This window comes from Phaeobacter sp. JH20_34, from assembly GCF_048056095.1.
Lineage (GTDB): Bacteria > Pseudomonadota > Alphaproteobacteria > Rhodobacterales > Rhodobacteraceae > Phaeobacter > Phaeobacter bryozoorum.
This window is the reverse complement of the sequence record NZ_JAYMWT010000023.1, coordinates 1-110934: the sequence shown is the minus strand read 5'-3', so window position 1 is coordinate 110934 and position 110934 is coordinate 1. Positions and strand designations below refer to the sequence as shown.

The 110934-nt window shown below is 59.2% G+C and carries 121 protein-coding genes and 2 tRNA genes (1 of these 123 only partly in view); 66 read left to right on the top strand and 57 right to left on the bottom strand.

Annotated features, from left to right (window positions below; genetic code table 11):
- Window positions 1–1065 carry the 3' portion of a DUF3131 domain-containing protein gene (locus VWZ81_RS18550; protein ID WP_416543499.1) on the top strand. 921 nt of this gene lie to the left of the window's left edge, so only the last 1065 of its 1986 coding nucleotides appear in the window; the start codon falls outside the window, past its left edge; its stop codon occupies window positions 1063–1065.
- Between the two features lie 26 nt (window positions 1066–1091).
- On the opposite strand, the gene VWZ81_RS18545 is transcribed toward VWZ81_RS18550, so the two are convergent.
- Both VWZ81_RS18545 and VWZ81_RS18540 read right to left on the bottom strand, forming a co-directional pair.
- A complete protein-coding gene (locus VWZ81_RS18545) occupies window positions 1092–1712 on the bottom strand; it encodes a hypothetical protein (protein ID WP_416543498.1) in 621 nt (206 codons plus the stop codon).
- Window positions 1713–2823: 1111 nt separating this feature from the next.
- Window positions 2824–2898, bottom strand: a tRNA-Thr gene (locus VWZ81_RS18540).
- An 85-nt stretch (window positions 2899–2983) separates the two neighbouring features.
- Here VWZ81_RS18540 and VWZ81_RS18535 point away from each other — a divergent pair.
- The 15 genes from VWZ81_RS18535 (at window position 2984) to VWZ81_RS18465 (ending at window position 12261) form a co-directional block, all read left to right on the top strand.
- Complete coding sequence (locus tag VWZ81_RS18535; RefSeq protein WP_340546465.1) at window positions 2984–3163, top strand: hypothetical protein; 180 nt, start codon at window positions 2984–2986, stop codon at window positions 3161–3163.
- A gap of 6 nt (window positions 3164–3169) precedes the next feature.
- Window positions 3170–4441: a UDP-N-acetylglucosamine 1-carboxyvinyltransferase gene (gene murA / locus VWZ81_RS18530; RefSeq protein ID WP_340546466.1), complete on the top strand. Its 1272-nt coding sequence runs from the start codon at window positions 3170–3172 to the stop codon at window positions 4439–4441.
- A complete protein-coding gene (locus VWZ81_RS18525; protein WP_416543497.1) occupies window positions 4441–4917 on the top strand; it encodes a DUF2948 family protein in 477 nt (158 codons plus the stop codon). The genes murA and VWZ81_RS18525 overlap by 1 nt, the downstream gene beginning before the upstream one ends.
- Window positions 4914–5456, top strand: a complete 543-nt coding sequence (locus tag VWZ81_RS18520; RefSeq protein ID WP_416543496.1) for a GNAT family N-acetyltransferase — start codon at window positions 4914–4916, stop codon at window positions 5454–5456. Before VWZ81_RS18525 ends, VWZ81_RS18520 begins: the two co-directional genes overlap by 4 nt.
- Window positions 5457–5525: 69 nt before the next feature.
- On the top strand, window positions 5526–6827 hold the full coding sequence (gene hisD / locus VWZ81_RS18515) for a histidinol dehydrogenase (protein WP_416543537.1): 1302 nt from the start codon (window positions 5526–5528) through the stop codon (window positions 6825–6827).
- Between the two features lie 158 nt (window positions 6828–6985).
- Entirely contained in the window at window positions 6986–7465 is a 480-nt protein-coding gene (locus VWZ81_RS18510) for a UPF0262 family protein (RefSeq protein ID WP_340546470.1), read from the top strand.
- A 3-nt stretch (window positions 7466–7468) separates the two neighbouring features.
- Entirely contained in the window at window positions 7469–7927 is a 459-nt protein-coding gene (locus tag VWZ81_RS18505; RefSeq protein ID WP_340546471.1) for a low molecular weight phosphatase family protein, read from the top strand.
- Complete coding sequence (locus tag VWZ81_RS18500) at window positions 7924–8319, top strand: ketosteroid isomerase-related protein (RefSeq protein ID WP_416543495.1); 396 nt, start codon at window positions 7924–7926, stop codon at window positions 8317–8319. The genes VWZ81_RS18505 and VWZ81_RS18500 overlap by 4 nt, the downstream gene beginning before the upstream one ends.
- Window positions 8319–8909 (top strand): GNAT family N-acetyltransferase, encoded by a 591-nt coding sequence (locus VWZ81_RS18495; protein ID WP_416543494.1) that lies wholly within the window; start codon window positions 8319–8321, stop codon window positions 8907–8909. Before VWZ81_RS18500 ends, VWZ81_RS18495 begins: the two co-directional genes overlap by 1 nt.
- A 59-nt stretch (window positions 8910–8968) precedes the next feature.
- Window positions 8969–9847, top strand: coding sequence for a carbon-nitrogen hydrolase family protein (locus VWZ81_RS18490; protein ID WP_416543493.1), 879 nt, complete (start codon window positions 8969–8971; stop codon window positions 9845–9847).
- 84 nt (window positions 9848–9931) lie between these two features.
- Window positions 9932–10150, top strand: a complete 219-nt coding sequence (gene infA, locus VWZ81_RS18485) for a translation initiation factor IF-1 (RefSeq protein WP_005978431.1) — start codon at window positions 9932–9934, stop codon at window positions 10148–10150.
- A 175-nt stretch (window positions 10151–10325) separates the two neighbouring features.
- Window positions 10326–10907: a Maf family protein gene (locus VWZ81_RS18480; RefSeq protein WP_340546475.1), complete on the top strand. Its 582-nt coding sequence runs from the start codon at window positions 10326–10328 to the stop codon at window positions 10905–10907.
- Window positions 10904–11926 carry a ribonuclease E/G gene (locus VWZ81_RS18475; RefSeq protein ID WP_340546476.1) on the top strand — a complete coding sequence of 341 codons (1023 nt, stop codon included), beginning with the start codon at window positions 10904–10906 and terminating at the stop codon, window positions 11924–11926. The genes VWZ81_RS18480 and VWZ81_RS18475 overlap by 4 nt, the downstream gene beginning before the upstream one ends.
- Window positions 11923–12105, top strand: a complete 183-nt coding sequence (locus VWZ81_RS18470) for a DNA gyrase inhibitor YacG (protein WP_340546477.1) — start codon at window positions 11923–11925, stop codon at window positions 12103–12105. Before VWZ81_RS18475 ends, VWZ81_RS18470 begins: the two co-directional genes overlap by 4 nt.
- An 81-nt stretch (window positions 12106–12186) precedes the next feature.
- A tRNA-Phe gene (locus VWZ81_RS18465) sits at window positions 12187–12261 on the top strand.
- Between the two features lie 90 nt (window positions 12262–12351).
- Here VWZ81_RS18465 and VWZ81_RS18460 read toward each other — a convergent pair.
- From VWZ81_RS18460 to VWZ81_RS18445, 4 genes are all read right to left on the bottom strand, one after another.
- Window positions 12352–13416 carry a tyrosine-type recombinase/integrase gene (locus VWZ81_RS18460; protein WP_416543492.1) on the bottom strand — a complete coding sequence of 355 codons (1065 nt, stop codon included), beginning with the start codon at window positions 13414–13416 and terminating at the stop codon, window positions 12352–12354.
- Between the two features lie 358 nt (window positions 13417–13774).
- Window positions 13775–15649 (bottom strand): phage major capsid protein, encoded by a 1875-nt coding sequence (locus VWZ81_RS18455; RefSeq protein WP_416543491.1) that lies wholly within the window; start codon window positions 15647–15649, stop codon window positions 13775–13777.
- A 3-nt stretch (window positions 15650–15652) separates the two neighbouring features.
- Complete coding sequence (locus tag VWZ81_RS18450; RefSeq protein WP_416543490.1) at window positions 15653–16033, bottom strand: hypothetical protein; 381 nt, start codon at window positions 16031–16033, stop codon at window positions 15653–15655.
- Between the two features lie 54 nt (window positions 16034–16087).
- On the bottom strand, window positions 16088–17020 hold the full coding sequence (locus VWZ81_RS18445) for a hypothetical protein (RefSeq protein ID WP_416543489.1): 933 nt from the start codon (window positions 17018–17020) through the stop codon (window positions 16088–16090).
- A gap of 218 nt (window positions 17021–17238) precedes the next feature.
- Between VWZ81_RS18445 and VWZ81_RS18440 the strand changes: the two genes are divergently transcribed.
- Window positions 17239–18537 (top strand): hypothetical protein, encoded by a 1299-nt coding sequence (locus tag VWZ81_RS18440; protein WP_416543488.1) that lies wholly within the window; start codon window positions 17239–17241, stop codon window positions 18535–18537.
- 791 nt (window positions 18538–19328) lie between these two features.
- Here the strand turns inward: VWZ81_RS18440 and VWZ81_RS18435 are convergent.
- From VWZ81_RS18435 to hmgA, 14 genes are all read right to left on the bottom strand, one after another.
- Complete coding sequence (locus VWZ81_RS18435) at window positions 19329–19691, bottom strand: hypothetical protein (RefSeq protein ID WP_416543487.1); 363 nt, start codon at window positions 19689–19691, stop codon at window positions 19329–19331.
- A gap of 641 nt (window positions 19692–20332) precedes the next feature.
- Complete coding sequence (locus tag VWZ81_RS18430; RefSeq protein WP_416543486.1) at window positions 20333–23716, bottom strand: error-prone DNA polymerase; 3384 nt, start codon at window positions 23714–23716, stop codon at window positions 20333–20335.
- The gene (locus VWZ81_RS18425; protein ID WP_416543485.1) at window positions 23713–25191 is read right to left on the bottom strand and encodes a Y-family DNA polymerase; all 1479 of its coding nucleotides are present in this window, start codon (window positions 25189–25191) and stop codon (window positions 23713–23715) included. Before VWZ81_RS18425 ends, VWZ81_RS18430 begins: the two co-directional genes overlap by 4 nt.
- Window positions 25133–25687 carry an ImuA family protein gene (locus tag VWZ81_RS18420; RefSeq protein ID WP_340546480.1) on the bottom strand — a complete coding sequence of 185 codons (555 nt, stop codon included), beginning with the start codon at window positions 25685–25687 and terminating at the stop codon, window positions 25133–25135. The genes VWZ81_RS18425 and VWZ81_RS18420 overlap by 59 nt, the downstream gene beginning before the upstream one ends.
- 172 nt (window positions 25688–25859) lie before the next feature.
- Window positions 25860–27410 carry a cryptochrome/photolyase family protein gene (locus VWZ81_RS18415; RefSeq protein WP_416543484.1) on the bottom strand — a complete coding sequence of 517 codons (1551 nt, stop codon included), beginning with the start codon at window positions 27408–27410 and terminating at the stop codon, window positions 25860–25862.
- A gap of 146 nt (window positions 27411–27556) precedes the next feature.
- A complete protein-coding gene (hemN, locus tag VWZ81_RS18410; RefSeq protein WP_416543483.1) occupies window positions 27557–28912 on the bottom strand; it encodes an oxygen-independent coproporphyrinogen III oxidase in 1356 nt (451 codons plus the stop codon).
- Between the two features lie 52 nt (window positions 28913–28964).
- Window positions 28965–29660, bottom strand: coding sequence for an NnrU family protein (locus tag VWZ81_RS18405; RefSeq protein ID WP_416543482.1), 696 nt, complete (start codon window positions 29658–29660; stop codon window positions 28965–28967).
- Between the two features lie 44 nt (window positions 29661–29704).
- A complete protein-coding gene (maiA, locus tag VWZ81_RS18400; RefSeq protein WP_416543481.1) occupies window positions 29705–30391 on the bottom strand; it encodes a maleylacetoacetate isomerase in 687 nt (228 codons plus the stop codon).
- Window positions 30392–30449: 58 nt separating this feature from the next.
- Entirely contained in the window at window positions 30450–30992 is a 543-nt protein-coding gene (locus VWZ81_RS18395) for a VOC family protein (protein ID WP_416538311.1), read from the bottom strand.
- The gene (locus tag VWZ81_RS18390; protein WP_271907643.1) at window positions 30989–31204 is read right to left on the bottom strand and encodes a DUF2783 domain-containing protein; all 216 of its coding nucleotides are present in this window, start codon (window positions 31202–31204) and stop codon (window positions 30989–30991) included. The genes VWZ81_RS18395 and VWZ81_RS18390 overlap by 4 nt, the downstream gene beginning before the upstream one ends.
- 5 nt (window positions 31205–31209) lie before the next feature.
- Window positions 31210–32820 carry an FAD-dependent oxidoreductase gene (locus VWZ81_RS18385; protein WP_416543480.1) on the bottom strand — a complete coding sequence of 537 codons (1611 nt, stop codon included), beginning with the start codon at window positions 32818–32820 and terminating at the stop codon, window positions 31210–31212.
- Window positions 32821–32970: 150 nt separating this feature from the next.
- Window positions 32971–33921 (bottom strand): MBL fold metallo-hydrolase, encoded by a 951-nt coding sequence (locus tag VWZ81_RS18380; protein WP_416534672.1) that lies wholly within the window; start codon window positions 33919–33921, stop codon window positions 32971–32973.
- An 11-nt stretch (window positions 33922–33932) separates the two neighbouring features.
- Window positions 33933–35189: a fumarylacetoacetase gene (gene fahA / locus VWZ81_RS18375; protein WP_416543479.1), complete on the bottom strand. Its 1257-nt coding sequence runs from the start codon at window positions 35187–35189 to the stop codon at window positions 33933–33935.
- Between the two features lie 106 nt (window positions 35190–35295).
- Entirely contained in the window at window positions 35296–36651 is a 1356-nt protein-coding gene (gene hmgA, locus VWZ81_RS18370; protein WP_340546490.1) for a homogentisate 1,2-dioxygenase, read from the bottom strand.
- Between the two features lie 73 nt (window positions 36652–36724).
- On the opposite strand from hmgA, the gene VWZ81_RS18365 reads away from it, so the two are divergent.
- The 3 genes from VWZ81_RS18365 (at window position 36725) to VWZ81_RS18355 (ending at window position 38915) form a co-directional block, all read left to right on the top strand.
- Window positions 36725–37165 carry a MarR family winged helix-turn-helix transcriptional regulator gene (locus VWZ81_RS18365; protein WP_340546491.1) on the top strand — a complete coding sequence of 147 codons (441 nt, stop codon included), beginning with the start codon at window positions 36725–36727 and terminating at the stop codon, window positions 37163–37165.
- A 57-nt stretch (window positions 37166–37222) separates the two neighbouring features.
- Window positions 37223–38482, top strand: a complete 1260-nt coding sequence (locus VWZ81_RS18360; RefSeq protein WP_340546492.1) for an adenylate/guanylate cyclase domain-containing protein — start codon at window positions 37223–37225, stop codon at window positions 38480–38482.
- Between the two features lie 139 nt (window positions 38483–38621).
- A complete protein-coding gene (locus VWZ81_RS18355) occupies window positions 38622–38915 on the top strand; it encodes a VPEID-CTERM sorting domain-containing protein (RefSeq protein ID WP_416543478.1) in 294 nt (97 codons plus the stop codon).
- A gap of 44 nt (window positions 38916–38959) precedes the next feature.
- Here VWZ81_RS18355 and xrtE read toward each other — a convergent pair whose 3' ends face one another.
- From xrtE to trmD, 5 genes are all read right to left on the bottom strand, one after another.
- On the bottom strand, window positions 38960–40591 hold the full coding sequence (gene xrtE, locus VWZ81_RS18350; protein WP_416543477.1) for an exosortase E/protease, VPEID-CTERM system: 1632 nt from the start codon (window positions 40589–40591) through the stop codon (window positions 38960–38962).
- Complete coding sequence (locus tag VWZ81_RS18345; protein WP_340546495.1) at window positions 40578–41387, bottom strand: division plane positioning ATPase MipZ; 810 nt, start codon at window positions 41385–41387, stop codon at window positions 40578–40580. Before VWZ81_RS18345 ends, xrtE begins: the two co-directional genes overlap by 14 nt.
- A gap of 223 nt (window positions 41388–41610) precedes the next feature.
- Window positions 41611–41832 carry a 50S ribosomal protein L31 gene (gene rpmE, locus VWZ81_RS18340; protein ID WP_340546496.1) on the bottom strand — a complete coding sequence of 74 codons (222 nt, stop codon included), beginning with the start codon at window positions 41830–41832 and terminating at the stop codon, window positions 41611–41613.
- A gap of 11 nt (window positions 41833–41843) precedes the next feature.
- Complete coding sequence (gene rplS / locus VWZ81_RS18335) at window positions 41844–42215, bottom strand: 50S ribosomal protein L19 (protein ID WP_014876109.1); 372 nt, start codon at window positions 42213–42215, stop codon at window positions 41844–41846.
- A gap of 298 nt (window positions 42216–42513) precedes the next feature.
- Window positions 42514–43314 carry a tRNA (guanosine(37)-N1)-methyltransferase TrmD gene (trmD, locus tag VWZ81_RS18330; RefSeq protein WP_416538318.1) on the bottom strand — a complete coding sequence of 267 codons (801 nt, stop codon included), beginning with the start codon at window positions 43312–43314 and terminating at the stop codon, window positions 42514–42516.
- 67 nt (window positions 43315–43381) lie between these two features.
- Here trmD and VWZ81_RS18325 point away from each other — a divergent pair, with 67 nt between their 5' ends.
- Window positions 43382–44410 carry a phosphotransferase gene (locus tag VWZ81_RS18325; RefSeq protein ID WP_416585730.1) on the top strand — a complete coding sequence of 343 codons (1029 nt, stop codon included), beginning with the start codon at window positions 43382–43384 and terminating at the stop codon, window positions 44408–44410.
- Window positions 44411–44415: 5 nt separating this feature from the next.
- Here VWZ81_RS18325 and rimM read toward each other — a convergent pair whose 3' ends face one another.
- The 8 genes from rimM to ffh all read right to left on the bottom strand — a co-directional run bounded on the left by rimM (window position 44416) and on the right by ffh (window position 49987).
- Window positions 44416–44919, bottom strand: a complete 504-nt coding sequence (rimM, locus tag VWZ81_RS18320) for a ribosome maturation factor RimM (protein WP_416543475.1) — start codon at window positions 44917–44919, stop codon at window positions 44416–44418.
- A gap of 150 nt (window positions 44920–45069) precedes the next feature.
- Window positions 45070–45711 carry a 5,6-dimethylbenzimidazole synthase gene (bluB, locus tag VWZ81_RS18315; RefSeq protein ID WP_416541009.1) on the bottom strand — a complete coding sequence of 214 codons (642 nt, stop codon included), beginning with the start codon at window positions 45709–45711 and terminating at the stop codon, window positions 45070–45072.
- 4 nt (window positions 45712–45715) lie between these two features.
- Window positions 45716–46075: a 30S ribosomal protein S16 gene (gene rpsP, locus VWZ81_RS18310; RefSeq protein WP_340546501.1), complete on the bottom strand. Its 360-nt coding sequence runs from the start codon at window positions 46073–46075 to the stop codon at window positions 45716–45718.
- Window positions 46076–46116: 41 nt separating this feature from the next.
- Window positions 46117–46425 (bottom strand): chorismate mutase, encoded by a 309-nt coding sequence (locus tag VWZ81_RS18305; protein ID WP_340546502.1) that lies wholly within the window; start codon window positions 46423–46425, stop codon window positions 46117–46119.
- Between the two features lie 57 nt (window positions 46426–46482).
- A complete protein-coding gene (locus tag VWZ81_RS18300; RefSeq protein ID WP_340546503.1) occupies window positions 46483–47085 on the bottom strand; it encodes a GNAT family N-acetyltransferase in 603 nt (200 codons plus the stop codon).
- Between the two features lie 37 nt (window positions 47086–47122).
- A complete protein-coding gene (locus VWZ81_RS18295; protein WP_340546504.1) occupies window positions 47123–47869 on the bottom strand; it encodes a GNAT family N-acetyltransferase in 747 nt (248 codons plus the stop codon).
- A 67-nt stretch (window positions 47870–47936) separates the two neighbouring features.
- Window positions 47937–48452 (bottom strand): GNAT family N-acetyltransferase, encoded by a 516-nt coding sequence (locus VWZ81_RS18290; protein ID WP_340546505.1) that lies wholly within the window; start codon window positions 48450–48452, stop codon window positions 47937–47939.
- 5 nt (window positions 48453–48457) lie between these two features.
- Complete coding sequence (gene ffh, locus VWZ81_RS18285; RefSeq protein WP_416543474.1) at window positions 48458–49987, bottom strand: signal recognition particle protein; 1530 nt, start codon at window positions 49985–49987, stop codon at window positions 48458–48460.
- Between the two features lie 463 nt (window positions 49988–50450).
- Here ffh and VWZ81_RS18280 point away from each other — a divergent pair, with 463 nt between their 5' ends.
- The 4 genes from VWZ81_RS18280 to VWZ81_RS18265 all read left to right on the top strand — a co-directional run bounded on the left by VWZ81_RS18280 (window position 50451) and on the right by VWZ81_RS18265 (window position 54993).
- Window positions 50451–52421, top strand: coding sequence for an elongation factor G (locus VWZ81_RS18280; RefSeq protein WP_340546507.1), 1971 nt, complete (start codon window positions 50451–50453; stop codon window positions 52419–52421).
- A gap of 135 nt (window positions 52422–52556) precedes the next feature.
- Window positions 52557–53084 (top strand): prolyl-tRNA synthetase associated domain-containing protein, encoded by a 528-nt coding sequence (locus tag VWZ81_RS18275; protein ID WP_340546508.1) that lies wholly within the window; start codon window positions 52557–52559, stop codon window positions 53082–53084.
- A gap of 107 nt (window positions 53085–53191) precedes the next feature.
- Entirely contained in the window at window positions 53192–54070 is an 879-nt protein-coding gene (locus tag VWZ81_RS18270) for a LysR family transcriptional regulator (protein WP_340546509.1), read from the top strand.
- A complete protein-coding gene (locus VWZ81_RS18265) occupies window positions 54067–54993 on the top strand; it encodes a DMT family transporter (RefSeq protein ID WP_340546510.1) in 927 nt (308 codons plus the stop codon). The genes VWZ81_RS18270 and VWZ81_RS18265 overlap by 4 nt, the downstream gene beginning before the upstream one ends.
- Here the strand turns inward: VWZ81_RS18265 and VWZ81_RS18260 are convergent.
- A complete protein-coding gene (locus VWZ81_RS18260) occupies window positions 54982–55329 on the bottom strand; it encodes an ArsR/SmtB family transcription factor (protein ID WP_340546511.1) in 348 nt (115 codons plus the stop codon). The genes VWZ81_RS18265 and VWZ81_RS18260 overlap by 12 nt on opposite strands.
- Before the next feature lie 96 nt (window positions 55330–55425).
- Here VWZ81_RS18260 and VWZ81_RS18255 point away from each other — a divergent pair, with 96 nt between their 5' ends.
- From VWZ81_RS18255 to VWZ81_RS18225, 7 genes are all read left to right on the top strand, one after another.
- On the top strand, window positions 55426–56319 hold the full coding sequence (locus tag VWZ81_RS18255; protein WP_340546512.1) for a DMT family transporter: 894 nt from the start codon (window positions 55426–55428) through the stop codon (window positions 56317–56319).
- A 197-nt stretch (window positions 56320–56516) separates the two neighbouring features.
- Entirely contained in the window at window positions 56517–56861 is a 345-nt protein-coding gene (locus VWZ81_RS18250; protein ID WP_374015478.1) for an AtpZ/AtpI family protein, read from the top strand.
- 27 nt (window positions 56862–56888) lie between these two features.
- On the top strand, window positions 56889–57692 hold the full coding sequence (locus tag VWZ81_RS18245) for a F0F1 ATP synthase subunit A (protein ID WP_340546514.1): 804 nt from the start codon (window positions 56889–56891) through the stop codon (window positions 57690–57692).
- Between the two features lie 57 nt (window positions 57693–57749).
- Entirely contained in the window at window positions 57750–57974 is a 225-nt protein-coding gene (locus VWZ81_RS18240) for a F0F1 ATP synthase subunit C (RefSeq protein WP_008562443.1), read from the top strand.
- 86 nt (window positions 57975–58060) lie between these two features.
- Window positions 58061–58606: a F0F1 ATP synthase subunit B' gene (locus VWZ81_RS18235; protein ID WP_260112726.1), complete on the top strand. Its 546-nt coding sequence runs from the start codon at window positions 58061–58063 to the stop codon at window positions 58604–58606.
- A 4-nt stretch (window positions 58607–58610) separates the two neighbouring features.
- Window positions 58611–59171, top strand: a complete 561-nt coding sequence (locus VWZ81_RS18230) for a F0F1 ATP synthase subunit B (RefSeq protein WP_260082157.1) — start codon at window positions 58611–58613, stop codon at window positions 59169–59171.
- Between the two features lie 194 nt (window positions 59172–59365).
- Window positions 59366–60115, top strand: coding sequence for an N-acetyltransferase (locus VWZ81_RS18225; RefSeq protein WP_416541005.1), 750 nt, complete (start codon window positions 59366–59368; stop codon window positions 60113–60115).
- A gap of 33 nt (window positions 60116–60148) precedes the next feature.
- Here VWZ81_RS18225 and VWZ81_RS18220 read toward each other — a convergent pair whose 3' ends face one another.
- Window positions 60149–60919 (bottom strand): FadR/GntR family transcriptional regulator, encoded by a 771-nt coding sequence (locus VWZ81_RS18220; RefSeq protein WP_340546517.1) that lies wholly within the window; start codon window positions 60917–60919, stop codon window positions 60149–60151.
- Between the two features lie 159 nt (window positions 60920–61078).
- Here VWZ81_RS18220 and VWZ81_RS18215 point away from each other — a divergent pair, with 159 nt between their 5' ends.
- The 4 genes from VWZ81_RS18215 to VWZ81_RS18200 all read left to right on the top strand — a co-directional run bounded on the left by VWZ81_RS18215 (window position 61079) and on the right by VWZ81_RS18200 (window position 65968).
- Entirely contained in the window at window positions 61079–61405 is a 327-nt protein-coding gene (locus tag VWZ81_RS18215) for a hypothetical protein (protein ID WP_416543473.1), read from the top strand.
- A 134-nt stretch (window positions 61406–61539) separates the two neighbouring features.
- Window positions 61540–64995 (top strand): chromosome segregation SMC family protein, encoded by a 3456-nt coding sequence (locus VWZ81_RS18210; protein ID WP_416543472.1) that lies wholly within the window; start codon window positions 61540–61542, stop codon window positions 64993–64995.
- Window positions 64996–65053: 58 nt separating this feature from the next.
- Window positions 65054–65521: a YbjN domain-containing protein gene (locus VWZ81_RS18205; RefSeq protein WP_416543471.1), complete on the top strand. Its 468-nt coding sequence runs from the start codon at window positions 65054–65056 to the stop codon at window positions 65519–65521.
- Window positions 65522–65596: 75 nt separating this feature from the next.
- Window positions 65597–65968: a hypothetical protein gene (locus tag VWZ81_RS18200; protein ID WP_340546520.1), complete on the top strand. Its 372-nt coding sequence runs from the start codon at window positions 65597–65599 to the stop codon at window positions 65966–65968.
- A gap of 25 nt (window positions 65969–65993) precedes the next feature.
- Here the strand turns inward: VWZ81_RS18200 and VWZ81_RS18195 are convergent, their stop codons facing one another.
- The 4 genes from VWZ81_RS18195 to VWZ81_RS18180 all read right to left on the bottom strand — a co-directional run bounded on the left by VWZ81_RS18195 (window position 65994) and on the right by VWZ81_RS18180 (window position 70450).
- Window positions 65994–67166 carry a lytic murein transglycosylase gene (locus VWZ81_RS18195; protein WP_416543470.1) on the bottom strand — a complete coding sequence of 391 codons (1173 nt, stop codon included), beginning with the start codon at window positions 67164–67166 and terminating at the stop codon, window positions 65994–65996.
- Window positions 67167–67205: 39 nt separating this feature from the next.
- The gene (gene cbiB, locus VWZ81_RS18190) at window positions 67206–68117 is read right to left on the bottom strand and encodes an adenosylcobinamide-phosphate synthase CbiB (protein ID WP_416543469.1); all 912 of its coding nucleotides are present in this window, start codon (window positions 68115–68117) and stop codon (window positions 67206–67208) included.
- A complete protein-coding gene (locus VWZ81_RS18185; protein ID WP_416543468.1) occupies window positions 68114–69067 on the bottom strand; it encodes a threonine-phosphate decarboxylase in 954 nt (317 codons plus the stop codon). The genes cbiB and VWZ81_RS18185 overlap by 4 nt, the downstream gene beginning before the upstream one ends.
- A gap of 408 nt (window positions 69068–69475) precedes the next feature.
- Entirely contained in the window at window positions 69476–70450 is a 975-nt protein-coding gene (locus VWZ81_RS18180) for a glutathione S-transferase family protein (protein ID WP_416543467.1), read from the bottom strand.
- 311 nt (window positions 70451–70761) lie between these two features.
- Here VWZ81_RS18180 and VWZ81_RS18175 point away from each other — a divergent pair, with 311 nt between their 5' ends.
- Window positions 70762–71124 (top strand): hypothetical protein, encoded by a 363-nt coding sequence (locus VWZ81_RS18175; protein WP_340546525.1) that lies wholly within the window; start codon window positions 70762–70764, stop codon window positions 71122–71124.
- Window positions 71125–71243: 119 nt separating this feature from the next.
- Here the strand turns inward: VWZ81_RS18175 and VWZ81_RS18170 are convergent, their stop codons facing one another.
- On the bottom strand, window positions 71244–72416 hold the full coding sequence (locus VWZ81_RS18170) for a MalY/PatB family protein (RefSeq protein WP_416543466.1): 1173 nt from the start codon (window positions 72414–72416) through the stop codon (window positions 71244–71246).
- A gap of 97 nt (window positions 72417–72513) precedes the next feature.
- Between VWZ81_RS18170 and def (VWZ81_RS18165) the strand changes: the two genes are divergently transcribed.
- The 5 genes from def (VWZ81_RS18165) (at window position 72514) to VWZ81_RS18145 (ending at window position 75336) form a co-directional block, all read left to right on the top strand.
- Window positions 72514–73035: a peptide deformylase gene (def, locus tag VWZ81_RS18165; protein WP_416543465.1), complete on the top strand. Its 522-nt coding sequence runs from the start codon at window positions 72514–72516 to the stop codon at window positions 73033–73035.
- Between the two features lie 72 nt (window positions 73036–73107).
- Window positions 73108–73617 carry a peptide deformylase gene (def, locus tag VWZ81_RS18160; protein ID WP_416543464.1) on the top strand — a complete coding sequence of 170 codons (510 nt, stop codon included), beginning with the start codon at window positions 73108–73110 and terminating at the stop codon, window positions 73615–73617.
- Window positions 73614–74111: a peptide deformylase gene (gene def / locus VWZ81_RS18155; RefSeq protein ID WP_340546529.1), complete on the top strand. Its 498-nt coding sequence runs from the start codon at window positions 73614–73616 to the stop codon at window positions 74109–74111. The genes def (VWZ81_RS18160) and def (VWZ81_RS18155) overlap by 4 nt, the downstream gene beginning before the upstream one ends.
- Window positions 74112–74182: 71 nt before the next feature.
- Window positions 74183–75088, top strand: a complete 906-nt coding sequence (gene fmt / locus VWZ81_RS18150; protein WP_416540997.1) for a methionyl-tRNA formyltransferase — start codon at window positions 74183–74185, stop codon at window positions 75086–75088.
- Between the two features lie 11 nt (window positions 75089–75099).
- Window positions 75100–75336 (top strand): hypothetical protein, encoded by a 237-nt coding sequence (locus VWZ81_RS18145; protein WP_416543463.1) that lies wholly within the window; start codon window positions 75100–75102, stop codon window positions 75334–75336.
- A gap of 20 nt (window positions 75337–75356) precedes the next feature.
- On the opposite strand, the gene VWZ81_RS18140 is transcribed toward VWZ81_RS18145, so the two are convergent.
- From VWZ81_RS18140 to VWZ81_RS18110, 7 genes are all read right to left on the bottom strand, one after another.
- Window positions 75357–75980, bottom strand: coding sequence for a trimeric intracellular cation channel family protein (locus VWZ81_RS18140; RefSeq protein ID WP_340546532.1), 624 nt, complete (start codon window positions 75978–75980; stop codon window positions 75357–75359).
- Complete coding sequence (rnhA, locus tag VWZ81_RS18135; RefSeq protein WP_416543462.1) at window positions 75977–76444, bottom strand: ribonuclease HI; 468 nt, start codon at window positions 76442–76444, stop codon at window positions 75977–75979. The genes VWZ81_RS18140 and rnhA overlap by 4 nt, the downstream gene beginning before the upstream one ends.
- Window positions 76437–77036 carry a class I SAM-dependent methyltransferase gene (locus tag VWZ81_RS18130; protein WP_416543461.1) on the bottom strand — a complete coding sequence of 200 codons (600 nt, stop codon included), beginning with the start codon at window positions 77034–77036 and terminating at the stop codon, window positions 76437–76439. Before VWZ81_RS18130 ends, rnhA begins: the two co-directional genes overlap by 8 nt.
- The gene (locus VWZ81_RS18125) at window positions 77033–77485 is read right to left on the bottom strand and encodes a DUF3429 domain-containing protein (protein WP_340546535.1); all 453 of its coding nucleotides are present in this window, start codon (window positions 77483–77485) and stop codon (window positions 77033–77035) included. The genes VWZ81_RS18130 and VWZ81_RS18125 overlap by 4 nt, the downstream gene beginning before the upstream one ends.
- Window positions 77482–78099 (bottom strand): LysE family translocator, encoded by a 618-nt coding sequence (locus VWZ81_RS18120; RefSeq protein ID WP_416543460.1) that lies wholly within the window; start codon window positions 78097–78099, stop codon window positions 77482–77484. The genes VWZ81_RS18125 and VWZ81_RS18120 overlap by 4 nt, the downstream gene beginning before the upstream one ends.
- Before the next feature lie 131 nt (window positions 78100–78230).
- Entirely contained in the window at window positions 78231–79181 is a 951-nt protein-coding gene (ispH, locus tag VWZ81_RS18115) for a 4-hydroxy-3-methylbut-2-enyl diphosphate reductase (RefSeq protein WP_416534645.1), read from the bottom strand.
- 188 nt (window positions 79182–79369) lie between these two features.
- The gene (locus tag VWZ81_RS18110; protein WP_340546538.1) at window positions 79370–79939 is read right to left on the bottom strand and encodes an NYN domain-containing protein; all 570 of its coding nucleotides are present in this window, start codon (window positions 79937–79939) and stop codon (window positions 79370–79372) included.
- Between the two features lie 139 nt (window positions 79940–80078).
- Here VWZ81_RS18110 and folK point away from each other — a divergent pair, with 139 nt between their 5' ends.
- The 11 genes from folK (at window position 80079) to recO (ending at window position 88856) form a co-directional block, all read left to right on the top strand.
- Window positions 80079–80648 carry a 2-amino-4-hydroxy-6-hydroxymethyldihydropteridine diphosphokinase gene (gene folK, locus VWZ81_RS18105; protein WP_416534644.1) on the top strand — a complete coding sequence of 190 codons (570 nt, stop codon included), beginning with the start codon at window positions 80079–80081 and terminating at the stop codon, window positions 80646–80648.
- A 93-nt stretch (window positions 80649–80741) separates the two neighbouring features.
- On the top strand, window positions 80742–81095 hold the full coding sequence (gene rpoZ / locus VWZ81_RS18100) for a DNA-directed RNA polymerase subunit omega (RefSeq protein WP_061049565.1): 354 nt from the start codon (window positions 80742–80744) through the stop codon (window positions 81093–81095).
- A 40-nt stretch (window positions 81096–81135) separates the two neighbouring features.
- Entirely contained in the window at window positions 81136–83268 is a 2133-nt protein-coding gene (locus VWZ81_RS18095; protein ID WP_340546540.1) for a RelA/SpoT family protein, read from the top strand.
- 33 nt (window positions 83269–83301) lie between these two features.
- The gene (locus tag VWZ81_RS18090; protein WP_340546541.1) at window positions 83302–83955 is read left to right on the top strand and encodes a DUF2062 domain-containing protein; all 654 of its coding nucleotides are present in this window, start codon (window positions 83302–83304) and stop codon (window positions 83953–83955) included.
- Between the two features lie 99 nt (window positions 83956–84054).
- Window positions 84055–84816 carry a pyridoxine 5'-phosphate synthase gene (locus VWZ81_RS18085; protein ID WP_340546542.1) on the top strand — a complete coding sequence of 254 codons (762 nt, stop codon included), beginning with the start codon at window positions 84055–84057 and terminating at the stop codon, window positions 84814–84816.
- 59 nt (window positions 84817–84875) lie between these two features.
- Window positions 84876–85307: a holo-ACP synthase gene (gene acpS, locus VWZ81_RS18080; RefSeq protein WP_340546543.1), complete on the top strand. Its 432-nt coding sequence runs from the start codon at window positions 84876–84878 to the stop codon at window positions 85305–85307.
- Between the two features lie 63 nt (window positions 85308–85370).
- Complete coding sequence (lepB, locus tag VWZ81_RS18075) at window positions 85371–86207, top strand: signal peptidase I (protein WP_416534641.1); 837 nt, start codon at window positions 85371–85373, stop codon at window positions 86205–86207.
- Window positions 86204–86890: a ribonuclease III gene (gene rnc, locus VWZ81_RS18070; RefSeq protein WP_340546545.1), complete on the top strand. Its 687-nt coding sequence runs from the start codon at window positions 86204–86206 to the stop codon at window positions 86888–86890. Before lepB ends, rnc begins: the two co-directional genes overlap by 4 nt.
- On the top strand, window positions 86887–87792 hold the full coding sequence (gene era, locus VWZ81_RS18065; RefSeq protein WP_340546546.1) for a GTPase Era: 906 nt from the start codon (window positions 86887–86889) through the stop codon (window positions 87790–87792). Before rnc ends, era begins: the two co-directional genes overlap by 4 nt.
- Window positions 87793–87798: 6 nt before the next feature.
- Window positions 87799–88128 (top strand): DUF1491 family protein, encoded by a 330-nt coding sequence (locus VWZ81_RS18060; protein ID WP_416534640.1) that lies wholly within the window; start codon window positions 87799–87801, stop codon window positions 88126–88128.
- Window positions 88129–88130: 2 nt separating this feature from the next.
- Complete coding sequence (recO, locus tag VWZ81_RS18055; RefSeq protein WP_416543459.1) at window positions 88131–88856, top strand: DNA repair protein RecO; 726 nt, start codon at window positions 88131–88133, stop codon at window positions 88854–88856.
- On the opposite strand, the gene VWZ81_RS18050 is transcribed toward recO, so the two are convergent.
- On the bottom strand, window positions 88840–89244 hold the full coding sequence (locus VWZ81_RS18050; RefSeq protein ID WP_340546549.1) for an META domain-containing protein: 405 nt from the start codon (window positions 89242–89244) through the stop codon (window positions 88840–88842). The two genes, recO and VWZ81_RS18050, sit on opposite strands and share 17 nt — an antisense overlap.
- A 119-nt stretch (window positions 89245–89363) precedes the next feature.
- A complete protein-coding gene (locus tag VWZ81_RS18045; RefSeq protein ID WP_416543458.1) occupies window positions 89364–91049 on the bottom strand; it encodes an acyl-CoA dehydrogenase family protein in 1686 nt (561 codons plus the stop codon).
- 146 nt (window positions 91050–91195) lie between these two features.
- On the opposite strand from VWZ81_RS18045, the gene VWZ81_RS18040 reads away from it, so the two are divergent.
- The gene (locus VWZ81_RS18040; RefSeq protein ID WP_416540990.1) at window positions 91196–91984 is read left to right on the top strand and encodes a sulfite exporter TauE/SafE family protein; all 789 of its coding nucleotides are present in this window, start codon (window positions 91196–91198) and stop codon (window positions 91982–91984) included.
- Between the two features lie 57 nt (window positions 91985–92041).
- Window positions 92042–92941 carry a cation diffusion facilitator family transporter gene (locus VWZ81_RS18035; RefSeq protein ID WP_416538343.1) on the top strand — a complete coding sequence of 300 codons (900 nt, stop codon included), beginning with the start codon at window positions 92042–92044 and terminating at the stop codon, window positions 92939–92941.
- A 70-nt stretch (window positions 92942–93011) separates the two neighbouring features.
- Here VWZ81_RS18035 and VWZ81_RS18030 read toward each other — a convergent pair whose 3' ends face one another.
- Window positions 93012–94610, bottom strand: coding sequence for a phosphoenolpyruvate carboxykinase (locus tag VWZ81_RS18030; RefSeq protein ID WP_340546553.1), 1599 nt, complete (start codon window positions 94608–94610; stop codon window positions 93012–93014).
- 348 nt (window positions 94611–94958) lie between these two features.
- On the opposite strand from VWZ81_RS18030, the gene VWZ81_RS18025 reads away from it, so the two are divergent.
- Genes VWZ81_RS18025 through VWZ81_RS17995 form a run of 7 tightly spaced genes read left to right on the top strand, consistent with a single transcriptional unit; the run spans window position 94959 to window position 100342 of the window.
- Entirely contained in the window at window positions 94959–95660 is a 702-nt protein-coding gene (locus VWZ81_RS18025) for a response regulator transcription factor (RefSeq protein WP_340546554.1), read from the top strand.
- Window positions 95661–95693: 33 nt separating this feature from the next.
- A complete protein-coding gene (locus tag VWZ81_RS18020; RefSeq protein WP_416543457.1) occupies window positions 95694–97406 on the top strand; it encodes a sensor histidine kinase in 1713 nt (570 codons plus the stop codon).
- A gap of 3 nt (window positions 97407–97409) precedes the next feature.
- Window positions 97410–97847 (top strand): HPr kinase/phosphorylase, encoded by a 438-nt coding sequence (locus tag VWZ81_RS18015; protein ID WP_416538344.1) that lies wholly within the window; start codon window positions 97410–97412, stop codon window positions 97845–97847.
- The gene (gene rapZ, locus VWZ81_RS18010; RefSeq protein ID WP_416543456.1) at window positions 97840–98730 is read left to right on the top strand and encodes an RNase adapter RapZ; all 891 of its coding nucleotides are present in this window, start codon (window positions 97840–97842) and stop codon (window positions 98728–98730) included. The genes VWZ81_RS18015 and rapZ overlap by 8 nt, the downstream gene beginning before the upstream one ends.
- A gap of 9 nt (window positions 98731–98739) precedes the next feature.
- A complete protein-coding gene (locus tag VWZ81_RS18005; RefSeq protein WP_340546558.1) occupies window positions 98740–99147 on the top strand; it encodes a PTS sugar transporter subunit IIA in 408 nt (135 codons plus the stop codon).
- On the top strand, window positions 99148–99417 hold the full coding sequence (locus tag VWZ81_RS18000) for an HPr family phosphocarrier protein (protein WP_340546559.1): 270 nt from the start codon (window positions 99148–99150) through the stop codon (window positions 99415–99417).
- 34 nt (window positions 99418–99451) lie between these two features.
- The gene (locus tag VWZ81_RS17995) at window positions 99452–100342 is read left to right on the top strand and encodes a lysophospholipid acyltransferase family protein (protein WP_416543455.1); all 891 of its coding nucleotides are present in this window, start codon (window positions 99452–99454) and stop codon (window positions 100340–100342) included.
- A gap of 121 nt (window positions 100343–100463) precedes the next feature.
- On the opposite strand, the gene VWZ81_RS17990 is transcribed toward VWZ81_RS17995, so the two are convergent.
- On the bottom strand, window positions 100464–101339 hold the full coding sequence (locus tag VWZ81_RS17990; protein ID WP_340546561.1) for a 3-hydroxybutyryl-CoA dehydrogenase: 876 nt from the start codon (window positions 101337–101339) through the stop codon (window positions 100464–100466).
- Window positions 101340–101494: 155 nt separating this feature from the next.
- On the opposite strand from VWZ81_RS17990, the gene VWZ81_RS17985 reads away from it, so the two are divergent.
- Window positions 101495–102316, top strand: coding sequence for a DUF6473 family protein (locus VWZ81_RS17985; protein WP_340546562.1), 822 nt, complete (start codon window positions 101495–101497; stop codon window positions 102314–102316).
- 80 nt (window positions 102317–102396) lie between these two features.
- On the opposite strand, the gene VWZ81_RS17980 is transcribed toward VWZ81_RS17985, so the two are convergent.
- From VWZ81_RS17980 to VWZ81_RS17955, 6 genes are all read right to left on the bottom strand, one after another.
- The gene (locus VWZ81_RS17980) at window positions 102397–103323 is read right to left on the bottom strand and encodes an electron transfer flavoprotein subunit alpha/FixB family protein (protein ID WP_340546563.1); all 927 of its coding nucleotides are present in this window, start codon (window positions 103321–103323) and stop codon (window positions 102397–102399) included.
- Window positions 103323–104081 carry an electron transfer flavoprotein subunit beta/FixA family protein gene (locus VWZ81_RS17975; RefSeq protein WP_340546564.1) on the bottom strand — a complete coding sequence of 253 codons (759 nt, stop codon included), beginning with the start codon at window positions 104079–104081 and terminating at the stop codon, window positions 103323–103325. The genes VWZ81_RS17980 and VWZ81_RS17975 overlap by 1 nt, the downstream gene beginning before the upstream one ends.
- A gap of 310 nt (window positions 104082–104391) precedes the next feature.
- Window positions 104392–104964 (bottom strand): cob(I)yrinic acid a,c-diamide adenosyltransferase, encoded by a 573-nt coding sequence (locus VWZ81_RS17970; RefSeq protein WP_340546565.1) that lies wholly within the window; start codon window positions 104962–104964, stop codon window positions 104392–104394.
- A 3-nt stretch (window positions 104965–104967) separates the two neighbouring features.
- Window positions 104968–105174, bottom strand: a complete 207-nt coding sequence (locus VWZ81_RS17965) for a twin transmembrane helix small protein (protein WP_040176068.1) — start codon at window positions 105172–105174, stop codon at window positions 104968–104970.
- 67 nt (window positions 105175–105241) lie between these two features.
- Complete coding sequence (locus tag VWZ81_RS17960) at window positions 105242–106072, bottom strand: SDR family NAD(P)-dependent oxidoreductase (RefSeq protein ID WP_416543454.1); 831 nt, start codon at window positions 106070–106072, stop codon at window positions 105242–105244.
- Between the two features lie 33 nt (window positions 106073–106105).
- Entirely contained in the window at window positions 106106–106819 is a 714-nt protein-coding gene (locus tag VWZ81_RS17955) for an SH3 domain-containing protein (protein ID WP_416543453.1), read from the bottom strand.
- A 313-nt stretch (window positions 106820–107132) separates the two neighbouring features.
- Between VWZ81_RS17955 and VWZ81_RS17950 the strand changes: the two genes are divergently transcribed.
- The 3 genes from VWZ81_RS17950 to VWZ81_RS17940 form a co-directional block, all read left to right on the top strand.
- Window positions 107133–109481 (top strand): DNA topoisomerase IV subunit A, encoded by a 2349-nt coding sequence (locus tag VWZ81_RS17950; protein WP_340546568.1) that lies wholly within the window; start codon window positions 107133–107135, stop codon window positions 109479–109481.
- 128 nt (window positions 109482–109609) lie between these two features.
- Window positions 109610–110221, top strand: coding sequence for a hypothetical protein (locus VWZ81_RS17945; protein ID WP_416543452.1), 612 nt, complete (start codon window positions 109610–109612; stop codon window positions 110219–110221).
- A gap of 276 nt (window positions 110222–110497) precedes the next feature.
- Window positions 110498–110934: GTP-binding protein (locus tag VWZ81_RS17940; RefSeq protein WP_416542767.1), on the top strand; the 437-nt coding region annotated here is incomplete at its 3' end.

The following is a 110934-nucleotide window of genomic DNA, read 5'->3' as shown; positions in this document are numbered from 1 at the left end:
GAGATGAGCGCCACCGGGTTGGCGCTGACCGTCAGGAAGCAGATTAACGGTAAGTCTTTCAACAACTATGAAATTACGATGTGGGATGTCGGCAGCCTGATACTGGGGCTGCTCGCCGCAATTGATCTGGATCTGGCGCCCGCTGACAAGATCTATCGCCGCATCAAGAAGATCATGGCATCCCTGCCGGTGATTACTGACGGGGATATGGCCTATCCGCCCACGCTGATCAATGTGCGGGATGCGTCTATCGAACGCCGCGGCTTTGATGCCTGTGATTTTGCACGCCTGAGCAGTGCCGTGACCCGGGCCGCGAAACATGCGGCGCTTGCGGAGGCGTCGTCTCAGCTAATGAAGAAATGGGAAATTGCCGACCTTATGCAGGGTGGTGTGCTGAAGAATATTCTGAAGACACGCATCCAGTCGTCGTATCTGTCGCATTGCGCCCACTATCAGACGCGTATTCTGCCGTTGCTGGGTCAGCCTGATACGCGATCTCCTTATCGGGAGGCCTTCGTCGGGGATACCGTCGCCGACAGAACGGTCAGTCTACTCTATACGGTGGATCAGATTGGTATTCTGCCCACCGAACCGCTGCTGCTGGAATATGTCGAGTTGGGACCCTCGGCGGAATGCGCGGTCCTCACCGATATCTTCCTTGGGGCGATGAAGCATCACTATGATCAGACCGGGCAATTGCTGGCGCCATCAGAGACCCCAATCGATACAGCGCCCTGGTTTGTCTATCAGGGGTTCGATCTTGGCCATGAAACGCGATGGAATGTCAGTTATCGAAAGGGGCGCGATGTGCTCTTTGAGCCTGTGGCGACCAGCCCCTACGGGATCTTTTCAACCAAAGCGGCTTATCTGTGGTATGCGGTGCGGCCATGCGCGTTCAGCCTGAAGATGCTGGAAACCGCACAGAGCCGCGCCCGAATTGATGGTTTTGGCATGAGCAGTGGCCTGTTCCTTGACGGCTATGGGCAAATGGCAAACCATGCTGACCTTAACACCAATGGGATCGTCCTGCAGGCGCTTGCGCATCTGAAGCGCCGCGCCCGCTAGGGTTAGCGAATTGGATCGCGACCAAGTTAACTCACCGGGCGGAAGACCTGACAGCCGCTGGCCGAGATTTCGCCCTGTGCAACAGGATAGCCGCGCCGTGGGTTGAGGCGGATGGGCTGCATCCCCGTCAATCGGTTCATGCAGCGTTCGGTGTCGCGGACAGAGTTTCGCTTGCCCCCGATGTAAATGTCGAGCCAGGGGCGGCCATTCTTGCCGGTATGGCAGGGACCATTTTGTGGCTGGTGCCCGTCGCCACATACATCTTCTACGATTGCGTATTTGCGCAGGCGCTCGATGTAAAACCGTGTGCCTGCCGGGAAGTCCAACGTCTGGCGCCCGCGCCGAATGGCATGTCCCACCGCGATGGTAATTGGGTCATTATAAGTGCCGGTTCCGCCGGCCTGGCGCCGCAGGACCGGGCGCGCAATGGCGGCACTGCCGGGGGGAGTGTTATCCCAATAGCTGTAGCCGGTAAGATACCCTTCGAATCTCACCTCGGTGCCACGTTTGACGAATTCGTCCAGCTGACTCTTGATATTGTTGTTGATGCTTTGCGCCGGGAGCATTCCGGCAGAAACGCTCATCATGGTCAGTGCAGCGGCAGCCACTGCAGTTTTTCGAATAATAGAGTTCCAGATCGTCGACATGACGTGTTCCTTGTCGAGGGCAGCCTCGTGCTATCGCGGCTGATAGGGAGATCAGCACGCTGGTTTTGGTACAGCTCACCCGGCGCACCGACTGCATGTCGATGCGTTCCAGGCGGCCGGGTTCGGTATTGCCCTGTCGGCAGTTATTGGTGTCGTGTGGTGGCCCGCGAACTGGCGTTCCCGGCAGGGGTGCAAAACGATGACGCGTCCATTTCGTTGGTCCCGTTCCGCAGCGCCTCACGACTGAAGCAAAGCGGATACACCAGATACGGTGTCGTACTCAAAGTGAGCCCACCGGTTTTGGCGGGAACCTTCCAATGGATAAGCGGATTTCAGGCAGCATCGATTTTGGCGGCCACTTGATTTTTTTAAGAGTTTGGAGTCGCGGCGCGGCACCATCGTCGTTTCCAGCGCGGCCTGAGGCAGAGCGCCAACGTTGGCTCGGCTAGATGCGATAGATCGCTCAAGCTGTGTCTCAACGAAAACACGCTGTCTCTGCACGCGCTGAATGTGGGGAGGACCCGGGAAAGTTGGACGCTTGCCTGTATGATCTGCCCTGCGAGCTGTCGGTTGAAAAACCGTAGCCTTGGCCCGCATTTTTCACTTTTGTCCAAACAGACTGGATCGGCCCCATACCGCTTGGCACCAGCCGGCACGATGCCCGGCCTTGTCTTGGTCGGCGGGCGGTCGTGTTGCACTTGATTTGTCATTCAACCCTCCTGTTCCGGGTGCTGCTGCGGTGCCGCGCCCCGCTTAGCTCGCGGGATTGCGGTCCTTGGCAATGAGAATGACGGCTGAAAATTAAAATCAGCCTTAACCAGAGTGATTCGCGCATCGCAATCTGTAGACAATTTGATTCAACGGCGGTTAACCGCTGACAGTCTCAAGCAGCGGTCGGCGTTGTTGCTGCAATGGCAACGAATCGGAGTTCGAATGCTCAGGATCGATTCGGTCTCGAGGGTCGTTGTGCTCGACCGGTGGGCTGTCGGCGGACAATCTGTGGGAGAAGCTCTGCAATCGCGAAAGATCCCTGCATACGGAGGGGGTAGCGGCCGAGAATGGCGGCTTCAGATATGCTGTTAAGCATATAAACTTGCGATGTTCTGGAAACTGGTGCTGCTGGAGAGAATTGAACTCTCGACCTCTCCCTTACCAAGGGAGTGCTCTACCTCTGAGCTACAGCAGCGCCGGTGAGGGGGCTTTTAGGCATAAACGAAGTGGGGTGCAAGAGCATTCTGGACGGTTTTTTCACACTCCGGTACAGAAGATCTATGGCAGAGAAGAAAACAGTAAAAAGCGGCGGGTCAGCGCCCACACGCGAAGATCGGTTGAAGGCCGCATTGAAGGCGAATATGGGCCGTCGGAAGGCTCAGGCCAAGGCGCGTGCGGTGAAAGACGACAGTATCGAACGCAGGGCCGACGACCTCTCAACAGGCAGTTCCAAGGAGTAAGGGCAGATGGATTCGATTTTGGTGACCGGGAATGGCCCGCTCAAGGGGCAGATTCCCATCGCGGGTGCAAAAAACGCCTGTCTCACGCTGATGCCGGCAACCATGCTGAGCGAGGAGCCGCTGACGCTGACAAATGCGCCGCGACTTTCGGATATTCGCACCATGACGACCTTGTTGCAGTCGCTGGGAGCCGAGGTGTCGACGCTGCAGGATGGCCAAGTGCTGGCGATGTCCAGCCATGACATCAACAATCATACCGCAGACTACGATATCGTGCGTAAAATGCGGGCGTCGATTCTGGTTCTGGGGCCAATGTTGGCACGCGATGGTCATGCGGTTGTCTCGCTGCCTGGTGGCTGTGCCATTGGGGCGCGTCCGGTAGATCTGCACCTGAAAGCGCTGGAAGCGCTAGGGGCAGAGCTGGAACTGAAAGACGGTTACGTCCATGCCAAGGCGCCGATGGGCGGCTTGAAAGGTGGCACTATCGATTTCCCCTTGGTTTCAGTCGGCGCGACCGAAAATGCCCTGATGGCCGCGACTTTGGCCAAAGGCACCACCGTGATCAACAACGCGGCGCGGGAGCCTGAAATCGTCGACCTGGCGCAGTGCTTGCGCAAGATGGGTGCTCAGATCGAAGGTGAAGGCACCTCGACGATCACAATTCAGGGCGTGGATCGTCTGCACGGCGCCACCCATCCGGTTGTTACCGACCGGATCGAGCTGGGCACCTATATGCTGGCGCCAGCGATCTGCGGTGGTGAGGTTGAGCTGCTCGGCGGAAAACGGTCCTTGATCGAGGCGTTCTGTGATAAGTTGGAGGCCGCCGGCGTCGAGATCACCGAGAATGAGAACAGCCTGACCGTGCGCCGCGGCAGTAACCGCGTTCAGGCCGTGGATGTCGTGACCGAACCGTTCCCCGGTTTTCCGACCGATCTTCAGGCGCAGATGATGGCCCTGATGTGCACGGCCGAGGGAACCAGCGTTCTGGAAGAGAAGATCTTTGAGAACAGGTTTATGCATGCGCCGGAGCTGATGCGCATGGGCGCGAAGATCGACGTGCATGGTGGCCATGCTACCGTGACCGGCGTCGAAAAACTGAAAGGAGCACCGGTGATGGCCACCGATCTGCGTGCCTCGGTTTCCCTGATCCTTGCCGGCCTCGCGGCAGAGGGTGAAACCAAGGTTAGTCGGGTCTATCATCTGGACCGCGGCTACGAGCATGTGGTGCGGAAGTTGTCGTCGGTCGGTGCCAAGATCGAACGGATCCAGGAGCAGTGATGTCAGATGCCAGTTTCGACGATGGGCGCGAAGCGCCGCTGAATCTTGGTGCCCTGGGTCCCGACGATCTGCAGGTCATCGCCTCGCTCGCACAGGATGCGGTGTTCCCGGTGACGGAAATCAGCTGGCGCCCGACCGAACGGCGTTTTGCCCTGCTGCTGAACCGGTTCCGCTGGGAGGACAAGGACGCCGCTGAAAGGCGCGGGCGCCCTTATGAACGGGTGCAGAGTGTACTGGTGGTCGATCAGGTGCTGTCTGTGGCGTCGCAAGGGGTGGATCGCAAAGAGCGCGATCTTATCCTGTCTCTCCTGTCGCTGAGATTTGAGCCTGGTACCGACGGTGACGGGCATATTGTCCTGACGCTTGCCGGTGATGGGGCCATCCGTCTGGCTGTCGAGGCGATCGAGGTGACCTTGCGCGATGTGACGCGTCCCTATCAGGCGCCGTCGGGTCGGGCACCGCAGCACGAGACATGATGTTGCGCCGACTGGCCAAGACTGATCTCGCGGATCTTCGTGCCCTGTGGCGCGAGGGGCTGACAGAGTTTCCTGCGTCATTTCTGATGACCGTGGAAGAAGCCGACAGCATTCCGGATGCGGCTCTGATCAGCGGCTTCGAGAGCGGCGCCTATTGGGGCGCGTTTGCCGAGGAACGGTTGGTGGGTTTTGCCGTGCTACGGCAGGGGGGATTGTCACGCATTTCCCATACCGCCGATCTGGGGCCTTTCTATATCTCACGTGCCTATCAAGGTCAGGGGATGGCCCGAGCCCTATTGACGCAAATTCTGGGTCACGCGCGCGAGATTGGATTGACCCAGGTCGAGCTTTGCGTGGATCAGGAAAACAAGAAAGCGCAAAGGCTCTATCAGCAGGCCGGTTTTCGCCCATTCGGTCTTCGCCCCCGTTCGGTGATGTTGGGAAGTGAGCCCCGACATGATGTGCTGATGCTATGTCCGCTGGATGATGCTCTGCCGTCGGACATGATATCGCAACTGGCGCGGCGGGTGCTGCGCTGACATCAACGCAAGCAATCATCTTGAGACTGAGGGCTGGGGGCTATATTGCAGGCGCAAAGGAGAGCCATGATGCCCGTTTTTCTGAACGCGTCCGACGCTGATTTCGAAAAGGCCTTTACCGCGCTTCTGGGCGCGAAACGTGAAGACAGTCCCGATGTGGATGCTGTGGTTGCCGATATTATCGCAGATGTCCGCGCCCGTGGCGATGCCGCGCTGATTGAGCTGACCGCAAAATTCGACCGGTTGCAGCTGACAGCCGATCAGCTGCGAATCTCTGATGCCGAAATTGACGCGGCTGTGCAGGCGGTCTCTGGCGAGGAACGTGCAGCGCTTGAGCTGGCGGTCGATCGAATTCGCGCCTATCACGCACGGCAGATGCCTGCGGATGATGCGTGGCAGGATGATACTGGCGCGTCATTGGGGTGGCGCTGGTCAGCGGTATCGGCCGCAGGTCTTTATGTGCCGGGGGGGCTGGCGAGTTATCCGTCCTCTGTGCTGATGAATGCGGTTCCGGCGAAGGTTGCCGGTGTTGAACGGCTCGCGGTTGTGGTTCCGACGCCGGATGGGCAGATCAACCCGTTGGTTCTGCTGGCGGCGCGGTTGGCGGGCGTCGATGAAATCTACCGTATCGGTGGTGCGCAGGCGATTGCGGCCCTTGCCTATGGAACCGAGAGCATCGCACCTGTCGACAAAATCACCGGCCCCGGAAACGCATTTGTTGCTGCGGCAAAACGGCGTGTTTTCGGGAAGGTAGGCATCGACATGATTGCAGGGCCGTCCGAGATCCTGGTGATTGCGGACAAGAACAACGACCCAGACTGGATCGCGCTGGATCTGCTGAGTCAGGCTGAGCATGACGAAAGTGCGCAGTCGATCCTGATCACCGATGACGAAGGATTTGGGCGGGCCGTGGCGGAAGCGGTCGAGCAACGATTGAAGACGTTGGAGCGTGCCGCCATCGCTGGCCCCAGCTGGCGCGACTATGGTGCCGTGATTACCGTGCCGGATCTTGCGGAGGCAGCGCGGCTTTCGAACCGCATCGCGCCCGAGCATCTTGAACTCTGTGTTGCTGATCCGCGCGCGCTCAGCGAAAAGACCATTCATGCCGGGGCGATCTTCCTTGGCCAATATACGCCCGAAGCCATCGGTGATTATATCGGCGGACCGAACCACGTGTTGCCAACGGCGCGATCTGCACGGTTCTCATCTGGCCTGTCAGTCATGGATTTCCTGAAGCGCACGACGCTGAGTGAGATCACGCCTGAGGCGCTGCGGGCTATCGGACCTGCGGCCGAGACACTTGCGAAAAGCGAAAGCCTGCAGGCCCATGGTCTGTCTATCCGCGCCCGGCTGGATCGGTTGAATCGGTAATGCAACGGAGAAGGCCGTGACGAATTGCGGGGCGACCTTCAGATGCGAGACTGTCCCAAGAGACACATCCTTGCGGCACATCGTGCCCCGCGGATTGCCGTTGCAGCGGCCATCGGCTAGTCAGTTATCTGTATGACCCGCGCACAGAGATCTGACCCATGAGCCGCATCAGCCAAATTGACCTTGATGACAGTAACTTGCCGCCGCCGACGCCCGAGATTGAGCAGGAGCGCCGGGTCGCCATTTTCGACCTGATCGAGGACAACAGCTTTGCCCTACCTGCGCGCGGCGAGCGCGAGGTGCCAGAAGGTCCCTATCATCTAGGTCTTGCGATCCGGGATAAGCGGTTGGTGTTTGATGTGGCGTCCGAAGCCGGGGAGAAAGCGGCGGAATTCCATCTGTCACTGTCGCCGTTCCGTCAGGTCGTCAAAGATTACTATCAGATCTGCGAGAGCTATTTCACAGCTGTTAAGACCCTGCCGCCCAGTCAGATCGAGACGATCGACATGGCCCGCCGAGGTATCCATAACGAAGGCAGCCGCGTTCTTCAGGAACGTCTGGAAGGGAAGGCCGAGATTGATACGGATACGGCGCGCCGCCTCTTCACGCTGATTTGCGTTCTGCATTTTGGGGGCTGAAGCGTGAGCGAGTTGCCACAGTCGATTTTGTTCTGCTGTGACCACAACGCGGTCCGTTCCCCTATGGCCGAGGGGATCATGAAGCAATTTTATGGCTCTGGCACCTATGTGCAGTCGGTCGGTGTCAAGAATGATATGGAAATCGACGGTTTCTGCATCGCGGTCTGCCAGGAGATCGGCGTTGAATTGTCGCGTCATCGCTCGCGGTCGTTTGACGAAATGGAGCAATGGGGCGACGACCTGTCGTCTTTTGATCTGGTCGTGGCTTTGTCGCCTGCCAGCCAGAGACGGGCCCTGGAGCTCACCCGGTTTTTTCACCTCGATGTCGAATATTGGCCAATTATGGACCCAACTGGACTGGGGGAAACCCGGGATGCCAAGCTAGACAGCTACAGGCAAACCCGATCCCAGATCATCCAGCGCCTGACTGAGCGCTGGGGCAACCCGTTGGAGACAAAATGAACCGCACCGTCACCCGATATTTTGAAGCATTCAACGCCAAAGATACCGAAACCATGCTGTCGTGTCTTTCCGATGACGTGGCCCACCACGTGAACGAAGGCAAAATCCGCACCGGTAAGGCGTTGTTTGCCGAGTTTTGCGCCCATATGAGCCGCTGCTACGACGAAAACCTCACCGATATGGTGATTTTCGATAATGAAGACGGTACCCGGGCGGCTGCCGAATACATCGTGAACGGCGTCTACCTCGAAACCGATGCAGGTCTGCCCGAAGCGCATCGGCAAAGCTACCGCCTTTCCGCCGGGTCGTTCTTCGATCTGAAGGACGGCAAGATCATCCGCGTGACGACATATTACAACCTGGCGGATTGGACGGCGCAGGTCTCTGGCTGATGGACCTGCAATTGGAGGTTTTGCGTGGCGCGGCCTTGGCTGAAGCGATTGATGACATCGCCCGCCTTCGCATAGCTGTCTTTCGCGATTGGCCTTATCTCTATGATGGCGATTTGGCCTACGAACGCAGTTATCTGCAAAGCTATCTGGACAGCGACCGGTCTATCGTAATTGGGGCATGGGATGGCGAGGCGCTTGTTGGTGTTTCGACCGGCGCACCTCTCTCGGATCACGCCGAGGATTTTGCCGCTGCGTTCGACGGAACCGGCTTGGCGCTGACGGATGTTTTCTACTGCGCCGAATCCGTGCTGTTGCCACAGTATCGCGGGCGCGGGCTTGGGCACAGTTTCTTTGATATGCGGGAGGCCCATGCCCGAAATCTCGGCTTTTGCGTATCCGCGTTTTGCAGCGTTCAACGTCCGGGCGACCATCCCGCCAGGCCCGAGGTGTACAATGATCTACACAGTTTCTGGCACAAACGGGGATACTCCCCCATGCCGGGTGTGGTGGCTCGTTTTTCGTGGCGTGACGTGGGAGATGTGGAGGAAACCCGAAAACCGCTTCAATTCTGGTCACGCAGCTTGACCTGAGCGGTCTCGTGCAGCTCAGCTCTTCTCAGCCGTTCGATGTCAAACGACAGGAAAATCTCATGAAAATCGCCACTGCTGCCTATCCGCTCGATTGGTTTGATGACTGGTCCGAATATGATGCCAAAATCACCCATTGGGTAAAAGAAGCGGCTGAACAGGGAGCAGAGCTGCTGGTGTTTCCCGAATATGGCGCGATGGAGCTGTCCACGCTCGACGGCGCCGAGGTTGCCGGAAATCTGGAGCACTCCCTACATGCGGTTTCCAGCCGGATGCCTGAAGTCGATGCCTTGCACCTGCGTCTCGCCGCGCAATTCGGAGTGCATATTCTTGGGGCATCGGCGCCCGTATTTGATGGCCGGGATCGTCCGGTTAATCGTGCGACCCTATATGCCCCGAACGGCAGGAAGGGCGTTCAAGACAAGCAGATCATGACCATGTTTGAGCGTGATCCATGGGAGGTGGTCGGTGGCGGCCCACTCAAAGTGTTTGACACCGAACTGGGCAAGATCGGCATCCTCATCTGCTACGATAGTGAATTTCCGCTTTTGGGACGGGCGCTTGCAGATGTGGATCTATTGTTGGTGCCGTCCTGCACGGAGGCACTGGCGGGCTATTGGCGGGTCCGCATCGGCGCCATGGCCCGCGCGCTCGAAAATCAGTGCGTCTCGGTGATGTCGTCTATCGTAGGCCCTGCGGAATGGTCAGAGGCCGTGGATCAGAATACCGGAACGGGTGGCATATTTGGACCGCCTGATACCGGCTTCCCCGCGACTGGTGTCTTGGCCGAGGGGATATTGAACAAGCCGGGCTGGACCTATGCCGACATTGATCTTGAGGCGATTGCCCATGTGCGCCGCGATGGCGTTGTACGCAACCGCACGCATTGGGACGAAAGGGCCGAACCTGAGAAATCGGTCACAATATGTCAGCTGCGGTGATTGCGCCCTTGAAAATCTGGGAAAAAGCGCTCATTTAAGCGCACGTCCCGCAGACTCGCGGGAAACCGCAATTATGGAGATAACATGGCCAAGGAAGATACGCTCGAATTTCCCGGTGTCGTGAAGGAACTCCTGCCCAATGCGACGTTTCGGGTCGAGCTGGAAAACGGCCATGAGATCATCGCACATACGGCAGGCAAGATGCGCAAGAACCGCATCCGTGTTCTGGCTGGCGACAAGGTACAGGTTGAAATGACCCCATACGACCTGACCAAGGGACGGATCAACTACCGCTTCAAGTAAGCGTGGCGATCCCTCATATGAACAAAGCCCGGCCTTCGAGCCGGGCTTTTGTTTTGGGTGCAGCTCGCAGCGTGCTGGGTTGGGCTTTCCCCGGTCCGGCAGAGCCAGTAAGACAAGTCTGAAGTGCCTGGCGGCTTTCGCCCGCGGGTGACAAACACGAACAAGAGGTCCGGACATGGCATTCATTCTGGGATCAGGCAGCCCGCGTCGATTGGAACTGCTGGCTCAGCTGGGAATCACCCCGGATGCGGTCTGCCCACCCGATATTGATGAGACTCCCAAGAAGGGAGAATTGCCGCGTCTTTATTGCGCGCGTATTGCTAGGCAGAAAGCCGAGGCGATCGTTGCCAACCCAGAGGATGTGGTTCTCTGTGCGGACACCACAGTAGCGTTGGGGCGCAGGATCATGGGGAAACCGTCCGATGCCGGGGAAGCGGCGGAATTTCTTCTGGCGCTTTCTGGACGTCGTCATCAGGTGATTACCTCGGTTGCGGTGCGCCGCGGCGATCGCATTTGGGCGCGTGATGTTGTCAGTGCCGTGAAGATGAAACGCCTCTCGGATGAGGATCTGAATGCCTATCTTGCGACCGGTGATTGGCAGGGCAAGGCGGGCGCCTATGCAATTCAAGGCCCAGCAGGAGCGTTGATCCCTTGGATCAACGGATCCTTCACTGGAATCGTCGGTCTGCCATTGGCCGAAACCGCCGCCCTGTTGCGCGGCGCAGGCTGGACACAGAGTAAGGAGACAGCAGCATGAAGGGACGGACAATTGTGCTCGACCATATCGATGGTCGCGAGGCCGCGGCGCTCATGGTGGATGGCCAGCTTGAGGATCTGCTGATTGACAGCGACGCACCGACACCGGGCACGATTTACCGGGCCCGAGCAGATCGCCCCGTCAAGGGGCAGGGCGGAATGTTCCTTACCACACCGGACGGGCCGGCTTTTTTGCGTCAGGTCAAGGGGTTGGCGCCCGGTCAGGAGTTGCTGGTGCAGCTGACAGGATACGCCGAAGCTGGCAAGGCCTTGCCAGTCTCCCAAAAGCTCCTGTTCAAGAGCCGCTACGCGATCGTCACGCCTGAGGCTCCTGGCCTTAATATTTCCCGCTCGATCCGCGACGAGGATGAGCGGGACCGCCTTTTGGAAATCGCCCACGATGCAATGGGGGATCACGGCTATGGCCTGATCCTGCGCTCCGCCTGTCATGGCGCTGACGGGGAGGAGATTGAAGAAGATATCCTCGCCATGGTGGCGCTGGCCTCTCAGGTCATGGAGGATTCAGGTAGCGGACCAGAAGTATTGGCGGAGGGGGATACCCCGCACCTTCTTGCATGGCGTGACTGGACCGATCCGGCGGATATCGAGCGCGATCCCGGTGGATTTGAACGTCTGGGCGTATTGGATGCACTGGAGACGGTTCAGGGCATTCGCGAACCTCTCAGCGGGGGGGCCTTTCTTTTTATCGAACAGACCCGCGCGCTGATCGCTGTCGACGTAAACACCGGCAGCGACACATCGCTTGCAGCTGGCGTGAAAGCCAATATGGCCTGCGCAAAATCCCTGGCCCGGGCGCTGCGGTTGCGCGGTCTCGGCGGGCAGATCGTGATTGATCCGGCTCCTATGCCCAAGAAAGATCGTCGCGCTTTTGAAACCGCGTTGCGGGCCAGTTTTCGCAATGACAGCGAAGACACCGTTCTGGTGGGCTGGACCACGCTTGGCCACTTTGAACTGCAACGTAAGCGAGGCCGTATTCCGCTGGCGGAGGTGCTTGCATGAGCTGCCCGATCTGTGACGGAGAAACCTCCAGCGATTATCGCCCCTTCTGTTCACGCCGCTGCGCGGATATTGACCTTGCGAAGTGGTTCAACGGCGCCTATGCGACCCCGAGCGCGGACCCGGAAGATATTGAAAACGCTTTGGAAGAAGTCGAAAAACACCGAGAAACCAAACATTAGCGATTTTCTTTGAAAAAGCCTCTGGACACGGTCACGCCCACGTCATAGAAGGCCCACACCCAAGGCGATAAGCCTTCCCGTGCCCGGGTAGCTCAGGGGTAGAGCAGTGGATTGAAAATCCTCGTGTCGGTGGTTCGATTCCGCCCCCGGGCACCACTACAAAATTTTTAGATATTAAATCAGATATTTAGGTGCCGATATTGTCCCACTGGCGGACATATCGGGAAAAAGTGGGACACTTTTGTCTTAGCTTTGTTCTCCTGAAATGCGGCGAAGGGCGCTTTCGGCGCGGGTCTTTTGACTCGCCGCCCTGGTGTAGCGTGTGACTTCTTTGCTGGTCCGGTGGCCCGTGATCGCCATGATTTCCTGTTCCGTGCATCCCAACTCGGCCAGGCGCGCGGCGGCGGCTTTGCGCAGGCCGTGGACGGAGCAGTCCTTAAGCCCAGCCTCGTCGCACCATTTCCGAAAGCGGTTGCCAAACCCGTTTGAGGTGAATGGGCGTTTGAAGGCAGTCACAAGAAACGCAAGATCGCCGGTCGGGGTTTGGTCGATGATCCGCTGCAACTCGGGGATGATCGGAATTTCCATGCGAACCGGGTTACGGTTGCGCCCCTTGTGTTGCGTAAACACCAGCCATCCGTCTCTGACATGCTGACGGCCGAATTGCACCAGGTCCGAGCGGCGTTGCCCTGTGTAGATCGCCAGGGCCAGTGCAAGCCTGGCCTGTGTCCCGACAGGATGGACTTCCTCGAATTTTGCGATTTCTTCCAGGGTCCATGAATGGAAGCCGTCCGGGTTGCCTTTAAGATATTCTACCTTATCGGCCGGATTGTCGTCGTGGAGGTCATAACGTAGCGCAAAGCGGTAAAGCTGGCGTAAGGCCTTCACCATCCCGTTGGCGGCCTCGGGTCGGTCTGACATTTCATCGCGGCGGACCCGTACGTGTCTGGGCAACAGAAGGCCAAAAGGCTTGTCGCCGTCGCCGTTGTGTTGGCAGAACCTTTCCAGGATCGCCCGCCGAACTTTTTGGGTCCTGGGGTCCAATTCCTTGAACATGGCGCTCTTGTAATATTGGACGCAAAGCCACCGGATGCTGCGCGGGATCACCTGTCCGACGCCGCTACCCTGTTTTGCAGGTTCAAGTGTTCCAGCGGCCGCTTTCTTGTAGTCCTCGAGAAACTCCGGCGATCCGGCGGGGCCTCGTAACCTGACCTTGCGGCCATGGCGGCGGAAATAAAGACGTACGTTGCCGTGCCGGTCCGTATCCTCCACCACATATTTTAATCTGAATTTCATGGCTTCCCCGGTCATTTAATCATCCCAGGGATTGTAGTCCGAGTCTGCGCCACCTGGCAAAGCATCAAATGAACGGTCCAAAGATCGCACGTCCCAGACGCGCCGTCCGTCTATTTTCTTGGGCTTGGGCATACGCCCATCGGCCACCATTGCGTCGAATTTTGACGCCCCGATGCCAATGTAACCGGCCGCCTCGACACGCGACAGACCGCGCCGCGTGGGCAACGGCAGGGCGCATGTGTCGTGTCTTGCGGCGGTTTGAAGCATGGTACCTCTGACGCAAAGGGTTGGAGGGATAGCCCGCCCCGATTCAGGCGTTGAAGGGGCGGGCTGCGCCGCTGCGGCGTGGTGCAGTCTTATGGCGACTTAGCTCTTAGGCAGTTTGGGCGTCCTGGATCGCCGCAAAGGACTCAGCGTGACGCGCGGCAATGTCCCATTCGGAATGCGCCACCAGACGGACGTTGCCTTTCGCAGCCTCGGTCACATCGTCCACGATCAGGTCGATACCGCCCCATTGTCCGATCAAGAGGTCGGCCCAGGCCCCGAAGATCACGGCCGATAGGTCGGTCCCGGAACCTTTCGAAAGGTCGGACGGCACATTGCCGGAGAACCTGGCTTTGTAGCCCGCCAGGCGAAGGTCCTCGGCCGTGGCGGCCGCGTCCGGGTCCAGCATCATGGTATCGGTCCCGGCCACGCGCGGCGTGGACATGAGATGGCCCTTGACTTTGAGGTTGGACAGAAAGCCCAGGGACATTGGATCGACGTTGGCGGATTCCACGGTGCTGACCAACTCCATGAGTTTGGCCCAGGTCACGAAATCGCCGTCCGTTCCCATTTCCACGTCGCCGATCCCGGCGAGGTTAAGGATGCCCGTAGGCTGTGGCGCAACGCCAGTCCCGGCAATCGCTGCCTTGTCCAGCGCAACCGCGATCTGGGCGCGTAGGTCATTGGTCAGGATTTGATCCACGGCGGGCAGGCTTTGCTTAAGCTGGCGGCGGGAAATCCGCGTATGCGCCGAAAGCTGGTGCATGGTCAGGGTCACCGCGTCGAATGCCGGAGCCGACTCCGTCGCCTCAGTGTTTTCTGCGATCCATTCGGCGGAACATCCGGCCGTTTGGCGCGGGATCGACACGTTTTCGACCAGACCCGGCAGAATAGTCGCGCCCAACTCCATCACCCGCACCTGTGGTTTCAGGACTTCGACAAAGGCGTCGTGCATCTGCTGGGTGCCGATCAGCGACGGCGCGGTAGCGGTCGTCACCAGGTCGCGTCCCGCCAGGGCGGCGGTGGGAACATAGGTCCCCGAGGCGCTGCGGCCGATCTGGCCTTGCAATTCCTGGGACACTTCCCGCTCGAAACCGGCCTGGTTCCAGTCACCCGTGATCTGGGCCTGGGCGACACGGGACAACGAATAGGACCGTTCGGACGCCGCGATTGCGGGCAGGCCAATACGGCTGCGCGTGATAGGTTGCGGGCTGTTGCTCGAGGACATGCCGTCAAGAATCGAACGCTGGAACGCGTCTACGGACAGGCCGTCCGCAATCGCGCTTTCCACGTCCTCGGCGGGCATGTTGAAGCTGCGACCCAGGGCGGAGATTTCGGACGCGCGGCGGCGTTCTGCGTTGACGGAACTGGCCGCCGGGGCGGGCTGGCGCTGCGTCGTGGTGGTGGGAGTCGTCATGTTTGAACCTTTCGGAATGTGAGGAATGGACGCGGAAGAACCGCCCGACAGCGACCGACCGACCCCGACCGTGGGGTCCGCCGGGACCGCGACGAGTGACACCTCGACCGCTTCCCATTTTGTAGCGCGCAAGACGGGATGGCCGTTTTGTTCGCCTGCTGGTTTCAACTCATGGACAGCGTAACCCACCGATACCGACTGCACTTCACCCGCCTTCACGCGGGTTAGCATTGAGTTGCCTTCTTTCGTGTCCGCAAGCCGCACGACTGCGCGGCCCCGGCGACCTTCGATTCGGGCAGAAACAACCGTCCCGACCATCGAGTCCACATCGCGCCGGTGATCCTTGAGGACCGGGGCCGATCCGCTGTTGAACCGTGACAGGTCAACCTCGCCCGGATCATGTCCCAGAACCTCAAAGGCCGGTCCCATGGGGGTATCCCGAAGGACCGGAATTTCGCTCGAGAAGGACAGGAGGACCGTCCGGTCGCCGTCCTCCACCTTCACCGCTGCCGCGACCGGGGGGCCGAAGGCGGGCGTTTTCAAATCTGCAAATCGCTGGTGTTTCATGGATCAGGCGTCCTTTTTCAGGGACGCCGCGCCCGCGTCGATATGCGCGGCCAATTCGGCAATCGCGCCTGGGCAGAACCCGAACAGAGGCGCGCCCTCTTGTTCGGCGGCGGCCGTGAACTGCCCTAGGCGGGACTCGCTGTCACTGACAACACCCCGCGCCCCGCGACGGTCCAGCCGGTAAACCACCAGCGCCCGAGGACCGCGCGTCAGGGCGGCGTCAATCTTGTCCGGTGCATCCCGCAAAAGGTCCAGGGCGTCGTGTTTCTCGAGGCCAGCGCCGTGAACCTCACGGGTCAGAACGGCCAGGCAGGCGGCCACAACATGTGTTCGGCCCAAATGGGTTGATGCAAGCGGCTGATTGTCGGTGGTCTTGGCGATCATATGAGTGGTTCCTTTGAGTGTCTGGGTTCGGCGACGAAGGGTGAAGCGCAGCCGTCAACTTGCCTCAAGCAAGCCTGTTAGAAACGTTTGGGCGGCCGGTGTTTCACTCCACCGAATGCCCGCGAATGCCATGTTGCCGTTCGATTTGACCTTGCGGACACCACAGGCAGACATGGCCAGTGCCAGGCCCGCCCCGCTGCAATCTGCATCCCCCTGATAATGGGGCCGGGCGGCCACCTGCCAGTCGGAAAACCAGGCTTGGAAAACATGTTGGAATTCGAGAGTAGAAATCCGTTTTGAGGGATCGCGGACTGTGAACTCTGCTAAAAACGCAGGGACAGGATCGGCAGTCTGTGACTCGGTTTCTTTGGTCGGCTGGCAACCCGCGCCTAGGTTCTGAATGGACGCGCCCGAATTGTGATCCAGCCCGTCCCGCATTTTTTGGACCACCTCGGAAAGGTTCACCAGGCAGAGCGGCGCGCTCTTGCTTTCGTGAACGTCCAGCCATTCCATAATCTGGAACGCGGTCAGGTCGCAGCCCGGCACAAACGCGATACCGTCCATAGCATCCAGAGGCAAAACACCTGCAACCGTTACGAGGAATGTGTCCTGCGATCCGGCGAAGACTTGCCCGGCAGGGCGTGGGGTATCGGCGTTGAAGGCGCGAAGGCCGTTGCCGGCTTCACCCATAAACACGAAAGTGCGGGCAATCCGCAAAGCACGGTCAGTCGGAACGCCGCCCGTCAGGAGCCGGAAGAAAATCGCAAGGCAGACCGCGCCGTCCATGGTCACGAGGCGACCGCCGCCGCGCCCAGCCCCCGCGCCCCGCTGGGGATCGGATACTTGCGCCGCAAACTCCCCATCCTGGGCCAGTGCCTTGCCAAGGATGCCGCCATAAAGGTGGCGGTGGAACTTGCCGGGTTTGACGCCTGCGACATCGAGGGCTGCGGACAAGGGAAACATCGTCGTAGTGCTTTGGCTGGTCATGCGGACATCCACTGATTTCGTTGCTGTCCTATTTCAGAGGGCGGGCAGCAGTCAGCGTGTCAATAGATTTTTCGGCGACGCCAAGAAAAGAGCAGGTGTTGCGATACCTCCGCTTGCGATGCATGGTTGAAATCAGACTAACCTTTGGCCGATATTGCGTGACCGATTGCGCAGCTAGCTATATCTTGCGGGTTCCGCGTTAAATTTAGGAGATTTCTATGTCCCGCTGGTCTGACCAATTCGACAACCACCAAATCCATTCGACGGTCCAGACGATGCTGGAATGGTTGGACGTAGAAGTGGAGGAAATCGACGCTGATCACGAGGCGGAACGCCGGAGGTTCAGGAAAGCCCTTGAGTTAATGCAGGCTTCTCTGCACGGCCAAGACCCGGAGCTATTCCCCGAGAACCTCCTTACGAATCTCGATAGCCAGCTTCGCCAAGCGCAAGTCTGGAACCAGATACAGAGTTATTCGTCCAATCAGAACGTCAAACACCTCCGAAATGCCAATGATTACCTGACTGGGCAACTGCCGTTGGTCTATCAGATTGTGGCCGTAGCGGGTCCGCCGGACGCCGCCAAGACCGTTAGCTCAGTCGAGGAAGCCTATGGCCGATTCTGCAAGGCTATCGAGAAGGCGGAAAAGGATTTCGAGTCGCGCTTGTCAAAAAGTGGAGTAAGCCTTGGTGAAATCCAGGATGGACTGGCAGCACAAAAGGCTGCCCTGGAAAATCTGACAGTGCAAACTGATCAGGCGTTCAACGAATGGCAAAACGAATTCGGAGAGGCCCAGAATTCAAGGGCGGAAGAATTCTCATCCGCCCAGATTCAACGGGGTGAAAAATTTGATGAAGCGATGCGCGAAATTCGGACGAAATCAGAAGCAGAAACGAACGACATTAGTGCGAAACACGACGAGCGTCTGAAATCGGCTTTCGACACATACACGAAGGACGTTCAGGAACGCCTGGACGACATGAAGGCGAAACATGCCGCAATCCTCGAGATTCATGGCCTGGTCGGGACCGATGGGGTTGCGGGCGGCTACCAGAAAACCGCGACTGACGAACACAAAGCGGCAAACACTTGGCGTAAAGTGGCGATGGGATCGCTTGGACTCGCAGCCGCTTGGTTACTCTTGAAATTCTATCTGGGGTTTGGCGAGACTTCGGCCGGTGGGGTTAACTGGGCTGAGCTGGTGACGGCGGGATCGCTGACCTTGGTTCTCCTGGCGGCCGCTGGCTATGCGTCCAGGCAATCAAAAACCCACCGGGACCTAGAACAACAGATGCGCTGGTTCTCCCTCGAGGTCAAAGCCATCGACCCCTTCCTTTCATCGCTCAAGGACGCGGACCAAAAGGAACTGAAGAAACAACTTAGCGAACGGCTTTTTGGGAAGGACCGGACGGCCCACCAGACGAAAAAGGGCAGCGTGGACGTGGGGGCTTACAAGGAATTGTCCGAGTCGATCCTGTCACCGGTCCAAGAAATCTTGAAGCTGTCTGGCAAAGGGTAGCGGGCAAGTGCGCCCAGAACGCGCCAGACACGCGCAGACTGCAATGGGGACCCCGGACCCCGCTGGGATCGGCCAAACCGAACCTCCCCACCCACCATCGCGCGCGGGGATCGAAACCCCAGACCGGAAACCAAAAACCCTCAGTGCAACTTGCGGCACCTTGGGGAGGATAGGGGGTTTGGGGAGGATTTCGACAACAACAACCCCAATCGAAAAACCCACCTCACGGGAAACCGATTTCGTCTAAAACAACGCGGCGCGAATATACCCACGTTGCGACCCGTAGGAAGGACCCAAACCCGTCAAGTTGGGCTAGGTCGATACGCGCTCGGGGACGGCAGGGACGCTGGGGAGGGGTTTACGCCCGCCTTTTCAAATTACCTTGTTTCTGCGTTTTTCTCGTATGCGTTATATACCCCTCCCTATCCTCCCTAATGGATAAGATTTACTGATTTCATTCAATAATATGGCTGCTTGTGTCCCCGGAACCCTCCCTATTACCCTCCCCGCTATCCCCAAAGTGGCGTTTTGGTCTTCTCAATTCACCGTCAGGCCGCTTGCGGCCTGGCTGTAAAAACCTTTCTTCCCTCCCCGGAGTCCCCGATATAGGGAGATTGGTGGGGCGCGGGGAAGGTTGGGCGGTGAAGCGCCTCGGCGGTGTGGCGTGCCTAAGTGAGGACAGACCGCACATGGTCGCTCGGTCCCTGACGTTGCCTAAGAATTGCTCACTAGCACGGGGCGGGTTGCCTCGACTTGGCCGCGGCTCGCGCGTAGAGCCTTCCTTCAGAGTTTTAGTCGCGCGCTTCCCGTCGGCTGGCTGGAAGCCGTGTTTCAGCCGTTCGCCATTTCTTGCTTCCACGCTCACCGCGCACGACTTCTGCGCCGGTCTTGTCGAAAGTGCGGATGCTATCTGCAATCACGTTCCGGTATAGTCGGGACTCATCCCAAGACCATTGGAAGGCCACATTGTCGCTGGCGAATATCCAACGTTTAGACCCAAGCCCAAGGAAGGCGTATCGCTCGCCATCCACCTCGAACGAGTGCTGGTGCCAAGCCCACGTATTTCCACCCTTACTTGGCGGGCGATATTTGTCCTTTAGCACGGCCCTGTAGTTTTCGACCTTTGTAGGTCCGACTTCATACGTTTCGGTCATTGATTCACCTGCTTGTTCCACCTGCAACGCTGGGTTGAAGCATCTTAGAGCTTGGGTCAAGCAAACGTGTCCCCCGCGCCCAACAAGCTGGTCTAACGTGCCGGTTTCCCTCACAAGGAAGCAAATCGGTGGGACAGAAACCCCAGAAAACCTTGTGAAAGTGTGGGAGATTTTTGCGTCCCACCTTCACATAAGCGACTGATATATCGAGATTTGTGAAGCCCGCCCCCGGGCACCATTGTATAACTATAAATCAATGATTTAAGTTGAGATGCGCTACGCTCCTACCAATCTGCTGGCTAGCTGGGTGCCAACTGCCGCTCCTGCATCTTCTTGATCGTCGTTAGTCGTGCGCACGCCTCGCGAGCAAACTCAATCCGAGTCACTCTCCTTCTTGAATAGCTTCTCTAGCGCTTGGATGTCATCGTCACTGAACTCCGTGAAAAGCGACAAAGACATCGCGCTCGTTACTTTCGCTTGCACGGCGTCCCAATCGTCAGATGGGTCATGCTCGATGTACTTCGAGATACCTTTTGTAGTTCGATGCGCACTGACGTCGATAGCTCTCGGCTGGTCGCAAAGTGATAGGGTGTTGCAAAGCCGAAACGCATCAGTTGTGGTAGAAAAGGCGATACTGCGGTTCAATGAAAGTCCCGGCTTGGAAAGAGCCTCTTGGCTTGATCCCTTGGATGCATTGCGCGGGCTGGATAGCGGGTGCGTTTCGGGGTGTCGTCCGCACGTGGCCCCTCGGATTGAATTGCACTGTCTAGCGGGTGGCCTAGCTCCGATAGCCTCGCAGATTCGTCCTCGATATTCTGGGCGATGACATGCACCACAGCACCTTCTCGTTGAAGGTAGCCTGTTATGCGCAACAATCTCCCCCCCATGACAGTGCGGCGAAAACGTTCGTATATCCTGTTCCAAACCACCACATTGCAAACGCCGGTCTCATCCTCGAGGGTCAGAAATATCACGCCTGAAGCGGTGCCCGGTCGTTGCCTCGTAATGACCAGGCCGCATACGCAGACTGGCTGTAATGGCGCGGTTATCAGCTGGTCGTGGCAGATCAGGCCGGGTAGAGCCGGACGCAGAAGTTCCATCGGATGCGCGCGTAAGCTCAGGCGCATTGAGACATAGTCTTCGACGACTTCTTCCCCCAGATGCATCCGCGGCAGCATGACGTCCGGCTCGGTGATGGCTTCTCCGTCGAACTGATCGTTGAACAGCGGAAGCTGTGCAGGAGTTCGGATTGATTTTACTTGCCAGAGCGCCTCTCGGCGCGGGACACCCATAGACGAGAAGGCATCCGCCTCAGCCAGACGCTCCAGGGCTGCAGGGGCAAGCCCCGCGCGCAGCCAGAGGTGCTCAGGATCTATATACCCGTTTCCGCGCGCAGCAATGATCCAGCCTGCGTCGTCTTCCTTGAAACCTTTGATCTGACGAAACCCTAGACGCAGGGCCAATGTTCCATCCGGGCGGCGTTCAAGCGTGTTGTCCCATTCGGAGCAGTTTACACAGATCGGCCGGACTTCGATACCATGATCACGTAGATCCCGGATGATCTGTGCTGGAGCATAAAAGCCCATCGGCTGAGAATTGAGCAAGGCACAGGCAAAAATTGCCGGGTGGTGACATTTCAGCCAAGCTGAGACATAGGCCAGCATGGCAAAGGCTGCAGCGTGGCTTTCGGGAAATCCATAGTCCGCAAAGCCTTCTATCTGTCCGAAGCACCTTTCGGCAATGTCTTGACTATAGCCGTTCCTCAGCATTCCAGCGATGAATTTGTCGCGATACTTTCCAATTGTTCCCATGCGCCTAAAGGAGGCAAGAGAACGGCGCAGGTGGTCAGCTTCTTCTGCAGAAAAACCCGCACCGACAACAGCGATCTGCAAAGCCTGCTCCTGAAACAGAGGCACGCCCATTGTGCGCTTGGTTACCTGTTCCAGAGCAGGTCCGAAGGGATCCGGGTTTTCCAAACCGTTTCGCCTGCGAATATAAGGTTTCACCATATCTCCCTGTATCGGACCCGGGCGGACGATCGCGACTTCGATAACCAGATCGTAGAATTTGCGGGGCCGCATCCGGGGCAGGAAATTCATCTGTGCCCGGCTTTCTACCTGAAAGACCCCCACCGCATCTGCGGCACATAGCATATCGTAGGTCGCCTCATCTTTTTGGGGGACGGTTGCGATGCTGTGCGTTATGTTCTCGTGTTGCTGCATCAAGGCAAAGGCTTTTTTAATGCAGGTGAGCATACCCAATCCCAGCACATCTACTTTCAGAATGCGCAGGGCATCAATATCATCCTTGTCCCAGCAGATGACGGTACGATCTTCCATTGCGGCATTCTCAATCGGGGCAAGTTCGTCCAGCCGTCCACTGGTGATGACAAACCCGCCCACATGTTGAGAAAGATGACGTGGAAAGCCGATGATCTCGCCGATCCGTTGTATCGTCTGCATCAGGCGGCGGTCTTCTAGATTGAGCCCAAGTTCACGAATGCGATCCAGATCCACATTGCCATTGCTCATGCCCCAGATCTGTCCGGACAGGCCTGCAGTTACATCCTGGCTAAGGCCCATAACCTTGCCGACCTCACGAATGGCAGCGCGCGTGCGAAAGTGGATGACGGTTGCGCAAAGCCCAGCACGATGGCGACCGTATTTCTGATAAATCCACTGGATGATTTCTTCACGCCGTTCGTGTTCGAAATCAACGTCGATATCCGGTGGCTCTCCCCGATGCTTTGACACGAAACGCTCAAAAACCATCGCAATCATATCGGGGCTGACATCCGTAATGCCCAAGAGATAGCAAAGGATTGAATTGGCAGCAGACCCGCGTCCTTGGCAGAGGATCCCCTTGGATTTGGCAAATTGCACGATGTCATGAACGGTCAGAAAATAGGCTGAAAACTCCAGTTCTTTGACAACAGAAAGCTCTTTCTCCATCAGCTGAATTGCCCTGTCCGGAGGACCATCTGGGTAGCGACGTTTCAAGCCTTCCTGAACCAGGCGTTCCAAACGGGCCTGTGCTGTTTCACCGTCCGCCTCTTCATGTGGGTATTCATAGGAGAGTTCACCCAGATCAAAATTACATCTATTGGCAATCTCCAACGTGCGGCGGAGCGCTGCAGGGTGATCACGAAATATACGTGCCATATCGGCGCCCGCTTTGAGCCGACGTTCTCCATTTGGCAAGGCGCGGGTGCCGATCTCATCGATGGTGATATTCTCGCGCATGCAGGTCAAAACATCAGCAAGCTGCCTGCGATTGGCACGGTGCATCAGGACATCTCCGATCGCCACCATTGGAGCGCATGTTTTTTGCGCTGTCTGGGCGCAGGCCGCGAGATAAGCCTGATCGCTTCCATCATAGCGCGGCGCGGCCCCCAAGAAGACATGATGCGGAAACTGCCGCCCCATTCGTTGAATATCCAGGACAGCATCGTTCAATGATCCCTTTGGCAAGGCGATCAGGATCATGGTCTGGCAGGCATTGATGACGTCTTCAGTGTAGAGAATACATTTACCTTTTTCCGCACGCCGTTTCCCGAGGGTGAGCAATCTTGCCAACTTACTATAGGCGGTTCGGTTGCATGGTAGGGCCAGCCAATCCACTGCGCTGTCCTGCAAGATGAGACGGCATCCGACAATCAACTTGGGAAGGACCGGTGCTATCGGCTTGGGAATGGCAGATGCGTGGCCTATCTCTTGCCGAGAGGAGGAATCGATCCGCTGGTGGGACCGGATTTTCAAGGCATCCTGTGTTTCCCGTGTCAGCTCCTTTAGCGCACTCCAGGCCCGGACAACCCCCGCAAGCGAGTTGTGATCTGTTATTGCCAGCGCTGACAGTCCCAATTCGGCAGCTCGCGCAACCAGTTCTTCGGGATGGGAGGCCCCGGTCAGAAAGGTGAAATTTGTGGTGACACACAGTTCGGCATAATCTTGCTTTTGCAGTCGTCGATCCGGCAGATCTTTCTGATACACCTCAACCTGCCGATGCCTGTGGTTGACCTCAATCATGCGAATTCCCCCTGCACGTACCAGCCGGGGTTCTGAGGCGTATAAAACAGCCAGAGCCGTCGCCCCTGCGTGGTTTCCACCCGCCAATAATCACGCAAGCCAGACCGCCAGTTGTCGTCATCAAACCACCATTCGGGGGTGATGCGCTCCGGTCCGGTGGCCCTGCCTGTGGTCAATGACATGCGTCGCCAGCGGAAATGGGTCGGCGGATAAGATCCGCCCCCTGCAATCGGTTCTGGGTGAAACAGGCAGAGTGGGCGTGGGTTCCTGCAAACCCAACCGCTGGCGGCGGTTGAATAAGCCGCAGGTGATGTAATGAAGCTACGTTCCGGAATATGGCTGTCGGCGGGAAGAAAACGCTGAATGTTTTCAAGACCGATCCGTGTCCCGAGCCGCGTAATCAGATCGTCCAGCCGGTCGTCGCTGTCAGTGGCAACGTGAGTCATCTGCTGCGCGGGCAGAGCCTCGGTCTGTGTCGCTTCGAGACGCAGCTGATCTATGCCAAAGCCAGCGTCAATTTCAGACAGTCCCTTTTCGAACAGGGGGAGAATCCGGAGTGGATCGCGCAAGGGGCGGGCCAGGCGCAATTCCACTTCTTGGTGTCCCTGATCCACTCGCCGCAGTGTTACGACAAACACACGGGCGCCCATCTCATGGGTTTTCAAGGTTGCACAGAGTCGTGTCAGCAGTCTTTTCGTGCCAGCCATGACATCATCTATCAGGCCGATAGGCTCTGGCAATGTCATGCGGACACCGTAATGGGGCGGCGCGGCCAAAGGTGTGATTTCTTCAACTTGCTGCCCTAAGGCCTGATCCAGCCTCATCACTACGTTTGGTCCAAAACGGCGTGTCAGCGGGGCACGGGGCGTTGTCGCAAGATCCCCGATTTTGCGCAGCCCCAATCTGATCAGAGCGGTTGTTGTCTTCACATCCAGCCGCAGAGCGGCAACGGGAAGGTCCTTAAGAGCTGGCAACATAGCCCTTGGTGCAGCCTGTCCCTCGCCGAAATGTGCCAGCGCCCAGGCTGCTCCGCGTGTGTCGGCCAGTCCGATCTGTGCCGATAGGCCCGCCCGTGTCAGACCTGTGCGGATATCACTCAACATATTGTCCTCTCCTCCAAAAAGGTGAGAAGAGCCACTGATATCAAGAACGAGGCCGTCCCGGCCTTCTAACCCTACCCAAGGGCAATACCGGGTGGCCCATCGGCGCAGGGTCAGCAAGAATTGCTGATCCCGGTAGAGATCCGCAGGGGCTGTTTGTAGTTTTGGACAAAATGCGCGGGCGTCTGAGTGGGGCATACCCTGGTGCAAGCCTTGCTGCGCGGCTTCAGTATTGAGGCAATACAGCCGATTTGCATTGCTGTGTTTGATGGTCAGCGCAAAAGGGCCGGACAGCGGGTACTGCCGAAGAAACCGGTCACTCGCTAACCGGTGAAACCATATCGACACGACGCGACGTGCGATTCCATCGAACATGCCAAGATCCAACTGTTCCCGATTTGTTCTTAATAAGGCTCCAGTGAAAATGAGTCGAGTCCTGTGCATGAAATAGAGGTCGACAGCGCCAGCGGCTTTCGGCGGCATTGCTGCCCATACCTTCAGGGATAAGGCAAAGCCCGGTGCTGTTTCCTGTCTTCGCCGCGAGTTGCAGACGCCGCCCGGCAGTAAGGCTGAGAGGTTTGCTGATGTCGATCGCGACCAATGCGACAGCGCGCTCCCGCAACGCCTCCTCGGCACTGGCAAGCCCATCGGTCTGATGCGTCACATTTGCAACCAGCATCTGAGAGGGATCTGCAAATTCACCTAGCCCCATAGGGTTGATATATTCTGGACGGTGGCTTTCACGTATCCAAAGCGTGGGTCCGCAGGTCTGGGCCATCAAAGCTGCAAGAAACCCAAAACTGCCAGGACCGCAGACTTCATGTACGCGTCCGCGCTTGAGTGGAAAATATGGGAGCGTTGAAGTGGTCATGATCGATTTATACCGTGTCACATCGCCCTGCAAAAGTGGCTGCCCTGACAACAGCACAGACCGCACAACAAACCAGTCGAGGGCAAAGTGCCAATTCTGACGGACATGTTTGGTGAAAGGAGCGTGATCCTGAATCGGGTTAATATTCGGCCAAATCCCCGAAAATGCCTATTTAGAGACTGTTCAGAACCTTTCTTGCACTGCTGAGATAGGCCTCCTGTTTGTCTGACGACATTCTGTCCCAGGTCCGATAGGGCTGCATCAAACGCGGGTTTCTTGACAGTTTTTCACGGTTTCGGATCAGAAAATCCCAGTACAGCGGTGTAAACGGGCAAGCCTTGGGCCCTGTTTTTTGTTTCACGTCATAGGCGCAATTCGCGCAGTAATCCGACATCTTGTTGATGTAATTTCCACTGGCGGCATAGGGCTTGGACCCTAGGAAACCGCCATCTGCAAACTGGCTCATGCCGATGACATTTGGCGCTTCAACCCATTCATAGGCATCTGCGTAGACCGCCAGATACCATTCGTGGACCTGGTGCGGGTCCACTCCAGCCAGCATGGCGAAATTGCCGGTGACCATCAGCCGCTGAATATGATGTGCATAGGCCTCGTCACGGGTCTGACTGATGGCTGCGGCCATACAGGCCATGTCGGTTCGGCCACTCCAGTAGAACTCTGGCAGGTCCCGTGTTGCCCCCAGGAAATTCATTGAGGTGTAGCCCGGCATGTTCAGCCAGTAGATACCGCGCATATACTCGCGCCAGCCGATAATCTGACGAATAAACCCTTCGACCGCATTGAGAGGAGCGCGCCCCTCATAATAGGCACGTTCGGCGCGGAGGCAGACTTCTAAAGGGCCAAGCAGGCCAATATTGATGTATTGCGCCAGAACGGAGTGGTAGAGAAACGGCTCTCCTGTCAGCATGGCATCCTGATAATCGCCAAATAGTGGCAGCGCCTCATCTACAAAATGATCTAGCGCCGCCAGGGCTTCCTTGCGGGTGACTGCGAACCAGAAGGGGGTTAGCTGTCCGAAATTGCTGGAAAACCGCTGCTCCACCAGCGCGAGTACGCCTTGCGTGATTTTGTCCGGATCGGTGTGAACAGGCTTGGGCATGAACATGTCGTTCTGGGCCGGTTTGCGGTTCTCAGAATCATAGTTCCATTTGCCACCCTCAGGGTCGTCACCCTGCATCAATAAGCCGGTTTTGCGACGCATTTCGCGATAGAAATACTCCATGCGGAGTTGTTTGCGCCCCTCCGCCCAGTTGCGGAACATCTCATGACTGGCGAGAAAGCGGCTGTCTTCAAGCATGGTCAGCTTTGCCGGTCCAGACCAGTTGGTCAGCGCCTCTTTGAGGCGATATTCTCCCGGCTCGGTGATGAGAACCTCTGTTGCCGGGGTCTGCTCCAATGCACGCTCCAGCTCGCCAATCAAGCTGCCTGAATTGTCGGGATCCTCAAGTCGCATGTACCGCAGGGCCCAACCGTCGGCGGACAGCTCATCCGCGAAGTGCCGCATGGCGGAAAAGACAAAGGCGAGTTTCTTTTTGTGGTGCGGGACATAACTGGCTTCCTCCGTAACTTCAGCCATCAGGAGGCGGTCTTTCTGTCGATCACCCTGCTGCAGAGACGAAAGATCATGCGACAGCTGATCACCCAGGATCAGAATAATCCTGCCGCGGTCATTGCTGTCCTGAGGTGTCACATTATTGGTCATGTCCCGGTACTCCGCTGGTCTGGCAGCAGATAGCGTGACCGTGAAAGCTGGCAACGGGGAAAGCTGGCAACGGCAGGGTGGTCCCGCGCAGAAAGGCGCGACAGATAAGCCAATATTCGAGACTGATCTATGTCATTTTCAAAGCGTCAAGAGGCCTGGCTGTAGCGGACACCCTCCGGTTTATGCGCGTCGAATGCGCTGGCGATGATCCGGGTCAGCGCGCGCCCTTCGGGTTTGACACGGAGGGCGTCGTCCGCCCAGGTCACCAGTTCACCGTAGGTCGCGGTGACCTCCTCCAGATCCGCAGTCAGCTGCTGGCATATGGGCCCGTACCGCTGGCGCAGTTCCGTGAGATCCAGCAGGAAATCACACATCAGCATTTCAATCGCCCGAGCCCGCACCTTGTCGATCTGGGTAAGTTGATGGCCGCGTGCGCCGGCAAGCTCGCCGGCTTCAATCCTCTGAACATAGGCGGCCGTAGCAGCTGCATTCTGCACATAGCCGCCTTCAAAGCGCGAGATCGAAGAAGCGCCAACACCGATCAGCGTCGGGCAGCGGTCATCCGTGTAACCCTGGAAGTTTCGCCGCAAGCCGCCATTTTCGCTGGCCAGGTTCAAGCGGTCCTGAGGGCGCGCAAAATGATCTATGCCGATGTTGGCAAATCCGGCAGATCGAAATGCCTCTGCGGCCAGCTCAGCCAGATGGTAGCGGGCTTCATCGCCTGGCAGCGCGGTATCATCAATCAGCTTCTGCCGTTTTGCCACCCATGGGACATGGGCATAACCAAACAGGGCGACACGATCTGGCGCCAGTGTCAGCACCTTGTCAACCGTATCCGCGATGCGTGTCGCGTCCTGATGGGGCAATCCATAGACGAGATCGGTATTCAGAGATCGAATGCCAGCCGCGCGCAGCTCAGCGACACAGGCGGCAGTGACGTCATAGGGCTGGATACGACCGATTGCTGCCTGCACCTCGGGATCAAAATCCTGAATGCCGATGCTGGCGCGGTTCATGCCTTCCTCTGCCAGAGCCGCAATCTTGTCGCCGTCTACCATTGTCGGGTCGATCTCGACTGAAAACTCGCAATCATCTGTCGGTGGTATGGCAGATTTCACCGCTTGCGCCAGCCGGTGTACCAGCGCTGGCGGCAGAATGGTCGGAGTGCCGCCTCCCCAATGCAGGCGGCCCATCTGCAACCCTTTGGGAAGTCGCTCGGCGAGAAGGGACAGTTCTTTTTCGACGGTGGCGATATAGCTTTCGACCGGGCTGAGTGTCTGAGTGCCCTGGGTTCGGCACGCACAAAACCAGCACAAGCGTTCGCAGAAGGGCACGTGTATATAGACTGACACAGGTTCCGCCGGGTCCAGCGCCGACAGTGCATGGCTCTGGAAAGCGCTATCGACGGCTGCGCTGAATACCGGCGCTGTGGGGTAGGAAGTATAGCGGGGAACGCGGCTGTCAAAAAGTCCCAGCTCGCGAAGGCGATCAATCTGTTTCATATTGCCAGATATGACCGATTTCTGAATGCAGGACTTTGCGCGAAATCAAATTTTAGACTGGCAAGGGTGAAACGCCGATCACGCGCTCATGCAAATGTAACGCGGCCGCCCAGAGCAACAGGCCAAGCGCAGCCCGTATGGCCAGATCCCGCAGGTGCTGTTGCCGCCAGCCTGAGTTGCGGATCGGGCGTAGCGAGAACACGGCGGTAGTTGCGAAATAAGCCGCTGCGTCCGCACCAAGCGTTGCGCGTGCCTTAAGGTCAAAGAGCAGGATTGCAGCACCGGCCAGGAGAAAGGATCCGCCAAACACAATGGCATGAGCCAAATCGCCGTTGGCCAGCAGATGTGACAGCGACCAAAGTGCCAGCGCCAAGAGGATCGGATGGCGGCTGAGCGCGGCGCGCCCGGGATCATCCCGCGTCGGATCGGAACTGCGCCGTCCTCCAAGCGTAAAGGGGGTTTCCACGCCCAAACCGCAGCTTGTCAGCACAAAGACCAAGGGCATTGTCAGCATCGGGGCCCATCGCAACCAATCAGATGGCGGCCAGAGTTCGACATAAGGCGCATCAGCCGCGGCTACGATGACCCAGCCGAACACTCCGAGTGACAAAAGCCCGTAGGCCGAGAAATAGGCGCGGCGACCAAGGGTTGCGATCAGTCGCCCGCGCAGATCTGCGAGGCGTGGCAGGAAATGGCTGACGATAAACACTGTCATGGCAAGGGTGAAACCCGTCCAATCGGTTGACATCAATGATCCCCTCGTCTGGCAGGAGCCGTACCGCTGGATGCGGACTATCCTATCTGTTTGTCCGTTGTAGTGGCGGAATGAACTGCATCCGGATGCGCCATCGCGAAGGCCTGATTGCTTGCACATGTGGCTTCAATCTCACCAAGACGGGGCAGGTCGTTGAAATCCACCCCCCAGCGTCGGGCGTTGTAGAGTTGTGGCATCAGGCAGAGATCTGCGAGCCCCGGACGGTCTCCGGTGCAATATGGCGCAGGGGGATATCTTTCCAGAAGCGCATTAAAAGCAATGAGACCCGGACGAATGAAGTGGCGCATCCAGCCTGCGGGCATGTCGAGAGAGTGTTCAGCATCTTGCGGCTGTGCCTCTGCACAAAGGCTGGTGGCGTAGCGGGCGACCTTCAGATTGCAGACAGGGTGCAGATCAACCGCGATGGAGTGGGCAAGGGCCTGAACCCCCGCACGCTCTGAGGGGGTGCCAGGCAGCAGGCCAAGGTTTCGGGTCTGGTCCAGGTAGTCGAGGATTGCCAGCGATTGCGTCAGGCGCAGCCCGTCGATTTCCAGCACCGGCACGAACCCTTGCGGGTTGCGGGCCAGATGCTCGGGGCCGGTTTGCTCGCCGTTGACCAGATCCACGGTTTGGCTCCGGTAGGCGATACCCGCGAGATTGAGGGCAATGCGAACACGATAGCTGGCCGATGATCGCCAGTAGTCGTAGAGTATGACATCAGACATTCCGGTCTCCCTGCATGGCCTGAGTGATCGATGGAAACACCGCCCCGCGGCCCGATCACTAAAGCTCGCTCAATTCCTTGGCGTGCAGCCATTCGGCATGTTTCGGCGCCTTCTTGGTCTTGGACCATTCTTCCAGCATTTCCCATTTCACGGAGTCCAGCTTTTGCAGCAGTGCCTGTTCCTCCGGGTCGGGGCAGGCCAGCTCCACCCGGTGGCCGTTCGGATCGAAGAAATAGATCGAGTGGAAGATCGAATGATCGGTGACGCCCAGCACCTCAACGCCGTTGGCCTCCAGATGCTCCTTGAACTGGATCAGGGTCGAGCGGTCCTTCACCTTGAAGGCGATGTGCTGCACCCAGACCGGCGTGTTGCGGTCGCGGTCCATCTCCGGCTTGGTCGGCAGCTCAAAAAAGGCCAGGACGTTGCCGTTGCCTGCATCCATGAAGATATGCATGTACGGGTCGGGTTCATGCGTCGACGGCACATGGTCCTCGGCAATGGCCAAAACAAAATCCATGTTCAGCATTTTGTTGTACCACAGGACTGTCTCCTTTGCGTCCTTGCAGCGGTAGGCGACGTGGTGGATTTGTTCGATTTTCAAGCGGAGTCCTCCCCGGTTTTCAGCGCGGCAGCAGCCAGCGCCTGTTTCAGGATCGCGCGTTTCCCGATGTGATTTGCCAGCACCAGCACCAGCCGTGCATTCAGCGCATCGCTTTCGGCCTTGCTCAGGTCCTCATGTGCGGCAAGCAGATCGGCATAGAAATCGTCGGCGCGTTCGAGGTTGGCGGCCAGGATCAGTTGGTCTTCGGTCATGGTGATCACTCCTTGCCGATGGCCCGGCGGATCGCATGCCGGAACAGGTTGTCGTCATAGCTGGGGCGGCGGGCGGCGACATGCTGGTCTGGGCGGATCAGGTAGACACCGCTTTCATGCTTGCCCAGGTAGCGGTCCTTCAGCGCCAGTGTCTTGTCGTCCTTGCTGGAGAGCGCCAATCGGGTGACCGTGATGCCGGATTCCTCAATCTCATCAGGCGCGTCGGCGTCGATGGTCAGCAGGGTGAATTTGTCGCCCAGCTTGCCAAGCAGAAACCCGTCGACCAGCGGCACATCGGGGCAGGGTGAGCCGGGCCGGGTGCGTTCCGGCCCGTTGAGCGCGTCTGCCGAATTCAGCGGTGAGCCCTCATAGGTGCAGGGCACCGACAGCCGGCCGGAGTTCACCAAAGGACGCGCGAATTCATACTGTTCGGACAGGTCCAGAACCGCATCACGCAGGACCCGGCTGACTTCCGACTTGGGGGTGATGAAATCGGTGGAGCGCGAGGAGTTCCGGATATTCTCGTCAGCGCCGTGGACGCGTTCAATGTCATAGCTGTCCAGCAGGCTTTCCGGCGCTTTGCCGTCCATCACCAGCTTGAGTTTCCAGCACAGATTGTCGGTATCTTGCAGGCCGGAGTTGGCACCGCGGGCGCCAAACGGCGAGACCTGATGCGCGGCATCGCCCGCGAACAGAACCCGGCCATGGCGGAACTGCTCCATCCGGCGACACTGGAAGGTGTAGATCGAGACCCACTCAAGTTCGAATTTCACATCTTCGCCCAGCATCGCCTTGAGTCGCGGGATCACGTTTTCGGGGCGCTTCTCACGCTCCTTGTCGATGTCCCAGCCCAGCTGAAGGTCAATGCGCCAGACCCCGTCGGGCTGCTTGTGCAGCAGTGCCGACTGCCCCTTGTTGAAGGGAGGGTCGAACCAGAACCAGCGTTCCGTCGGGAAATCCGCGTCCATGATCACATCAGCAATCAGGAAGTTGTCTTCGAACACCCGTCCGACGAAATCCAGCCCCAGCATCTGCCGGGTGGGGGAGCCGGCACCGTCGCAGGCAATCAGCCAGTCGGCTTCCAGGTTGTAGGAACCTTCTGGCGAGTCAATTTCCAGCACGGCATGGCTGGGGTGAGTGCCGATGGCAGAGACCTTGTTGCGGCCGCGGATTTCGATCGGCGCGCCTTGCTCCTGCAGCTCTCGGACCCGGTTCACCAGGTATTCCTCGAAATAATACTGCTGCAGATTGATAAATGCGGGCCGCTTGTGGCCCTCCTCAGGCAGGAGATTGAAATCGTACACCTTGCGGTCGTCGAAAAAGACTTTGCCGAGGTTCCATTGAACGCCTTTGGCGACCATCGGATCCCCGAGGCCAAGCCGATCGGCGATTTCCAGTGTCCGTTTCGAGAAGCAGATGGCGCGAGAGCCAAAACTGACCTTGTCGTTGTCGTCCAGCACAACCACGCCAATGCCCTGCTGGGCCAGGTCAATTGCGGCAGCAAGACCAACCGGCCCCGCACCGATCACGACGACGGGATGACGCACCGGCGAGGGCGCATCCTGATCGTCACTGCGTTGATAAGAATACAAGGGAACTTCAAAGATCTTGTTCATCTGGCCTCCTCCCAAATCCGGGTGCCGTCAGGCACGGCTCGACTAGCCCCCGGTCGCGGCTACGCCGAGGTTCTGGTCAAACATTTCATAGGTACTGCTGGGGCGATACGATCTGGATCAAACCGCCCCGAGTATAAATTTGCCTGGGCCTCACCCCTGCAGGGCTTCCCACATCTCCAGATCGCGCTGAGCGGTCCAGATCCGGGGGGTGTCGATGCCGCGTGCCTCGTCATAGGCACGGGCCACGTTGAAGGGCAGGCAATGCTCATAGATGGCATAATCTGCAAACTTCGGATCGCATTCTGCGCGCACCGCGTCCCAGGCTTCTTTCAGCGTGCCGTTGCGGGCTGCAACTTTCGCTGCCGGGCGGTAGGTGCTTTCAACGAAATCGCGGGTGCTTTCGACGGCGCGTTCCACCGCGTCCTTGCCCACCAGCGCGTCTCCACGACCGGGGGCAATGGCGTCGACATCATAAGCTTTGATATTGTCCAGCGTCCTGCCCCAGTCACCGAAATGCCCGTCGCCGCAGTAGCAGGCTGAGTGGTCTTCGACGATATCGCCGGTGAACATCACGTTCTGATCCGGCACGTGGATCACCGCGTCACCCGCGGTATGGGCGCGACCCAGATGCTTGATGTCGATCCGGCGATTGCCGAGGTAAACGGTCATCGAATCGCTGAAGGTGGTGGACGGCCAGGTCAGTCCGGGGATGCTCTCATGGCCTTCGAAAAGGCGCGGGAAGCGCTGGAACTCGCTGTCCCAGTCCTCCTGCCCGCGTTCGACCACCATCGAACGGGCCTTGTCCGACATGATGATGTTCTGCGCGCCAAATGCGGAAGCACCCAGTACGCGAACAGCGTGGTAATGTGTCAGCACCACATGGGTGATCGGCTTGTCGGTGACAGAGCGAACGCAGTCGATCACCTTGTTCGCAAGCCGTGGGGTCGCCTGCGCTTCGACGATCATCACAGAGTCATCGCCGATGATCACGCCGGAGTTCGGGTCGCCCTCGGCGGTAAAAGCATAAAGCCCCTCGCCGATCTCATCAAAGGTGATTTTCTTTTCGGTCATGTCCCCTTGGGACGCAAAAGCTTTTGCCATTGTGGTCTTCCTTATCTTGCGTAGGGGTCTTCAAGCGCGGGCAGCACGGTACCGGTGCAGTCGCCGAAACCGATGGTGTAGCCATCGCCTTTGGCCGCGCCTTTCAGGGTCAGCGTGTCACCGTCGGCGATGAAGGAGCGCTCCTCGCCAGTGTCCAGCGTTAGCGGCTCCTTACCGCCCCAGCTGAGTTCCAGGAGCGAGCCGCGGCTTTCCTTGGTGGGGCCGGAGATGGTGCCGGAGCCCAGAAGATCGCCCGCGTTCATCGGGCAGCCCGAGGTGGTGTGATGCGCCAGCTGCTGTGCGGCGGAGTAATACATTTCTTTGTAGTTGGTCCGCGCGATGGTTGTGGCCTCTTTGCCTTCCGGCGCCATGGTGACCTCAAGGTCGATATCATAGAGCATCGGGCCGCAATCCTTCAGGTGGTCCAGCAGTTCCACCTCACGCCCGGGCGTGTCGCAGCGGAACGGCTCCAGCGCCGTTTTGGTCACGATCCAAGGAGAGATCGTGTTGGCAGTGGCCTTGGCCTGGAACGGTCCCAAGGGCTGGTATTCCCAGGCCTGGATATCGCGCGCGGACCAGTCGTTCAGCAGCACGTAGCCAAAGATGTTGTCATCCGCTTCCTGCACGGTGATCGGGCCATCGGAGGGGGTGCCGACAATGGCGCCCATCTCCAGCTCGATATCGAAGCGCGCGCAGGGCGCCCACCGCGGCGTCTCGTCATTTGGACCTTTCAGCTGACCCCAGGGTCGGCGCACATCGGTACCGGACACCACAACGGAGGAGGCCCGCCCGTTATAGCCGATCGGGATATGCAGCCAGTTTGGCGGCAGCGCATTTTCCGGACCGCGGAACATGGTGCCGACGTTAAAGGCGTGGTTCTTGCCCGCATAGAAGTCGGTGTATTCGCTGACGGCAAAGGGCATGTGCAGCTCGGCGTCCGTAGCCGGAACCAGCAAAGGTTCGACCTTACCCTGCTCGGCAGAGCCTTCGGACAGCAGCGCTGTCAAACGGTTGCGAAGCGCAGTCCAGACGGCCGGACCTTCTTCCATAAGGTCGTTCCAATACGGAACGTCGAACAGTGGCGCATCGCTCAACTGGACCAAGCCGGTTTCCTCGGCGGCCTGCATATCGAGGATCATGTCGCCGATGGCCACGCCGCAGCGCGGATCGTCTCCATCAACAGAAAACACGCCATAAGGCAGGTTATTCAGTGGGAACGGATGGGTCGCGCTGTTGGCGGAGGTGACCCAGGATTTTGTCAAAGGCATACGTGGTCCTTTTCGTTTGAGAGCAGCTGCTCTCGTCATCTTTCCCGAAATACTCCGGGGGTGAATGCGGCCTTCAGGCCGCAGAGGGGGCAGCGCCCCCGTTGGATTACTTCTTGCCTGGTGTGCCGTCGAATTTCTTCTCGATATCGGCCCAGCAGTCGATGTAGTCATCCTGCAGCGGTGCTTCGTTCGCGGCAAAGCCTGTCAGATGCTGCGGGAAACGGGTCTCGAACATGAAGGACATTGTGTTCTCGAGCTTCTCGGGGCCGAGGTTGGAGTTCGACGCACCCTCGAACGCATTCTTGTCCGGCCCGTGCGGCAGCATCATGTTGTGCAAGGACATGCCACCCGGCGCGAACCCTTGCGGTTTGGCATCATACTGGCCGTAGATATTGCCCATTAGCTCCGACATGATGTTCTTGTGATACCACGGCGGGCGGAAGGTGTTCTCAGCCACCATCCAGCGCTCGCGGAACAGCACAAAGTCAATGTTGGCAGTGCCCGGCACCCCCGACGGTGCCGTCAGCACGGTAAAGATCGACGGGTCCGGGTGGTCGAACAGGATCGCGCCGACCGGGCAATAGGTGGTCAGGTCGTATTTGTAGGGCGCATAGTTTCCGTGCCAGGCCACCACATCCAACGGCGAGTGGCCGATCCTGGTCTCATGGAATTGACCGCACCATTTGATGGTCACGGTGGACGGCGTCTCGCGATCCTCGAACGCCGCCACCGGCGCCTTGAAGTCGCGCGGGTTGGCCATGCAGTTGGCGCCGATGGGCCCGCGGCCGGGCAACTCGAATTTCTGGCCGTAGTTCTCGCAGACAAAGCCGCGGCAGGGGCCTTCCAGCACCTCCACCCGGTACACCAGACCGCGCGGGATGATGGCGATTTCCTGCGGTGCGAGGTCGATGATACCCAGCTCAGTGGCAAAGCGCAGGCGTCCTTCCTGTGGCACCACCAAGAGTTCAGAATCGGCGGAGAAGAAGTAGCTGTCCACCATCGACTCGGTGACCAAATAGATGTGGCTGGCCATGCCGACCTGGGTGTTCACATCGCCTGCGGTGGTCATCGTGCGCATGCCGGTGAGCCAAGTCAGGCCTTCATCCGAATGCGGCACCGGATCCCAGCGGTACTGGCCCAGCGAGATCACGTCCGGATCGACGCAGGGGGCAGACTTCCAATGCGGCAGGTCGATCTTCTGATAGCGGTGCGAATGCTTGACGGACGGGCGGATGCGGTAGCACCAGGTCCGCTCCGGCACATCGGCGGTAAAAGCGGTGCCGCTCAGCTGTTCGCCGTAAAGACCATAGTTGCACTTTTGCGGGCTGTTCATGCCTTGCGGCAGCGCACCGGGCAGCGCCTCGGTTTCAAAATCATTGGCAAAGCCCGGCATATAGCCCTCGTGTGGCCCGGTAAGGGACGGGGCCTGGATCATTTTGTGGGCATCGACTTTGCGATTCATGGCGCGCTCCTTTTCTTAACTCTCTGTTTCGGTAATAGTTGATTTTGTAACTAACAAGGCATAGGTCACCCTCATGACCGAAAAAGATGACTTCGCGCTGCAGGATTTCTTACCCTATCTCCTCAATCGCGCCGCAGAAGAGAGCTCGCTTGAGTTTCAACAACACTACAAGAATCGCTACGGGATGCTCCGTACCGAATGGCGGGTCCTGTTTCATTTGGGCAGCTACGGGCGCATGACCGCAAAGGAAATTGGCCAGCGCGCCAAAATCCATAAGACCAAGATCAGCCGTGCCGTTGCGAAGCTCGCCGAGCGTCGATTTGTATTGCGTCACCGGGATGAACGAGACCGACGATCGGAGCATCTGGAACTGACCCCGCAGGGGCAGGCCGCCTATCGCGATCTTCGGGAGCAGGCCGCCATCTATGATGGGCAGCTTGCATCCCGACTCAGCGAAGGTGAAAGCGAGGCGCTACGCCACATGCTGCGCAAACTGGCCGGAATTGAACCATAGACATCCGTTGGTTGAGGCTTCAGATTGGGCCGGAACCACAATGTGAGGCCGTGCACAATGACGGATGCTGCTCTGCGCGCCACGCCGATAATCGACTGGCTGACTGCTGAAGGACTAAGAGGGGCAAGCCGTCAGGAGATGCTGCAAGGCTTTTGCCAGAGGCTTGCTGACGACGGCGTGCCGCTCCTGCGGTTTCATCTGGCGCAGCGTGCCTATCACCCAAAATACGGTGGTATCGGCTTTAGCTGGACCCGCGCGGACGGCTTGTCGCATGAATTTTATGAACACAGCGATACACCGCGGGATGAGTGGCTCTACAGCACCTTCTATTATATGTTGGAACGCCAAGTGCCTGAGTTTCGCACCAAACTGACCGGGCATGTGCTGGAGCGGTTTCCTGCGCTAGCGCAGTTCAAACAGCGCGGGGCCACGGATTACTTTGCGCTGGCAATGCGCTTTGGTGATTTTGCCGATGCCCCTTTTGATCCTAAGCGGCCGGGAGAGGGCATCCTGTCATCCTGGTCAACCGATCATCTCGATGGTTTCTCAGAGGCGGATCTCACGTTGATCCGTTTTATCTACCCGCATCTGGCGCTGGCGCTGCGGGCGGCCTCTGCCCAGCAGATGGCCAAGGATCTGCTTCAGGTCTATCTCGGTCGCGATGCTGGTCAGCGGGTTCTGTCAGGAGAAATACAGCGGGGCTCGTCACGCCAGATTGATGCGGTGATCTGCTATTTCGATCTGAAAGGCTTTACCCAACTGGCTGAGCAAATTCCGGGCGCCGAATTGATCGACATGATTAACGACTACTTTGGTCTGGCGGTCGAGACCATTCAGACCCATGGAGGGAATATCCTCAAATTCATGGGTGATGGCATATTGGCGATGTTTGACCTTGGCAGTATCGGCGAAGATGCAACAGCAGCGCTCGCGGCGGCCAGTGGCTTGCAGAGCAAGATACGCAATCGCAATGTTGAGCGTGCGCAGCAGGGTAACCCGGTTGCTGATTTCACGCTGGCCCTGCATGCCGGCGAAATCCTCTATGGTAATATCGGATCTGAGAACCGGTTGGATTTCACGGTGATCGGACCAACCGTCAACCTGACGGCACGGCTGTCAGGTATGCACGCCTCTGTTGGTCGCAGCATCATTGTCTCGGAACAGGTTCAACGGGCAGCCCAGCCGACCAGTCACGATCTGGTGTCGCTGGGTCGCTATATGCTGCGCGGTGTTGCCGAGCCGGTTGAGCTCTTCACGATTTACGAAGGCAGCGCAGCGGGCCTTTCTGATCGGGCGTCAGAACAACGCTCAGCCTGAACAAAGGTAAAAATTGCCATAATTTACGCATTTTTTCCGCGTAGAGCAGAGCTGGGACAGATTATGGCCAACGAGATTCGTGCAAGAAATCTTGAACTGCCATGCCTGACTTTATTGAGAGAGCAGCGAGGAAAGTGTGATGAAACTGGCAGTGCGCATACATGACCTGATAACCGTTGCGGCCGTTTTGTGTGCAACTGCCCCCATGGCATTTGCGGCTGGTGAATGGCCTGAGGCGGGCGGACCGGGCAATGGGAACGGCAATGGCAATGGTTGGGGCAATGGTTGGGGCAACGGCGGGGGCAATGGGAACGGCAACGGCAATGGCCAGACCGTGCCTGAGATCGACGTCAGCGCAGGTATGCTCGCCGTGGCTGCGGTCGCCGCTGCTTTGCTTCTGAGCTGGGAGTTGCGCCGACGCCGGTCTGTCTAGAACCAATGGCTGCCAGGGCGTCGCTTGAGTCAACCATTCTGGACCTAGATAAGTGTCCAGTTCCCGGTCGCAAAGGCAACATACGCGATCAGGGCATTTGCCACCATATGGGCCAATATGGCGGCCGGTAACCCGCCCCCACGCAGATATAGGGCGCCAAAGATTGCGCCAGCGGCCACACCAAGCGCGAAGCGGTCATGCATCAGACCGAACAGAAGGCTGCTGACAATCAAGGCGATAACCGCCCGTAGAACCTGACCCTGCCCGGCCATGCGGCGCAGCAGGTACCCGCGAAAGAAAAGCTCTTCGATGATGGGCACCAGAATTATGGTCCCGAGCAGGCGTGTCGCAATCCATAGGGTATCCCGGTGCTCTGTAATGTTGCCACGGCTGATGTCGGGTGTGGCCATCACGATCCAGACGGCTGCAATTGCGGCCCCGGCGGTGATATCCATAGGGCGTGGCCTGTAGGCCAGCGCCCTAAGGGCAGGCCAGAACAACAGCAATGCGGCTGCCATCATTGCGGTACGCAGCGGATATCCGTCTGCAGGTTCTGCCCAGATTGCAGAAACCAATACGCCGCTCAGCATCATCACGACAAAAGGCACTATGCTCGCGATCAGCATATCGGCGCGCAGCGGTGGCAGGTCGGCGGTTGCGGCGGCCACCCTAGCGGGGTTGCTCTGCAACCAGCGAGAGCGATGGGCAATCGCCAGGATCAGCAGCGCAAGACAGGTGAACATCAGCCAGCCGGCATAGCTGTGAAATCCGTTGACCGCATGCTCCGGTGCAATCCAGGCGCCGATCAGGATCAGTATAGCGATACGCGCGACATTGAAGCCCCAGCTGAGCAGCAGAGCGGCGGGAAACAGGAACAGCCAATATCGTGTCTGCCTGAGGTCGCGGCCCATCAACAGCGCATAAAGCCCCATAAAGGTCGTGACGAGGGCAAACCCTTCGACGCCTGAGCAGGGTTCGCCGATCTCCACCAGAAAACCGTCGACACGGATCAGATGCAACGCCGGATCGGACCAGACAGTGGCACCTGAGCTTTCCAGAACCCATGTCACGAGGAGGAACGTCACCGACGTCAGCGCTTCTATGTTCCAGATCGGTTCCATCATGCGAGTGATATCGGGCATGACCAGTGCCACAAGGAGCGCCAGGATCAGAGGCAGGCCGCCGCCGCGCAGCCAGACAACCCAATCTCGAAGTGGCATCAGGGCCAGCAGACCGCCTAGCCCGGCGATGCCGCCGCCTAGGCAGACCAGAATAAGGGTCGGCGAAATCCATGCGTTGATGCCGCTGGGTCCAAACAGGGCCAGCGGGACCAGCGCGATCAGAAGGCCGACGAGGTTCAGGATAACTGCCGATGGGCGTTGCGAGGCGCTCCCGACAAATGCGGCCAGCGCAGTATAGGCGCTGCGCACCAGCACAAGATAAAGGCTGAGCACGGTCAACAACGCCAGCAAACGCCCGGCGAGTGATCGCACGGTGGTACAGGCCAGATCCGCGCCGGTGAATTTGCAATGCACATTGGCCAGCAGCTGGTAGGCGACCATGACAAGCAACAGCTCGGCAATCGCCAACCCGAGGATCAGGAATAACCATCGGCTGCCCTTGCCCAACACCTGGTCGATAGGGCGCGACGCCTGTGGCTGATCAGATATCGACATCCACGCCTGGCAGATTCAGCGATTTCATCATGTCGCGCAGTTCCTGCCGTGCCGCGATGTTGGAGATATTCAGCTGTTTGACGCCAATATCCTTGAGGTCCAGCAGGGTCAGCCCGCGCGGAAACAACTCCCGGAACACCACCCGTTCCGAAAATCCGGGGGCAACGCGAAATCCGATCCGTTTCGACAGCATGGAAATCGCGCGTTCCATCTTTTCCTTGTTCACCATACGCTGAGTGCCGACCCGATTTCGGATCACAATCCAGTCAATTGGTTTCAGTCCAGCCTGCGCGCGCAACTGTCGCGCGTTCCAGACCATTTCGGAATAAACGGATGGCCCGGTGATCTTTTCACCCTTTTGGTCAGTATGCGCCAGGAGGTCGAAATCGACAAAACTGTCGTTCAGTGGCGTGATCAGCGTGTCGGCCAGGGAATGGGCGACCTGACTGAGCCGGGTGTGCGAACCCGGGCAGTCGATCAGGATAAAGTCGTTGTTGGGTTCCAGCTCGGAGACCGCCGCAGACAGCCGGTGGTCATAGATGTTCTCGCCGGGTTGCAGGCTTTCGGGATCGATTTCGGGCAGCTCATGCAGCTCCACCAGCGGCAGGTCCAGCGCGGCCTTTTCCATGAACGCCTTGCGGTTTTCCAGATAGCGCCCAAGTGAACGTTGACGCAAGTCGAGGTCCAGGGCGGCAATCTTGTATCCCAATCGGGCCAGGGTGGTTGCCACATGCATGGAAACGGTGGATTTGCCCGCGCCCCCTTTTTCGTTGCCGACGACAATAATATGCGCCACGTTCGCTTCCCCCAATCACTGCGCAAAATACCGCGCATTTTGGGATGAGTATACTGCCCGCGCGAATCGATGGAAAGCGGGATATCCGCACGTTAGGCCCTGTTTTAGGGTCTAGGTTCATCCTGCGTTAACCGGAGAGGGCGCTGCGCGGGCAGGCGTGGCACCAATAAAAAACGCCGCCCAAAATGAGCGGCGTTTTCCGAAAGAACAAGACCGGATCGGCTTAGAAGCCCAGGCCTTCGTATTTTTTCTTGAACTTCGATACGCGACCACCGGCGTCCATCAGGCGGGTCGAACCACCGGTCCATGCGGGGTGCACGGTGGGGTCGATGTCCAGCGAGAGAGTGTCACCCTCTTTGCCCCAGGTGGAGCGCATCTTGAGGATGGTGCCATCAGTCATTTTGACGTCGATGAAGTGGTATTCGGGATGGGTGTCGGCTTTCATGATACCACTCCTTACGCTTTGGCTTTGTAGTTTGTATCTTCTGCAATCCGTGCGGATTTACCGCGACGGGCGCGCAGATAGTACAGTTTCGCACGGCGAACACGGCCGCGGCGCACAACAGTGATGCTGTCGATGTTGGTCGAGTGCAGCGGGAAAACACGCTCCACACCTTCGCCAAACGAAATCTTGCGAACGGTGAACGAACCGGCGATGCCGGAGCCATTCTTGCGGCTGATGCAGACACCTTCGTAGTTCTGCACGCGCGAGCGGCTGCCTTCGGTCACTTTGTAGCCAACGCGGATGGTGTCACCGGCTTTGAAATCGGGGATCTCTTTCCCCAGGGCGGCAACTTGTTCCGCCTCCAACTGTGCGATCAGATCCATCGCAGGTCTCCTATGGTTGCTCGTGGTTTTGTCCACGAAGTTTTGCGCGGTTGCGAGAGCTCTTGGTCTTCATCGGGTCCCGCCATTTGCAGCCCGCCAGAGATCGTCCCGTTCTTTCCTGAGAGTGGGCTGACATCCCCCCAGATTGCCGAAGAAGGCGGGTCGGGGGTTTCATGATGCAACAGCACACCGGTCCATAGACGCAAAAGCGAATCCAGACAGGGCCTTCTATGCCTGTTTTGCTGGCGGATCAAGAGCCTAGGTTCAGTCTGGGACCGGCCTGTCCACTTGCGGGCGCTCACTCGGCCTTTTTGCGGTTCAGAAAGGCCTGCCAAAGGTCAGGGCGCCGCGCCTGCGTGATCTCTTCGCTCATTTTCTGGCGCCATTCAGCGATCTTGCCGTGATGGCCGGACATCAGAACATCAGGTATGGGGTGACCCTTCCAGTCTGCCGGACGGGTGTATTGCGGGTGCTCGAGCAAGCCTGAGGAGAAGCTCTCTTCCTCGGCAGAGGCTTGGTTCCCCAAGACGCCTGGGATCAGCCGAACGGTGGCATCAATCATGGCTTGGGCGGCAATCTCGCCGCCGGTCATCACAAAATCTCCCAGGGAGACTTCCTGAATGCCATAGTGCTGCAATACGCGCTCGTCGACACCCTCGAATCTCCCGCAGAGCAAGGTGACCCCGTCGCAGCGTGCGAGGTTCTGCATCAACGCCTGATCCATCCGGCGACCGCGCGGAGACAGATAGATCAGGGGCCAGTTACCGGAGGTGCCTGCCATTGTGTGTTCAATAGCGTTGCCAAGAACGTCGGCCCGCAGGACCATGCCGGCGCCGCCACCTGCCGGAGTGTCATCGACATTGCGATGCTTACCGATGCCGAATTGGCGCAGGTCAATGGTTTCCAGCTGCCATAATCCTTCCTGCAACGCCTTTCCGGTCAGGCTTTCGCCAAGTATGCCGGGGAAGGCATTCGGGAACAGCGTCATGATCTTGGCCTTCCAGACGCCGACCAGATCCGGCGTCGGCGTCATCAGCTCGCGCGGTTTAAATGAGGGGCGAATGGCTTTGCGGCCATGAGATTTGTTTTGTGCACTCATGTGGTGCTGTTTAATCCAGTTAGAACGACACGCAATAAAAAGCTTTGGTGTTTGGATGAATTCGGAAATGGCCTTTATTGTTACCGACCGTGAGTATCAGGCCGCAATCGACGATGTGCAGGCGCGCGCAAAAGCGTTCTGGCCACGTATTGCGTCGGATCTAGGTCTGCCGCCCGATGGGGTCAGTTTTCGCAGACTACAGGTGCATAGTCGGCGCCAACACTGTCGCAGTGTGCTCGAGGTCAAAACGGCCAGTGGGCAAAGCTATGTCTTGAGGGCGGTTTTTGACGAAGCCAACGCCGCGCGGCAGATCAGGTTTCTTGACCGGCATCAGCAAGCGGCGCTTGGCCTGCAATCGGTCTGCGGTGTGTCATCGCCTGACGTGCTGTGGCGAGATCAAGATAGTGCTGTAGTTTTGATGGACTTTGTCCAAGGGGATACCGCCTACCGCGAGCTGGCTATGACCGAATACGGGTTTGGTGACCGGGCAGAGGTTCTTCGACGGATTGGACATGCGGTCGCTGAATTGCACAGGGTTTCGGATGCCGGAGATATGCAATTCTGGCCAAAACCGTTTCTGAAACAGGTCTCAGCGCGGGCGGAGGCGGTACGTGCCGGGGAGTTCCAGGTCTTGAAGCCCAAGAGGTATCTGGGTCTCTGCGCGCTGCTTCACCGGGAGGCACGGCGCGCCCGTGCACAGACATTTCGTGGTGCATTGGAGCATGGAGATCTTCATCTACGCAATATCTTGATGTGCGATGGTGAGGTGTCATTCATTGACTATTCAAACCACGACGGAACATTCCCGCAGCGCGATATTGCCGATATCTGGTTGTCCAACTGCCCCGACCACCTTGCTGCAGAAGGGCGCGCGCCTGGTTTCGGAGGTGTTGCCAAAGCCGATTGGGCAGCATTTGAGGACGGCTATGGTGCAGAACTGACGACGGATCTGATCTTTAGGTTCTTCTTTACTTGGCGCCTGTTCAAGCTGTGGTCAGCGCTGGGCGGCAAACTATCGGAGCCGCGACAGAGAACAAAGGATCTCGGGGTCGCTGTTGAACATGTGCTGGAGCAGCTGTTGGCAGCTGAAGGCTGACGGGCTCAGAACACGCCGTCCGGCGGGTCTGCGATGATGCGTCCGCTGGCAAGATCGACCGTCGGCACCGCAGCCAGTGTAAAGGGCAGCAATACTGTCTTGCTGTCTGCCGGGATGGCGATTTCCAGCAGATCACTGGCGCCGTGGTTCTGCACCGATTTCACGGTCCCCAGCAGGGTCCCGCCGGTGTCGTACACCTCCAGCCCCATCAGATCGGTGTGGTAGTATTCATCATCCGGCAGGCTCGGCAGACGGTTACGCGGCGCAAACAGGCGGACCCCCTTTAGAGCATCGGCCTGCTCCTTGGTCTCGATTCCGCCGATACGGGCGGTAAACCCGTTCTTGATGGCGCGGACCAAGGTGATCGTATAGGTCTGGCTGCCGTCTTCGGTGCTGAGCGGGGAATAGTTTTCGATATCCTCGGGCATCGCACAAAAGCTCTTCAGCCGCACTTCGCCCCGCACTCCGTACGAGCCGGAAATGGCACCAACGCAAATCTGCTCAGTCATTCAGTCCATCCTTTGCAGAACCGCGCAGCAGTCCAAGTGCCGCCCGCGAGTCCGCAGCGTTCTGTTTGGTAATTGCGTTCATATAGAACGCCTGCGGTAAAGGCGATCAGAACAAAAACCGCAAGCCGTATCAATCGCCACATGGGCGGATTACCGAGTTTCGATCGGCAATGCGTTGCGCCGGGTTTCCCAACCCAGTTGTTCCAGTTCGGGCGTCTTGGACATCCGCTCCGGGTGACCAACACAGAAATAGCCGATCAGCTGCCAGTCCGCTGGCACATCCAGATCCCTGTTCAACCGTTGTGGGTCAAGGATGGATACCCAGCCCAGCCCCAGCCCTTCGGCGCGCAAGGCCAGCCAGAACAGAGTCACGGCGGTGACCACCGAATAGCGACGCATCTCCGGCATGGTGCCGGCGCCCAACTTGTGACCTTTTGTGGTGGAATCGTCGCAGTAGATCGCCAACTGAACCGGTGCTTCGCGCATGCCGGAAAGCTTCAGCTTGGCGTAGCGTTCGGCCTTGGCTTCGGAGAAACCCGCTAGCGCTTCGGCGTTTGCGCTTTCAAAATTGGCAAGTGCGGCGGCCCGGGCTGCGTCACTTTCGACGCGAATGACCCGCCATGGTTCGCTGAGACCCACGGAGGGAGCCAGCTGAATGGTGTCGAGACAGCGCGTAAGCACTGTCTCGTCCACCGGATCAGAGCGGAACCGGCGCACATCGCGCCGGACACGCATCAACAGATCAAGTTGCATGCGGAAGTCTTCAGAGAATGAATTGTCCCGCATGTTCATCAACTTACTCCGCTTCTGCAGTCGCTTCAGCAGCTTTGGCTGCTTTCTCTTCAGCACGTTCCTGAGCTTTTTTGCCCGGGGTGCCTTTCTTAGGGTTGTTGCGTTCAACCTTAGCGCGTACGCCAGCGGATTCCAACATGCGAGCGATACGATCTGTGGGCTGGGCGCCCTGGTCCAGCCAGTGCTGCACACGCTCCATGTCCATTTTCACGCGCTCTTCGCTGTCTTTCGGCAGCAGCGGGTTGTAGGTGCCCAGCTTTTCGATGAAGCGACCATCGCGCGGCATGCGGCTGTCGGCAGCCACGATGCGGTAGAAGGGACGCTTTTTCGAGCCGCCGCGGGCCAGACGAATTTTCATTGCCATGGGTTCAGTCTCCTTTAATGGCGTTTGCAGGGAAGTCCCTGTTATTCCTGGTGTTTCTTGTGGTGTCGGATGACTTCCTGAATAATGAAATTCAGGAAAGCCTTGGCGAAATCGGGGTCCAGGTCGGCCTGTTTCGCCAGGTCTTCGAGCCGTGCGATCTGCGCTGTCTCACGCGTCGGATCGGACGGGGGAAGGTCGTGTTCTGCCTTGAGTCGGCCCACCGCCTGGGTGTGCTTGAACCGCTCGCCCAACGTGTAGACGAGGATCGCATCGAGGCGATCAATACTCTCGCGGTGGCCTTTCAGCAACGCCGCTGCGCGGGCGACGGGATCTTGAGTCTCTGTCGTCATTTCTGGCTCCACAAGGCAATGAAGGCATATCGCATCAGGCAGCGTTGGGTGAATAGATCAGTCAAGCGCCCAACCCTCCGGTTTGAACATGGGATCTGCGTAGTGGCTTATCTCCATCTCGATCCCATGGGACAACTGGCTGTTTTTGAGCGCTTCTGGTGCGGGATGCCTGTAGACGGCGTCGTTGCCATCAATGGTTGCAGCGTCCTGGTCCTTCTTGGCACCCAGCCGTTCGGCAAGACGGATCGAATCCAGGTTCTTGGGGTCAATATAGCTGACCGCCCCATCCCAGCCGAGCGTATTGTAATAGTAGTTCCGTGCCGCGTGGGTTGCTTCCAGCGCATAGCCTTTACCTGCGGCATCGGGCCAGATGATCCAGGCGATCTCACGCTCGGGCCAGCCAGCAGGCATCCAGCCACCGGCCATGCCGTAAGTTTCCTCGGTGGTCTTATCGTGGATCATCCACATGCCAAAGCCACGCACCTGCCAGTGGCCGATTTCGGCGGCATAGAGCATCCAGGCCTCATAGGGGTTCAGTGGACCGCCCATGAAACGCGCACGATAGGAACTGAACGTGGCTTTGAAGTCGGGATAATCCACGGCTTCCGGGCCACGTAGAATCAGGCGCTTGGTTTCGATTACGGGGATGGACGATGGCATCAGATGCCCCCCGCGCTGAAGTCGCAGTGGCAATAGATCATTGAAGGCGCCCTGTGATTGCAGGCCGGTCCAGCAGATGTTTGCGGGGCTGATGGCGCCAGGTGCGCATATTGTGTGCAGGTGCGAGGCGGAACGATACCAATTTTTCTGGGCGGGCGCCGATTCGCTGCGCCAGGGCAATGGAGGCTGCGTTGTCCTCGGGAATGAAGGAGGCGATGCTGCTCCAGTTTTTCTCGCGGAACAGCCAGTCGAGAACGACCTCTGCGGCCTCGCTTGCGTAGCCTTTACCACGGGCATCCTCGGTCAGGTGCCACGAAAGCTCCGGCTCTGGCCAGCCCTTCGGGAACCAGGGGCCAATCATGCCGACCGGGCGCCCGGTATTGCGCTCGATGAGGGCGAACAATCCGTAACCACGCAGGTGCCAGTGGCCGATGATCGTCGCTATCGACCACCACAGCGCATCAGGATCGTCGACCGCGTCGATGAAGCGCGGCGCACCAATGCGCAGGAAGGCATCATGCGCGTCAAAACCGGCCTCCGCAGGGGAGACCAACAATAGCCTCTTCGTCATGAGGCTAGGGAAACGATTGTCTGTGTCTGGCATACCCACACTCGTTTCGGCCCCTGCCGCGCGCGCACCAGTGACCTGTTTCGGCATCAATGACGGCTCGATCATGCCAGATGCCGGGAAACAAGGGGTTAAGGCGCTGTTGCGCTGTGGCAAGGCGGCCACAGCGGAGCGGATGTGGGTAAAGACGCGTGTGGGAAGGTGGGTGGCCATCATGCGTAGGCCTCCGGTCCGCGCAGGACCAAGTGTTCGGTTTCAAGCTGAAGGATAGCCGGGATCTGCATCATGCCAGCCCCCGCAGATCATGCACGATCACCACGTCGTCGGCGCATTCGCCCTCTGCGTCGGGGTCGATAACACCGCCGAGACGCTGGCCCAGGGCGATTGATCGGTGGTTGTTCGGGTCGATAATATTGATCAGACTGTCCCAGCCGAAATTCTGTCGCGCCCAGGTCATGACAGCTTGCGCGGCCTCGGCAGCGATTCCCTTGCCTTCAGCTTCGGGGACGACGAACCAGCCCAGTTCCGGGCCGGGATAGCCGTCCGGTTGGTAAATCCCGACCTCGCCCGCATAGGCGCCGGTTTCTCGGATTTCGACACCGAAGGGGCCGTACCCACGAAGTGTCCAAAGTGCCACATCCCCGGCCCAGACTCTCCATGCTTCGCCGCGCGGCAGGATGCCACGCTCGTAGCGGGCGCGTTCGGACGCAAAGAACGCGGCCCAATGCTCAAAATCCTCAAGCTTGGGGGCGCGCAGCGTCAGGCGCTCGGTCTGAAGGGTAGGGATGGAGGCGATCATGCGGCTTATTTCTTCTTGCCGAAACCGGAGAGGCCGCCGGGCAGCCCCATGCCACCCCCAAGACCACCAAGCCCGCCGAGACCGCCGGGCAAACCGCCCTTGCCGCCCATCGCCTTGGCCGCCGCTTCCAGCGCTTTTGGGTCCATCTGGCTCGGATCCATGCCGACCATTTCGGGCATGCCACCTTTGCCGAACATGCCTTTCATAGCCTGCTTCAGCATCTTGCCTTTGCCCATCTTACCCATTTTCTTCATGACGTCGGCCATCTGGCGATGCATTTTCATGAGCTTGTTGAGGTCAGAGACCTGCATGCCGGATCCTGCTGCAATCCGTTTCTTGCGAGACGCCTGGAGCAGGGCAGGATTGGCGCGTTCTTTCTTGGTCATCGACTGGATCATGGCAATCTGCTGACGCAGAACCTTGTCGTCGAACCCCGAATCTTCAACCTGCTTGGCCATCTTCGCCATGCCAGGCATCATCTGCATCATGCCCTGCATGCCGCCCATCTGGATCATCTGCTCAAGCTGCATCTTCAGGTCATTCATATTGAATTGACCCTTCATCATGCGCTTCATCATGCGCTCAGCCTGTTCGGCCTCGATGGTTTCTTGGGCCTTTTCGACCAGTGCAACGATGTCGCCCATGCCGAGGATCCGGCCCGCGATTCGATCCGGCTCGAAGGTTTCGATGGCGTCCATTTTCTCGCCGAGACCGACAAAGCGGATCGGCTTGCCGGTGACTGCGCGCATCGACAGCGCGGCGCCGCCGCGGCCGTCGCCGTCCATCCGGGTCAGCACCACGCCGGAGATGCCGATCTTGGCGTCGAATTCCTCGGCCACTTCAACGGCGACCTGACCTGTCAGCCCGTCAACAACAAGCAGGGTTTCGCGGGGGGAAACGACATCACGGACGTCTTCGACCTCCCGCATCAACACTTCGTCGATCTGCAATCGGCCCGCCGTGTCGAGCATATAGACGTCGTAACCACCAAGCGCCGCCTGCTGTTTGGCGCGTTTGGCGATATCGACGGGTTTCTGGCCCGGAACGATGGGCAGCGTGTCGACACCGATCTGTGTGCCCAACACAGCCAGCTGGTCCATCGCGGCAGGGCGATAGACGTCAAGCGACGCCATCAGGACGCGCTTGCCTTCTTTATCTTTCAGGCGCTTGGCAAGCTTGCCGGTGGTCGTGGTCTTACCTGACCCCTGCAAACCGACCATCAGGATCGGCGCGGGAGGATTGTCGACCTTCAGCTGTCCGGGATCTTCGTCGCCGCGCAGCACGTCAACCAGTGCGTCATGGACGATCTTTACAACCTGCTGGCCGGGGGTGACCGATTTGGTCACGGCTTGGCCCGTTGCCTGCTCCTGTACGCGCTTCACAAAATCGCGGGCGACCGGCAGGGAAACATCTGCCTCGAGCAGCGCGACACGGACTTCGCGCAGGGCGGTTTTCACATCTTCTTCAGAGAGCGCGCCCTGTTTGGTCAACCGGTCGAAGACACCGGATAGGCGTTCGGATAGATTTTCAAACATGCCTGCGGCCTCCTATGCCGGTTTCGAAGTGGACGCCCCACATGTAGGGAGCAAATGATCCATGCACAATCGCCCCCACGGGCGTAACACGCTGGTGGGGGGCGATCCCTGACACGGGCAGGGACCGGAAGACTCATCATGGCTCCCGGATTTGCAGCATGCGTTACGCCTTTGTCCGGAGTGAGTCAACCCGGCGCGCCCAGACAGAGCGAGGGGGAGGCTGCCATGCGCTGGGTGCAACGGTTGACGCGAGCCACCTCCCTGAGGGAATATCGCAGGGAGACGGCACCTCGGCGACCACCTTCACAGGCGCTTATTCGGGTGTTCCCCCATATGACGAAACTACGGTGTCGAATAAGCGGCACCACGCGAGAGGCAGTTATTCTCAAGGCATCTGTTGCGGCAATCTAATGCCGCATTCCTTCATCGGGCGGCTTTGCAGCCATCAGAAGGATCATGACAGATGCGTGTATTTTCGATCATCGGCCCCTCCCAATCCGGTAAAACGGAGTTGGCAACGGCACTGGCGACACTTCAGGAGCCTGGGCAAAAACCACAGCACGCCACGGGCGTTGCAGATCTGAGAGCCTTCCAGTTCATGGAGGAAAACTGGGGGGTGATTGATATCGCCGGCGGGGTTGAAAACCTGGCCATCGCCGGGCCCGCTTTGGCCGCCAGTGATGCAACGGTGGTCTGCGTGCCTGCTGATCCCGCCGCCGGGGTCTTGGCCGCGCCCTATCTGCGTATGGTCGAAGAGGCGGGTGTTCCCGCCTTTCTTTTTATCAACCGTATGGATCAGGCTGCAGGGCGGGTGGCGGATATTGTTGCTGCGCTACAAACCTATTGTCGGCACAATATCGTACTGCGTCAGATCCCTATGCGGGCGGGTGGTGAGGTGATCGGGGCAGTAGACCTGATCTCCGAGCGGGCGTGGAAGTATCAGGAGGGGCAGCCCTCGGCCCTTGTGGCCTTCCCTGACAGTATCCATGCACGCGAGCGTCAGGCGCGCGGAGAGATGCTGGAGGCGCTGGCGGACTACGACGACGATCTGCTGGAGCAATTGATCGAGGATCGCAAGCCGCTGACCGAAGCGGTCTATGATGTCGCCACGCGGGTATTGCAGCACAATGACCTGATCCCTGCGTTGCTGGGGTCGGCGCTGCATCGCAACGGGATTGTCAGGCTTATGAAGTCCCTTCGGCATGAGGCCCCGGCAGTTGATGTTGCTGCGCAGCGGTTGGCGGGGGACGGAACGCCCCTTGCAGTGGGCTGCATCGGTGACCTCGTCAAACATCTTGGCAAGACAGTTGTAGTTCGCGCGCTCAGCGAACCTGTCGGGATCGGCGCACAGGTCGGTGGCGGCAACCTGGGGGCGATGACCCAACTGAACGGTGATGGCGGGCTTGCAAAGAACGGGGCAGGCGTCCAGACGCCTTCACGATCTGCGGGGAATGGCAGCAATGGTGCCTCATCTGATGCCGGTGAGTTGGCGCCAGGCGATATCGCGCAGGTGGTCAAGTCTGATCATCTCAGTCTTGGATATACCTATCTTAAAGACCACGCTGCGGAACTGCCGGACTGGGCGCAGCCACGCCCGGCAAGTTATCAACGGATCCTCACCCCTTTACATGATCGCGATGATGTCCGCCTTACCTCTGCTCTGGAACGAATTGCTGAGGTAGATCCGGGGCTGCGAGTTGATCAGGATGAAATGAGCGGTCATGCGCTGCTCCACCTCCAGGGGCCGTTACACCTGCGCCGGATTCTGTCGCTGCTAAAAGGGTCGTTTGGCATTGAGGTCAGTGACGAACCGGTGCCACCCGCCCTTCGGGAGACGATCACCCGTCCTGCCACAATCCATCATCGCCACCGCAAGCAGTCCGGGGGTGCGGGCCAGTTTGCGGATGTCGTGCTGAGCATCGCCCCCGCAGCGCGCGGATCAGGGTTTCAGTTTACGGATGAGGTCAAGGGTGGTGCCGTACCCAAAGGGTATATTCCCTCAGTCGAAGCCGGCGCGCGAGAGGCTCTGCAAGCCGGTGTCAACGGTCACCCTGTGGTCGACGTGAAGGTAACCCTGCTGGATGGCAAACACCACTCCGTCGACAGTTCCGATTTTGCTTTCCGCACCGCTGGCAAATCTGCGGTGCGTGAGGCATTGGCGCAGGCCGGGTCTGTGGTGCTGCAACCGATTATGCGCGTGGAAATTCACGTACCCTCCGTCTTTACCGGCGGGCTGGTCCCCGTGGTGAGCGGAATGCAGGGGCAGATCCTGGGCTTTGCCGCCCATCCAGATGCCGCCGGGTGGGATGTGTTTGAAACCCTACTGCCTGTCGCCGCGCAGGAGCAGCTGTGCAACAGCCTGGCCAGTGCGACCCGCGGTACGGCGTGGTTCTCAAGCGGTTTCGATCATTATGAGGAGGCACGGCGGGTGTAGCCGGTCTATGGCAGACTGACCAACCAACATTGAAACGCCGGCGAAACTATGATGTTACCCCTTGCGTCCTTGTGGGTTTCTTATTGATCTGCTGACATCACGTGATTTGCAGAACGATAACAGCATGAGGCCGCAATGGATGCATCAACCGAGCTACAGGACAGCCTACCGGTTTCCTGCGATAAACTGCTGGCGCAGCTGGATGTCTGGGGCATCGGCTACCGGTTGCACCGCCATCCACCGCTGCGCACGGTTGAGGAGGCAAAAGCGGTCGAAGCGGAGTTCGTAGAGCCGGGGAAGACCGCATTGCGGTTGAAGAACCTTTATTTGCGGGACAAGAAGAAACGCAACCACCTGATCAGCTTGGAACAGGACCGCGACGTCGATCTGAAGCGTCTCGCCGCTGAGCTGGGGCTGGGGACGCTGTCATTCGGCTCGGCAGAGCGGCTGTTTCAGACCCTCGGTGTGCGCCCAGGAGCGGTGACGCCGCTTGCGATGATCAATGGTGTCGAAAGAGATGTGCATTTCTACATGGACAAGGCTGCCCAGCAGGTCGACCTGATCTACATGCACCCGCTGGTTAATGATCGGACGGTCGCGCTGAGCCGTCCGGCCTTTCTCGATGTGATGCAGCGTTTGGGTGTGGCGATCACCTGGGTCTGAACTGCTCAAACTCTGGCTGACCTTTGCGCAATTGCGAACCTTTCTCTGGCCGTCCTTGGTGGAATGTGCATGTTTGCAGTAAGTGGGGCGCAAGTTGAGAGATAGCCATGGAGAACTGGGACGAGGTACGCACTGCCTATCAGGTCGCGCGCATGGGGACGGTCAGCGGCGCCGCCGAAGTTTTGGGGGTTCACCATGCCACGGTCATTCGCCACGTCGATGCTATTGAGGCGCGGTTGGGCGTGAAGCTGTTCCAACGCCATGCCCGTGGCTACACACCGACAGAGGCCGGGCAGGATCTGCTGCGCGTGGCGCAGGCCACAGATGATCAGTTTGGCCAGCTTGTCGGTCGGCTCAAGGGGCACGGCGATGCTGTCTCGGGCGAACTGGTCGTGACATCGCTGTCGTCGATGTCGGCGCTTCTGGTTCCTGCACTGACCGAGTTTCAGCGTCAGCATCCGGAGCTGGTGATCCGGTTCCTGACCGGCAGCCGCCTGTTTCGCCTGGAATACGGTGAGGCGCATGTGGCGATTCGTGCCGGATCTCCGCCTGAGCAGCCTGACAACGTGGTTCAGCCGTTTATGCGTCAGCAACATGGGCTTTACGCCAGCAGGTCCTATCTGGAGCGGTTCGGCCCCTTGAACGGGCTTGAGGATATGCCCAATCATCGCTTCATTTGTAACGATGATATCGACAGCCGCGCGCCTTACTCCCGCTGGCTGCGAGCGCATGCCCCCGAGAGCGCGCTGTCGTTCCGCTGCGTCAATGGGGCGTCGATACAGGACGCGCTCTTGGCCGGGGCGGGGATCGGTTTTCTGACCAAATGGGAAGCTGCGCGGCATCCCGAGCTGACACAGATCATGGAGCCGCTGCCCGAGTGGAGTGGCGATTTGTGGCTGGTCACCCATGTGGATCTGCACCGCACCACCAAGGTTCAGAGCTTCCTCAGCTTTCTGAAAGCAGAAGCCAAGGCCTGGGCCGAATGACACCGGCCCATCGTGGCCATCTGGCTATGCTGCTCTTCTCGGCGTTGGTGGCCGGATCGTTTTCGCTTGGCTCCATGGTCGCCAACGACATCGCTCCGATGGCCCTGAACGCGGCGAGGTTCATAATTGCTGCGGTTGTGATTGGCATTGCCGCCCAGGTGACTCATGGCTTGCGGCGACGGAATTTTCAGGCGCCCTGGCGCTTCATCCTTCTGGGCGGCTTCTTTGCGGTCTATTTTGTTCTGATGTTCTATGGCCTGCAAACGGCAGCGCCGGTCAGTGCGGCCGCCGTCTTTACGCTGACACCGGTTCTGAGCGGCATTTTCGGCTGGCTGCTGTTGCGCCAGGTTACGAGCTGGCGGATGGCGTTGGCTTTGGCGATCGGCGCGGCGGGCGCGATCTGGGTCATATTTCGTGGTGATCTGGCGGCGATCTGGGCGTTTGAGGTCGGTCGCGGAGAGGTGATCTATTTCTGGGGCTGCGTGGCTCATGCCGTCTATACGCCGATGGTGCGGCTGCTGAATCGCGGGGAACCTGCGGTGGTGTTTACCTTTGGTATGCTGGTTGCCGGGGCCATCATCCTGGTGGTGGTGGGTTGGGCTGATATCCGCGCGACGGATTGGGTCGGGCTGTCACCGCTTGTCTGGCTGGTTCTGCTTTATGTGGCGCTGATTGCCAGTGCCGCGACCTTTGTCTTGCTGCAATACGCGACGCTTCATCTGCCGTCCGCCAAGGTGATGGCCTATACCTATCTGACGCCGAGCTGGGTCATCCTGTGGGAAATCGCATTGGGTCGACCGGCTCCGGGCGGTATCGTGGCGCTGGGCGTGCTCTGCACGATCTGGGCGCTTTGGCTTCTGCTGCGGGAAGGTCGCCCACCGATGGCAGCGGCAGAGGCTGGCGGATCGGCGTCAATCCGATGACAGATCGTTCGCCGGGGTTCCGAGTTCGGTTTCCAGGAACCGCTCGAACGCATCCAGATTGACGGGCTCGTACTGACCAAACCCCTGCATCCAGACACTGGCGGACCGCATGGCATCCGGTTGTAGCTTGCACCATTTGACCCGGCCCCGTTTTTCCTGCGCGATCAAACCGGCGCGGCTCAGGATCGTCAGGTGTTTGGAAATTGCCGCCAGCGACATGTCAAAGGGATCCGCAACGTCTGTAACAGCCATATCATCCTCCAGCAGCATGGTCAGAATGCTGCGTCGTGTTGGATCCGCAAGCGCGGCAAAGACAATATCAAGGGGGTCGCTCATTCTGACACACCTAAACCGCAGAATGCGGGTCGACAATCCCAAGCTGTGAACCCCATAACTCCCGGGTCAGAGATTGCAGCACCGGAGAGACGTGACATGGCACTGAAATATTGGGCGGCGATCTTTGTGCTGGGCATCGGTTGGGGCATGTCCTTCATGTTCAACGCTGTGCTGCTGCGCGAATTGGGGCCGCTGTCGGTTTCGATGGGCCGTGTCGGTTTTGGGGCGCTTGGATGCTGGATCTATGTTTTGGCGGCCCGCAAACGGGTGCCGGAGCAACCGTCGCGCTGGTTGGCTTTGTTTGGCTTCGGCGTATTGAGCTACGCTGCGCCCTTTGCCTTTTACGCACTGGGTCAGCAGCATATTGCCAGCGGCGTGGCCGGGATTCTCAATGCCTTTACCCCGGCGCTAGCAGTTGTTGTGGCGCATTTCTGGCCGGGTGGAGAGCGGGCGACTGTGCTGAAATCTATGGGTGTGATGTTTGGGTTCCTCGGTATTCTGGTGCTGTCGTTGCCGCTTTTGCAAGGGGGGCGGCAGTCCGAGATATGGGCCGTGCTCGTGACGCTTTGTGCGCCGCTGTGCTACGCGTTCTCAGTCAATATTGCCCGGCAGTTTCGCGATATGGATCCGGTGGTCCTGGTTGCCATCGCCCTGACCGGAGCAACAGCCGCGATCGCGCCGCTTGCGATCTGGGCCGAAGGCGTGCCTGTCATCACACGGCTGGAGACCTGGGGTGCGCTGCTGGTGATTGGCTTCATTCTGACCTCCGCCGCCTTTATCCTGTTCTACTGGGTTCTGCCGCGGGTGGGGCCAACCAATATTACCCTGCCCACCTTGATTGCGCCGGTTTCGGCTTTGGTGATGGGGGCCTGGGTGCTTCAGGAACCTCTTAAAGTGGAGCATCTGGCGGGCATGGCTGCGATCTTGCTCGGGCTGGTGATGATCGACGGCCGTTTGGTTGGCAAAATCCGGCGCAAACCCGCGCTCTGAGGAAAATCAACCTTTTGGTTGAATATGAGTTTTCAGGGTGAGTTTCACGGGGCCGCAACGAAAAGTCATCCGCGGCCAAGAGGGGTTGTCTTTAATATTTATTATTTTCAGTATCTTGCGCGTCCTGCCGCAGTGCAATCTGCGTTGTTGACTCTGGACCTAGGACTCCTTAGCACCGCATCAGAATTCACGTGAGGATGGCGCCCGTGTCACAAGAGCCGGAAAAGCAGCGTTTGGCGCAGCTCGAGGCCAGGCTGGCAGAGGCGCGTAAGGCCCATGAGCCCAAGCCGCGTGTGGACGAACATTATTCGACGGCAAGCGATGCCTGGAGAATGGTGATTGAATTGGTGGCCGGTCTGATGATCGGCTTTGGCATCGGGTACGGTTTGGATCTTCTTTTTGGGACCATACCGATCTTTCTGGTGCTGTTCACAATGCTGGGTTTGGCGGCCGGGGTAAAGACAATGCTCCGCAGCGCGCAAGAGATCCAGGAAAAGAAACTGGCCGAAATGGCCGAACAAGATGCGCAAGACCGGGATTGATCCCCCGGCGACAGGAGAAACGGGACAATGGGCAAACTAATCTTTGGTGCAGCTTTTCTGCTGGTACTTGCGTCTGGGCTGTTCTTTGCGCCCGCTATTCCGGGGCTCCAGATTCACCCGACTGACCAGTTCCTGGTAAAGCCGCTGGGTGGCGCAGCGGAGCTGAACTTCTACACCCCGACCAACGTGACCCTGTGGATGGGGCTGGCGATTGTCGCAATCTTCGCTCTGATGGTACTGGGATCGTCCAAGCGCGCGATTGTTCCGTCGCGCATTCAGTCGGTTGCTGAACTTGCCTACGGGTTCATCTACAAGATGGTCGAAGACGTCACCGGTAAAGACGGTCTGAAGTTCTTCCCCTACATCATGACCCTGTTCATGTTCATCCTGACCGCGAACATGCTGGGCCTGATCCCCGGCAGCTTCACCACCACCTCGCATTTTGCCGTAACTGCGGTTCTAGCGATGCTGGTTTTTGTGACCGTGACCGTGACCGGCTTTGTGCTGCACGGCACCAAGTTCCTGGGCCTGTTCTGGGTCAGCTCCGCACCGTTGGCGCTGCGCCCGGTGCTCGCGATCATCGAACTGATTTCCTATTTCGTGCGCCCCGTCAGCCATTGCATTCGTCTTGCAGGTAACGTGATGGCTGGCCACGCGGTTTTGAAGGTATTCGCAGGTTTTGCAGGCGCATTGGGCCTGTTCAGCTTCCTGCCGATCTTTGCCATCACCGCGGTTTACGCACTCGAAGTTCTCGTGGCCTTCATTCAGGCCTACGTGTTCACAATTCTGACCTGCGTGTACCTGAAGGACGCGCTTCATCCGTCGCATTAAGTCGCGGTTAGGTCCGAACAACAAGATCCTCAACTTCCAATCGTAAGGAGATACACAATGGAAGGCGAACTCGCACACATCGGCGCTGGCCTGGCTGGCATGGGTACTGGTATTGCTGCACTGGGTGTTGGCAATGTTGCTGCTAACTTCCTGGCAGGCGCTCTGCGCAACCCCTCCGCGGCTGCTTCCCAGACCGCAACCCTCTTCATCGGCATCGCATTTGCAGAAGCTCTGGGCATCTTCTCGTTCCTGGTCGCTCTGCTGCTGATGTTCGCCGTCTAAGACCCTTCGGAACCATTTTCCTTACGGCCGGGCGGTGTGGACGACTGCGCCGCCCGGTGTAACGGCAAGTTCCCTAGGAGGACGACATGGCAACTCAGACGCAGGACGCAGGTCACGGTGCCGCAGAGGCTGCCCACGGTTCGGGCGGCATGCCGCAGCTGGACTTCTCGACCTATGCGAACCAGATCTTCTGGCTCGTGGTCACGCTCGTCGTGATCTATTTTATCCTGTCGCGCATCGCGCTGCCCCGCATTGCGGCAGTGTTGGCCGAGCGTCAGGGAACCATTACCAACGACCTCGCCGCGGCTGAAGACCTGAAGGCCAAAGCCGTTGAGGCCGAAACCGCTTACAATCAAGCTCTGGCGGATGCCCGTGCCGAGGCTCAGCGCATCGCTGCTGAGACCCGTGCGGAAATCCAGGCAGATCTGGATGAGGCCATTGCCAAGGCAGACGCACAGATATCGGCCAAAGCAACGGAATCAGAAGCCGTCATCGCCGAGATCAAGGCCGGTGCCATCGCCAGCGTCGAAGCCGTCGCTGTAGATACCGCCGCCGAAATCGTCGCCGCATTTGGTGGCAAGGCAGACGAAAAAGCCGTCGCAGCCGCGGTTGCCGACCGGATGAAAGGATAAGAACATGCGCTCAGTATTGGCTCTTGCTCTGACCTTTGGTGCCACCAGCCCCGCGTTTGCGGCGTCTGGCCCGTTCCTGTCGATGAGCAACACCGACTTTGTCGTGACGCTCGCGTTCCTGCTGTTCGTCGGTATTCTGCTCTATGCCAAGGTGCCCGGTCTGCTGGGGGGTCAGCTTGACGCCCGTGCGGAAGGCATCAAGAAGGACCTCGAAGAGGCCCGTGCCCTGCGTGAAGAAGCCCAGACCATTCTGGCGTCTTACGAACGTAAGCAGCAGGAAGTTCAGGCGCAGGCCGACCGGATCGTTGCTTCGGCACGTGAAGATGCTGCCAAGGCGGCTGAGCAGGCCAAGGCGGATCTGGAAGTCTCGATCGCCCGTCGTATGACGGCTGCCGAGGAGCAGATCAAGGCAGCGCAGGATTCTGCGGTGAAAGAAGTACGCGATCAGGCCATCCTCGTTGCTATTGCGGCGGCGGATGCTGTGATTTCGAAGCAGATGACAGCGACAGAAGCCAACAAGCTGATCGACGCTGCTATCGCTGACGTGGACGCCAAGCTGCACTAACCTGCACTTGTTATCGGCGCGTATTAAAAAACCCGGCTCATGTGGCCGGGTTTTTTGTTCGCCCAGCTGTGGGCTCGGCCATTGGAGTGGCGCGATTGCTGACCTAAATGGTGGATCGGACGCGGGCCGAACGATAGAAGTGAGCCAAGATCCCGAGCCGGAGCTCGGGCCTCCAAGTCCCGAAGGAGACTCACATGCGCGCCCACCCGACGGCCATTGTCAGCCCCAATGCCAAGATTCACCCAAGCGTGGAAATCGGTCCGTTCTCGATCATCCATGACAATGTCGAGATCGGTGAGGGCACAAGCATAGGAAGCAATTGCGAACTCGGCGTTGAAACCCGGCTTGGGGATGGGTCGCCGCTGCGGATCTCGGCACGCTCCAACATACGTTCACACAGCGTTTTCTATGAAAGCTCGACTTTTGGAGAGGGGCTGGTGACCGGTCATCGTGTCACCGTCCGTGAACTGACCTCGGCCGGACGCGGTTTCCAGATAGGCACTCTGGGCGATATTCAGGGCCATTGCGCGGTTGGTGATTACGTCCGGCTGCACAGCAATGTCCATATCGGCCAAAAGAGCGTCATCGACGATTATGTCTGGATCTTTCCCTATGTTGTGCTGACCAATGACCCCCATCCGCCCAGCGAGGTATTGCTTGGCGCTCGGATCAAGTCATTTGCTGTGATTGCCACGATGACCACCGTCCTCCCCGGGGTGACTGTCGGCGAGGGTGCCCTGGTTGGAGCCTGTAGCGCAGTCACGAGAGATGTTGCAGATCATCGGATCGCGGTTGGGAACCCGGCGGTCGACAGGGGGGATGCGAATAAGGTCCGGCTGAAAGACGGCACCGATCGGCCAGCCTACCCGTGGAAGTCGCATTTCCACCGAGGATACCCCGAAGAGGTCGTGGCGGAGTGGCTCGCGTCCATGCCCGAAGCCTGATCCCGGCCGTGCTGAATGGGGGCGGCGCCTGGCTCAGGACTTGCTGATTTCGTGCTCAAGCCTCTGCTTGGCGATTTCCGCGTTACGCAGGGTGCGCTGATGGTCGCTGAGCGCCTGTTTCACGTAATCCAGATGGGTTTCGACCGCCGCCCGCGCTGCATCGGGGTCGCGCGCCTGCAAAGCGGCGTTGATGGCGCTGTGCTGCGCGAGCAGGGCCTCGCGCGTGGTGTGCTGTTGGAACATGATCTGGCGGTTGTAGAAGACCCCCTCCCGCAGCAGGTCGAACATCGACCGCATCATATGCAGCATGACGACATTGTGGCTCGCATCCATGATCGCGGAATGGAACTGCGCGTCCAGAGCTGCCGCTTCCTCTGAAGTGGCAGGATCACCGGCCTGTTCCATCTTTTCAAAGATGGTCTGAATGACCTGAAGATCATAGTCGGAACCGTATTTGGCCGCGCGCTCCGCCGCGAGGCCTTCCATGTCCCGGCGAAAGCTGAGGTAGTCGAAAACGGCCTCATCATGGCTGGCAAAGAGCTGCACCAGGGCAGGCGAAAAGGCTGAGCCGAGCACATCGGCAACAAAAACACCGGCACCGGCCCGCGACGTGAGCAGGCCTCGGCTCTGCAATTCTGCCAGCGCGTCCCGTAGGGATGGCCGCGATACGCCCAGACGCTCCGCCAGTTCGCGTTCCGCAGGCAACCGCTCGCCCGGTGTCAGGATGCCTCGCAGAATGAACTGTTCGATCTGGCGCACCACTGAAGCAGAGAGTTTTTCGGGCTGAACTTTTTGAAAGGGCATGATGATTGCCTTCTGAGGTGCGTTATTGGTCAAAACATATGACCACGCGGCAGGTGCGGCTGCAAGAGGGCGGCATCCATTCGGCAGACAACCTGCGCGTTCCATGCTAGCTGTGAGAGCAAGACCGAAGAATTTGTCACAACCGTCACGGTGATACGCATGTTCGACCCGGCCAGATCCACGGTTCTATTCCGCTCGATTTTTACATTCCTCCTTGTCGTATTATTTGCCGCCTGCGATACCGCAAGTCCGCATTTTCGGGGCCAGACCGTGCAGAGGATTGCCGTGGACGGCAGCGTTTTTGATGTCAGGATGCGCGGTCGGTTGGCAGAAGCCGTTCGCGTCAACCCACAGTATGCGCCGCGGCTTGGACCGATCAGAGGTCGGGCGGCCCGTGCAATGGAATTGGCCAGTGGGTGTAGCGTGGGCTATGTGCTGGGCGATCAGGCCGTGCTGGTCGGGCGATTGGACTGCGTAGCCGGTTAAGCGGGAAATAGAAAGTTATCCACAATATATGGTGGCGATATCGCGCTGAGCTAGCGGATTTGGGGGGCGGCCACATTGACAGTGGTGTAACAAACCCATGACACTTGGACCCCAATGAATCACAGGATATCGGCTTGCGCTTCTCGAAACTCAGACTGAATGGCTTCAAGAGCTTTGTGGACCCAACGGATCTGCTGATCGCGGATGGCCTGACTGGGGTTGTCGGACCAAATGGCTGCGGCAAATCGAACCTGCTCGAGGCGCTGCGTTGGGTGATGGGCGAAAACCGCCCGAAGGCCATGCGCGGCGGTGGCATGGAGGACGTGATCTTTGCGGGGACAAGTTCCCGGCCTGCGCGTAACTTTGCTGAGGTCAGCCTGCAAATCGACAATAGCGAGCGGCTTGCGCCGTCCGGGTTCAACGAAAGTGACAATCTGGAAATTCTGCGCCGCATCACCCGTGATGTTGGCAGTGCCTACAAGACCAATGGCAAGGATGTGCGCGCCCGCGACGTGCAGATGCTGTTTGCTGATGCCTCGACCGGCGCACATTCGCCAGCGTTGGTTCGACAGGGACAGATTGCCGAACTGATCAATGCCAAACCGAAGGCCCGGCGGCGTATTCTGGAGGAGGCTGCAGGTATTTCGGGACTCTACCAGAGGCGGCATGAGGCTGAACTGAAGCTCAAGAACACCGAACAGAACCTGCTGCGCGTGGATGACGTGATCGAGCAACTGGCTGCTCAGCTTTCGCAACTGGCCCGTCAGGCCCGACAGGCGCAGCGCTATCGTGATATCGGTGAGCAGCTGCGCCGGGCGGAGGGGATGTTGCTGTATCGCCGCTGGCGCGAGGCCGATGACGCGCGGCTTGAGGCAGAAGATGTCCTACGCGCGCGTGAGACGCAGGCCGCCAAGGCCGAGGCGCTAGCCCGTGTCGCAGATGGGAAGCGACTAGAAGCAGAGGGCGCATTGCCGCCTCTGCGCGAGGAAGAAGCGATCGCAGCGGCGGTCCTGCAACGTCTGTTCGTGCAGCGCGATGCGCTGAGCGATCAAGAGTCACAGGCACGCCAGACAATCGAGACGCTGACCAACCGTGTGGCGCAGTTGGGCCTTGATATCGAACGTGAAAGCGGGCTGAACCGGGATGCCGGCGAGACAATCGAGCGGCTGGACTGGGAACAGCGCGAATTGGCGCGGGCGGCCATTGGCCATGATGACCGCATGGCCGAAGCCGTTGAGCGATCCCGCGAGGCCGGATCTGTTCTTCAGGCGCGCGAAGAGCATCTGACGAGTTTGACCGAAGATGTGGCACGGTTAGCCGCGCGCCACCAGTCCGCGCAGCGCCAGGTTGAGGATTGCCGTCGCGCACTGAGTCGTGCGGAAGAGGAAGGCGGCAGTTCCCGCGAGGCGATGGCGGCCGCCCGCGAAACACTGGCCGAAGCCGAGGCCGCATTTGAAGCGGCAGTCGACGCTGAAGAAGAGGCGCGCGCAGCTGCTGAACTGGCAGATGAAACCCTCGCGGCGGCGGATGAAGCCCGCAATGACACCCAATCGCGAGAAGCAGAGGCCCGTGCTCGCCGCTCCGAAGCCGAAGGAGAGCTGGGTGCGCTGCGTGCTGAGGTGACGGCCCTTGCGAAGCTGGTGGAACGTGACACTGCCGAGGGCGGGCATGTTCTGGATGAAATGCGTGTCGCCGCCGGTTATGAAAAGGCACTCGGGGCGGCGCTGGCAGATGATCTGCGTGCGCCTCTTGCTGAGATCGACGGGCCAAGTGGTTGGGTTACCCTGCCGCCTTATGACGGCGATGCGGCTCTGCCTGCGGGCGCTGTGCCGCTGTCTCTGCATGTCAGCTGCCCGGCAGCGCTGCAGCGCCGGATTTCGCAGGTTGGTCTGGTCGACAGTGATGCCGCAAGAGACCTGCATTCGCGCTTGTTGCCGGGGCAGCGTCTTGTGACATTGGAGGGGGATCTGTGGCGCTGGGACGGATTCCGCGCCTGGGCGGAGGATGCACCCAGTGCTGCAGCGCTGCGTTTGGAGCAGATGAACCGTCTCGAGACGCTGAAACAGGACATGGAGCATGTAGGAGCGCGTGCCGATGGCGCCAGGGCGGCACATGAGGTCCTGATGCGAAAGCTTGAGGAGGTGACCGCCGCTGATCAGGCCGCCCGTCAGGCGCGCCGGGTCGCGGATCAGCGCGTCGCCGATGCTGCGCGTGCGCTGAGCAGGGCCGAAAGCCACCGCAACCTCTCCGAAGGCAAACTTGAAACTCTCAGCATTGCAGTGACCCGCCATGACGAGGATGCAGCGGCGGCAAAGGCGCAGCTGGCTGAGGCTGAGACTGCGGTGGAGGGCCTTGAAGACCTCTCCGAAGCGCGCGCCAAGGTCGAGGATGTAAAGCAAGCGGTCGAAGCCGCGCGGATCACCATGCTGACGCATCGATCAACGCAGGATGAATTGCGTCGCGAAGGCGAGGCTCGGACCGCACGCGGACAGCAGGTGACCAAAGAGCTCTCCGGCTGGCGTCATCGTCTCGACAGCGCCGAGAGGCGCATTGCCGAGCTGACTGAGCGTCGCGCGGCAACAGAAGACGAGCTGGAAGAGGCCCATGCGGTTCCAGCTGAAATTGCGGAGAGACATGACGAACTGAATGCCGCGATTGAAGAGGCAGAGGCGCGCAAGGCTGCCGCGTCGGACGCGCTGATCGGCGCTGAAACCGTGTTGCGCGATGCCGTGCAGGCCGAGCGCGAGTGCGCGCGCCTTGCGTCAGAGGCACGTGAAGCACGAGCCCGCTCCGAAGCGCGTTGCGATGCCGCCCGTGAGGCGGTGGGACATGCGGAGGCGCGGATCCGTGAGGAACAGCAGACCGTGCCGGACGACCTGTTGGCCCGCCTTGATGCCACGCCTGAAGATATGCCCAATGCAGAGGAGCTGGAAGCGGAGGTCAACCGTCACAAGCGCCAGCGCGATGCGCTGGGAGCCGTCAATCTGCGCGCCGAAGAAGACGCCCGTGTGGTGCAGGAAGAGCATGACCAGCTGGTCACCGAGAAAGCCGATCTGGAAGAGGCGGTGAAGACGTTGCGCGCAGGGATCGCCAGCCTCAATCGTGAGGGACGTGAACGGCTTCTGACCGCCTTTGAGGAGGTGAACGCCAGCTTTACCATGCTGTTCACCCATCTGTTCGGCGGCGGCGAGGCCAATCTGGTTATGGTCGAAAGTGACGACCCGCTGGACGCCGGGCTTGAGATCATGTGCCAGCCACCGGGTAAGAAGCTGTCAACGCTCTCACTTTTGTCCGGCGGAGAACAGACTCTGACCGCTATGGCCTTGATTTTTGCGGTGTTTCTGTCGAACCCGGCACCGATCTGTGTGTTGGACGAAGTCGACGCACCTCTGGATGATGCCAATGTCACCCGTTTCTGTGATCTTCTGGATGAGATGTGCCGACAGACCGACACCCGTTTTCTGATCATCACGCACCACGCGGTGACCATGGCGCGGATGGATCGGTTGTTTGGCGTGACCATGCAGGAGAAAGGCGTGAGCCAGCTGGTGTCTGTCGATCTCAAGAAGGCCGAATCTCTGGTCGCCTGAACCCTTGTTCAACAAGGCCGCTGGTTCTATCGTCGCCGCGACAATGACAGGATTTGCAATGAAATTTCTTTCTCTACTGACAGCCGCAGCCCTGGTCGCCATTCCTGGTCTGGGGCACGCCGATAATATCCTTGCAAAGGATGCGACCACGCTTGCGAATTTTTTTGAGACTGAAGGGGTCGATTTTGAGGTCACAACTGACGATGTGGGCGACCCCAAGCTAAAGGTCGACTATTACGGCAATGACTTCTCAATCTATTTCTATGGCTGCGAGAACAATAGGAACTGCGATGCGATACAGTTCTTTTCGGGCTACCAGACGGATGGCGGCGTGCGCGTGGCGAAGATCAACGAATGGAACACGGAGAACCGCTTTGGCCGTGCTTATATCTCGGACGAGGGATCCGCTCGGGTTGAGCTGGACGTCTATCTTGGCAAAAGCGGGATGAACCCGGACGATTTCGCCGAGCTCTTGAGCTACTGGTCCCGGATCATTCAGGAATTCGAAGAATTCATTGATTGGTGACCCAGAAGGTTTCGTCACCGAAACGTGACAGATCAGACTCTGAAATACCGCTAGGCTGGCTGCATGAGATACCCCATGTTGCTGGCCTTTTATGTTTTCCTTGCTGCAGTTGCCGGCTTCGGTACCGTGTCGGCCCAAGACGGTGCGATGCGCAGCGGAGACCGACCTTTTGATGCCGAGGCCTTGGCGGCGCTGCCCGGACGTTCCTTTGTCTTTTACGATGATGGCGAGGCGCTGTTCGGCTCGGATGGGGCCTACGCCTACACATATTCTGCGAAGAATGGCGGAGGTACGGCCTGGGGCAGCTACAGCGTCAAGCCGGACGGCCTCATATGCGTAACCTTTGTCAACGGCGCCTCACGCTGCGATCAATATGTGACAAACCGTGACCGCACGGTGGTAATCACCTCCGACGGTCAGAGGTTCCCGGTGCGCTCGATCCGGTGAATATCAGGGGTGCTGCACCAGCTGATCAGAGACGCGACAGCAGCGTTTCGGTCGGCCAGGCGTCGGCTGGTAAGCCCAGGCGCTCCTGCTCTTTTTGCACCGCGATCCGTGTCTTGGCGCCAAGGATGCCATCCACATTGCCGACGTCATGGCCCCGCGCGATGAGTTTGCGCTGAAGCTGTTCCATCTGCTTGGCCACAAGACCTGTATCAGGTGCGCCCGCATCATAGGGGGCGGCTCCTGACAGGCGGGTGGCGAAATATGCCGCCGTCAGCACATAGGTAAAGCTCTGGTTCCACTCGAAATAGACGTCGAAGTTCGGATAGGCCAAGAAAGCAGGCCCTTTGTGACCCTGTGGCAGAATGAGTGCAGCCTTGGTGCCGGGGGCTGCCAGCCGACCGGACCGGGACCGCACGCCCAAAGCCCGCCAATCGCCGACTGTCTGCTTGTGATGAACACCACTCAGGCGGAGGTCCAGATCTTCGGGGATTGTCACCTGCTGCAACCAGGGTTCGCCGGGCCGCCAGCCCAAATGCGACAACATCTTCGCCCCGGACATCAGCGCATCGGGAGCGGAGGTCTTGAGGCTGACGAGGCCGTCACCATCCGCATCGACCCCGTTTTCGAGGATATCGCCGGGCAGCATCTGCACCATTCCGATTTCGCCCGCCCAGGCGCCGGTGGTGCGGCGTGGATCAAAGTTGCCCTGACGAAACAGTTCCAGCGCCGCAAACACCTGCGGGCGGAACAGCTCCGGTCGGCGGCAGTCATGGGATAGGGTTACAAGGGCGTTCAGCGTGTTGAAATCCCCTTGAACGGCGCCATAGTCGGTTTCGAAGGCCCAGAACGCAAGCAGCACGCTGCGATCTATGCCATAGGTCGTCTCGATCCGGCGGAAGGTCGTATCATATTTGCGCGCCATCGCCAGACCCCGGTCCAGCCGGTTTTTGGAAATCAGGCGCCGCGAAAATTCGATGAACGGTTTTTGGAATACACCCTGCGCGCGGTCCGCTTTCAGGACCGACTGATCCTGCCGAACACCTTCGAAGAACCGGTTCACCGTAGCGCTATCATATCCGCCGGTCAGCGCTTCTTCTTTCATCAACTGGACGAAATTGCGAAATCCGCCGCCACATTGTGCTTGGGCCTGAAGAGGGAGCAGGAATGAGACGAGGGCGAGAAGGCTGGGGCGCAACACGGTTGGCGTGTCCTTTTTGAGAGTGCTGCCCCTTGTTAGCTACAATAGCGCGGCAATGGCAACCGTTAGCGCAAGCCCCAGCGCCCAAGACATCCAAAGCAGGCGAACGCAACGGGTGATACTATGGGCACTGGCGCTTTTCGAGCCGACAGCATTGACCCAAGGAAAATCCTGCATTTTTCCATCGTAGGAGCGGGGCCCGGCCAGCGCGACCTGAAGCGCGCGTGCCATCGCAGCCTCGGGCCAGCCTGCATTCGGGGAGCGATGGCGGCCTGCGTCCTGTGCAATTTCGGGCCAGCTTGGCAGCACGCGGCCAACGGCTGCGATCATCAACGCTGACAGCCGCGCCGGTATCAGGTTCAGCGCGTCATCCAGCCGTGCAGCTGCCCAACCAAAATTTCTGTGGCGCGGCGTTTTATAGCCAATCATGCTGTCGGCTGTATTGGTGATCTTGTAGATCATCAGCCCGGGCAGGCCACCGACAAGAAACCAGAATGCGGGGGCGATCACCCCGTCGGAGAAATTTTCGGCACCGCTTTCGATGGCTGACCGCGCGATCTGCGGGGTTGTCATGCCGGTGGTATCGCGGCTGACGATCATAGAAACCGCCGTACGACCCTCTGCGAGATCGTGGCGCAGGCCGTGGGCAACAGCTTCGACGTGTTCGCAAAGCGATCGTTGTGCCAGCAGAACCGCAGCTACCAGAAACTGCATGACCGGCCCAAACAGCGACAGAACCCAGCCAAGCCAGCCTGCCCCCAGAACCAGAAGGACGATGGCCAGAACACCTTTGGCCTTGCGTTGTTTGCCGGTGTTGAGGGACCGGTCGGTAAGCTCAACCGCACGCCCCATCAAAACCGCAGGGTGCGGCATCCGCGTCCAGAGCCAGCGTGGTTCGCCAAAAACAGCATCCAGCAGCAAGGCCGGTATCAGCAGTTCCGCAGTTGTCACAGAGCCGCCTCAAGCCTCGCCCAGCCATCCCCTGTGGGCAGGCCGAGACGCAGATAGTTTTTTGAATAGGGGAAAATACGCGTCCAGATATGTGCGCGTGCAAGCTGGGTCTGCCAGGCCGCAGCGTCGTCCACATCATATAGGCGGAACAAATCGGTGCCACCGACAATCTGGGCGCCCTTGGCGATGAGCATCTGATCCAGGCGCTCGGCATCCTGCCGCAGCCTCAGCCGTGTGGTGGTGGCCCAGTCCTCGTCCCGCAACGCCTGCGCGCCGATGCGCAAGGCCGGACCGGAGACCGCCCAGGGGCCTTGCCAAGCTGCCAGACCGTCGATCAGGCAGGGGTCGCCGATAGCAAAGCCAAGCCGCAGGCCCGCGAGGCCCCAGAATTTGCCGAAACTCTTGAGGATGATAACGCCCGGGCGATCTGCAAGATGAATAAGGCTGTCCTCAGGGCAGACATCGCAAAAACTCTCATCAATCACGACCAGCGGGGCCTGTGCATCCTCAGCACTCCACCGGCGTCCGTCGGGATTGTTTGGATGGACCAGAACCCGCGCCTCTGCCGGGGCCCCGGTGACGGTCTGCCACCCGTGAGTGGTAAAGGCAGCGGCATGTTCGTTATAGGTCGGTGGCGTGATCTGGACCCACCGTGGGTCAGCCAAGGCCGGAATGGCGGCAATCAGCGCCGAGGCGCCTGGGGCAGCGAGGATTTTTGCATCTTTCGGCACCTTCCAGAAGGTGCGCGCTGCGGCAACCAGATCGGCCTGTGCCGCCTTGTCGGGCAGGGCACCCCAATCCGCAGATGTCAGGCCAGTGACCGGATATGGCACGGGGTTGATCCCGGTCGAAATATCGACCCAATCTCTGGCTTCACCACCATATTCCGAAATAGCGGCACTAAGGTTGCCGCCGTGGTCCCGCTGAGGGACCTCTGTCAGATCCAGCATGCCTGTCATCTTGGGCCTTAACAAATGAACCAGAACCGAGGGCCAAGAAAACCGCTGACCCAATACCGCCGTATGGAGCAGCAATGACGAGAAAGCAACCATAGCCCCATGCAATCAACAATTCGCTAATCTCGGGGAGATTGCGGCGCGGGAAATCTCGCTATGGGTGTGCTTGGCGAAAACCCGACAATAGGGACGTAATATCTCGTTTGCCGGAAACCGGCTGTCCGGGAGCAACTGCCGATTCCCGCATCGACGGTTGTGATCGCCGATCACAGCGGCAAGGAACATCCATGGGCGACAATCCGTGAACCACGTGAGGATTGTAGCCCGCGCATTCGGCGTACCACGAATGCGCGGTTGCAGGCAGGCACGGCAGCAACCATGCGACAGTGGCAGGCTGACAGGTCAGCCGCGGCCGTGAGGCGCCATCCAGTCGATCTGCGGGTTGATCGGGATGATCCGATGCGGGTTGATGGTCTCATGGCTGTAATGATAGTGGCGCACGATGTGATCCATTCCGACGGTGCCAGCCACGCCCGGCCATTGATACAGCGCGCGAGTATAGGCCCAGAGATTCGGATAATCGATCAGCCGTCGCCGATTGCATTTGAAATGCAGGTGATAGACCGGATCAAAACGGACAAGGGTGGTGAACAGCCGCCAGTCTGCCTCGGTCAACGCGTCGCCAAGCAGGAAACGATGTTCGGACAGGATGTCTTCCAGCCAGTCGAGTGTCTCGAACAGCGGCTCAACAGCGGCGTCATAGGCCTCCTGCGTGGTGGCAAACCCGCATTTGTAAACACCATTGTTCAGGGTGGAATAGACCCGATTGTTCACGGCTTCGATCGGTTCGCGCAGTTCTTCGGGCCAGTAGTCATCATCATTGTGGCTGATGCCGTCGAAGGCGCTGTTGAACATGCGGATGATGTCGGCGCTTTCATTGGAAACGATGGTATTTTGCGTTTTGTCCCAGAGGATTGGCACGGTGACCCGACCGGAATACTGTGGGTCGGCGCGGGTGTATATCTGGTGGAGATGATCATTCCCGAACAGCGTGTCACCCGTCGCGCCGTGGTCGTCCTTGGCAAAACTCCACCCTGAGTTCAGCATATCTGGGTGTACGACCGAAACGCTGATATGATCTGCCAGCCCTTTGAGCTGGCGGAAGATGAGCGCACGATGCGCCCATGGGCAGGCCAGCGAGACATAGAGATGATAACGCCCGCTCTCCGCGGCAAAGCCTCCTTTGCCGGTTGGCCCGGCCAGACCATCTTTGGTGATCCAGTTTCGAAATTGCGCCTGCGAGCGTTTGAACGCGCCACCGGTTGATGCTGTGTCGTACCATTGGTCGTGCCAGACGCCATCAATCAAGAGGCCCATCACCGTCTCCTGTATGCTGTGAATACATATGTCGAGAGGTAACCTAGGTTGAGCGGGGGCGCGCGCCCATCGCAGTTTACGCGCATCATCCCTGCGCCAGTGCACAGCTGCGACAAGGGGCGTATCCAGCCTGCAACGCGCAGATCAAAAGTGGTGCTGCGCGAAAGATGTGGAAATGACTCAAAAAGTTCACTTGATTTTATCCTTTCCAAGTTCACACTTGTGGTGAAACGGGCAAAACGCCCGCTCGCGCTGGAAGAATTATCGCCATGCGATGACGCCAGCGTTTGCCAGATCGAAAGGTCACTGCGATGACGACATTTGTTCCGAAGTCTGTGCTGGACGCGCTGGATGCCGCGCGGCTGGATGGAATGAAACGCAAGAGCCGCCTGCGCGTGGCTGTAGACGATCACATGTTTCCGGTCTTGCGCATGTGGAAAGACGGCTTTTCGATCGAGGCAGCAGATGCACCGCAGCTGCGGGGCCTGGTTGATCTGTTTGACGGCAGTCGGCATCTGTCCCAATGCCTGATCGTTGCCTCTGATGAGGAGGGCGGCGAAATGCGGTATGAGTTCAAACGCGCAACACCGGCCTCGGACAAGGCACCATTGGATTTCTACCGTGCTCCGGACGCGCCGGTGGGGCTGATTGCACAGGATGACCTGCGGCTCTAAGCCGGGCGAATTTGCTTGGGTATATTGATATTTGATTGGAAAACGGGGGCCTTAAATAGAGCCCCCGTTTTTTCTCCTCGGTCTCGCGTATCTGAGCGAGACCGATTTTCCACCCGGCATTATTGAAGGTCGGCGAATGCCCCGCGCAGACGCTCGCAGGCCTCTTCGACCCGTGCGCGCTGGGTGCCTAGGTTGAACCGCAGGAAGCTGCCGCCACCAGTTCCAAAACTGGGCCCGTGGTTGGCCGCAATCTTCGCGTCGTTTTCAACCCGTGCGGTGAACTCCTCGCGGCTCATGCCAGTGCCGGAGAAATCGACCCAGGCCAGATAGGTCGCTTCCAGCCGGGTTGAATGTAGACCGGGGATCTCGTTCACGGCGGCATCGAAGATCTGCCGGTTGCGGTCCAGATAGGGCACCAGTTCATCCACCCAGGCGGCGCCTTCCGGAGAGTAGGCGGCAGCCGTTGCCCATTGGCCGGGAGAGTTCGGCGACAACGCCAGCGCCAGCATCCGGCGGGAGAATTTTGCGCGCAGATCGGGATCGGGAATGATGACCTGACCGGTGTGCATACCGGCGAAGTTGAACGTCTTGGACGGCGCGGTCAGCATCAACAGGCGATCGGTGATATCCGGTGCCGCGTTTTGCATCGGGATATGAGTTGCACCGTCGAATACCAGATCGTGATGAATTTCATCGGAGAGCAGGATCAGATCGTGCCGCTTGGCAAAATCGGCAACGCTGCGCAGTTCATCCTGGGTCCAGACACGGCCGACCGGGTTATGGGGAGAGCAGAGGATGACCATCTTTTCCGAACCGGTCATCTGCGCATCATAGGCCGCAAAATCCATTTCGTAGCGCCCATCGTTGACGGCAAGTTCGCATTCGACCACCTCACGTCCGGCGTTGCGAATAACCTTGGCGAAGGCGTGATAGACCGGCGTGAACAGCACAATGCCGTCACCCGTTTGCGTATAGGTATCCAGACACATACCGACGCCGTTCACTAGACCGGTTGTCGTGAAAATCGCGTCGGGGTCGACCGACCAACCGTGACGGTTCTGCATCCACCAGCAGATTGCGGACCGGTAGGGGCTGTCGCAATTCACATAGCCATAGACACCATGGTCGGCCATTTCCCGCATCTTGTCGGTCACGACCGATGGCACTGCGAAATCCATATCGGCCACCCACATCGACAGACCTTTGTCTCGTGGCACGCCATAGAGATCCTCCATCATGTCCCATTTGATGCAATGTGTATTCCGGCGGTCAATGATCTTGTCAAAATCCATGTCTGAACTCCCGTTGTTCAGGGGCGAAGCTAACGGCAATCCAGCGACACGCAAGGGGGCCGTTGCAGGGCGGGCGTCAATGGCCTAAATCAGCGGCATGAAACGACCGATCCTGATCCATCCTGATCCCCGCCTCAAGAAGGTATGCGCAGCTGTTCCCGACCTTTCGGACGCATTGCGCACGCTGGCCGACGACATGCTGGAAACCATGTATGCTGCGCCGGGTATCGGCCTTGCCGCGCCGCAGATCGGCGTGCTGGACCGCCTTATCGTGCTGGATTGTGTCAAGGAAGAGGATGGCCCGGCCCGCCCTCTGGTCATGTTCAACCCAGAAGTGGTTGCAGCATCGGATGACATCAATGTCTATGAGGAAGGCTGCCTGTCCATTCCCGATCAATACGCCGAGGTGACACGCCCCAAGGTGGTTGACGTCGAATGGATGGATCGCAATGGCAATCCCCAGCGGGAAACCTTTGATGGTCTTTGGGCGACCTGCGTCCAGCATGAGATCGACCATTTGAACGGCAAGCTGTTCATTGATTACCTGAAACCGCTTAAACGGCAGATGATCACACGGAAAATGCAGAAACTGAAGCGCGAGCGCGGACGCGGTAGCTGACGATGGGCGGGTGGCTCCGTCTGTGGACAAGATGGCGTACGTTGGCTGCTTTGACCCGGAAAGGTGGACAAGATGACGGTTCTCCAGATCAGGGCTTGGCCCGACCCGGTGCTGAGTAGCCCAGCTACGCCGGTGACTGACCCGTCAGAGGTTGCGGATCTGGTGCGCGATATGCTCGATACCATGTATGCCGCGCCGGGTCGTGGACTGGCCGCGCCCCAGGTCGGTGTTCTGGCACGGGTATTTGTTATGGATACGACCTGGAAGGAAGGCACGCGCGACCCGCTGGTCTGCCTGAACCCAGAGATCATCGCCCTTTCCGATGAGATGGCGACACGCACCGAGGGGTGCCTGTCGATCAGGGGCCTCAGTCTCGATGTGACGCGCCCAGCCTGGGTAGATCTCGGTTGGACCGACATGGAGGGCGTGCGCCATCAGCGCCGGTTTGACGGGTTTGCTGCGGCTTGCGTGCAGCATGAATACGATCATCTTGATGGTCGTGTCACTTTTGACCGGGTGGATCCAGAGGCGCGCGCTGCGGCCCTTGCCACCTATGAAACTAATCTGGAGACACCCCGATGACCGTGCGCCCCTGCCTGCCCTGGCCCGACAAGCATCTGCGCAGCCGCGCCGAGGACGTGAGCGAAATCACCGAGGATACGCTGACCCTCTGGCAGGATATGATCGACACGATGGAGGCAATGCCCGGTGTTGGCTTGGCCGCAAACCAGATCGGCGTCCTGCAACGACTGGCAGTTGTCGACGGCTCCAGCGAACGGGGCCGCGCTGTCCGGCTGGCGAATCCCGAAATCCTGCATGCTTCGGTCGCGCTGCGGGAACATGAGGAGGCCAGTCCCAACCTCCCCGGCGTCTCGGCCAAAATCAAACGACCGCGCGCGGTGACCGTGCGATATATGGATGAAACCGGCGCGGTGGTCGAACGGGATTTCGTCGGGATCGAGGCCACCAGCGTGCAACATCAGATCGATCACCTGAATGGCCGTATGTATTTTGACCGGCTGTCGAAGGTGAAACGCGATATGCTGATCCGCAAGGCGAAGAAGCTGAATGGCTGAGACACGTGCGGGGACAAACCCGCGGTTCGGGGCCTGTTTCAGGCGAATGGATTGAGAGTAAGGGGCAGCGGATGCGTATTGTTTTCATGGGGACGCCGGAGTTTTCGGTTCCGGTTCTGGATGCCCTGGTTGACGCGGGTCATGAGATTGCTGCGGTCTACTGCCAACCGCCCCGTCCGGCCGGGCGCGGCAAGAAGGATCGACCAACGCCCGTTCATGCCCGCGCGATTGAACTGGGTCTTGATGTCCGTCACCCGGTCAGCCTCAAAGGGGCCGAGCAGCAGGCCGAATTCGCGGATCTACGGGCGGATGTCGCGGTGGTCGTGGCCTATGGTTTGATCCTGCCACAGGCGGTGCTGGATGCCCCCAGACACGGCTGCCTCAATATCCATGCGAGCCTGCTGCCGCGTTGGCGCGGAGCGGCACCCATTCACCGTGCCATCATGGCGGGCGACAGTCAAACTGGCGTCTGCATCATGCAGATGGAGGCGGGGCTTGACACCGGCCCGGTCCTGCTGCGCGAAGCGACCGAGATTGGCCCGGAGGAAACCACCGCCCAGCTCCATGATCGGCTGTCGGAAATGGGGGCAGACCTGATCGTCCGTGCCCTGGACGGGCTGTCTGACCTGACACCTGAGGTGCAGCCGGACGCGGGCGTGACCTATGCCCATAAGATCGACAAGGCCGAAGCCCGCATCGACTGGCAACGCTCCGCGGTGGAGGTTGATCGGACGATCCGCGGGTTGTCTCCGTTTCCCGGTGCCTGGTGCGAGATCGAGGGTCAGCGCGTAAAGCTGTTGGCATCCCGCGTTGTCGACGGGGCTGGCGTGGCGGGAATCGTTCTGGACGATGCGCTGCGGGTTGCCTGTGGTGAGGGCGCGGTTGAGCTGTTGCGATTGCAGCGGGCAGGCAAGGGAGCACAGGAACGCGAGATTTTCCTGCGTGGCTTTCCCGTAGCGCGCGGCACACAGCTTTAAGGGAGGCGGAAATGTTTCTGGCCCTGTTCGGCAGCGTCGTTATTGCCGGGATCGTCGGCTACCTGGCGGAGCGCACCGATTTTACCCACAATGGGTATCTCTCGTCGATCATCATCTGCGTTGGCGGCGCGTTCCTGTTCCATTTTGTGGTGATCATGTTTGGCGTCGGCTTTCGCGCACCGGGTTGGAACGCCATCGCCGCATCCGTCGGCGCGTTGGTCATCGTGCCGTTTCACTGGCGCCGCTGAACCTTCCTGCCGACTGTTGCTCAGCTGCGCGGCGGGCGTGAACGATAAACTGGCAGATGCCAGCCAAACGCGATTGAGCCCGCCCGCAAAACCCAGCAGACCACCGCGCAGGCCACAAGCGCCCAGCGGGTCGGCAGGCCAAATGCCATGCTGACCACCGCCGTAATCGCGCCTGCCATGGCGCATGAGATATAGAGCTCGCCCTGTTTCAGCACCAGCGGCACTTCATTGCAGACCACATCACGCATCAACCCGCCCAGGGTGCCTGTTGCCATGCCCATCAGCACAACGATCACCGGCGTCTGGCCGGTTAGCAAGGCAGCGCCGGTACCCGCCGAAACTGCGATTGCCAGTGCAAAACTGTCGAGCCAGACAATCCAGCGCAGCCGACTTTCCACCAAATGGGCGGTGAAGAAGACAATCACCGCAGTCACCGCCGCCAACAGGATTATCGTAGAATCGCCGATCCAGAACACTGGGTTGCGATCCAGTAAAAGATCCCGCACCGTCCCTCCGCCGACGGCGGTCAGGCAGGCCACGAAAGCAAAGCCGACAATATCGAGCTGTGCCCGGCTGGCCACCAGGGCGCCGGAGGCCGCAAAGACCAGAACGGACGCATAGTCCAGAAGGGTAAGGATGGTCATGCCTTGGCTTTGCCAGTCTTGAACGGGGCCATGCCTGCACGCGCAAGTTCATCGGCGCGTTCGTTCTCGGGATGGCCTGCGTGGCCTTTGACCCATTCCCACGTGACCGTGTGACGGCGCTGCGCCTCGTCCAGACGTTGCCACAACTCAACGTTTTTCACGGGTTTCTTTGACGCGGTCTTCCAGCCATTTCGTTTCCAGCTGTGGATCCAGCCGGTGACACCGTTTTTGACGTAGGCTGAATCGGTCACCACGGTGAGGGTAGAGGGGCGCGCCAGGCTTTCCAGGGCATTGATCGCTGCCAGCAGTTCCATCCGGTTGTTGGTGGTCTCGGCTTCGCCGCCCTGCAGTTCCTTTTCCTTGACAACAGTGTCGCCGTCCATTGCGCGCAGCAAAACCCCCCAGCCACCCGGGCCAGGATTGCCGGAGCAGGCGCCATCCGTGTAGGCGAAGAGATCAGCCATGACAGGCCACCGAAATCCAGCGCGCCATAGCGCCGTCCAGCCCTGCGTTTTCGCCGGTGGTGCGATTGTCCGGGGTGAACCCAGCAGTGCGCAATAGCTCGATCAATTCGTCTTCCTCGTAGTAGGTATAATATCGCCCAAGGGCATCGCGGGCCTCGCCCTTACCGAGCTTTAGCGCGATGTAAAAGGGCCGACCTGACCGCAGCGCCAGCCGGATGGCCCTCAGGTGACGCGGAAAATCGGCACGCGGCGCATGTAGCAGACTGAAATTGGCCCAGATGCCATCATAGATGTCACACCCCGACAGCTCATCAAAACTAGCGAGACACGTCTCAACACCCGGCATATGTTCCGCCAGTGCGATCATTTCCACGGAAGCATCCATCGCCACAGGGCGCAACCCGGCTGCGGCCATAACCGCGCTGGAGGTGCCGGGACCGCAGCCCAGATCCAGCACCCGTGCGTTCGGCGGGCAGGCAGCGATGAACTCGTGCAGGCGTGGGTCTTCTCGCAGGTGTGTCTGGTTCCGGTCAGCATAATCCGCTGCCTTGTTGTTGTAGATCTCCAGTGTCTCGCGGTCAGGCCCGCTCACAGGTAGACACCGACGGCGAGGCTGGCGACCACGATGCCGGTCAGCAGCAGGCGCAGCTGCATCCACCATGATGGGGTCAGACGCCAAACGTAAAAGGCATAATCCAGCAGCAACAGGCCGGCAAAGCCGTAGATCAGGTTTATGCCCGCGCTGGTCGGTCCACCGCCGGTCATGAAAAATGCCCAAAGCGCTGGCAGCACCGACAGGGCATAACCAGTTGCCGCCTGCATACCCGATGTCTTGGTCGCAAATCCCCAGAGCACGCCGGACATGAAGCTGAGGATCACAGAGCCATAGAACAGCTGCACATAGGGGCCGACAAACCGCGCCCCAAGATGGCTGGCACCCCAGACCTGCAACGCCGGGATCTGCGTGGTGAGTGCTCCCCAGACGAATGGTATCAGCCCGGCCAGCCCCAAGACCAGCGGTGCCGGTGGTATCCTGCTCATGCCCGTTCCATCGCCAATCGGGCCGCCAGCGCGGCAAACAGCGCAGCAAAGCTGCGGTTCAGCCATTTGACCACTGTGTCCGACCCCAGGATCAAGCTTCGCGCCTGCGCTACAAAGAGCCCGTAGAGCACAAAGACACCAAAAGTCATGGCCATGAAAATCAAGCCGAGCACGACCATCTCCTGTGTCGCTGTTGCGGCCGCGCCTGACAGGAACGGCGGGAGAAGCGCCAGAAAAAACACCGAAAGTTTCGGGTTCAGGATGTTGATCAGGGCGCCGCGCTTGGCGATCCTTAGACCATGATCCGGAGCAGCAGGCGCGCCGGACAATGACAGCGCGCCGTCAGTTTTCAGCATTTGCCAGGCCAGATACAGAAGATACAGAACGCCCGCAATCTTCACCGCCTGAAACAGCACCGCCGAGGTGTGCAGAACCGCAGCCAGCCCCAGTGTCGCAGCCACAAGATGGGGCACGATGCCAAAGGTGCAGCCGACCGCTGCCCAAATCGCGGCACGCCGCCCCTGGCCAAGACCAAGCGCCAGCGTGTAGAGCACACCGGTCCCTGGCGCGAGGACGACGACAAATGCGGTGACCAGAAATTGCAGTGAAATCAATTGACCAGCTCCTTATGATAGACAAGGTGGTTCAGGCCAAGGGTAATCGGCTGCCGGTCAGTTGCAAGACAAAGAAATCCGCAGACCGGCAAAGCGGCTACGTCATTATCGTTTGCAGGGGACAAGCCACCTCAGGCTGTTTCCCGCAGAACCCGGGGAACTTTGAACTCAACCCGTTCAATCGCGGTTTCCACCAGCTCGACTGTTACCTCGAACCGCTCGCGGAAGGCATCGATGACTTCGTTCACCAAGAGCTCGGGCGCAGAGGCACCAGCGGTGATCGCGACCGAGGAAATTCCCTCAAGCGCGCGCCAATCAATGTTTTCGGCCCGTTGTACCAGCTGTGCATATTGGCATCCCGCCTTGGCGCCAACTTCGACCAACCGTCGTGAGTTCGATGAATTAGGAGCGCCGACAACCAATAGGGCATCTGCCTTCGGGGCGACTTCCTTGACAGCCTCCTGGCGGTTGGTGGTGGCATAGCAGATGTCTTCCTTGTGAGGGCCGACAATATTCGGAAACCGAGCCTGAAGTGCTGCAACAATATCCTTGGTGTCATCGACCGACAGGGTCGTCTGGGTGACATATGCGAGATTGTCAGGATCGCGAACCGTCACCGTGGTGACATCATCCGGGGTTTCCACCAGCAGCACTTCTCCCTCGGGCAGCTGTCCCATGGTGCCAATGGTTTCAGGATGCCCCTTGTGACCGATCATGATCATCTGGAGCCCGTTTTCCGCATGGCGCTGCGCCTCGATATGGACCTTCGACACCAACGGGCATGTGGCATCGACATAGATCATCTGGCGTCGGTCTGCCTCGGCCGGGATCGACTTCGGGACGCCATGCGCTGAAAAGATCACCGGCCGATCATCGGGGCATTCATCCAGCTCTTCAACGAAGACGGCCCCTTTGTCGCGCAGCCCGTCGACCACATATTTGTTGTGCACGATCTCATGGCGCACATAGACAGGCGCCCCCCATTTCTCGAGCGCCATTTCGACGATCTTGATCGCCCGGTCGACACCGGCACAAAAGCCGCGCGGCGCGGCGAGATATAGCGTGAGGGGGGGCTTGGTCATCGCGGTCTCCTTATCGCTCAGAGCTAGGGCTTTCTGTCGGCGAGGTCCAGCCCCGTGGCAATTGATTAAGCGGCGGTCCCGGGGACAAGGAAACCAAAAACAGCGCAAGCAAAAGCCCGCAAACAGTGAAGGTACTGCTGCGGGCCATGTCTGGGTAGTGGTGGCCTCCGGCAGGCCAGAGATCTGTATCAGCCGGTGGCGGCTGATACGGAGCGCGGGTCACTTTGTTCGCGGGGAGGGCGGCCGATCACGTCTTTCAACTCTTCCAGCTCGATGAAATTATCGGCCTGTCGGCGCAGCTCGTCCGAGATCATTGGCGGCTGGCTGCGGATGGTGGAGACGACGGAGACGCGCACACCCTGCCGCTGCAGGCTGGCGATCAACGGGCGGAAATCACCATCACCGGAGAACAGCACGATATGGTCCACGCGGGGAGCAAGTTCCATGGCATCGACCGTCAGCTCGATATCCATATTCCCCTTCACCTTACGCCGACCCATGCTGTCGGTATATTCCTTGGCTGGTTTGGTCACCATGGTGAAACCGTTGTAATGCAACCAGTCAACCAATGGCCGGATCGGAGAGTACTCATCATTTTCCAGCAGAGCTGTGTAGTAAAACGCGCGCAACAACTTGCCCCGGCGCATGAATTCCTGCCTGAGCAACTTGTAATCGATGTCAAACCCAAGCGCCTTTGCTGCCGCATATAGGTTCGATCCATCGATGAACAGCGCGAGCCGTTCGTCCTTGTAAAACATCAAATATGTCCTTCCGGTAGGTCCGTCCCAGCAGTGAGGTTCCGTGAGTGAATGCTGAAATACGCTAAAACGGGTGGACTTAATGTAGGTTATTTGACATTTGCCGCAAGTGTATCGGGATTAAGAAACGAGGGCAAAAATGACCGAATTCCGGTCAGAGGCGCTTATCGCCATGGGGGGAAACCTGCCTATCGGCGAACAGTCGGTTGAGCATACCCTCATAGGGGCTGTTCGGCAGTTGTCCGAATCAGACATCAGCCTGAGGGCAATCTCGCGCTTCTATCAAACGCCTTGCTTCCCGGCGGGCTCGGGTCCTGACTATGTGAACGCAGCGATTGCGATCGGCACAAACCTGCCCCCGCGTGAACTGTTGGAACTGTTGCATGAGGTGGAGGCGGATTTTGCCCGCCGACGTGTGCAGCGCTGGGGCATGCGGACACTGGATCTGGATCTGGTCGCTTATGACGATCTGGTCTGTCCGGATGTGGCGACCTTCGAACGGTGGAGGGATCTGCCACTGGATCTGCAGATGAAAGAGGCGCCGGGCCAGTTGCTGTTGCCGCATCCCAGGCTTCAGGATCGTGGCTTTGTGCTGGTGCCGCTGCGCGATGTTGCACCTGATTGGCGCCATCCGATTCTGGGTCAGACCGTGCGTCAACTCTGTGCGGCGCTGCCAATGTCCGATTTGACCGAGATTTCGCCGGTCTGAGCCGCCAATGCGCCCCATTCGGCGCTTGTCAAGAGAAAGCTTTGGTTTTAGAAGTCACCCTTCTGGACTTATTTTTGATTTGGAGAGTCGCCCATGGCCCGCGTGACGGTTGAAGACTGCGTAGACAAGGTTCCCAACCGCTTTGAGCTGGTGATGCTCGCAGCGCATCGCGCTCGTGAGATTGCCGCTGGTGCGCCGCTCACGGTTGAGCGTGACAACGACAAGAACCCCGTCGTGTCCCTGCGTGAGATCGCTGATGAAACGCAGAGCGCCGACTCCCTGCGTGAGCGTCTGATCGAAAGCAACCAGACCCAGATCGAGGTTGATGAGCCGGAGGATGACTCCATGGCCCTGCTGATGGGCGCGGAAAGCGACAAGCCTGCCACGGATGATATGTCGGAAGAGAAACTGCTGCGTGCGCTGATGGAGGCGCAAGGGCAGGGTTAAGACGTCGCAAGACATAATGAGCTGAGGCTGCGGACCGGAAATGATTTCACCAGAAGACCTGATTGCTCTGGTCCGCAACTACAATCCCAGGACCAATGCGGACAGGATCGCTGATGCTTATGCGTTCGGCGAACAGATGCACGACGGGCAGTTCCGCCATTCGGGTGAGGCCTATTTCACCCATCCCGTGGCGGTTGCTGCCATCCTGACAGAGCAGCGGCTGGATGACGCCACGATCATCACGGCGCTGCTGCACGACACCATCGAAGATACCAAGGCGTCTTACGACGAAATCGCCAGCCGCTTTGGCAAAGAGGTGGCGATGCTGGTTGATGGTGTCACCAAGCTGACCAATCTCCAGCTGTCCAGCCGCGAAACCAAACAGGCAGAAAATTTCCGCAAGCTGTTCATGGCAATGTCCAAGGACCTGCGGGTTATCCTCGTGAAGCTTGCCGACCGTCTGCACAACATGCGCACCATCAAAGCTATGCGCCCGGAGAAACAGGCCCAGAAAGCCCGTGAAACCATGGATATCTATGCGCCACTGGCTGGTCGCATGGGGATGCAATGGATGCGCGAGGAGCTGGAGGATCTGGCCTTTCGCGTGCTCAATCCAGAAGGTCGCCAGTCAATTATCCGCCGCTTTGTCACGCTACAGCGGGAAACCGGCGATGTGATCCATCGGATCACCGGCGACATGCGGGCCGAACTGGAAAAGACCGGGATCGAAGCCGAAGTTTTTGGCCGCGCCAAGAAACCCTATTCCATCTGGCGCAAGATGCAGGAAAAGGATCAGGGCTTTTCGCGACTGTCCGATATCTACGGGTTCCGCATTATCACAACGAGCGAGGAAGACTGTTACCGGGCCCTGGGCGCCATACATCAGCGTTGGCGTGCTGTCCCTGGGCGGTTCAAGGATTACATCAGCCAGCCAAAGTCCAACGGCTATCGGTCGATCCATGCAACCGTCTCCGGGCGCGACGGCAAGCGGGTAGAGGTGCAGATCCGCACCCGGCAGATGCACGATGTGGCAGAAACCGGTGTGGCGGCCCATTGGTCCTACCGCGATGGCGTGCGCTCTGAGAACCCCTTTGCGGTTGATCCGGCCAAATGGATTGCGTCCCTGACGGAGCAGTTTGATGCGGAGGAGGATCACGATGAATTCCTCGAAGCCGTCAAACTGGAGATGTATTCCGACCAGGTGTTCTGCTTCACTCCCAAAGGCGATGTGATCAAGCTCCCAAAGGGTGCGACTCCGATCGACTACGCCTACGCCATTCACACTCGCATCGGCCACGCCTGCGTCGGGGCCAAGGTGGATTCGATCCGCGTGCCGCTTTGGACACGCCTGCGCAATGGCCAGTCGGTTGAGATCATCACTGCTGAGGGCCAGACCCCGCAGGTAAGCTGGTTGGATATTGCAACCACCGGCAAGGCGCGTACTGCGATCCGCCGCGCCCTGCGCGAGGCTGACCGCGCCCGGTTCGTGAAACTGGGCCACGAGTTGGCGCGATCCGCGTTTGAACATGTTGGGCGCAAGGCCACTGACAAGGCGTTGGAGACGGCGGCCCGCGCGCTTCGCGTCAGCACGGTCGATGAATTGCTGGCCCGTTTGGGGGCTGCGGTACTCACCGCGCATGATGTGGTTCAGGCGGTCTATCCGGAACTGGCCGCTGACAACAGCGATGAGGTTTCGCCGCGTCGTGCGGTGATTGGTCTTGAGCCGGGGCAGAGCTTCGAGCGGGCCCCCTGCTGCCAGCCACTGCCCGGCGAACGTATCATCGGCATCACCTATCGTGGCCGGGGCGTTGTGGTCCACGCTGCAGATTGCGACGCTTTGGGAGAGGTCGAGGATCAGCCCGAACGCTGGGTCGATCTGCACTGGCATAGTGGGACCCACCCCGCTGTCTACGGCGTGACGCTGGAGCTGACGATTGGCAATGACGCCGGTGTCCTGGGACGTATTTGCACATTGATCGGCGAAAAAAAGGCCAATATCTCCGACCTTGAATTTGTCGATCGGAAACCAGACTTTTACCGGCTGATGATTAATGTCGAACTGCGGGATGTAGAGCAGCTGCATTCGCTGATGTTGATGCTGGAAGCAGAGAGCGATGTCGCCGCCGTTGCACGGTACCGCGATGTGCCGGAAAGCCGCCCAAAGCTCGGGTAGCCGTTCAGTAGGATTTGGGAAGGACGCGAACCTTTGGTATTCAGGCGCCGTGATAGACGTCCGCCTCTGCGCGCGGTTGCCGATTTCCTGTGGCCGCGGGGCGGGTGGGGGCGCGCGTTTCACTATGTGAAGCATCGTGTGCGTCGTCTGCCCGATTCGCCGGAGCGGATCGCCCGCGGTGTCTGGGCGGGGGTATTCACCACCTTTACCCCATTCTACGGGATGCATTTCGTTGTGGCCGCAATTATCGCGCGGCTGATGAACGGCAATATCCTCGCCGCCCTCAGCGGCACGTTTTTTGGCAACCCGCTCACCTATGTGCCGATCGGCGTTGCCTCTCTGCAGACCGGCCACTGGATCCTTGGAACCGAGTTCGACGCCGATGTCGACAAGTCTCTGGTCGGGAAATTTCTGGCCGCCGGGAATGATCTTTTTGACAACCTGATCGCTTTGGTAACTGATCGTCCGGCGGATTGGCAGGGGCTGACCCTGTTCTACCACGATGTGTTCTATCCTTATCTCGTCGGTGGCGTGATCCCCGGCCTCATCACTGCAACCGTCTGCTATGTGCTGAGTGTACCGGTCATCCGCGCCTATCAGCAGCGCCGCCGCACCAAGATCAAGGCTAAGTTCGACGTCATCAAGAAACGCGCCTCGCTGGACGCCGCAGACGACAGCAGCAGCTAAGCCGCTGCCAAACTGCGCGATTTGGCGGTTTCCGGGCTTGCCCTTGCCAGCGCAACCCCTAGTGTCAGGCAAAAGGCACTCAATTGGGAACTGCGATCCATGGCACAGACTTCCTCGCACAACACAGGCCTGCGGCTTGGCGTGAACATTGACCACGTGGCCACCGTTCGCAATGCACGCGGCGGCCAGGTACCTGATCCGGTGCGCGCTGCCAAGCTGGCCGAGGAAGCCGGAGCCGACGGGATCACCGCTCATCTTCGCGAAGACCGCCGTCACATCACTGATCGCGATATCGACGGGCTGATGGAAGCGTTGAGCGTGCCTCTGAACTTTGAGATGGCCGCGACCGAAGAAATGCAGAAGATCGCCCTGCGCCACAAACCCCATGCGGTTTGTATCGTGCCGGAAAAGCGGGAAGAACGCACGACCGAGGGGGGGCTGGAAGTGGCCCGCGAGGAAAACAAACTCGCCCATTACATCGCGCCGTTGCGCGATGCCGGGTGCAGGGTGTCGATCTTCATTGCCGCTGACCAGCGGCAGATCGAGGCGGCACATCGCATCGGTGCTGAGGTGATCGAGCTGCATACGGGTGCCTATTGTGAGGCTCATGCCGAGGGCGATTTTGCCAAGCGCGATGCCGAGCTGGCAGCCCTGCGCGAAATGTCCAGCTTTGCCCATTCCCTGGGGCTGGAGGTTCACGCGGGCCATGGTCTGACCTATGATTGTGTGCAACCGATCGCAGCCTTTCCAGAGGTGCGCGAACTGAACATCGGCCATTTCCTGATCGGCGAGGCCATCTTCAGAGGGTTGACCCCGGCCATCGCCGAAATGCGCCGCCTGATGGATGAGGCGCGCGTCTAGGACAGCCACCGACGCCCACGGGTCTTGCCAGTTCCGGTCAGATCGCCTTTGATCGGGGCATGATATTGGGCGTTGGCACTGACTTGGCAAATATCGAGCGTATTCAGCGCACTTTGGACCGGTTTGGTGACCGGTTCAAAAACCGTGTTTTCACCGAAATCGAACAGCGCAAGGCCGAGCGGCGCATGGATGTCGCCGGAACCTATGCCAAACGCTGGGCTGCCAAGGAGGCCTGCTCCAAGGCACTCGGCACCGGGTTGCGGATGGGAATCGCCTGGAAAGACATGGCCGTTTCCAATCTGCGCAGCGGCCAGCCGGTCATGCATGTCACCGGCTGGGCCGCAGATCGGCTGGCAAAGATGACACCCCCGGGTCACGAGGCCATCATCCATGTCACATTGACTGATGATCATCCCTGGGCGCAGGCTTTTGTCGTCATCGAAGCGCGCCTAATCACCAGTGAACCGCTTGCGACGCCGGGCGATGCTTGACTTACCCGGAGCGGCCCCGCATGTAGCGCCGGACCCTTGTTTACAGTTAGACCGGAGAGCCTGATGACGGCCAAAGCAACAGTCGGAAGTTCGATCCTTGAGACGGTCAAGACCATTGTCTACGCCCTGCTGATCGCAGGTGTATTCCGCACCCTGTTCTTTCAGCCGTTCTGGATCCCTTCGGGCTCGATGAAGGAAACCCTGCTGATCGGTGACTTTCTGTTCGTGAACAAAATGGCTTACGGCTACTCTTCGGCGTCCTGCCCCAGCCTGAAATTCCCCAGCGTCGGCATCGACATCGACAGCAGTGATATCTGTGGCTTCCTTGACGGTGATAACTCGCGCATCTGGGCCGATGAACCCGAACGCGGCGATGTCGTTGTCTTTCGCCACCCGGTAAACCAGAACGATTTCATCAAGCGGCTGGTTGGCTTGCCGGGGGACAAGATCCAGGTCAAAAACGGCATCCTGCATATCAATGGCGCGGCTGTTGCCCTGCAGGATGCAGGCGAGTTCGAGGAGCTGATGGCGCCGCAGGGACCTGCCGGATCTTATCCTCTTTGTGAAAACGCCCCTGTGGGTGAAGGGGCAACCTGCACGAAATCCCGCCAGATCGAAACTCTGCCGGGCGGCAGTCAGCACGTTGTGCTCAACATCGGCAATCAGGGTATGGATCACACAGGCATTTATCAGGTGCCTGCTGGTCACTATTTCTTCATGGGTGACAATCGCGACAATTCCTCCGACAGCCGACTGCCGCAATCGGCCGGTGGTGTCGGCTATGTGCCTTTCGAAAATCTCATTGGTCGCGCAGATCGGATCATGTTCTCCTCGGCTGGCCGGTCGATGCTGTTTTTCTGGACCTGGCGCGCGGATCGCTTCTTCAAGGGGATCGAGTGAAACTCTCTAAAGAAATGCGCGCGTTTGAGACGCGGATCGGCTATCATTTCTCCCAGCCGGCACTCTTGGTGCGCGCCCTCACACATGCCTCGGTCTCGTCTCCGAACCGGCAGGACAACCAGCGGCTTGAATTTCTGGGCGACCGGGTTCTGGGGTTGGTGATGGCGACGGCGTTGTTGGATACGGACAAGACCGCAACCGAGGGCCAGCTGGCGCCACGGTTCAACGCCTTGGTGCGCAAGGAAACCTGTGCCGATGTGGCGCGGGAGATTGATCTGGGGGCCGTGCTGAAACTGGGCCGCTCCGAGACCATGTCAGGCGGTCGACGCAAACTGGCCTTGCTGGGGGATGCAATGGAGGCGGTCATCGCCGCAGTCTACAAGGACGGTGGTTTTGAGGCCGCGCAGCAGTTGATCCTGCGGCTCTGGGGCCATCGAATTGGCCGAGTCGAGGCGGATGCGCGCGATCCCAAGACCACATTGCAGGAATTTGCTCAGGCGCGCGGAGAGCAGCCGCCCACCTATGTACTGGTTGAGCGCAAGGGGCCCGACCACCAGCCGGAATTTACCATCTCCGTGCAGCTGCAGGACGGCACCGAAGGCCGCGCAACCGCCGGATCAAAACGTCAGGCCGAACAGGCCGCAGCCAAATCTCTGTTGGCTCGATTGGAGCAGGAAAAATGACCACACGCGCCGGCTTTGTTGCCCTGATTGGTGAGCCCAACGCGGGCAAATCCACCCTTCTCAACCGTATGGTTGGGGCAAAGGTGTCGATTGTAACCCATAAGGTGCAGACCACTCGCGCCCGCATCCGCGGTGTCGCCATGGAGGGGGAGAGCCAGATCGTCTTTGTCGACACGCCTGGTCTGTTCCAGCCGCGGCGGCGTCTGGACCGCGCGATGGTTGCTGCCGCCTGGGGTGGAGCTGCGGACGCTGATGTGGTTGTTCTGATGGTTGAGGCGCATCGTGGTATCACCGAAGGGGTAGAGCGCATCCTGGAAGGTTTGGAGAACATCGGCGAGGGGCGCAAGATTGCCCTCGCAATCAACAAGATCGACCGTGTTCAATCCGAAGTGCTTCTTGGCCTGACCAAGGAACTCAACGACCGCTACCCCTTTGCCGACACATTTATGATCTCGGCCGAGAAGGGCCACGGTGTCGACCATCTGCGCAGCTGGCTGGCGGAGCAGCTGCCAGAGGGCCCGTGGCTCTACCCTGAGGACCAGATCGCCGATCTGCCAATGCGGATGATCGCCGCAGAGATGACCCGCGAGAAACTGACCCTGCGCCTGCACCAGGAACTGCCGTACCAACTGACGGTGGAAACCGAAAACTGGGAAGAGCGCAAAGATGGCTCCGCCAAGATCGACCAGATCATCTATGTCGTGCGCGATGGTCACAAGGGCATCATTCTGGGCAAGCGTGGCGAGACCATCAAGGCTGTGAGCCAGGCGGCGCGCGCTGAGCTGGAAGAGTTCCTGGACCGCAAGGTGCATCTCTTCCTGCAGGTGAAGGTCCGCCCGAACTGGCTGGAAGAATCCGAGCGCTATTCCGAGATGGGCCTAGATTTCAAGGACGGGAACTGATCCCATATGGCGCGGCTGACCGCCAGTTTCTGGGTGCAGGCCTATCTCACCCGATTGCGGCTCGCCGATATCCCTGCCTTTGTGACCTCTCATGGTGATGACACAGCGGGGGCCGTATTGGTGAAGCTGAACACGCTGGACCGTCGAGCGCAGGCTCTGCACCGCTCCTATGACCTGATGAGCGGCTTGCGCAGCTGGGTCACTCTGGCCGAGGGGGATGAGGCGGATGTCGATGCCGCCATCGCCAAACAGCGCAGTTTCGACCCTGACCTCTGGGTAATCGAGGTCGAAGATCGCGATGGGCGGCATTTGCTGGACGAGCCGGGGCTGGATTGATCATGGAGTGGCGCGACGAAGGCATATTGCTGACGATGCGCCGCCATGGGGAAAGTGCTGCCATCGTGGATGCGTTTACCGTCGAACACGGGCGTCACTCCGGGATCGTCCGCGGTGGCGCGGGGCGCCGGATGGCGCCGGTGTTGCAGCCGGGTGCCCAACTGGACCTGACCTGGCGCGCGCGGCTCGAAGACCATCTTGGCAGCTATCAGGCTGAGCTGATCCGCAGCCGCGCCGCCACGGCAATGTCCGGCCGATTGGCGCTTGCCGGGCTGAACGCGGTGACGGCGCTGCTCGCCTTCTGCCTGCCTGAACGCGAACCGCACCCGGACCTGTATCTGCGCAGCGCGCAGCTTCTGGACCTTCTGGGGCGTGACGATATCTGGCCGCTGGCCTATCTGCGCTGGGAAGTTGCGCTGCTGGAGGAGATGGGCTTCGGCTTGGATCTCGATCACTGCGCCGTCACTGGCAGTCGACATGAGCTGATCTATGTCTCCCCCAAAAGCGGGCGAGCGGTGTCGCGCGCTGGGGCGGGGGAATGGGCCGACCGCATGTTGCCCTTGCCGGACGTGTTACTGGGACGTGGAGGGGCCGAGACGCAGGACATCGTGGCGGCTTTGTCCACCACGGGTTTCTTTCTGGAACACAGGCTTGCACCATCGCTGGGCAACATCCCGCTGCCAGAGGCGCGGGGGCGCTTTTTGGATGTGCTCAGTCGGCAGCCTTGAAAACCATCTCGCGCCCGGTGTCATTTGACAGGATCATGACGTCGCCCTTGATCTCCACGATCTGCATCTGCTGCAAGGCGTCGAGAACCGCCACCTCTTCTCCGAGAGCCGGACAGACACGGCGCGTGGTCGCCATCTGCGCCAGGTCAAACCACGGGTAGGGGACGTCCAGCCGTGCGGTGAAACGATTGCAGGGCAGGGCGCCGGACACGTTCTCCCCGCGATCAAAGGACAGGGTTGTGGCGTCTTTCACAATATGGCCGTCGATCTCCTGCAGCTGCCATAGCACGCCACGGCCGCCGTAGCCGCGGAGGGTTTCATCGCCGAAACAGCCCGTTAGGGGCAAAGCGCAAGTCAGGGTGACGAGAGAGAAAAACTTGGTCCGCATCGCCGCACGCTACTCGATGAGGGGGCGAGGTCAACCAACCAGGGAGGCGCAAAGATAAAAAAGACCCGGCGCGAAACGCACCGGGTCAGAGGAGTGTCCAGGGGAGTTGATGATTGAACTCAGGCCAAGAGGCGTCTCGCGATGACTTGCGCCTGAATTTCTGCAGCGCCTTCAAAGATGTTGAGAATGCGGGCATCGCAGAGCACGCGGCTGATTTTGTATTCCAAGGCAAACCCATTGCCTCCGTGGATCTGCAGGCCGTTGTCGGCAGCCGCCCAGGCAACACGTGCGCCAAGCAGTTTTGCCATGCCCGCCTCTAGGTCACAGCGATGGCCGTTGTCCTTTTCCCAGGCGGAGAAATAGGTTAGCTGACGCGCGATCATGATCTCTACCGCCATCATCGCCAGCTTCGATGCCACACGCGGGAAGGCGATCAGCGGCTTGCCGAACTGCTTGCGGTCCTGGGCATATTGCATAGCGATATCGAGAGCCGATTGCGCAACACCGATGGCGCGGGCGGCGGTCTGGATACGGGCGGATTCAAACGTTTCCATCAGCTGTTTGAAACCTTTGCCCTCTTCACCACCGAGGAGGTTCTCACGCTTCACGTGAAACCCGTCAAAGCCCAGCTCGTATTCCTTCATGCCGCGATAGCCCAGAACCTCGATCTCGCCACCGGTCATACCTTCGGTTGGGAACGGGTTTTCATCGGTGCCCGGTGTTTTTTCCGCAAGGAACATCGACAGGCCACGGTGATCTGTGGTGTCGGGGTCGGTCCGCGCTAGGAGGGTCATCACATGGGTCCGGGCGGCATGGGTGATCCATGTCTTGTTGCCGGTGATCTTGTAGTCGCCATTGTCATCCTTCACCGCGCGGGTGCGAAGAGATCCAAGATCAGAGCCTGTATTCGGCTCGGTGAATACCGCCGTCGGCAGGATTTCCGCGCTGGCAATCTTGGGCAGCCAATTGGCTTTCTGTTCTTCAGTGCCGCCTGCGATGATCAGCTCAGCGGCAATCTCGGAGCGGGTGCCAAGGCTGCCAACACCGATATAGCCGCGCGACAGCTCTTCGGAGACAACACACATCGACGCCTTGGAGAGACCAAAGCCGCCGTATTCTTCGGGGATGGTCAGACCAAAGACGCCCATCTCGGCCAGTTCCTCGATGATCTCCATCGGAATCAGCTCATCCTTCAGATGCCAGTCATGGGCGTTTGGCTCGACCTTTTCGACCGCGTAGCGACGGAACTGGTCGCGGATCATCTCCAGTTCTTCGTCCAGACCCGAAGCGCCGAACATCACCGATCCGGCCTGTTCCTGCATCAGCTCAACCAGCCGGACGCGCGCAGCCTGCGTGTTGCCGCTGTCACAGAGCGTCATGACGGCAGGGGCCATCAGCATCCGCTGGCTCTCTTGCGACAGGCCCAGATCCTGCAAACGCAGGATTTCGCCCTGGTTCATCTGGATGCCGCCGTAGATCTGCCAGAGGTATTCGCCAAAACCGATTTGTAGCAGCAGGTGCTCCATCTCGCCAAACTTGCCATTTGAGTGCAGGTCGCTGGCCCAGCGGTGCATCTGGCGCAGGCTGTAGGCGTAGGTCGCGAGCCAGGCGAGGCCATGGGCGGCGGTCTGGTTGGCCTCGACCAGCGCGCCAGAGACCCGGCCGCCTTCGCTGACCTGATCGCGGACGGTGCTACGGGCCGCCTCCAGCAGCTGGTCAACCGGTTCCAGCGCAGCAGCGGTCAGCGCCAGCAAATCAGGAATAAGCGTTGGTTGCATTTGCGGGTCCTGTCCGTCGTGGGCCATGAATCACATCCTTTTCAGCTGGCTCAGTGGTAAATCATTTTGCAGTTGCAGCGCAACAAAAATACCCTGCGGCATTATGATTGGATCAAAAATTACGTAACGATTTTGTGCGTGCGGCGATGGAAACCTGTGCTAAGGGTTTGATCATGTCCGATAATTCGATCCTTACCGTTTTCCTCTCTGCGGGTCTTACCCCGGAAAACTTGATCTTTGCGTTTGCGATTGCAGCACTTGCCGGCACGGTCAAGGGGATGGTTGGTTTTGCCATGCCGATGATCCTTGTTTCAGGACTTAGCCTGTTCTTACCGCCCGATATCGCACTTGCCGGATTGATCCTGCCCACGCTGGTGACCAATGGGATGCAGGCCCTGCGGCAAGGGGTAATGGCGGCCTGGGAGTCGATTCGGCGGTTCAGAGTCTTTCTGCTTGTGGGTCTGATCTTTCTGCTGGGCAGTGCGCAGCTGGTCCGCGTATTGCCACAGGACGTCATGCTGATCCTGATAGGTGGGCCGGTCACCCTGTTTGCTTTGTTGCAGCTGTTTGGGATTCCAATCCCCATTTCCAGCGCCACACCGCGTATTGAGGCAACGGTCGCTGCTGTCGCCGGCTTCATCGGTGGTTTCTCCGGTATCTGGGGGCCGCCCACGGTGGCCTATCTAACGGCGCTTGGAACCGAAAAGCGCGAGCAGATGCGGGTACAGGGAGTCATCTACGGGCTGGGCGCCGTGGCGCTGCTGGTGGCGCATATCGGGTCCGGCGTCATGAGAGCCGAGACCGCGCCCTTTTCAATGTTGCTGATCCCTCCGGCGATTCTGGGAATGTGGATCGGCGGACGGTTGCAGGATCGGATCAATCAGGTCACCTTTCGGCGGGTAACTTTGGTTGTATTGCTGCTGGCGGGGGCAAATCTGCTGCGGCGGGGCCTCATCTCATAGGCTCTAACACCATCACTAGAGCCTGTATGATCCGAACGGGCAGACGAAGGACGGCATATGGTGAAGGGATTTGGCGCGGAACGGTTGGCCACTGCATCTATTGTCGTTGCGCTGCTGGTGCTGGTGCTGAAGGCGCTGGCCTGGTGGATGACCGGATCAATTGCCCTGTTTTCCGATGCGATGGAGTCTCTGGTCAATATCGGTGGTGCTATCATGGCGTGGTTCGCGGTTCGCTACGCCAATCGCCCGCCTGATGCTGGTCACCCCTTTGGCCATCACAAGGCCGAGTATTTCTCGGCGGTGCTGGAAGGGATCATGATTATCGTCGCGGCCCTGCTGATCCTGCACGAGGCGATAGAGGCGCTGCGCACCCCGGCGCCATTGGTGTGGAGCCCGTTGGGGCTGCTGGTGAATGCCGTGGCGATGCTGGTCAATCTCTGGTGGGCGCGGGTTCTGATCGGGCGTGGTACGGCCTTGGCCTCGCCTGCCTTATCTGCCGGTGGGCGCCACCTGATGAGCGACGTCTGGACCTCTGCCGGGGTTCTTTGCGGCCTTGGTCTTGCGCTTGCGACAGGCTGGCCATGGCTAGATCCGCTTCTGGCGCTGCTTGTGGCAGTCAATATCCTGCGCGAAGGGTACCGCGTCGTAGCCAGTTCTGTTGGTGGGTTGATGGATCAGGCCGCGCCATCCCACGAACGCGAGGAGATTGCCGAGATCATCCACCGGACCGCGCAGGGGGCCTTGCAGGTGCACGGTCTGAAAACCCGGCGCGCCGGGCAGGCGGTTTTTGTCGAGTTCCATATGGTTGTCGCAGGCGAGATGACCGTGCGGGCGTCGCACGCGATCTGTGATCGTATCGAAGAGGCGATCCGCGTCTCCCTGCCTACAGCGCAGGTTACGATCCACGTGGAACCGGAACACAAACTGGAAGATGGCGGGATCAAACCGGGGCAGTAGATCGGTCATTGCTAGACACGAAAAAGCCCCGGCCATGGACCGGGGCTTTTCTGATCTGACTGTGGTCGGCTTAGCTGATCGCGGCTGCCTTCACATCATCGTCGATGTAGGGCAGGTACTGCTCGAAGTTGTCGGAGAACATCTGAACCAGCTTCGCAGCCTGCGCGTCATATGCGGCCTGATCGTCCCAGGTCCGGCGCGGATCCAGCAGAACCTCGGCCACGCCCGGAACGGTCACAGGTACGTCAAAGCCAAAGTTGCCATCCTTGCGGAACTCAGCCTCGGCCAGCGAACCATCCAGGGCGGCGGTCAGCAGAGCGCGGGTTGCGCGGATCGGCATCCGTGAACCGATACCATATGCGCCGCCGGTCCAGCCGGTGTTTACCAGCCAGCAGGTGGCGCCATGCTGGGCGATCTTCTCACGCAGCAGGTTGCCGTAAACCTCCGGGCGGCGCGGCATGAAGGGCGCGCCAAAGCAGGTGGAGAAGGTCGGCTCCGGCTCGGTCACGCCGCGCTCGGTGCCCGCCACCTTGGAGGTGAAGCCGGACAGGAAGTGGTACATCGCCTGCGCTGGGGTCAGCCGCGCGATCGGAGGCAGCACTCCGAAGGCATCACAGGTCAGCATGATGATATTCTTCGGGTGGCCGCCACGGGCGCTTTCCGAGGCGTTGGAGATATAGTGCAGCGGGTAGGCGCAGCGCATATTGGCCGTCAGGCTGTCGTCGTTGAAATCCAGCTTCTTGGTTTCCGGGTCGAACACCATGTTCTCGATCACGGTGCCGAACTTGGAAGTAGTGGCGTAGATTTCCGGCTCTGCCTCGGCATTCAGGTTGATGGTCTTGGCATAGCAGCCGCCTTCAAAGTTGAAGGTGCCGTTGTCGGCCCAGCCATGTTCATCGTCGCCGATCAGCACCCGGTCGGGGTCTGCGGAGAGGGTGGTCTTGCCGGTGCCGGAGAGGCCAAAGAACACGGCGGTGTCCACGGGGTTGCCCTTGGCGTGGTTGGCGGAGCAGTGCATCGGCATGATGCCTTTTTCCGGCAGCAGGTAGTTCAGCAGCGAGAAGACGGATTTCTTGTTCTCACCGGCATATTCCGTACCGCCAATCAGGATCATCTTGCGATCGAAGTTCATCGCAATCACGGTCTCACTGCGACAGTTGTGGCGCTCAGGGTTCGCCTGGAAGCTCGGGCAGTTGATCACGGTGAAGTCGGCGATGAAATCATCCAGATCCTCACGATCCGGGCGGCGCAACATTGTACGGATGAACAGCCCGTGCCAGGCCAGTTCGGTGACCATGCGCACATTGATCGCATGGACAGGGTCGGCCCCGCCGACCAGATCTTGCACGTAATAATCCTTGCCCTGCATATGGACGAGCATGTCCTCGTAGAGCGCATCAAAGCCCTCTGGGCTCATCTCGGCGTTGTTTTCCCACCAGATGGTATCAGCGACGCTGTCGGTTTTCACCACGTGCTTGTCCTTGGGGGAGCGGCCGGTGAACTTGCCGGTGGTCACCAGGAAGGCGCCGCCGTTGCCAAGAGTACCTTCGTCGCGCTTCAGAGCTGCCTCGATCAGAGCTGGCTCCATGAGGTTGTAATAGACGTTCCCCAGTCCTTCGATACCTTGATCTTCGAGGCGGAATTGCGGGTTAACCCGTCCAGATGCCATGTGTTCTTTCTCCTGTGTCGACCATTGAAGGCCGCAAACAATAAAAGCCGCGCCCTGGGGCAGAGATCGGCACAACCGGCCGATGTGGGTGGTCTTAACATGAGGTTTTACTGGCTGAACAGAACGGTTTGACGCAGTTAGCGCCATCAAGGCGATGTTTAGCGCAACCATTTTTTTTAAAGACAATTTGCGAGGGTAGATGCCGGAATGTTCAGCGCCTGCTAAGGTATTTTTGTCTCAATTGAGGCGAAACTGTGTCGAGATTCCTCAATTGGCATTGATTCGCCGAGGTAGAACGGCGATGAACGTCTAAAAAACGCAAAAAAGAGCAGATTAGGGGCCAATCAGATGTCTAAGATTGCTTTAGTCGATGATGATCGGAATATCCTGACTTCGGTCTCGATGACCCTTGAGGCTGAAGGCTTCGAGGTTGAGACCTATAATGACGGGCAGGCTGCGTTGGACGCGTTCAACAAGAAGCTGCCCGATATGGCCGTCCTTGATATCAAGATGCCACGGATGGACGGCATGGACCTGTTGCAGCGACTGCGCCAGAAGACCCAGATGCCGGTGATCTTCCTCACCTCCAAGGATGATGAGATCGACGAGGTTCTGGGCCTGCGCATGGGCGCTGATGACTACGTCAAGAAACCGTTTTCGCAGCGGCTGCTGGTCGAACGCATCCGCGCATTGCTCCGCCGTCAGGAGGCGATCAGCGGCGATGCAGTGGCCACCACCACCGAAAACAAGGTGATGGAGCGTGGCAACCTGCGGATGGATCCCCTACGCCATTCTGTCAGCTGGAAGGGGCAGGATGTATCGCTCACGGTGACTGAATTCCTGCTCCTGCAGGCACTGGCACAGCGACCGGGTTTCGTCAAAAGCCGCGACCAGCTGATGGATGTCGCCTATGACGATCAGGTCTATGTGGACGACCGGACCATCGACAGCCACATCAAACGCTTGCGCAAGAAAATGCGCAATGCAGACCCTGAATTCTCGGCGATTGAGACGCTTTATGGTATCGGGTACCGTTACAATGAAGAGTAAGCCCTGCTCAGGGTCAGGCGGAGTACAACGCCGATGCGCGATTCTGGCATAACCCGCCCACGGCGGGATAGTGATGTTGTTCTGGGCGATGATTGGGTCGCGCCGGAGCAGAACGTCGCGCGTGAACTTCAGGACCGGCGGGCCCGTCGCGGCGTCCTGACGCTGCGGGCGTCGCCGCTCACACGCAGGATCATCACGCTGAACCTTATTGCGCTGATCATTCTGGTGTCGGGTATCCTCTATCTCAATTCCTCGCGTCAGAGCCTTGTGCTTCAGCGCGCAGGTGCCCTGGCGGCCGAAGCGATGCTGATCTCGGATGTGTTTGAGGCACAGCTGCCTGAACTGGGCACCGTGAGCCTTGCGGTCGGCGACGGGATAGATCCGGTAACGACCCTTCAGAACATCAGCCTGCGGGCCGGTGCGGAAGTGTTTGTCTTTGACACCGCAGGGACGCTGATTGCCCAGACCAAGGGGGTCGAACAGGGCGGCGCGCTGGACCTTCTCAATGACGCCAGTCCATCAGCAACCCTGATCAGCGATGCTCTGGCGGCTGTTTGGTCCTTTGTGGGCGGACTGTTGAAGTCGGACACGCCGGAGACCCCGGCCCAGCCTCTTGAGGACCAGCTGCGCGCTATGGTGCAACAGGCGCTGGTCGGCGGGACAGAGGTAAAGGCCGTTGTTGATACCAGCGGCGGCACGGTCTTCTCCGCTGCCACGCCGATCCTGTTTCAGGGAGAAGCGATCGGCGTTGTCACGCTGGCCTCACCAACCGGCGAAATCGACGCATTGGTTCGCGGCGAGCAGGAGCGCGTCCTGCAGATGTTTGTGGTCGCGCTGGTCGTATCCATCGGGTTGAGCCTGGTGCTGGCCTCCACTATCGCAAACCCGCTCGCGGACCTTGCAGAAGCCGCAGAGCTGGGTCGCGATGGCGACTCCCGAAAATCAAAGCCTGGGCGCATTCGCATTCCCGATCTGAGCGCCCGCCCGGATGAAATTGGCCGTCTCAGCCGCGCCCTGCGTGGTATGGTCAAGGCGCTCTATAATCGCATCGACAGCAATGAACAGTTTGCCGCAGACGTGGCTCATGAGATCAAGAACCCGCTGGCCAGCCTGCAATCGGCGGTCGGTACGCTACGGATGGTCAAACGCGAAGATCAGCGTGACAAGCTGCTGGATGTCATCGAACACGACGTGCGGCGTCTGGACCGGCTGGTCAGCGATATCTCCAATGCCTCGAGGCTGGACGCTGAGCTGGTGAAAGAGGAGGAGGAGAGCTTTGATCTCCTCCATATGCTTGGCAACCTCAATCAATTCCTTGGCGAGGATGCGCGCGGCAAGGGGATCGACTATATCACCGACCTGCCGAAGACACCGATAACAATTCAGGGGCTGGAGGCCCGGCTGGCGCAGGTCTTCGTCAACCTGATCACCAACGCGATTTCCTTCTGCGAGGACGGCGATGCCATCCGCGTCTGGGCGCGCCGTCGCGACAACCGCGTTCTGGTCGTGGTTGAAGATACCGGTCCCGGCATCCCCGATCAGGCCCTGAGCAAGGTGTTCAAACGCTTCTATTCACAACGGCCCGTTGAGCATTTTGGCAATAACTCGGGCCTTGGTCTGGCGATTTCCAAACAGATCGTCGAAGCACACGGTGGTGTGATCTGGGCCGAGAATATCCGCCCGACCGAAGCTGACATCACCTCGGAACCTCTGGGGGCTCGGTTTGTCGTCGGCCTCCCGGTCTGACCCATGGCTGCGACGCCGACCTGTCGGCTTCACGCCAGCTGTGTCGCGGTGGCGGGGCAGGGTCTGTTGATCACGGGCGGCTCCGGCAGTGGAAAATCGACACTGGCCTTGCAAATGATGGCGCTCGGGGCGGAACTGATCGCGGATGATCAGGTGATCATAACTGCCAGCGATGACGCTCTGGTGGTCAGCGCGCCGGAACCATTGCGCAATATGATCGAGGCGCGCGGGTTGGGCCTGCTGTTCGCCCGGGCAGCAGACCAGGCGCATTTGGCCGGTGTCGTCGATCTGGATCATGTTGAAACCGAACGCCTGCCGCCCCAGATTGAAACCAGGATCCTCAACCGGCCAATCCGCCAGCTGCGTCGTGTCGACGGCCCGCATTTCGCCCCTGCGCTGCTGCAGTTTCTCAAACACGGAGCCTTGAATCCCGATGCCTGACCCGGATGCTGTCCCTGATCCAACGGCGGTGCCGATCGTTCTGGTGACAGGCCCGTCCGGTGCCGGGCGCACCACGGCCATCAACGTGCTGGAGGACCTCGGTTTTGAGGCGATTGACAATCTGCCTTTGCGCCTGCTGCCCGGTCTGGTGGAGACCAACAGCCTGACCCGACCGATGGCGCTGGGTCTGGACAGTCGCAACCGGGATTTCTCCCCCGCCGCCTTGCTTGATGTTATCGACATGCTGGCTGCGCGCCGGGATCTGCATTTGACCGTGCTCTACCTCGATGCCGACGCCGATGTCCTGCTGCGACGCTACTCGGAGACCCGGCGCCGGCATCCGCTCGCCCCGGCCGAGGATCCTGAGGTCGGGGTGCTTCGCGAGATTGATCTGATGCTGCCGATCCGCGACCGTTCCGACCTGTTGCTTGATACTTCGGAGATGAACATCCATCAGCTGAAGGCGGATATCGAGCGTCGCTTTGCCCCCGAAGGGCGGGCGCTGGCGGTTTCCTTGCAGAGCTTTTCCTACAAACGCGGCGTGCCACGCAGCATTGATATGGTGTTCGACTGCCGGTTCCTGCGCAATCCCTATTGGGAGAAAGACTTGCGAAGCCTAGACGGGAGGGATCCGAAGGTGCAGAGCTATGTCCAGGAGGACAGCCGCTATCAGCCGTTCTTTGACCGGGTGCTTGATCTGATCCGCTTGCTGTTGCCTGCGTATCGAGAAGAGGGTAAATCGCATCTCTCTATAGCATTTGGATGCACCGGAGGGCAGCACCGCTCGGTCACGATGGCAGAAACCCTGGCCAGGGACCTTGCGGAAAACGGGCAGCAGGTGTCAATTAGACACCGCGAGCTGCACGGCCAGCGACAGAAGTGAGGGACCGGCTTGATCGGAATCGTGATCGTTGCACATGGGGGGCTGGCCAGAGAATATCTGGCCGCCGTGGAACATGTTGTGGGTCCTCAGGTCTGCCTGGAGGCGATCAGCATAGGCCCAGAAGACGACCGGGATGAGAAGCAGCGCGAGATCTGCCGTGCTGCCGATGCCGTCGACAGCGGCGGCGGTGTCGTTGTGGTCACGGACCTGTTTGGCGGTTCTCCGTCGAACCTCAGCCTCTTGGCCTGTACGCCACCAGATCGCCGGATCCTCTACGGGGCCAATCTGCCGATGCTCATCAAACTGGCAAAATCCCGCCATCTGCCTGTTGCGGATGCGGTCAGGCATGCCATGGAGGCGGGCCGCAAGTACATTAACGCCCAAAATATCAACCCCGAAGGGGAGCAAGCGCACTAAATGGTTCGTAAAACGCTGAAAATCGTCAATGAAAAAGGACTGCACGCGCGCGCCTCAGCGAAGCTGGTCGAGGTGGTCGAGGGTTTTGATGCCACGGCCGAAGTCTCACGGGACGGGCTGTCGGCCTCCGGGGACAGCATCATGGGGCTTTTGATGTTGGCAGCCTCAAAAGGAACGACTATTGACATCGAGACCTCGGGCCCGGATGCAGAGGCGCTTGCCTCGGCGTTGGACACGCTTGTTGCTGACAAGTTCGGCGAAGGCTACTGAGGCTCATTCAAAGCTACGGAACAGGACAAGGCACTTGGCGGATACTGCGCATGATCGCGACGCTGGCGCGACGCCAGGGACCGAAGAGACCGGCGAGATCTATGACCGCCGGACTCTCACCTATGCCAATTCCTTTGACGACCGCTGGACGTCTTTTGCGATCCGCGCCATCGAATGGTGCACGGGCAAGCTGACGATCCTCAGGATGGTGCGCCGGTTCGAGCGCAGCAACGCCGAATACCGGGGCCAGAAATTCTGGCGCGGTGCCCTCAATGTCATGGGAATCGATCTGGAAACACCGCAGGAGCAAATCCTGCGCATCCCGCGAGAGGGGCCGGTGGTGGTGGTTGCAAATCACCCGCATGGGATGGTCGATGGGATGATTTTTGCGGATCTCATTGGCAGGGTGCGTCAGGATTATCGCATCCTGACCCGCTCCGTGCTGACCGGCCTGGACGAGGCGGCAACCTCTTTTATGATCCCGGTCCCGTTTCCCCATGACCCCGAAGCACAAAGCAAGATGGTCGAAATGCGGGCCAAAACGATGGCACATCTGAAAGAGGGGGGCGTGGTCGCGCTGTTTCCCTCCGGTGTGGTGATGTCCTCGGACAGCTGGTTCGGCCCCGCAATCGAGCGGGAATGGAACGTGTTCACCGCCCAGCTCATTCGCCGCTCCGGCGCGCGTGTGGTGCCCATCTTTTTTCCGGGCAGCAATTCTCGCTGGTACCAGATCGCCAATCAGGTCTCGCCGATCCTGCGTCAGGGGTTGTTGCTGCATGAGATCGTGCGATCCTGCAACAAGCCGCAGAGCCCGGTTGTCGGTGAACCCCTTAGCGATGCGCAGATGGAAAAGCTGCAGAGCGATCCGCGCGGCTTTATGGCCTGGCTGCGCGAACATACGCTGTCGCTCGGTACGCTGGGCTAGAGCCGCCGCGCGTCATCTTCTGGCTGGAAATATCCCCGTGGGATGAGCAGGCTTCCCGGAAACCGTCTGGCAGACGGTTTCGCCTGCGAAGGGGGCAGCGCCCCCTTTCTGAGATATCCGCCTATCGCGTCGGCACTGGGATCTCGCCCCGGTAATCATAGAACCCGCGTTGCGTTTTCCGGCCCAGCCAGCCTGCTTCGACATATTTCGTCAGCAGCGGGCAGGGGCGGTATTTGGTGTCCGCCAGACCATCATGCAGTACATTCATGATGGCAAGACAGGTATCCAGACCGATGAAATCAGCCAGCTCCAATGGTCCCATCGGATGATTGGCGCCCAGCTTCATCGACTCATCAATGGATTTCACGGATCCCACGCCTTCATACAGGGTGTAGACCGCCTCATTGATCATCGGCATCAGGATCCGATTGACGATAAAGGCGGGGAAATCCTCCGCGCTTGCTGCGGTCTTGCCCAGTTTTTCCACCACCGCGTGACAGGCCGAGAAAGTGGCCTCATCTGTGGCGATGCCGCGGATCAGTTCGACCAGCTGCATGACCGGCACCGGGTTCATGAAGTGAAACCCCATGAAACGCTCCGGTCGGTCGGTCCGGCTGGCCAGTCGGGTGATCGAGATCGACGAGGTGTTGGAGGTGAGAATCGTGTGCGGCAGCAGATGCGGCAGCAGATCCTCGAAAATGGCCTGCTTCACCGTTTCGCGTTCTGTCGCCGCTTCGATGACCAGATCAGTCTTGCCGACATCCGCCAGCGTTAACGTTGTCGAAATGCGCCCTAGTGCAGCGTCAACATCCGCCTGCTCAATCTTGCCCTTGCTGGCCTGCCGGGTCAGGTTCTTCTTCACCGCATTCACGGCACTGTCCAAGGCCTGTTGGCTTATGTCATTCAAAACAACATCATAGCCTGCCAGCGCCATCACATGTGCGATGCCATTGCCCATCTGGCCTGCACCAATCACGCCTATTTTCTGGATGTCCATCGCTCATGCCTCTTGGGAGTTTTCCGGCGGATCATACTGGCGGGTCCGTGGGCGGCACAAGGCCGATTGGCCGGGTTTTTAGGCAAAGTTGAGCATTAGCAATTCGTCAACGGATCTCGGATTAAGTGAGTCTCGGGTGAAATTTGGTGGGTATTATGAGCTATGAACTCAAGAGCGCGACAGCGCTTGCGGGCGAGCCTTGCAGCTATGCGGGCTCGAAATTATTGGTCCGCGGGCCGGCGCGTAATCTGACTGAACCATATTTGGCATTTATCGGCGGCACAGAGGTCTTTGGACGCTTTGTCGAACGTCCCTTCGTGGCCGAAGCAGAAACGATTCTACAGCGCCCCTGCGTAAACCTTGGCAGCGTGAATGCCGGGGTCGACAGCTTTTTGAGCGATCCGGATATTCTGGATATTGCCCGCAAGGCCGAAGCATCTCTTGTCCAGGTGCTGGGGGCACAGAATATCTCCAACGGCTATTACAAGGTTCATCCCCGGCGCAATGACAGGTTCTTATGCGCTCATGAGCCGCTGCGGGATCTGTATCCGGAAATGGATTTCACGGAGTATCACTTTAACAAGCACCTGCTGAGCGCGCTCCGATCTTGTTGCAGAACCCGTTACGAAACCGTTCGCGATCATCTGCAAGAGACCTGGGTTGACCGTATGGGAGAGCTGATCGCGGCGCTTAATGGGGAGGTGACTTTGCTCTGGATCCATTACGACGTCGATCATCAGGCCCTGTTTGGACATGAGCCTGCGCTGGTTGACCGGCCGATGGTGGATGCACTGCGTGCGCGTGTGCTCGGGGTTGTTGAGATCCCTGTCCATACCGCGCGGGATGCCGCAGACATTGACGGCATGTTCTACGGACAGCTTGACCTGCCGTCGGCCCAGCGAATGGTCGGCCCGAAGGAGCATGTTAGAATTGCGGCGCAGGTGGCGCAGTATCTGCAACCCCGCCTCAGGAACTGATCGCGACCCGAAAGGTTGTTTGAAACAAAAAAAAGCCCGCGACAGATGTCGCGGGCTTTTCACATGTTTACGCGATGCGCTTACAGTTTTTCGATCAGCTCGGGCACGGCCTGGAACAGGTCGGCCACCAGGCCGTAATCGGCAACCTGGAAGATCGGAGCCTCTTCGTCCTTGTTGATCGCAACGATGATCTTGGAGTCCTTCATGCCTGCCAGGTGCTGAATTGCGCCGGAGATCCCAACCGCAACATAAAGCTCAGGCGCCACGACCTTGCCGGTTTGACCCACCTGCCAGTCGTTCGGTGCATAGCCCGAATCCACGGCCGCGCGGGAGGCGCCAACCGCCGCACCCAGCTTGTCGGCCAGGTTTTCGATCAGTTTGAAGTCCTCTTCGGACCCAACACCACGACCACCGGACACAACAACACCGGCCGAGGTCAGCTCGGGGCGATCGCTGGCGGCGACTTTGTCCTCGACCCATTCGGACAGGCCGGGGTTTTCGGCAGCGGAAATGGTGTCAACGGAGGCGGAGCCGCCGTCACCAGCCGCGTCGAAGGTGGATGTCCGGAACGAGATCACCTTTTTGGCGTCACGCGACTTTACGGTCTGAACCGCGTTGCCTGCGTAGATCGGACGCTCGAATGTGTCGCCATCGACAACACCGGATACGTCCGAAATGACCATCACGTCCAGCAGGGCTGCAACGCGGGGCAGGACGTTTTTGGCGTCAGTGGTCGCAGGCGCCACGATGTGCTCATAGTCGGATGCCAGCGAGGCGATCAGCGCAGCAGTCGGTTCCGCCAGACGGTGGCCGAGCGAGGCGTCTTCAGCAACCAGAACCTTCGACACGCCTGCAATCTTGGCGGCTTCTGCACCGGCTGCTGCCGCAGAGGCGCCAGCGGCCAGAACGGTCACGTCGCCCAGCTTGCTTGCCGCGGTCACGGCTTTTGCGGTTGCGTCCAGCGCCAGGGCGCCATCGGTCACTTCGGCAAGGAGAAGAACAGCCATTACACAGCCCCCGCTTCTTTGAGTTTACCGACCAGCTCATCCACGGAGCCCACGATGATGCCTGCGGCACGGGCTGCGGGTTCAGTGGTGGAGATGATTTCCAGACGCGGGGAGACATCGACGCCGTAGTCGGCGGCGGTTTTCTCGTCCAGCGGCTTTTTCTTGGCCTTCATGATGTTCGGCAGCGAAGCGTAACGCGGCTCGTTCAGGCGCAGGTCAACGGTGACGATGGCGGGCATCTTCACTTTGATGGTCTGCAGGCCGCCGTCCACTTCGCGGGTCACAACGGCGCTATCGCCATCGATGTCCAGCTCAGAGGCAAAGGTGCCCTGCGACCAGCCCAGAAGCGCCGACAGCATTTGACCGGTGGCATTCATGTCGTTGTCGATCGCCTGCTTGCCTGCCAGAACCAGGCCGGGCTGCTCTTCCTCGACCACTTTGGCGAGGATTTTGGCAACGGCCAGCGGCTCGATATCGGTATGCACGTCATCTGCTGCAACAACCAGGATCGCGCGGTCGGCACCCATGGCGAGCGCGGTCCGCAGGGTTTCCTGCGCCTGCTTCACACCGATGGAGACAACGACGATCTCATCAGCTTTGCCGGCTTCCTTGAGGCGGATCGCCTCTTCGACGGCGATTTCGTCAAACGGGTTCATCGACATTTTGACGTTGGCGAGATCGACACCGCTGCCGTCCGCTTTGACGCGGACCTTCACGTTGTAGTCAATCACGCGCTTGACAGGCACAAGTACCTTCATTTTGCGTTCTCTCCTTAACAAACGGTAAGCCGCCGGGGCGACTCTCCTCCATGCTCTCGCGATGTTGATAGCGGCTTAGATTGCGCCGCAACAGGGCAAAATCGTCACGTTACCGCCCTCCGACGTCGCGTCTGACGGTTTGCATCAGCAGTTTTGCAGGAATGTTTCGCCGATAATGCTGCACTGCCGCAGCGGCAGCTATACCGGTGCTTGATCTCGATGGGACAGGTTGCCGCAGCGCTATGCGATCGCCGACCAGCTCTGCCACGCGCCGCTCGGCCGGGCGCATGGGGTATTGTCATTGCGGCGCTTACCGATTGGCGCCGGGCACCCAGAGCACATCGCGCGCGCCGTTGTCATTGGCGGCACGCGACGCAACAAAGAACCAGTCGGACAGCCGGTTGAGATATTTCACCGCTGCCGGATTGATGTCCTCCTGCGTGGCAAGCTCGGTTGCCAGACGTTCGGCGCGGCGCGCCACGGTACGACATACATGGAGATGTGCGGAGAGAGCTGCGCCGCCGGGCAGCACAAAGCTGCGCAGAGGCGCGAGATTGGCGTTCATGACATCAATTTCCGCCTCCAGACGCGCAACCTGTGCATCGGCAACACGCAGTGGCGGGTATTCGGCATTGGCATCTTTGTCCATTTCAGGTCGGCAGAGGTCCGCGCCCAGGTCAAACAGGTCATTCTGAATACGCGCCAGCGCCGCGTCCATCTCACCATCGGCCTCCAGTCGCGCCACCCCGACAAAGGCATTCAGCTCGTCCGAGGTGCCATAGGCATTGACCCGCGCGGAATGTTTGGCAACGCGGTCTCCATTGCCAAGAGCGGTGTCGCCCTTGTCGCCGGTACGGGTGTAGATCTTGTTCAATACGACCATGATTTACTGACCTCCCTGAGCGCGAAGATAGACATATCCGAGGATGAACACCACGGCGAGGAACTGAAACAGGATGCGCAGGCGCATCATCTTGTTGGCATTTCTGGCATTGAAGGCGCCGCCGGCGCCGAAGCCACCAATGCCGATTACCAGCACGATGACGGTTGCGGCGATCGCAGCAATCGCCAGGATGTAGAGCGGATCGCCCATCTTCTCGTATTCCTTGTTTCTTGCCGCGACAGCCGCCGCCTTCATGGCAGGGCCCGCCGCGCATCAGCTATCTAAGCCGCGCGAGGATACGGTCAATCGCGCGTGTGGTCAGGATGCGTTTTAGCACACCTCCGATATGGGTCGGCACGGTGACATAGTAACGCGGACGTGGCCGTCGGCTCTCGCAGGCATGGATCAGTTTGGCCGTGACTGAGGATGCCGGGAGTTCGAACCTGTCTGGTCCATTGCTTTCATAGAGCCGCTTCAGGAGGCTGGCCTCATAGCGGTCGCGCAGGGCGGAGTTCTCCCAATCGACGTATTTCTCGAAATGGGGAATGGCCTTTTCGCGGATCTTCGACGTCACAGGGCCGGGCTCGATCAGAACGACCTTGATGCCGCTGTCGCGCAGCTCAACCCGCATGGTATCGGTCAGCCCTTCGATGGCGTGTTTGGTCGCCACATAGGCGCCGCGCCAGGGGAAGCTCACAAAACCGAGGATCGAGGAATTCTGAACGATCCGCCCGTGCCCCTGTGCGCGCATCACCGGGATGACGTTGCGGGTCAGCTCGTGCCAGCCAAAGACATTGCTTTCAAAGATGCTGCGCAGCCCTTCGGTGGAGACGTCCTCAACAGCGCCGGGCAGCCCGTGCGCACCATTGTTGAACAATACGTCCAGCGTGCCGCCGGTGCGCTCCAGAACTTCTGCCAGACCGCTGCGCAGACTTTCTGCATCTGTGTAATCCATCAGCGGGCTGACAAATCCCTGCGCGCGCAGCCTGTCGCAGTCGACCGGTTTGCGGCAGGAGGCAAACACGGTCCAGCCACGTTCGCGCATACCATGCGCAGCATCCAGGCCGATCCCGGAGGAACAGCCTGTGATCAGGATCGTTTTCTGCATAAAACCCCTCGCGCGGTCACCTGTACCGGCGCTTTATGGGCGTTTCTTGCTCACCAGGGAAGCCGCAATCCAGCCAACCTTGCCGTCTTTTACGGTGCGCAGGTGCAGCCAGCCGGTGCCAATGTCCTCAACAACCGTGACTTTCTCGCCGTTGCTGAGCCGATCCAGGATCGGGTAAACCGTGCCGGGGCCTGTCCGCATGTTGACGCGGGTTGCAGTGATGGTGCGGATGTCTTCTGCGGGTTCGGCCGGGTTCAATTCGGCGGCATCCGCTTCGAGCGCGGCCTGAACCAGGGGTTGCCTCGACAGCCCATCCGACAGCGAGGCCAGCTGCACCGTTGCCGTATCGCCCGAACCCGGTATCCGCGCAGAGGCGGGCGCCGCAGCCTGGGCCACGGAAAATGCAGCGTCACTGTTGGTCAGCCCCTCACCAACGGCGGCGATCTGCGCCATCGCGACACGCGAACGCAGATTGGGGTCTGCGGAGGGGCGCGGCGATTTTGCGTTCATTGAGGTTGTAGCTGCGGTCTGTGGCACGCGCAGGGCCACCTTGCTGACCAGCGATTCTGCGGTCACCGCGGTGCGGCGCGCTGCGGTGTCGCTGGTGTCGACATCACTGCCAAAAGCAGCCTTGGCGATGTCGATGGCAGCAGAGGGGCCTTTGGGCGGCTCAAAATCAGCGCCGCCACTGGCTTCGTAAAAACCCCAGCCCAAAAACAGAAATGATGCGATAACAAAGCGTGACATATACAAATCCCCCCCAGGATCAGCCTGAAAACCTGTGCAAATTCATGATTATCGAGCATTCGCTCGGCTGCAGGTAATACGCACCCGCTGCACAGATTGTTCCGGCTTAACTTAGATCTTACAGGAGTTTTTCGAGTCGTAGTAGGGGAGAGGTGGCGACTTTCTCCCCCAAGCCAGCTTTGTCGGTCGTACGGGCGGTGGTCGGGCGACGGGCAGACCCTGCCGGTTGTGGTCGGGTCGATATATGGGGGTAACTCCGCATTTTCGCACGGCCCCGCTTTACCAAGACCGGAGGGGGCAGTATCACCAGAGCATGACCGACCTGGTAGATGATCAAGACACCCCCGATTCCCCCGCAACCGGAGAAATACTGGAGCCGCTGCGCCGTGCGATTGGCGAGCGGTACCTGACTTATGCTCTCAGCACCATCATGCACCGGGCGCTGCCCGATGCCCGCGATGGTCTGAAACCGGTGCACCGCCGCATTCTCTACGCGATGAGCCGCCTGCGTCTCACCTCGACGGGCGGCTTTTTGAAATCGGCCAAGATCTCCGGCGACACCATGGGTGATTTCCATCCCCACGGCGACGCGGCGATCTACGACGCGATGGCGCGTCTGGCGCAGGATTTCAACGTCCGCTATCCGCTGGTCGACGGGCAGGGCAACTTCGGCAATATCGACGGCGATAACCCGGCGGCCTCTCGTTACACCGAGGCACGGATGACCTTTGTAGCCGAGGCGATGCTGGACGGGCTGAGCGAGAACGCCGTTGATTTCCGTGACAATTACGACGGGCGTTTGACCGAACCGGTTGTTTTGCCCGCAACCTTCCCGAATATCCTGGCCAATGGTGCGGCCGGTATCGCGGTGGGCATGGCGACCAATATCCCGCCGCATAATATCGGCGAACTGATCGATGCCTGCCTGCATCTGATCAAGACCCCGGATGCCCGTGATGATACGCTGTTGAACTACGTGCCGGGACCGGACTTTCCGACCGGCGGCGTGATTGTCGAGCCACGCGAAAATATCGCCAAGGCCTATAACACCGGGCGCGGATCCTTCCGTCTGCGCTGTACCCATGAGGTTGAGGATCTGGGCCGTGGCCAGTGGCAGATCGTCATTACCGAAATCCCCTATCAGGTCCAGAAATCCAAGCTGATCGAAAAGATCGCCGAGCTGATCCAGACCAAGAAGATTCCGATCCTGGCCGATGTTCGGGACGAATCAGCCGAGGATATCCGCATCATTCTTGAGCCGAAGTCCAAGAATGTGGATCCCGAAGTGCTGATGAACATGATGTTCCGCAATTCGGATCTGGAAATCCGCTTCAGCCTGAACATGAACGTGCTGATCGACGGCGTGACCCCCAAGGTCTGTTCGATGAAGGAGGTGCTGCGCGCCTTCCTTGATCATCGTCGCGACGTGTTGCAGCGCCGGTCGCAGCACCGGATGGACAAGATCGACCACCGGCTCGAGGTTCTGGAAGGGTTCATTATCGCCTTCCTCAATCTGGATCGCGTGATTGATATCATCCGTTATGACGATGATCCCAAGGCCGCGTTGATGCGCGAGAACTGGGCGCTGGATCACCCGCGCGCCTATACCGAAGCCGATTATATCTCGCCCGCTGCCGGGCCTGGAGAGCTGAGCGAAGTCCAGGCCGAAGCGATCCTGAACATGCGGTTGCGCAGCCTGCGTCGCCTGGAAGAGATCGAACTAGTGCGCGAACGCGATGCCCTACAGGAAGAACGCGCCGGTCTGGTCGAATTGCTGGCCTCCGAGGAGCTCCAGTGGAGCCGCATCGCCGAACAGCTGAAGGACACCAAGAAGCAGTTTGGCAAATCCTATGAGGGCGGTCCGCGTCGCACCCGCTTTGCCGAGGCGGGCGAAGTCGAAGATGTGCCGCTCGAAGCGATGATCGACCGCGAACCGATCACCGTGGTCTGCTCGCAGATGGGCTGGATCCGCGCTATGACCGGCCACATCGACCTGGGCCGGGAATTGAAGTTCAAGGATGGCGATGGCCCTCGCTTCATCTTCCATGCCGAAACCACGGACCGGCTTCTGGTCTTTGCGTCCAACGGGCGGTTTTATACGATTTCCGCGTCCAACCTGCCCGGCGGGCGCGGCATGGGTGAACCCCTGCGCCTGATGGTGGATCTGCCGAATGAGGTCGAGATTGTCGATATCCTGATCCACAATCCAGACGGGCGCCTGCTGGTCGCCTCGGATGCGGGCAACGGCTTTATCTGCGCCGAGAAAGATATCGTTGCCCAGACACGCGGCGGCAAGCAGGTGCTGAACGTCAAGGATGACGACCGTGCTAAGATCTGCATCCCCGTGATTGGCGATCACGTTGCAGTGGTGTCTGAGAATGGCAAATTCCTGGTCTTCGCGGTTGAGGAGATGCCCGAGCTGTCCCGTGGCAAGGGCGTGCGGTTGCAGAAATACAATATGGCCCGTGGCAAGCAGGGGTCGCTGGAGCTGGATGGCGGTTTGAGCGATGTCACCACGTTCAACTGGGATGACGGTCTCAGCTGGGAAATGGGCGGTGGCAAGACCCGTCATGAAACCGATCTGGGCCAGTGGTTGGGCAAGCGCGCAGGTGTCGGCAAACGGCCGCCCTACGGGTTCCCGCGCAACTACAAGTTCAAATAGGATCAGATGTGGCTGCCCTGCACCTGTGACCTCAGCGCCACCCGGTGGAACCGTAGGGCCATGACGGCTTTACCGGTTCCGTACCGGGCGGCTATCTGGGGATGTCTTCTAACTGAAATGAGACTGCTATGATCCGGATCTTTACCCTCCTGGCCGCCATGGTCGCTGTCGCCGCCTGTACCGCCGCTGCGCCGGACGAACCGCTGGAGGAACTCGGGAACTTCAAGCTGGGCCATAACATCGTCATCGCATCCAAGGTTCAGATGGTGCCGGGGTCGCGGAAAGTCTCAAAAGAGGAATGGGTCGATATCCTCACCAATGAGGTCAATGCCCGCTTCAGCCAGTATCAGGGCGACAAGATCTATCATTTCGGGATCAGCGTTGAAGGGTATTTTGTCGCCCCCGGCGGCGTACCCCTCGTGCTCAGCCCGAAATCGGTTCTGGCGGTCAATGTGACCGTTTGGGACGACGCCGCAGGTGCCAAACTGAACAAGGTCGTCAAGAAATTCACCGTCTTTGAGACAACAACGGCAGACAGTTTCCTGGTGGGATCCGGTCATGCCCGGACCCGCGAAGAACAGATGCGGGGACTGGCGCGCAACGCTGTGGGCCAGATCGAGGATTGGCTGGTCGAGCAGCGCAAGGAAGAGGGCTGGTTCGGGCCCGAACAGACCTCCGGACAGGTCGACCAACCGCGCACCACCGGGGCGACAGAACCACCAGTAGCCGCGGCGGGCTGATTCCGCCTCACGCGCGCGGTGGATCCAGATCCGTTTCCGCCAGGCTCTGACCGGCCGACCCCCTGACACCGACATGGCCGATCATGCCCGATGCAATGAACCCTGTTGCCATTCCCCTGTGGCGGCAACTCTGTGGCCTGTGGTTCATGATCTGGCGGTGATTTGCGACAGGACGCACAGGAACGGGTTGATTTTCACCTATAAACCAAATAAGCCGCGCGCGCAGAGGAAATTCGGGTCGGGTTTCGACCCCCAATTCAAAAGGGCGCCTACAGAATGGCTAAGGAAAAGTTTGAACGTACAAAACCGCACGTCAACATCGGCACCATCGGCCACGTTGACCACGGCAAGACCACGCTGACCGCAGCGATCACCAAGTATTTCGGTGACTTCAAAGCCTACGACCAGATCGACGGCGCACCTGAAGAGAAAGCCCGCGGCATCACCATCTCGACCGCGCACGTGGAATATGAGACCGAAGGCCGTCACTACGCCCACGTCGACTGCCCCGGCCACGCTGACTATGTGAAAAACATGATCACCGGTGCGGCGCAGATGGACGGCGCGATCCTGGTTGTGAACGCTGCTGACGGCCCGATGCCGCAGACCCGCGAGCACATCCTGCTGGGCCGCCAGGTTGGCATCCCGAAGATGGTCGTGTTCATGAACAAAGTGGACCAGGTCGACGACGAAGAGCTCCTGGAGCTGGTCGA

What these genes read in the sequence shown, in the direction of transcription:
- VWZ81_RS18455 (WP_416543491.1), bottom strand. Translation starts at nt 15,649, where the DNA reads ATGAAACACCAGCGATTTGCAGATTTGAAAACGCCCGCCTTCGGCCCC.
- VWZ81_RS18230 (WP_260082157.1), top strand. Translation starts at nt 58,611, where the DNA reads ATGCGCTCAGTATTGGCTCTTGCTCTGACCTTTGGTGCCACCAGCCCC.
- VWZ81_RS18260 (WP_340546511.1), bottom strand. Translation starts at nt 55,329, where the DNA reads ATGAGCGACCCCCTTGATATTGTCTTTGCCGCGCTTGCGGATCCAACA.
- VWZ81_RS18235 (WP_260112726.1), top strand. Translation starts at nt 58,061, where the DNA reads ATGGCAACTCAGACGCAGGACGCAGGTCACGGTGCCGCAGAGGCTGCC.
- folK (WP_416534644.1), top strand. Translation starts at nt 80,079, where the DNA reads ATGACCGAATTCCGGTCAGAGGCGCTTATCGCCATGGGGGGAAACCTG.
- VWZ81_RS18520 (WP_416543496.1), top strand. Translation starts at nt 4,914, where the DNA reads ATGATGTTGCGCCGACTGGCCAAGACTGATCTCGCGGATCTTCGTGCC.
- maiA (WP_416543481.1), bottom strand. Translation starts at nt 30,391, where the DNA reads ATGTCTGATGTCATACTCTACGACTACTGGCGATCATCGGCCAGCTAT.
- hisD (WP_416543537.1), top strand. Translation starts at nt 5,526, where the DNA reads ATGCCCGTTTTTCTGAACGCGTCCGACGCTGATTTCGAAAAGGCCTTT.
- VWZ81_RS18045 (WP_416543458.1), bottom strand. Translation starts at nt 91,049, where the DNA reads ATGGCCCACGACGGACAGGACCCGCAAATGCAACCAACGCTTATTCCT.
- VWZ81_RS17985 (WP_340546562.1), top strand. Translation starts at nt 101,495, where the DNA reads ATGAGCTATGAACTCAAGAGCGCGACAGCGCTTGCGGGCGAGCCTTGC.
- hmgA (WP_340546490.1), bottom strand. Translation starts at nt 36,651, where the DNA reads ATGAATCGCAAAGTCGATGCCCACAAAATGATCCAGGCCCCGTCCCTT.
- VWZ81_RS18475 (WP_340546476.1), top strand. Translation starts at nt 10,904, where the DNA reads ATGAAGGGACGGACAATTGTGCTCGACCATATCGATGGTCGCGAGGCC.
- VWZ81_RS18025 (WP_340546554.1), top strand. Translation starts at nt 94,959, where the DNA reads ATGTCTAAGATTGCTTTAGTCGATGATGATCGGAATATCCTGACTTCG.
- VWZ81_RS18015 (WP_416538344.1), top strand. Translation starts at nt 97,410, where the DNA reads ATGGCTGCGACGCCGACCTGTCGGCTTCACGCCAGCTGTGTCGCGGTG.
- def (WP_416543465.1), top strand. Translation starts at nt 72,514, where the DNA reads ATGAAACGACCGATCCTGATCCATCCTGATCCCCGCCTCAAGAAGGTA.
- VWZ81_RS18185 (WP_416543468.1), bottom strand. Translation starts at nt 69,067, where the DNA reads ATGCTGGATCTGACAGAGGTCCCTCAGCGGGACCACGGCGGCAACCTT.
- rapZ (WP_416543456.1), top strand. Translation starts at nt 97,840, where the DNA reads ATGCCTGACCCGGATGCTGTCCCTGATCCAACGGCGGTGCCGATCGTT.
- lepB (WP_416534641.1), top strand. Translation starts at nt 85,371, where the DNA reads ATGACGGCCAAAGCAACAGTCGGAAGTTCGATCCTTGAGACGGTCAAG.
- VWZ81_RS18220 (WP_340546517.1), bottom strand. Translation starts at nt 60,919, where the DNA reads ATGCCCTTTCAAAAAGTTCAGCCCGAAAAACTCTCTGCTTCAGTGGTG.
- VWZ81_RS18145 (WP_416543463.1), top strand. Translation starts at nt 75,100, where the DNA reads ATGTTTCTGGCCCTGTTCGGCAGCGTCGTTATTGCCGGGATCGTCGGC.
- era (WP_340546546.1), top strand. Translation starts at nt 86,887, where the DNA reads ATGACCACACGCGCCGGCTTTGTTGCCCTGATTGGTGAGCCCAACGCG.
- murA (WP_340546466.1), top strand. Translation starts at nt 3,170, where the DNA reads ATGGATTCGATTTTGGTGACCGGGAATGGCCCGCTCAAGGGGCAGATT.
- infA (WP_005978431.1), top strand. Translation starts at nt 9,932, where the DNA reads ATGGCCAAGGAAGATACGCTCGAATTTCCCGGTGTCGTGAAGGAACTC.
- trmD (WP_416538318.1), bottom strand. Translation starts at nt 43,314, where the DNA reads ATGAGTGCACAAAACAAATCTCATGGCCGCAAAGCCATTCGCCCCTCA.
- VWZ81_RS17990 (WP_340546561.1), bottom strand. Translation starts at nt 101,339, where the DNA reads ATGGACATCCAGAAAATAGGCGTGATTGGTGCAGGCCAGATGGGCAAT.
- VWZ81_RS18360 (WP_340546492.1), top strand. Translation starts at nt 37,223, where the DNA reads ATGACGGATGCTGCTCTGCGCGCCACGCCGATAATCGACTGGCTGACT.
- VWZ81_RS18390 (WP_271907643.1), bottom strand. Translation starts at nt 31,204, where the DNA reads ATGACCGAAGACCAACTGATCCTGGCCGCCAACCTCGAACGCGCCGAC.
- VWZ81_RS18355 (WP_416543478.1), top strand. Translation starts at nt 38,622, where the DNA reads ATGAAACTGGCAGTGCGCATACATGACCTGATAACCGTTGCGGCCGTT.
- VWZ81_RS18245 (WP_340546514.1), top strand. Translation starts at nt 56,889, where the DNA reads ATGGGCAAACTAATCTTTGGTGCAGCTTTTCTGCTGGTACTTGCGTCT.
- VWZ81_RS18470 (WP_340546477.1), top strand. Translation starts at nt 11,923, where the DNA reads ATGAGCTGCCCGATCTGTGACGGAGAAACCTCCAGCGATTATCGCCCC.
- VWZ81_RS17975 (WP_340546564.1), bottom strand. Translation starts at nt 104,081, where the DNA reads ATGAAGGTACTTGTGCCTGTCAAGCGCGTGATTGACTACAACGTGAAG.
- acpS (WP_340546543.1), top strand. Translation starts at nt 84,876, where the DNA reads ATGATATTGGGCGTTGGCACTGACTTGGCAAATATCGAGCGTATTCAG.
- bluB (WP_416541009.1), bottom strand. Translation starts at nt 45,711, where the DNA reads ATGAACATGCGGGACAATTCATTCTCTGAAGACTTCCGCATGCAACTT.
- VWZ81_RS18225 (WP_416541005.1), top strand. Translation starts at nt 59,366, where the DNA reads ATGCGCGCCCACCCGACGGCCATTGTCAGCCCCAATGCCAAGATTCAC.
- VWZ81_RS18035 (WP_416538343.1), top strand. Translation starts at nt 92,042, where the DNA reads ATGGTGAAGGGATTTGGCGCGGAACGGTTGGCCACTGCATCTATTGTC.
- VWZ81_RS18490 (WP_416543493.1), top strand. Translation starts at nt 8,969, where the DNA reads ATGAAAATCGCCACTGCTGCCTATCCGCTCGATTGGTTTGATGACTGG.
- VWZ81_RS18445 (WP_416543489.1), bottom strand. Translation starts at nt 17,020, where the DNA reads ATGACCAGCCAAAGCACTACGACGATGTTTCCCTTGTCCGCAGCCCTC.
- VWZ81_RS18545 (WP_416543498.1), bottom strand. Translation starts at nt 1,712, where the DNA reads ATGTCGACGATCTGGAACTCTATTATTCGAAAAACTGCAGTGGCTGCC.
- VWZ81_RS18020 (WP_416543457.1), top strand. Translation starts at nt 95,694, where the DNA reads ATGCGCGATTCTGGCATAACCCGCCCACGGCGGGATAGTGATGTTGTT.
- VWZ81_RS18050 (WP_340546549.1), bottom strand. Translation starts at nt 89,244, where the DNA reads ATGCGGACCAAGTTTTTCTCTCTCGTCACCCTGACTTGCGCTTTGCCC.
- VWZ81_RS18180 (WP_416543467.1), bottom strand. Translation starts at nt 70,450, where the DNA reads ATGGGCCTCTTGATTGATGGCGTCTGGCACGACCAATGGTACGACACA.
- VWZ81_RS18000 (WP_340546559.1), top strand. Translation starts at nt 99,148, where the DNA reads ATGGTTCGTAAAACGCTGAAAATCGTCAATGAAAAAGGACTGCACGCG.
- recO (WP_416543459.1), top strand. Translation starts at nt 88,131, where the DNA reads ATGGAGTGGCGCGACGAAGGCATATTGCTGACGATGCGCCGCCATGGG.
- VWZ81_RS18435 (WP_416543487.1), bottom strand. Translation starts at nt 19,691, where the DNA reads ATGACCGAAACGTATGAAGTCGGACCTACAAAGGTCGAAAACTACAGG.
- VWZ81_RS18250 (WP_374015478.1), top strand. Translation starts at nt 56,517, where the DNA reads ATGGCGCCCGTGTCACAAGAGCCGGAAAAGCAGCGTTTGGCGCAGCTC.
- hemN (WP_416543483.1), bottom strand. Translation starts at nt 28,912, where the DNA reads ATGAAACAGATTGATCGCCTTCGCGAGCTGGGACTTTTTGACAGCCGC.
- VWZ81_RS17945 (WP_416543452.1), top strand. Translation starts at nt 109,610, where the DNA reads ATGATCCGGATCTTTACCCTCCTGGCCGCCATGGTCGCTGTCGCCGCC.
- VWZ81_RS18510 (WP_340546470.1), top strand. Translation starts at nt 6,986, where the DNA reads ATGAGCCGCATCAGCCAAATTGACCTTGATGACAGTAACTTGCCGCCG.
- rpsP (WP_340546501.1), bottom strand. Translation starts at nt 46,075, where the DNA reads ATGGCAATGAAAATTCGTCTGGCCCGCGGCGGCTCGAAAAAGCGTCCC.
- VWZ81_RS18305 (WP_340546502.1), bottom strand. Translation starts at nt 46,425, where the DNA reads ATGACGACAGAGACTCAAGATCCCGTCGCCCGCGCAGCGGCGTTGCTG.
- VWZ81_RS18385 (WP_416543480.1), bottom strand. Translation starts at nt 32,820, where the DNA reads ATGAACAAGATCTTTGAAGTTCCCTTGTATTCTTATCAACGCAGTGAC.
- VWZ81_RS18325 (WP_416585730.1), top strand. Translation starts at nt 43,382, where the DNA reads ATGGCCTTTATTGTTACCGACCGTGAGTATCAGGCCGCAATCGACGAT.
- VWZ81_RS18275 (WP_340546508.1), top strand. Translation starts at nt 52,557, where the DNA reads ATGGATGCATCAACCGAGCTACAGGACAGCCTACCGGTTTCCTGCGAT.
- VWZ81_RS18140 (WP_340546532.1), bottom strand. Translation starts at nt 75,980, where the DNA reads ATGACCATCCTTACCCTTCTGGACTATGCGTCCGTTCTGGTCTTTGCG.
- VWZ81_RS18380 (WP_416534672.1), bottom strand. Translation starts at nt 33,921, where the DNA reads ATGGCAAAAGCTTTTGCGTCCCAAGGGGACATGACCGAAAAGAAAATC.
- VWZ81_RS17980 (WP_340546563.1), bottom strand. Translation starts at nt 103,323, where the DNA reads ATGGCTGTTCTTCTCCTTGCCGAAGTGACCGATGGCGCCCTGGCGCTG.
- VWZ81_RS17960 (WP_416543454.1), bottom strand. Translation starts at nt 106,072, where the DNA reads ATGCAGAAAACGATCCTGATCACAGGCTGTTCCTCCGGGATCGGCCTG.
- VWZ81_RS18430 (WP_416543486.1), bottom strand. Translation starts at nt 23,716, where the DNA reads ATGATTGAGGTCAACCACAGGCATCGGCAGGTTGAGGTGTATCAGAAA.
- VWZ81_RS18535 (WP_340546465.1), top strand. Translation starts at nt 2,984, where the DNA reads ATGGCAGAGAAGAAAACAGTAAAAAGCGGCGGGTCAGCGCCCACACGC.
- VWZ81_RS18300 (WP_340546503.1), bottom strand. Translation starts at nt 47,085, where the DNA reads ATGCCATCGTCCATCCCCGTAATCGAAACCAAGCGCCTGATTCTACGT.
- VWZ81_RS17970 (WP_340546565.1), bottom strand. Translation starts at nt 104,964, where the DNA reads ATGGTCGTATTGAACAAGATCTACACCCGTACCGGCGACAAGGGCGAC.
- VWZ81_RS17965 (WP_040176068.1), bottom strand. Translation starts at nt 105,174, where the DNA reads ATGGGCGATCCGCTCTACATCCTGGCGATTGCTGCGATCGCCGCAACC.
- VWZ81_RS18095 (WP_340546540.1), top strand. Translation starts at nt 81,136, where the DNA reads ATGATTTCACCAGAAGACCTGATTGCTCTGGTCCGCAACTACAATCCC.
- VWZ81_RS18425 (WP_416543485.1), bottom strand. Translation starts at nt 25,191, where the DNA reads ATGTTCGATGGAATCGCACGTCGCGTCGTGTCGATATGGTTTCACCGG.
- VWZ81_RS18500 (WP_416543495.1), top strand. Translation starts at nt 7,924, where the DNA reads ATGAACCGCACCGTCACCCGATATTTTGAAGCATTCAACGCCAAAGAT.
- fahA (WP_416543479.1), bottom strand. Translation starts at nt 35,189, where the DNA reads ATGCCTTTGACAAAATCCTGGGTCACCTCCGCCAACAGCGCGACCCAT.
- rpoZ (WP_061049565.1), top strand. Translation starts at nt 80,742, where the DNA reads ATGGCCCGCGTGACGGTTGAAGACTGCGTAGACAAGGTTCCCAACCGC.
- rplS (WP_014876109.1), bottom strand. Translation starts at nt 42,215, where the DNA reads ATGGATCTGATCGCACAGTTGGAGGCGGAACAAGTTGCCGCCCTGGGG.
- VWZ81_RS18270 (WP_340546509.1), top strand. Translation starts at nt 53,192, where the DNA reads ATGGAGAACTGGGACGAGGTACGCACTGCCTATCAGGTCGCGCGCATG.
- VWZ81_RS18175 (WP_340546525.1), top strand. Translation starts at nt 70,762, where the DNA reads ATGACGACATTTGTTCCGAAGTCTGTGCTGGACGCGCTGGATGCCGCG.
- VWZ81_RS18450 (WP_416543490.1), bottom strand. Translation starts at nt 16,033, where the DNA reads ATGATCGCCAAGACCACCGACAATCAGCCGCTTGCATCAACCCATTTG.
- VWZ81_RS18290 (WP_340546505.1), bottom strand. Translation starts at nt 48,452, where the DNA reads ATGATCGCCTCCATCCCTACCCTTCAGACCGAGCGCCTGACGCTGCGC.
- VWZ81_RS17955 (WP_416543453.1), bottom strand. Translation starts at nt 106,819, where the DNA reads ATGTCACGCTTTGTTATCGCATCATTTCTGTTTTTGGGCTGGGGTTTT.
- xrtE (WP_416543477.1), bottom strand. Translation starts at nt 40,591, where the DNA reads ATGTCGATATCTGATCAGCCACAGGCGTCGCGCCCTATCGACCAGGTG.
- VWZ81_RS18365 (WP_340546491.1), top strand. Translation starts at nt 36,725, where the DNA reads ATGACCGAAAAAGATGACTTCGCGCTGCAGGATTTCTTACCCTATCTC.
- VWZ81_RS17950 (WP_340546568.1), top strand. Translation starts at nt 107,133, where the DNA reads ATGACCGACCTGGTAGATGATCAAGACACCCCCGATTCCCCCGCAACC.
- VWZ81_RS18525 (WP_416543497.1), top strand. Translation starts at nt 4,441, where the DNA reads ATGTCAGATGCCAGTTTCGACGATGGGCGCGAAGCGCCGCTGAATCTT.
- VWZ81_RS18125 (WP_340546535.1), bottom strand. Translation starts at nt 77,485, where the DNA reads ATGAGCAGGATACCACCGGCACCGCTGGTCTTGGGGCTGGCCGGGCTG.
- def (WP_416543464.1), top strand. Translation starts at nt 73,108, where the DNA reads ATGACGGTTCTCCAGATCAGGGCTTGGCCCGACCCGGTGCTGAGTAGC.
- def (WP_340546529.1), top strand. Translation starts at nt 73,614, where the DNA reads ATGACCGTGCGCCCCTGCCTGCCCTGGCCCGACAAGCATCTGCGCAGC.
- VWZ81_RS18215 (WP_416543473.1), top strand. Translation starts at nt 61,079, where the DNA reads ATGTTCGACCCGGCCAGATCCACGGTTCTATTCCGCTCGATTTTTACA.
- rnhA (WP_416543462.1), bottom strand. Translation starts at nt 76,444, where the DNA reads ATGGCTGATCTCTTCGCCTACACGGATGGCGCCTGCTCCGGCAATCCT.
- VWZ81_RS18495 (WP_416543494.1), top strand. Translation starts at nt 8,319, where the DNA reads ATGGACCTGCAATTGGAGGTTTTGCGTGGCGCGGCCTTGGCTGAAGCG.
- VWZ81_RS18030 (WP_340546553.1), bottom strand. Translation starts at nt 94,610, where the DNA reads ATGGCATCTGGACGGGTTAACCCGCAATTCCGCCTCGAAGATCAAGGT.
- VWZ81_RS18420 (WP_340546480.1), bottom strand. Translation starts at nt 25,687, where the DNA reads ATGACCACTTCAACGCTCCCATATTTTCCACTCAAGCGCGGACGCGTA.
- VWZ81_RS18085 (WP_340546542.1), top strand. Translation starts at nt 84,055, where the DNA reads ATGGCACAGACTTCCTCGCACAACACAGGCCTGCGGCTTGGCGTGAAC.
- VWZ81_RS18205 (WP_416543471.1), top strand. Translation starts at nt 65,054, where the DNA reads ATGAAATTTCTTTCTCTACTGACAGCCGCAGCCCTGGTCGCCATTCCT.
- VWZ81_RS18265 (WP_340546510.1), top strand. Translation starts at nt 54,067, where the DNA reads ATGACACCGGCCCATCGTGGCCATCTGGCTATGCTGCTCTTCTCGGCG.
- VWZ81_RS18460 (WP_416543492.1), bottom strand. Translation starts at nt 13,416, where the DNA reads ATGACCGGGGAAGCCATGAAATTCAGATTAAAATATGTGGTGGAGGAT.
- VWZ81_RS18110 (WP_340546538.1), bottom strand. Translation starts at nt 79,939, where the DNA reads ATGTTTTACAAGGACGAACGGCTCGCGCTGTTCATCGATGGATCGAAC.
- VWZ81_RS18255 (WP_340546512.1), top strand. Translation starts at nt 55,426, where the DNA reads ATGGCACTGAAATATTGGGCGGCGATCTTTGTGCTGGGCATCGGTTGG.
- VWZ81_RS18200 (WP_340546520.1), top strand. Translation starts at nt 65,597, where the DNA reads ATGTTGCTGGCCTTTTATGTTTTCCTTGCTGCAGTTGCCGGCTTCGGT.
- VWZ81_RS18280 (WP_340546507.1), top strand. Translation starts at nt 50,451, where the DNA reads ATGCGTGTATTTTCGATCATCGGCCCCTCCCAATCCGGTAAAACGGAG.
- VWZ81_RS18405 (WP_416543482.1), bottom strand. Translation starts at nt 29,660, where the DNA reads ATGTCAACCGATTGGACGGGTTTCACCCTTGCCATGACAGTGTTTATC.
- fmt (WP_416540997.1), top strand. Translation starts at nt 74,183, where the DNA reads ATGCGTATTGTTTTCATGGGGACGCCGGAGTTTTCGGTTCCGGTTCTG.
- VWZ81_RS18060 (WP_416534640.1), top strand. Translation starts at nt 87,799, where the DNA reads ATGGCGCGGCTGACCGCCAGTTTCTGGGTGCAGGCCTATCTCACCCGA.
- rpmE (WP_340546496.1), bottom strand. Translation starts at nt 41,832, where the DNA reads ATGAAAGCCGACACCCATCCCGAATACCACTTCATCGACGTCAAAATG.
- VWZ81_RS18415 (WP_416543484.1), bottom strand. Translation starts at nt 27,410, where the DNA reads ATGACCAATAATGTGACACCTCAGGACAGCAATGACCGCGGCAGGATT.
- VWZ81_RS18240 (WP_008562443.1), top strand. Translation starts at nt 57,750, where the DNA reads ATGGAAGGCGAACTCGCACACATCGGCGCTGGCCTGGCTGGCATGGGT.
- ffh (WP_416543474.1), bottom strand. Translation starts at nt 49,987, where the DNA reads ATGTTTGAAAATCTATCCGAACGCCTATCCGGTGTCTTCGACCGGTTG.
- VWZ81_RS18295 (WP_340546504.1), bottom strand. Translation starts at nt 47,869, where the DNA reads ATGATGGCCACCCACCTTCCCACACGCGTCTTTACCCACATCCGCTCC.
- VWZ81_RS18040 (WP_416540990.1), top strand. Translation starts at nt 91,196, where the DNA reads ATGTCCGATAATTCGATCCTTACCGTTTTCCTCTCTGCGGGTCTTACC.
- rimM (WP_416543475.1), bottom strand. Translation starts at nt 44,919, where the DNA reads ATGACTGAGCAGATTTGCGTTGGTGCCATTTCCGGCTCGTACGGAGTG.
- ispH (WP_416534645.1), bottom strand. Translation starts at nt 79,181, where the DNA reads ATGACCAAGCCCCCCCTCACGCTATATCTCGCCGCGCCGCGCGGCTTT.
- VWZ81_RS18440 (WP_416543488.1), top strand. Translation starts at nt 17,239, where the DNA reads ATGTCCCGCTGGTCTGACCAATTCGACAACCACCAAATCCATTCGACG.
- VWZ81_RS18480 (WP_340546475.1), top strand. Translation starts at nt 10,326, where the DNA reads ATGGCATTCATTCTGGGATCAGGCAGCCCGCGTCGATTGGAACTGCTG.
- VWZ81_RS18170 (WP_416543466.1), bottom strand. Translation starts at nt 72,416, where the DNA reads ATGGATTTTGACAAGATCATTGACCGCCGGAATACACATTGCATCAAA.